Below are 108,199 nucleotides of genomic sequence, written 5' to 3' on the forward strand. Positions count from 1 at the left end.
GCCAAAAAGATTCAAGAATATATCAGAAATCAATTAATGGATGATCAAGCATATGACCAACTGAGTCTCAAAGAATATATAAACCCGTTTACGGGTGAGCCAGTAATAAAAGGTAAATAATAAAAGCCCTTGTTAGGGCTAAACCAGAGAAAAAGGTGCGGTTAGGGCTTTTATTTTCGAAGGGCCTTTGAGGCCTATGCCGGTAATAGTCCCTTACAGGGACAGAACAAACCACCAGTTCTCACTGGTGGTCATGATTTATTACCTGGATATGTGCATTGTATTTTCTCTTTCACTTGGCTTTTAGTATGTAGGTGCGTGTGCTGAGATATTGTGCTGGAGATACCAACAGATACGAATATCTTCGATTGGTATACCCTTTCTGTTCAGCTTTATCCTGCGAATGTCATGAGCCGATTTCAATTCCTGCACTTGTGCACTCTTAATAAGAAGCTGTCAATTTCACGAATCCTGGTCCTTCCCACGTTATTGTAGAAAATGAAAACATATGAAGATACATATCGAAATGTACACAGATTGGTGGTGAATATAGTTTATTAATTTTATTTGATATGATATTATCGTATTAGGAATTTATAAACAGAAATTTAAAATTAGATTTACACTTGAGGAGGAGTTTTGATGAAAATTGAAAAATGTACAAAGGAATCATTCGTTGTCATTGGAAAGGAAGGTTCTACAAACGATGGTACAGGATTTATTCAAAAACTTTGGGAAGATGCTAATTCACATTTTAATGAAGTGGCACATTTGGCAAAAAGAGATGACAAAGGAAATCTTCTTGGAGTTTGGGGGGCAATGTCCGATTTTTCTCATTCATTCAAACCATGGGTAAATGGTCGGCAAGGATTATATCTTGCCGGCGTTGAGTGCTATAATGAAGCAAAAGCACCAAGGGGATGGGTGAAATGGGTGGTACCCGGATATGAATATATCTATGTTGAGAATAAAGATAGTAACACTTTTTCAAGTGTTATTCAGTATTTAAAAGAAAACAATATTTCTCTTGCAGGTGCGGTGCATGATTTTAATTGTCCTGAATCCGGGAAAGAATACATGTTTTTTCCTATTCGTAGCTTATAATGTTAAATTACCAAATAGAAAAGAATTTGTGGTTTCGAAAAAATGATAAAAGCAATGTATATTTCAAAATAACAGATAAAATTTAGTAAAAGAGGTTAACAGACATAAATAATTTGAAATTTGGAAAAAGGCATATTGAATCATAAAGAAACATTAGGCTTAGAAACAAATAGATTATTGCTTCGAAATGGAAGGAGGATGTTTGATGGTTAAGATACTGACAAGTGGATTTCCAAATGGATTTCCCAATGATTTTAAAAGAATAATAAAGACATATTTCCGAAGAGCTGCTGGAACTTTCCGAAAAATATCCTTTGTACGGAATATGTGATAACGGTGCTATCATATGCACCCATGAAAATACTTTGTACACAGGTGATGTATTTTTAATAGATAACAGAAGTGTAAAAAGTGTACATTGATTATTAGAAATAAACAAGCTGCAAATAGGAGGCAATAAAGATTATGGAGAATTATATCTTAGAAGCATGTGTTGATAGTGTTGAGTCTGCGGTAATAGCAACGGATGCAGGTGCAAACCGCCTGGAGTTCTGTGCCAATCTGGTTATTGGAGGGACAACCCCTACTTTGGCTATGTTTCAACAAGTCCGCAAGCGTTGTGATAATAAAATTCATGTATTAATACGTCCAAGGTTTGGAGACTTTTGTTACACAGAGGATGAATTTGAGGTAATGAAAGAAGAAGTAAAACAATATAAGAAATTTGGCGCAGAAGGCATTGCAATTGGAATATTAACACCTGAGGGAGAGCTAAATATGCAGCAGATGGCGGCTTTAAGAAAAGAAGCAGGGAATATGTCAGTTACCTTACATCGGGCGTTCGATATGTGTAAAGACCCCAAAAAGACATTAGAACAGGCAATAGAGTTAGGTATCAATGGAATCCTTACCTCAGGTCAGGCCAATGACTGTGTAACTGGTAAAGACTGCTTAAAGAAATTGTACCAAGAAAGTAATCATAGAATCGATATTCTGGTAGGCAGTGGAGTCAATGCCAGTGTAATTAAGGAAATATATCAGCATACTGGCGCAACCTCATATCATATGTCAGGAAAGAAAGCTGTCAATAGTGCTATGGTTTATCGGAAGGAGAACATCTTTATGGGTTTAGATGGCTTTGATGAATATAGCATTTGGCGAACAGATAAAACAGAGATTGAAAGGGCAGTAACTTTATTAAAGGAGTTATAGAAAAGAAGATTGGATTTTATTTGTTCTTATCAGGGCTGTCATACCAATAGAATTTATAGAAAAATACTTGAAAATACTTGACTGTAAACTTTGTTTATACTTTAAAATGCCTATATAAGAACAAGTAAGGAGCTTTGCTATGATAATAAAAGAAGTTGAAGAAAAGACAGGTCTAAGTCGTTCAAACATACGATTTTATGAAAAAGAAAAACTGATAGCCCCAGATAGGAATGTGAACAATGGATATCGAGAATACTCAGAGCAGGATGTTGAGAAAATTAAGAAAATTGCCTTTTTAAGAACATTGAATATTTCTATAGAAGAAATAAGAAAAATATTGGTTCAGGAAATTGGATTGTATGAAATTATTTCTAATCAAATTAAAATACTTGATATTCAGATAGAAGAGCTGCAATTAGCAAAAGCTATATGTTCTAAAATGTTACAATCTGATAATAATATTAATAATTTGAAAGTGGAACAATATGCTGATAATATTGATGATTATTGGAATAAATATCATAAAGTATTTAAGCTGGATTCCATAAGTTTCATATGTATGTGGGGTGGTTTTATTACATGGGGATTGATTACCGCACTATGTTTAATTGTTGCTGCTTTCATATATTCTATCCTGCCAGAACAAATACCCATTCAATGGAGCGAAGGAAAAGTTATGTCGTCAGTAGCAAAGAAATTTATATTTGCATATCCTTTGTCCTGTATTATTATCCGATTCATATTAAAACCTTTTATTAGGAGATGGCTGCAAATTAATGTATTTGATAGTGAAAGCATTACGAACTATATAACAAATTTTATGTGTTTTGTTGCTCTTTCTGTTGAGATATTCACTATTCTATTCATTGCTGGGATATTAGAGCATGTTACTATTATTCTGTTTATTGATACAGCGATATTTATGGGAATATTGTTTTGGAGTTTGAGTAAAAAAGGAGATAGAATTTGAATTCTGTCTCGTACTTAATTAAAAATGGGCCGCAAAGTTCCAAATCAGGGACTTTGCGATTTTTTACGCTAAAGTTAAATTATCACCAATACAACCTCAAACACTCAACTTCAACCTCAAACCTCAATCATTAAGCAAATTAGCAAAATGTAATATATATATTGCATTCTGCTAAAATATGTGATATTATAATTGCCATAAATGGAAAGTGAGGGTACAGAAAATGAAAAAGAGCAAAAAAATCAGGGATGAAAGAATTGAGAAAGCAAGTAATAAACTTAGTGCCTATATGTATATTTATATGTTAATTACACTAATGGTTTTATTTGCAATAAAATTAGTGAAAGGAATTTCTCCGGAACGATACATAATTGAAATATTATGCTTTACAATATCTTGTATATATATGATAATTTCTTTAAGTAAATATAGCATTAAATTGTTTACAAAATACGATGATGAATTGAAAGAAATAAAGACAAAAATATTATCAAAATGCGGAATGATATGCTTTTGGATTATTATTTTAGGTGAATTTGTTTTACTATTCCCTGGGTATTTACAAACAATAGATATTCTGTTTTATGCGTTAATTTGGGGAATTCCAGCATTATGTATTACATTTTACTCAATTAAACATGGTTTGTTAATTTGGGGCGGAACCAAACGAAAGGCTTCAGGAAAAAATGATTTGGCAATAAGAACTTCTATAGGTGCAATCTTTTATGGAATACTCATGGGGGGATCAAAACTCTACAGCGCTGGAACATTCCATGCTAGTGGTTTCATATGGATAATTGGATTGGCTCTAGGTTGGGGACTTCCATTTTACTTTATTTTCAACTTATTTGTAAACCAAGGTGAGAAAAATGCTGATAGACAAGTTAAAGAGGCAGAACGGGAGGCTGGTATAATACATGAAAAACAAGCGAATGAAAATAGCCAGGATAGAAAATGATTTATCTCAGGAGCAATTAGCCGAAATAGTAGGTGTGTCACGACAGACAATTGGTTTAATTGAAGCAGGAAATTACAATCCAAGTATTAATTTATGTATTTCAATATGTAAAGCTCTTCACAAGACTTTAAATGATATATTTTGGGATGAATAAACAAAACTTCGATAGGATACAACTAATGATGAAAGAAATGTAAGATAAAATTAATTAAAAAGTCAATCTATACTAAGGTAAATGTTATAAACTATAGAAATAGTGTTATATCATCTAGATTCTATTAGGAGTTTAGCGAACTATAATTTATAGAAGTATGATAAATAGAATTGATAATACTGTGATTAAAATTTTAATAAATTGAAGGTTTAACTCAAAAATCAAAGAATAGAGGTTTTTACTATGAAGAAAAGAAGAATTATTTATGGAGTAGCTTTTTTTGTGATTTTGTCTCTATTAGCCTTACAAAAAAATCATATTGAAGCAGCTTCTGAGGCAAAGTATGAAATACGAAATGAAAAAGTAACATATAAGGATGGAGATACTGTTAGAGGAATAGTTTATTTTCAATATCCCCAATTAGAAGGAAATTCAGCTGAAATCAAAAGAATCAACAAAGTTTTAGAAAATGCTATGAAAGCATATATGAAAGATGAAAAAGCAGAAAGGCTTAAGGAGTATACATCAATTGCTATTGATAATCAGGGTTTTTTTAACGAGAAAGAACAATATTATTGGAAAACTAATTGTAAGATAACCTATAATGAGAACAATATTATAAGTGTACATATGAAAGAAAGGTGGTATGCAGGCGGCGTCTATAATCAGAAGGATTACGGATACACCTTTGATTTAAAGACCGGTAAAACTCTGACCGCGGTTGATGTAATCGGTAAGAAGCACAAAGAAGTAACCGATAAGGTATTATCAAGTGCCAAGGCATATTTAAAAAAGAATTATAAAGACAGCTATGACGTGGTGTGGAAGGATGTTTCTACTATAATTAAGTCTTATGATGCTAAAGATTTTAAGTTTTATCTGACACCTGGGAAGGCTCGCATCTGCTTTGAAAGCTATGAACTAAACTTAGGAACAAGTTATCAGGTTTTTTCTGTTAACAGCATATATAATTAAAAATTATTGTTGATTTTGGGTTTGGTTTTATAGACTTTGTTAACCTTAATAATAAATAATGGGGAAAGGAGAAGTAAAATGAGTAAAATAAGAATAGTGAATGGGGGAAACACTTTAAAATAACCTCTGTAATTCTAAGGAGGAAATTTAATGGTTGTTTATATTGAAGACAAGAAACAAAAGGAATTGATTTCAAGTACTATATTGGCTGATCTGCCGGATTGGTTTGGCTTACCGGATAGTACTGCTGAATATGTAAGATGCAGTAAGGAAATGCCATTTTGGGCAGAGATTGAAAACGATACAGCGAAGGGGTTTATTTCTTTAAAGGAAACTAGTTCATACACAGCTGAGATTTATGTTATGGGGGTATTAAAGGCAATACATAATAATGGCATTGGGAAGAAATTATTTGAAGCATTTTATTCTTATGCAAAAGAACATGACTATTCATTTATACAGGTAAAAACAGTTCAGGAAGGTCATTATGACGAATATGACAAAACAATTCAATTTTATAAAAAGTTAGGTTTTAAAGAATTTGAATGTTTCCCTACATTATGGGATGAATGGAATCCTTGTCAAATTTATATAATGGCAATTAAGTAAGTACTGATTTGTTAATAATAAATTAACTAAGGAGTACTTTGAGGTAAAATTATTGGTAGTAAAAACAAAATAGATTTGAAAGAACTTAGAGGCCGTTACATTTAAAGTAAATACTTACTTTTGTAACAGCCTCTTTTTTTACACCTTTGAAAACCAAATTAGTTCCCACTGATCAATATAAATATATTATGAACCGCTATCTTCTGGTGAAATACTATTTCAAGGGTATTAGAATTAATGACTTGAAATAGACCACAATGTTAAAAAGATTGGTTTCTATAAAATAATAATAATTTTTTAGAAGTTGTACTTGACAGAATGGATACCTATGAGGTAAACTTTAATAAACAATAATGATAACCATTATCATTATTTAACAACTATTGTTTTTCATTAATTAAATAATAAATAATATCTCAGGAGGTAAGATTATGTCATTAGTCGGAAAAGAAGTACAACCATTTAAAGCACAGGCTTATCACAACGGAAAGTTCATTGATGTTACAGAAGAGAATTTTAAAGGAAAGTGGAGCATCCTTTGCTTCTATCCTGCAGATTTCACTTTTGTGTGCCCCACAGAACTAGAAGACTTACAAGATAACTATGAAGAACTCAAGCAATTAGGTGCAGAAGTTTATTCTGTATCTACAGACACTCATTTCACACATAAGGCATGGCATGATACATCAGAAGCCATAGGTAAGATAACTTATATTATGATTGGTGATCCCTCTCATACATTATCCCGTAATTTTGATGTATTAATAGAAGCAGATGGACTTGCTGACCGCGGTACTTTCATTATTGATCCGGATGGTGTTATTCAATCAGTAGAAATCAACGCCGGAAATATTGGACGTGATGCAAGTATTCTTATTAATAAGATAAAAGCGGCTCAATATGTAAGAAATAATCCCAATGAAGTGTGCCCTGCAAAATGGAAGGAAGGTTCTGCTACTTTAAAACCAAGTTTGGATCTTGTTGGTAAGATATAAGGAGTGAATTATGATACTGGATGCTGATATAAAACAACAATTGGCTGAGTATCTTAAACTTATGGAGAATGAGGTTGTGATAAAGCTAAGTGTTTCATCAGGCGAAACCTCAAATGACATGGCGGCTCTGGTTAATGAACTGGCAGCCATGTCCTCCAAAATTAAGATAGAACAGTCTGATTTACCCAGAACACCGGGTTTTAGCATCAATCGTATAGGTGAAGAAACCGGAATAGTCTTTGCAGGTATCCCGTTAGGCCATGAGTTTACATCTCTGGTATTGGCGCTGCTGCAGGTAAGCGGCAGGGCACCCAAAGTGGATGATAAAATCATTGAACAGATTAAAGGGATTAAGGGTAAATATAACTTTGAAACCTATATAAGTTTAACCTGTCATAATTGCCCTGAAGTAGTGCAGGCCCTTAATGTAATGAGTGTTCTTAACCCGGATATTACTCACACAATGATTGATGGAGGGGTGTTCAAAGAAGAAGTAGAGAGTAAAAATATTATGGCAGTGCCTTCTGTTTACTTAAACGGAGAACCTTTTGGCAACGGAAGGATGACTGTAGAAGAAATACTTGCTAAACTTGGAAGTACCTTAGATGTATCTGAATTCTATGACAAAGCACCATATGACGTATTAGTAATAGGAGGCGGTCCTGCCGGCAGCAGTGCTGCTGTTTATGCAGCAAGAAAAGGTATTCGTACCGGTATCCTGGCGGAAAGATTCGGAGGACAGGTTAGAGATACGTTAGGTATTGAGAATCTAATCGGTGTCAAATATATTGAAGGAACGAAACTTTCTGATAATTTAGAAGCCCATGTAAGAGATTATGATGTGGATGTTATGACTTTACAGCGTGCAAAAGGATTAAGCAAGAAGGAATATATAGAAGTTGAATTGGAAAACGGAGCTGTTCTAAAAAGTAAGACCCTTATTCTGGCTACAGGTGCCCGCTGGCGTAATATTGGGGTACCGGGAGAAATAGAGTTTAAGAATAAAGGAGTGGCTTATTGCCCTCATTGTGACGGCCCCCTGTTTAAAGGAAAGGATGTAGCAGTAATTGGCGGAGGAAACTCAGGAATTGAAGCAGCAATTGATTTAGCAGGTATAGTAAACCATGTAACTGTTCTTGAATTTTTACCGGAATTAAAAGCGGATAAAGTACTTCAGGAACGTTTATATTCTCTGCCCAATGTAACTGTATATAAAAATGTACAAACAAAGGAAATCACCGGAACTGATAAAGTAAATGGTATTACTTATATTCACCGTGATACGAAGGAAGAACATCACATTGAATTACAGGGTGTCTTTGTTCAAATTGGATTGGTACCTAATACAGATTGGTTAGGGGATAGCGTAGAGCGTAACCGTTTTGGTGAAATTCTAATAGATGAGCATAATGCTACCAATATACCGGGGGTTTTTGCAGCAGGAGATTGTACCAATAGTCCATATAAACAAATTATTATATCTATGGGTTCAGGAGCTTCTGCGGCTCTTAGTGCATTTGATTACTTAATAAGAAATTGAAAAAGAATAAAATTCTTATAATAGATAAAAGATATTTGAAGGAGAATTTTTAGTTATTATAATAAAAACTATGGGATTGCTTATTTTAGGAAAGGCTCTATATTTCTAAAATAAGCAATTTTTTTAATTATTAGAATTTTCTCAAACTGAAACCCACTTCATTGCTGCACTAAGAGCTATTTTAATGTTTGCGTCTATAATTCATATTTTTGGGCATGCCAAATAAGTCTCTTGCATAGTCGTCCATTTTAATCAAATTAGAGCGACGTATAATACTTGTATTGGAATTTTTAATGTAAAGTACACTTGACATTGAGGCTGAGTTATGTTATATTTTAATGTAAAGCTAGCTTTACATCATTCCAGGAGAAAGGAGCACTTGTTTTTGAAAAATAGGATTAGAGAATTCAGAGAAGAACTAGGTTTTACCCAACAATATCTTGCGGAAAAAGTTAATGTTTCAAGGCAAACGATCATTTCACTTGAAAACGGAAAGTACAATCCATCAATATTTTTGGCATATAATATTGCAAAGGTATTTAATATGTCCATTGAAGAAGTATTTATTTTTGAGGAGGATAATTATGAATATTGATAAGTATATTAAAAAGGGTTTGATTTTTTCATTGATTTTTATATTTATAGGAATATTGGCAGGAATAACAGGTTTTGTTTTTGATTATCATCTTGAATTAATGAGAGGGTTAACTGTGGGATTTCTTCCTACCGGAATTGGAATGTTGATTTTGTACAAATATTCCAATAAGAAGCCTGAGCTGAGAAAGAATATTGAACTGGAAAATGAAGAAAGAAATATATTTATTAATACAAAAGCGGGATATATGGCATTTTGGATATGCTATTTCTATGTGTTCCTAGCCGTTTTGTTGAATCAGATCGTGGATATACCAGTCACGCCGTTTCTAATAATCACTTTATGCCTTATGCCAATTGTATACTTTGCATTAGTTATAATATATCATAAGAAATATTAATCTCTAAGATAATTATAAGAATCTTGTGAATACGGAAAATTGAATTCACCAGAAAGTCTCTCTATATTGCATTTTAGCAGATATCCTTAGCAAAACCACAAGGATGTCTGCTTTTAATATCTAACCCTAATCCAAGGAAGGTATGGATAAAAATCAATGTTCTATGCACCGCAACTTGATTTTATCATTAAACACTTCGTTCAATAAGAAATCTTAAAAAAAGTCTGCCTTAGCTCCATTGTATTCTTTATATTCAACAGAAGAAATCAACGACTTAACTATATTAAGTTTAATATTGGAATTGAACATAATATCATAAATCAAATATGAAATTGTATGGTGAAAACAATGTATTTATGGTAGTATTGTTTCAATACATTTAATCACAATAGTTTACAATTGTGATTAAAATTCCTTATAAAAACAGGAGATGGAAAATGTTTCAGTATCTTAATTATGAAAAAAGTATATTGAGTTTAATAAATTCAATTGAAAAATATTATGGGATTAAAAATGATCATTCCACGTTAAAAATAGCCGATACAATTCTTGAAAACAGATATCGAAATGTAGTTGTGATGGTTTTTGATGCAATGGGAAGCAGAAATCTTCAAGAGATGTTGCCGGAGAACAGCTTTTTAAGAAAGCATATGTTGAATGAAATATACTCAGTATTTCCGCCAACAACTACTGCAGCAACAACTACTTTAGAAAGCGGATTAGCGCCCTCAGAACATTCGTGGCTTGGATGGAGTTTGCATTTTTCAGAAGTAAAAGACAATGTGAATATTTTTATTAATACCAATGATGTTGGTAAAGTTGTGGCCGATTATCATGTTGCCAACCGATACATTCCTTATAGAACTGTTATTGATAAAATTAGGGAACAGAAGGATATTAGAGCAGAGTCCATATCACGATTTGGAACTTATCATGTAGAAAGTTTTGAAGAAATAATAGATAGTGTTGAAAAGTTATGTAATGAGGATGGGCGTCACTACCTCTATACTTACTGGAATGAGCCGGATTCTTCCATGCACACCAAAGGGGTTACAAGTGAAGAAGCTATTACATGGGTGAAACGGATTAATTCAGAGATAGAAAAGCTTTGTAACAAACTTCAGGATACAGTGATATTCATTATTTCCGACCATGGGCATATTGATGGAAGAAATGAATATATTGGCGACTATCCGGACATTGTAGATACATTAAAATGGCTACCTTCTATAGAACCCAGAGCTTTGGCTTTTTATGTTAAAGAAGGAAGAGAGAAAGAGTTTTGTAATGCTTTTTTGCAACATTTTGAAAAAGATTTTATATTATTATCAAAACAGGAAGTTTTAAAACAAAATTTATTTGGAACTGGCAATAAGCATCCTAATTTTGAAGAATTTTTAGGAGATTATCTGGCTGTAGCAGTCAGCGACGTATCGATTTTTAATTCCAGAGAAGAAGCAAATCAGTTTGTAGGAGTACACGCCGGAATGACGGAAAAAGAAATGCTGGTTCCACTTATTGTTGTGGAAAAAAGATAGTCAAAGCTTTTAATATTTAGAATAGATATTGTTTTTGTGATGCCCAGTCTAACTTGATAAATAGGTAATACATGTATGACTTAGTGTTATACCGCTTATGCGTTATGATAAATATTTTATGAAAGGAATGGTTTTCATGGTGAAGAATATTATTACAAAAATAAAGCGTGCAGGGAGGGTTCACGCAGAATAACCCTCCTAATTTTTTATGGAGGTCTCTAGAAGAGTTCATATGCAAATAAATAAAGAAAATTTAACAATAAGAAGCGCAAGAGTAGAAGATGCAAAAGTATTAACGGATTGGTGGAATGATGGAAACATCATGGCACATGCAGGCTATCCTAAAGGATTGAATCAAAGTATTGAGGAAACCATAGCTCAGATTAAAGAAAATGAAATAAGATTATCCCAAAGATGCATAATCGAAGTAAATGGCATAAGGATCGGTGAGTTGAGTTATGGGATTGGTGATGGATTCGCAGAAATCGGCATTAAGATATGTGATACTTCTTATCAAAACTGTGGGATAGGAACAAAATTGCTGAATATGCTGATTGAATTTTTATTTACCGATGAAGCTATTAATACAAAGGTTAAGATTGAGAAAATTATTCTGGATACAAATTTAAAGAATAAAAGAGCCCAGCATGTATATGAGAAAATTGGGTTTACCAAATTACGGGTAAATAAAGATGCATGGGAAAATCAAGTAGGAGAAATGCAATCAAGTGTAGATTATGAAATGACACGGGAACAATTTCAAAAGTTACAGTCAGTGAAATTTGGTGGAAGTCAATAAAGGCAATTGAAAAAATAGGTTTTTAAAAGAGTTTGGTCGACTATTATAATAGTCGACCAAATTGCTTATTCAACCCTTTCTATTGATTCTACAATATTCATTTTTGCAATCTTTTTTAGGGGAATACAGGTTGCCATTAAGCAAGCTACAATTGAAAATAGGGTTGCTTCTGTTATGGATAGAACCGGAATGGATACGAGCTGTACCGTATCTGTGGCGGCCGCGTTCACAAAAATGGTGGAGATATATCCTCCTATGCTGCCAATCACAGCGGCAATAATACCATAATATGCACCTTCCCATAAGAAGGTTTTATAAAGACTTCCGGCACTCATACCAATAGCACGCTGCACACCGATTTCAGTCACACGGGTATGGATGTTGGTATAGACTGTATTGATGATATTCAGAATGCCAATCAACCCAACAAATAGAATAAGTCCCCATGCAAGGAGGCGAATCCTCTCGTAGCTTTCACGGAGCTGCTGGTCGGTGTTTTCGTAGGAAAGGTAGATACCCCCTGTTTGTTCGCATATTGACTGAATTGTCTGTTCTACCATTTCACGATTTGCAACCTCTGAAATAGTAAGATAAATCTCCGTATAATTACTTTTCCCGGTGATTTGATCATATACCGTATCATAGACAATGATTTGAACGCCGTTTGTAAAGCCTTCGTTCTCCATGGTAATTGGATTGCTAAGTTCACCAACAACCCTAAGAGGTTTTCCATTTACTAAAATCGTTTCTCCGGCTTTGATTGCAGTATTTGTAATCCGAGTATCTCCATAAGACATTGGTACAGGGTTTTTGATGAAACAAGCCCTGCCATCTTTTATTGACTGCAAATCCTGTTGGGAAAGGGAGGGTATTTGTGAATATATTCTCTGTTCATCTATTCCTGCAATGTGAAGGGTTTCCCCCGGTTGCAGGGAAAAAGAGGTTTCAATATCAGGGATATTTCCTGTTTTATCCGGTATATACAGACTGTACTTTAAGGTAGATAATGCACTGACACTGGAAGTGGATTTCAAACTTTCCACGGCTTTGGGCGAAAAACCTGCGGTTATGTTTGTAATGGAATAATCCCCAAGGTGCATTTGCTGAATACTGGCTGAAGTGTCCAAGAGTCCGGAAAAACTCTGTAAAGCCACGAAAACGGTTATACTCATAACAAGGGATAAAATCGTAATGATCGTTCTGCCTCTATTACGTTTCATGTTCATGCGGGCATAAAATGCTTCAAAACTGCGGATTCGTCCTGTTTTGCGGTTTCTGCGCTTTATATTTACAACTTGTCCCGACATAGCCATTGTAGGAGACACTTTGGCGGCATAACGGGCAGCAGGCATGGCAGCAACAAAGGCAAAGAATAAGGATATAGCCGCACTAATAATAAGGGGCAGTATTTTACCGCCTGCGTTTTCACCTATCAATGCGGTTACCTCATCTTTTGAGCCTGCCATAAAGAGTTCAGGGGAAAATAATCCGGTTGCTGCTGTAGTAATGCCTTTAGCAGACAAAATGCCAAGAATTGCGCCTACAGGGATACCAATGCTGCAAAGTATGGCAAGCTGTAAAGAAACAATTGTGTATAGTTTACCACGCTCTGCGCCCATTGCCCTAAGTGTTCCGTACTCCTTTACCCGTTTGGTGACAGCAATTTTTAGGATATTATAGATTACTAGTCCAGCGGCAAACAGTACAAGGGCACCAATTAATAGACCTGCAACCAGCATGAAGGAGAAACCAGAATCAGCACCTGCTTCTTTGTTAGCCCGGTAATCAATCCTTATTGCAGAAAGGAGAACGTCGTTATATTGAATGCAATATTCAGGAATGGAATATATCTGCATTAAATCGTCAATGGTGCTTTGAAATGTTCTTTTACCAGTTGTGCGAAGGTCTACAGAATAAATCTGATATTTTTCCGGAAGCAATATTTTAGCTGAACCTGCTCCTACAATACCGGTTGCAGTACCTGAAACATAGCCTACATAATTTGCCTTCAAAATGCCTGTTAATACAAAATCATGGGAATATTCATATGGAACAACGGTATCACGCAATAAGGAAATGTGTATGTTAAGGGAGATAGTATCCCCTATATCACCTTCAAAATGGAGTAAAGACAGAACATCCTGGGGTAAGGCTATTTCTCCGGCATTTTCCGGCAACCGCCCCTTTTCAAGCTGGGAAATTCCCTGGTAAGCAGTAAGTGCACCACCTTCATATTCCCGAAGTTGGAGGGAAATGGTGCTATTTGGAATATCTGATATTCCCATTGCAATCACTTTACCTATATAAGAAAGACGGCTGTCATTTGATAGTGCATCTGCCTGCTCCTTTGTAAGCTGATGTAATGTGGCGTATCGATTACCGTTCAGATAGGCTGCCTGTTGCCCCCGCATAGCATCTAAGATGCCTATAGACTGCCCAACCACAGTGGTCATCATAGTAGAAAGAGTAATTGCAATTAAAACCAGAACCCAGGTTACTTTCTGTGTCCATATTTCTTTTGGTGCAAGGCTATAATAGGATTTCATCTTGCTTCACCTCCCTAAGGACTCCGTCTATAATGACAAATTGACGGTCTGCCATTCTGGCAATGGCACTGTCGTGAGTGATGATTACAAGTGTCTTACCCATTTTACGCCAAATGTCTTTCATTATTTCTATAACCTCACTGCCACTTTTACTGTCAAGATTTCCTGTGGGCTCATCGGCAAAGATAATATCCGGCTGTGCAATTAAGGCCCGTGCAATAGCAACCCGCTGCTGTTGGCCTCCCGATAACTCATGGGGTAAATGGGAAAGTCTATCGCTGATTCCAAGTAAATCTGTAAGCTGTTTTAAATACGTGTCATCGGGCTGCTTTTTGTCAAGGAGCAGGGGCATAATAATGTTCTCCTTTGCAGTCAGTACGGGCAGCAGGTTGAATTGTTGAAAGATAAAACCAATACGCTGTCTTCGAAAAGCGGAAAGCTCCCGGTCAGTGAAACTGTAAATGTCCTTCCCATTGTAGGTAAGGCTTCCGGATGTTGGTTTATCAAGTCCGGACAGCAGATGCAGCAGAGTACTTTTTCCGCTGCCTGAGGGTCCTATAATAGAAATAAAGTCGTTTGCGGTGATTTCTAAATTGACCTTATCCAATGCAACGACCCGGCTTTCGCCGTTACCGTAGATTTTTGAAAGCTCTTTTCCTTCAATATTCATAAAAAACACTCTCCTTTTTATTTATAAGAAGAGTGTAATTAAGAGATCTCAAAAATCCCTCAAGGTTTCAAAATATGAAAAGCAGCAATTGCTTTTGCTCCCGTTGGTGTGTTTTCTAATGTTAAATTTCCACCATGTTTTTCACACAGCAGCCGGCAAATATAAAGCCCCATACCGAAATGTTCCTGTTCTGTGGCATTATCGTCCCGTAGGAAAGGGGTTGCCCCTTTATGAAGAATAATAGAGGAAAATCCAGGACCGTCATCGGAAATTTCTAATACAATTCTGTCTTGCTCATAAGAAAAGTGAACCCACACCAACTTCTTTGCATAACGGAGTGCGTTATCAATCAGGTTTTCCGCCGTGTTTTGGAGAATGTATGGATCAATCCATATCTGCCTGTCTTCACCGTGGCAGGAGAAATTAAATTTTTTTCCTGTATTTTTACTTATTATGGATAAACTATTTTCTAAATGATTGCATAATGTCCCCCAATCTACAGACTGAGGGGAACATTTTAATTCTTCTAATTTTTGAGCACTTGTCATAGCTTCCACATAGGTTTCAATACGTCCCGTATATTGGGTGATCAATGAAATAGTATTTTTTGCATTTTCAACAGTTAAAGAATCTTGTCCCAAGGCTTTTTGCAATATTTTAGCGGAACCTTTTAAAACGGTAACCGGGTTTCGCAAATCATGGGAAAAGGCAGCGTTTAGCCGTTTCCGTTCCTCCATCTGCCGCCAAAGTTCCTGATTGTTTTTAAGCAGTTCCGTTCTCATGGTTTCAAAGGCGGTACAAAGGGTGCCAAGTTCATCATCAGCATATTTTTTCACTGTAAAATCAAGGTCCTGCCCTTGGATACGCTCCGCACTCCTTTGAAGAACAGACAGCGGTTTTTTTAGTTTTATCCGGTAAAAAAATATGTCAGCAAGAAAAAGAGAAAGGATAACGAAGAATATAGGCAGAATTAATTGTAATACATTCAAAGCCTGAATACGCCAATCATTATTTAATGGGGTATATTGGGTTTTCATATCAGTTGATAGGCTGCCAAAATCCACAGTGAATTGACCGGATTTGAAAAAGCTGTCTCGTAATGCAACGCAGCCAGCTATTGAAGCAATACTAAGCATAAAGGCAACTGTTAGAAATAGTATGGTAATGGTAAAAAAGGATTTTTTCAAACTCATATTCCTTATCCGTTCCATTTGTAGCCCACCCCCCATACTGTTTCAATATAGTTATGGAGAGAAAGAGCTGCAAACTTCCCTCGTATTTTGCGGATATGTTCCATAATTGTATCATTGTTACCATTACCTTCCAGACCCCATACCATTTCATAAATTCGTTCCCGGTCAAACACTTGCCCGTTATTCGTAGAAAGCAGTTCCACAATATCAAATTCTTTTTTGGAAAGCACAACAGGGGATTGATTGACCGTAATTTCACGCTTTGAATAATCAATGGACATTTCCCCAAAAAATCGCAGGACAGACTGTTCCTGTTTTCTGTTTTCCCGCCGAAGATGTGCAGATACTCTTGCCCCCAGCTCGTCAAGATCAAAAGGTTTTACAATATAGTCATCAGCTCCCACACCGAAACCTTTAATTTTATCCACTGTTTCCATTCGGGCTGTTAAAAACAATATAGGACATGACATATGTTCTCGGATACGCTGGCACAGGGTAAAACCATCGATTTCCGGCATATTTATATCAAGTAAAATAATATCAGGTTGACAGGATATCTTTTGCAGCGCTTCTTTTCCGTTATATGCGGTATAGACCTGATAACCGGCCATTTCAAAATAGCTCTTCATCATGGTGACAATGCCTTTTTCATCGTCAACTAACAAAATCTTATTATTCACCCGTTCGCCCTCCTTTCGTGATGTAACTATTTTATTAAATAAATCTCAAGATTTCCTCAAGACTCAAGATTCAATCAAAACTCAAGTTTTCCTCAAGACTCAGGGTTAAAATTATAGGACTGCATTATATATTATACCATTTTTCCTGCCAGGTAGTATAGGTTTCCGAACCATGCCAGCTGCCGGCAACTTGGTATGAATGGAGCAAGTAATCAGCAGAGTAATGCAAAGTTCACTATACTAACAAAAAGAGACTGCCGCAGCATAGAATGAATACACCAGAGAGATAGAGAGTCAAATTGAAGTTAAGGTCAATTTCCGGTGTGCACATTCCTTTTGCAACAGTCCCTATATTATCTTTTTATCAATAGAACAGACAAGTCATTTACATTAGTACCAGTGGGGCCTGTCTTAATAAGTCCATCACATGCCTGAAGCCCGTGATATGCATCATTGTTCTCAAGAACTTTATAAATGTTAATGCTTTTATCTGTAAGTACATTTTGTGTGTTACCATCTACATAACCACCGGCAGCATCAGTCGGTCCATCGGTTCCGTCTGATCCTACGGAAAAAATTGCTGTATCCTTTAAACCGGCGATACCTATTGCTGATGCAAGTGCCAGTTCTTGATTTCTACCTCCAAGTCCATTACCTTTTACATGTACCACAGTTTCACCTCCGGCTATAAATGCAAGAGAATTATCCCTATCGCTATAATATCTTGCAATAGAAGAGAGGAAACTTCCAGCTTCTTTTGCTTCGCAGGAGAGGCTGCTTGTAAGTACAATGGGTTCATAACCTAACTGGATACATTTTGTTTTGGCGGCTTCACAAAGCTGGGTGACACTGCCGGTAATTTTAGTGGTTACATTTGTAAGCTGATGGGGTGTTTCTATATCCATCAATTCTTTAATTTCTTTTGGCTGTTTTAATCCATATTTGGCTATGATTTCTCTTGCCTGGTCACAGGTGGAGTTATCTGGATAAGCAGGGCCGGAAGCAATCATGTCCAGCGGATCGCCGATAATATCCGATAAAACAATTGAAAATACACGGGCAGGTTCACATAATTTTGCAAACTTTCCACCCTTTACCGCTGACAAACGTTTTCGAATAGTGTTCATTTCCACAATATCAGCGCCACTGGCAAGAAGCTGCTTTGTTATATCTTCCAGCATTTCCAGAGGAATAAGGGATTTTTCAAAGAGTGCTGATCCCCCGCCGGAGATAAGTAATAACACTGTGTCATTAGATGAAAGTCCCGTTACGAGACGAATTGCTTGTTCAGTAGCTAAGATAGAATTTGCATCTGGAACCGGATGCCCTGCTTCATAAATTCGAACATGAGGCAATTCTCCTTTAGAGTGGTCATATTTTGTAATTACAACGCCATCATTAATCTGGTCAGTGAGTATCTGGCAGGCAGCTTCCGCCATAGTCCAGGCAGCTTTGCCAATCGCAACAAGCAGAAGTTTTCCACCAGAAAAATTTTCACCTTCCAATGCTTTTTTTACTGCATTATCCGGAAGAGCTGCAGTAATTGCTGCATCAATAATCAGCTGTGCATCATTTCTAAGATTCAAGAATACGGCTCCTTTCTTAAGAAACTTTTGAAAGAAGGGGCTGTTGCAAGATAATTGATCTGCAGCTAACTCCCTTTTATAGTAATTATATATTATTATCTAACTAAAAAATAGACAAAATAGACATTAATAATTGCAGAAAGACCTACCAAGAGAGTACCAAGGGTCTGCGTTTTATATCCATCCTCTACGTCCATTTCACCAAAATTCGTTACTACCCAGAAGTAACTGTCATTTGCATGAGATACGGTCATAGCACCGGCACCAATTGCAATAACTGTTAAAGCGGCAAGTGTAGAAGTGCCAAGTCCGATGGTGGTAAGCATTGGAGCAATTATACCCGCTGTTGTTGTCAATGCTACAGTAGAAGAACCCTGTGCGGTCTTTAATATTGCGGATAATAAGAATGGGAATAACAAGCCAAGTGCTGATAAAGCAGTGGAATTATCCTTTATAAAATCAACCATGGAAGTGGAAGCAATTACATTACCAAGAACTCCGCCTGCAGCAGTGATAAATAAGATAGGTCCGGTAACTTTTAAGGTTTCATTGGTAATTTCATAGAATTCTTCTGTCTTTTTCTGGTTAACCAGTAGAATAAGCCCGAAAACAACACCAACTGCTATAGCAATTATGGGAGTTCCAAGGAATGTTATAATTGCTACCGGCTTACCAGCCATTGAAAGGGCAGAAGATAGCCCCATAAGTATAATTGGAACAATAATTGGAGCAAAGGAAAGGAATGCATTTGGAAGTTTGCCGTAACTTGCAACAAGTTCTTCGTATGTTTGAACAACCTCGTTTCCACCTGCATCTGCTTCATCATGTGCCTTTACTTTTTTACCGATGCTAATTGCAAAGAAATAACTTGCAATTAGAGGAAGTATGGAACAAATAGTACCAAAACCCATAACAAGCAGTAAATTAGTTTCCTGGCCCAGACCTTCGTATAATGTATTAGCAGCAGCAATTGGACCAGGGGTAGGAGGAATAAAGCAGTGGGAAATATAAAGGCCCATTGAAAGTGCTACAGTACATGCTACAGATGATTTCATGGTACGTTTTACAAGAGCTTTACGTATTGGATTAAGGATTACAAAACCACTGTCGCAGAATACCGGAATCGATACAATCCAACCCATAATAAGCATTGCAAGTTCCGGATTCTTCTTACCTACCAAACGTACCACACTGTCTGCCATCTTAAGGGCAGCCCCTGTTTTTTCTAATAAGGTACCAATCAATGCACCTAAAATGATAACGATACCAATACTTTTAAAGGTATTACTGAATCCGGTACCGATAACCCCAGGAATTTCAGTAAGTGGAATCCCCGCAACAATTGCAAAAAGCAGAGAAATGGTCATAATCGAGATAAATGGATGAATCTTCAGCTTTGAAATTGCCACAATCATAAGAATAATGACTATTACAAAAGCAATAATTAATGGAACACCTGACATAACAAAATCCTCCTTCATTATTATTGGATAATCCAATGTAAACCACCAAGTATACTATGTGGTTATTTTACCTTATATACGATTCAATAACAATATTACCGAAAACAAATATTATTGAATAACATTGTTACATATAACATCAAAGTAACTTACCATATAATAATTATACATAAGACATAAATAATTTAAGAAAGAGGAGGCGGGATTTTTCCTATAAATATTGCATACTGTCATAAATATCCCTATAAAAGTAAATTGCAATATAAAATAAGGATGAATGCCGGATAGATCTGGGATCATAGCCTGTTCGTTCTGCTATACGCTTCAGTTTATTTTGAAGAGTATTTTTATGAATGAATAAACGCTCAGAGGCTTTATTAATGGAACCTTCTAAATCGTATAAAGTTTCCAGAAGTATCATTGAATGGCGAATTTCTTCATTTGAAAAGCCTTTAAAGATTCGATGTATAAACTCTTGCTTTGACAATTCACTGATTTCATCCGTAAAGACTTCCATATTAAGATCATCATAAAATCGGATATCTCGTTTATGTGTCCGCATACAGGCCTTATTTGCTTTTTGTGCCCGTATTAAGGCAGTTTGTGCAAATTCAAAATTATCTACTTTACTATCTATTCCAATTGCCAGGTATACCGGGAATTTTTCTTCCACCTGCTTTTTTAATTCCTTTGCCAATGTTTCCGCATTTGAATCGGATATTGCAGTGACTGCACATACAAGTGTAGAACCGGCTTTATAATAAAGGTTTAATGCATCCAGATCAGATACACTTTTCTTTAAATACTTTTCTGCTTGTTCAATTACCTGCATAGTTTGCAAGTTTTGACTATTATTAGGGATATAAAAACTGCATACCAAAATACGGCGGGGTATTGTAATGTCAAATCCCAGAGCCTTGCCTCGTTTTACGAAATCCGTAGTAATATTTTTGGCTTCTCCATTTAACCATTCAGAAAGATAGCGGTTGCATACATTTTCCTGAAGCTGCTTTTGCTCTACAGAGTAGGTATTTTCAAGGATAAGTTCAGTCATACGCTTAATAATCAGGGCGCTGTTTACAATTTCTTCGTATTTGCCTGTAATTCCTAAAACTCCTATAATATAGCCTTGCAGTTTAAGAGGATAATTAATTCCTTGTAAAGCCCCGTTAAATTCTCCATCATAATGAACAGCAATCTCATCAATCTGATTTTCTATGATACGAAGGGCACCTTCGTGAAAGCTGCCTATTCGTAATGGGTCAGAGCTTGCAATGATAATACCTTTTTCATTCATAATGTTAATTTTTAAGGGAATAACAGAGTTCACTTCTTTGACAATATTTGATGCAATTTGTACGGATAACATTAAGACTTTACCTCCTTAATTTTAAATCCTATGTGGATTCCCCGGATATTTTAAATGCAGTATATCACCACCATTATTACATTTCTTATGAGAAAAGGTCAATGAGTTCTGCTTTAAATCTAAATTTTTGTTGGTGTGTTACTCCATATTTTTATAAAATTGTAAGGTTGACTTTACATGTAAAAGCATTTATACTTAATGTAAGGTAAACATTACAGAAAGGGAATGGATAAATGAAAAATAGAATAAGAGAATTACGGGAACAGATGGGATTAACCCAGGAACAATTAGGAGAGATGGTGGGGACCTCAAGACAAGCTATTTACGCAATAGAAACTGAGAAATTCGAACCTTCCATCTGGCTTGCCTATGATATCTCAAATGTATTTGAATGTTCCATAGAAGAAGTTTTTATTTTTGAAGAAAGCCCACGTAAGTCAAGAGCTGAAAGCAGTAGGAGGGACAGCCAATGGCTATTAGACAAATAAGATTTAATGATGATGAAATATTACGAAAAAAATGTAAAGAAGTACAGGTAGTAAATGATAGAATCAGGCAAATCCTTGATGATATGATGGATACTTTGCACCATACAGAGAACGGAGCAGCTTTAGCGGCTAACCAAGTAGGGGTATTGAAAAGGTTGGTTGTTATTGACTATTGCGACTATTATTTGAAGCTGGTTAATCCTAAAATTGTAGGCTGCAGTGGAGTTCAAGAGTGTATAGAAGGCTGCTTGAGTTTTCCTGACCGTTTTATAAAAACCATTCGCCCTCAAAAGGTAACCGTCCAGGCATTAAATGAAAATGGTGAAGAAGTCCTGATTATTGGAGAAGACGAAATGGCAAAATGTTTTTGTCATGAAATTGAGCATTTAGACGGTAAAATCTTTTTGGATAGAGCAATTGAAGAAATGGGATAATTATAATACATGCAATACCCTATATAACAGTTTTACAACTGGGTGTTTTTAATAGTTTTAGTTATTATTACCGCACAGAACATATACTTTAGACAAAGTCTTATATTCTGCGCGGTATTTGAATAACCTTGCTTTATTTTAATAAACCCAAAATAATTATTTTTAGTATATTAAACTTATAATAAATAAGTTGCTATAAGAACAAATTTAGAAAATTGGAACACATATTTCACAATAATGTTCTTTAAGCAGTTTCGTCTGATATCTTTCTAATATAGGTTTTGATTCATCTAACTGCAAGCCTTGCTTAAATAATTCCGGGAAAATTGAAAGCCATGCTTTTTGAACTGCTTCAGCAGTATGCTTTATTTTAAAAACAGCATAATTTCCACCAGGTATACAACCATCGCTAATAGAATCCTCATTAATACAGTAATTATCAGGAATAACCAAACAAGCATCATAGCGGCAAGTTTCAGGATCTACCAATACAGGATTATCCTGTGCAATTCCAAGTATAATAGACTGTTCATCAAGTAAGCTGTTAGAATTAGCCCATATTTTTAATTTTTCCATTGTTTGTACATTGTTCTGACCATAAGGACCAATTTGTCTTATATAAGCAATTCTGTAAAATGGGATAGTTTCAATTTCTATATTCAATATTTACTTTCCTTTCTTTTTTAAAGTACATCGATGTCTGAAATCATCCTATAATGATATAAAATATATTGCAAGTTCTTTTTTTAAATTTTTCCAAAATGATATTAAAGCCCATTGGTATTATAGAAGATGAGGCAGGGGATGGGAGTTGAAATTAAACGATACAAGTAATTAACAAACGTTGTTAACTAGGTATTGATTATAACTAATTATATCAGTTATAATTGGGACAATGGTACTATACCTTTGTAAGCTCCTATATATAAAGGTATTGATAAAAGAAAATATACACTAACATAAGATGGGAAAGGGGTATTTATATGAAGCAATTTACATCTTGTAAAGAATCCGTTGAATCCTGTATATTGAATAAGAACTTTGCTATTGCACATTTATATCATGAAGAAAAAACATTAGACATACATATCCACGACTGTCATGAAATCTACTATTCAATTTCCGGAGGTAAACAATTTCTAATAGACAACAAGTTTTATACCATACAGCCTGGAGATGTATTCTTAATTAATAAATACGAGAGTCATCATTTATCACAGATCGATCAAATGGAACATGAGAGAATTGTCATATCCATTCATGATGAATTGTTAAAAAAACTATCCACTAAGGATACGGATTTAAATTATTGTTTTTCTTATCGGGAATCTGGTTTTAACCATCGTATCTCCCTGGATAAAGAGCAGCAGCAACGGTTTAACTACTATATTCACAAAATTTCCAGTGCTTCCGGATACGGCGAAGATATTATTGAACAAACTGCTTTTACGGAACTTATGGTATTGCTAAATAGTATTTTTATAAATCAGTGTCATTCCACTATTAAAGATATTTCTTACCAGTATAATCAGCAAGTGGATGAAATATTAGATTATATTAATCAAAATATTTATTATCCTGTTACAATTGAGGAATTAGCAAAACATTTTTTCTTAAGTGAATCCTATCTTTGCAGAATATTTAAATCCACAACCGGTACTACAATCAAAAAGTATATGACAGCCAGAAGAATCAGTATTGCAAAGAAACTTCTTGCAGAAGGCATGAATGTAACGGAAGTTTGTGATTATTGCGGTTTTAATGATTATAGTAACTTTTTAAAAGCATTTAGCAAATCTGTTGGCATATCCCCAAAAAAATATGCACAATATAGTCTGAAATAGTAATACAAGTTTTTCTTAAATTAAACCAATAAATTGTAAAATCGCATAATAATATCAATACTATCCTTGGGTACGTAAATCAATCAAATGCATTTACATACCCATTTTATATTAATAAATTATATAAATGTGAAAATAGTAATACTATATCCAATAAGATTCTGCGAATATATGAAAATATAAACATAATTTAATTATATTACATTTACCAAAATTTTAAATTTGGTAAAATTATTATATTACAAATGATAATTGGGGGAAAATAAGAAATGAAAAAAGGTATTAAAAGCAAGGAAGATTTAATTAATAAAAAAATCAAAAAATTATTCAGTAAAAGCAGTAATTCTATTAATAAGATTCCAATTAAAAAGTATATATTCGGTATAAAAACCAAGTTAATTCTTTCTTTTTTTATTACAGTCTGTTTTATTATTGTTCTTGGCATGGTATCTTACTCAAAATCATCAAAAGACATCAAAGAGAATTATATAAATAACGGAAAAATCAGTTTGGACATGATGGCTGAATACTACGAATTAGGAATGAACACAGTAGAAACAAAAGCGATCCAAATTGATTCCGACGGAGTATTAAAAAAGTATTATACCGGTGCTTATAAACATAATCCATTGGAAGAATCCAATCGATACAATGAGATTAAAAAGTCAATCATGGCATCCTCTGTTGCAGATGAAATCGTACAAGATATAACAATAATCGCAGGGTATGGAAATGGTATCCATTCAGGTTCCACACTGGATAACTCAGTTTATACCGGATTTTTAGATTCCGGTGAAAAAACATTGTTTGATAGTGCAGGAGACACTACAGTATGGGTTGGTAATCATACATATTTGGATGAGACCATAAAAACTTCACAAGATAAGTATTCTTTAAGCATGATAAGGGAGTTAAGCAGTGGAGGCAGCAAACATAAAGGTTATATCATAATTGATATTAAAAAGGAATTTGTTGACAATATATTGGCAAAAGCAAATTTTGGGGATGGAAGCATAACCGGAATTATAACCATGGATGGCAGAGAAATATTGTATGGTAATTACCATGATGAATTTGCTTTTTCAAAGGAATCATTTTTTCAGGATACATTAAAAGCAGATAAAAAGGATGTTTATGAATATGTAAATTACGGTGGTAAAGATTATTTGTTTTTATACTCCTCTATAGGAACTTCAAAAGCATCCATTTGTACTTTAATTCCTAAAGAAGGAATTATGAAACAGGCAGAGAGTGTAAAGCAGGTAACATTAACCATTGTACTTATTTCCAGTATCATTGCTATTCTAATAGGTACGACCATTGCTTCCGGAATTAGCAGAACAATTAATAAAATCAATAGAGTTTTGCATATGGTATCGGAAGGAAACCTGGCTGCGGAGATACAGGTTAAAAGGAAAGATGAATTTAGTATATTAAGCAGAAGTATTAATAACATGATTGACAGTATGAAATACCTTATAACCCAAATAACCGGGGTTAGTTCTTTGGTTACAGGTACCGCCACTGATGTTAATACGGAATCAGAAGTTTTATTAAAAGCAACAGAAGATATTTCAAGAGTAATATATAACATAGAACAGGGGGTGAATCAACAAGCGGAAGATGCGCAGAATTGTTTGCTGCTTATGGAAAAATTAGCGGAAGAAATTAATATGGTATGCAGCAATACAACAGAAATGGAGGACATTTCATTAAATACAAAAGAAGTTGTAGGAAAAGGTATTACCATATTAAATGACTTAAATGTAAAAGCAAAAAATACAAGTGAGATTACATTAACTGTTATTGATAATATAGAGAACCTTGCAAACCAGTCATCCTCTATTTTTAAGATTGTTGAAACAATTCGTGATATTGCCGAACAGACTAATCTGTTATCCTTAAATGCTTCTATTGAAGCGGCAAGGGCCGGCAGTGCAGGAAAAGGTTTTGCCGTAGTAGCTGATGAAATAAGAAAATTAGCGGAACAATCTGCAACATCAGTAGGGCATATCAGCCTGATTATCGAGGATATTCAAAAACAAACAACTTTAACAGTCAGCTCCGCAAAACAGGCAGAGGAAATCGTTGCCTCTCAAAGTTCTGCACTAAAGGATACAATCCATGTGTTCGATGACATTAATAAACATATTGAGAATATGACTTATAAACTGAATAAGATCACAAATGGTATGAATGGAATTGAGCGGGCTAAAGACAGTACTTTAGAATCTATTGAAAGTATTTCCGCAACTTCAGAGGAAACAGCAGCAGCTTCAAGTGAGTTAAACATAACAGTTCAGGGACAACTGGATGCAGTTCAGGGCTTGAATCAATCTGCCAATGGATTAAATGACAGTTCCATAGAGTTAAAAGAAGCAGTAAGTAAATTTAAGATTGATTAACATCAGTAAATTAGTAAAAGAATATTAAGAGATGTCCCCCGGAATAATTTACATACAAGGATTTATGCCCCATCCTGGCGGCGGAATGGAGATTAATATGAAATATTGTCTAGAAGAACCAGATTACAAATTAAGCCCTTATACGGGAATGACTAAGAAACATTGGATAGAAACCTGCCACCTGTTTTTAGAAGGTATCTTTTCACATGTAAAAGAGTTTCAGGATCCAATTGTTATCCCCCATTCCGGTGATAAGGTAAGCTATCCACAACCGGATGCCCCTGAATGGAGGTATGCGGCAGAAAAGTTTGAGGGACTGGCAAGAAGCTTTCTGATTGCCGCACCTTTATTAATGAACGAACCAGAGGCTATCATCGCAAATTATAGCTTAAAAGAATATTACAAGAATCAAATACTTGCTTCTGTAACACCCGGAACAAATAGTTACTTATATAATTTAGAGGAAATAAAGAAAAGTGCTAAGGAAGGTGAACATGCTTTCCAACATACTTGTGAATGTGCTTCTTTAGTAATTGGTTTAACCATATCTGAGAACATAATCTGGAATCATTATACGGAAGCTGAAAAGGATATAATTGCAGAGTATCTCAGTGAGTTTGGACATTCCAGAACCGGGCATCATAATTGGCGCTTTTTTAATATGTTAATACTAGCATTTTTAGATAGGCATGGTTACCAGATAGATAAAGGAGTTATGAGAGATCATGGGGCCTGTATTCTTTCTTATTATGCAGGTGATGGCTGGTATAGAGACGGACATAGGTTTGATTATTATTCTCCATGGGCTTTTCATGTATACGGACCTTTATGGAACCAGTGGTACGGTTATGAGCAGGAGCCGGAAATGGCAGCAAAAATGGAGGAGTATTCCAATGAATTAATGGATACCTACCCCAATATGTTTGATATAAATGCCCATATGATTATGTGGGGAAGAAGCAGTATATATAGAAGTGCGGCATCCGCTCCTCTTGCAGCAAATTTACTTTTAAGAAATAGTACAGTAGACAGAGGATTAGCCAGAAGAATATTATCAGGTAATTTACTGCAATTTATTACGAAAGAAGAATGTTTTGTAAATAATATACCATGCCTTGGTTACTATGGCCCGTATGAACCATTGATTCAATCCTATAGCTGTTCTGCCAGTCCATTTTGGATAGCCAATTCTTTTTTATGTTTAGCTTTACCTGATGAAGATGAATTTTGGACAGCCATAGAGAAGAACGGGGTTTGGGAGAATAGAGATGTTCCTGTAGAAGAAACTACACTAGATGGACCGGGGATGAATCTTACCAATTATAAAGAAACCGGTACAGTAGAACTTAGGTGTGGGAAAGTATTAGTGAAAAAAGGTGATCCATTGCTTTCAGAGTATTCCAGATTAAGTTTTAATAGTATATTACCTTGGGAAGTCTTTGACTTTATCGGACCGGAGGCAATGCAATACAGCCTCTTATACAAAGATAAAGGGAGTACCCAGATACCTAATATTCTTTTATATGCAGGTGAGAAGAATGGGGTATTGTACCGTAAAGAATACTTTGATTTTGAAGCAACTTTTCAGGATAAAGCAAGTATTGATTTGGCAGATTTCCCGGTAAAGAATGGTCTTATTCGTGTTGATAAAGCCCGTATACCGGATAAACCTTATATTTTATACTTGGGACATTATGGTCTGCCTGTAATGGATACGGAAAATATAAGCATAGAAGAGAGAGAAAAAAACGGGGCAAAAGCAATCATTGCTAAAACACAAGATTTACAGGTTGCCATGGTTATTTATACCGGATTTGACCTGCTGGCTGTGAAAGAAAACTTCTCAAAAAATCCTGTAACTGATGAAAGCATACTGATTTATGCAGAAAGTAAAAGAGATAATTATTATGAGTACAGAGATTATGTATTGATTACTGCCATACTGCATAAAAGAGATAATACCTTCTGGAGTGATGAAGAATTATTCCCAATTGAACAAATTACATTTGAAGACAAAGAAAAATGCGGCGGATATGGTAAAATAACCGTTAAGCATAGTAATGGAATAGAGACAATAATAGATTATGAAGGAATTGAAGGAAATCTTAAAATCTAATAGAAAAAGATTGATATAATTTATTTAAAAAACTGCCATTTTGAGTAAATTAAGCATGTTGGATTCCATGCTCAAAGAGGCTGTTGTAAAAAAGAACAGAGATACCAGATTTAAAAGATAGATTAATACTATAATCCATATCGTGATATGAAACATTCATTTTGCAACAGCCCCTTCTCTAAGTGGCACAGAATAATATTTTTATTTACTTTTGATTAATTATACTAATTTCATACTCTCTTGGAGACATTCCAGTTACTTTTTTAAAGACTTTGCTAAAATAATAAGGATTATCAAAACCCAACATATCTGAAATTTCATACATAAGGTAGTTATGAGTATTAATTAACTCCTTGGCCTTTTCAATCTTTACATAGGAAATATAATCAGAAAAATTACTGCCGGTATGTTTTTTAAAACTGCTGCTTAAATAACCGGAACTAAAATTTAAGGCTTCTGAAACACTGGACAAGGTAAGCTTTTCTGTGTAGTGGTTATTAACATATTTTTTTGTTAATTCTATAATCTTATCAATTTTTGAATTCTTTCTGGAATCTATTATGTTACATATAGTGGTGCGGAAATGCTTCAAATACTCTATAATATCATTAAGACAACTGAATTGATTCAGATGTTCCATTACCGTAATGGTATTTGGGAGTGTGTCCATATACCCATTCTCATAACTTTCAAAAAAGGAATAAAGATTGATACAAGCATTAATGGCTTGTCTTTTACGGGGTGTATATGTTGAGAAAAGATCAATTAATTGATTAAATATATCAGATACTTTTTGGCTGTCATTTTGTTGTAAAGCTATATTCAATTCTTTCTTTAAAAAGCTTATATCAAAATTATCGTTATGTCCTATCTTCCTGCATTTTTCCGAATAAAATATGATTGGAGATGCAGGATAATAATAATAGTAATCGATAGCTGTTATAGTCTGATCAATTAATTCGGGAAGCTGATAAGCATCTTTAGCAACCTCACTGATACCGAAAGCCGCAGTAATCTCAAAATAAGTTTTTAATACAGTATTCACTTTATTACAAAAAGATTTTAGTACATCAGCAATGTTATCAATGCCTTCCGTTGAAACTATCAGCAAAAATCTCCATTGTCCCCACTCCAGTATGGAAGAGTTTTTGAAAAATCTTCCAAGCATTTCGCTGATTATACCTGATGCATGAGCGGTTATTTTCTTTATATCATCCTGTTTACCTTCTTCTATATACTCTGCATTGGAATAACTTATGCTCAACATAATAAGTAGTGGTGAAACAAAGCATTCAGCTATCTGTTTCTCATTATCCGTAAAAGAGTTTAATTTTTCCGTTTTATCCGGTAATACCGACTCATCAATTGTTACATAATCTTCGGAAGAGAGTAGTAATTTTTTGAAAAATGTTTTGGTTATTTTTTCTTTACCCGCTTCTATATATGAATTGACCATTCGGTTGGTATTACATGCAGTTATTTGGTCATAATGCTGTTTTGCTTTATTAAGACTGTTAACTAAAGATTCTTCTGTTAAATTTATTTTTACTAAATATTCCGAAGCTCCAAGAGTTAAGGCTTTCTTAGCAAGTTCAAATTCTTCCAGATTGGTCAAAACCACAAATGAAAAATCCAAATTTTCTTCTTTACATTTTGTTATTAGTTCTAAGCCATTCATAACAGGCATCTTAATATCTGTTATAATGATATCTGGCTGCAATTCTATAATCTGTTCTAATGCCTGCTGGCCGTTAGTGGCTTTGCCGATAATGGTACAGGCATGCTCCTCCCAGTTAATTAAAGAAGTAATCCCCGCTAATATTAATGGTTCATCATCAACTAACATAATCCGATACATAGAAACCTCCTAGTCAAATTCTAATGGAAGAGATACTGTAATTTTGGTGTATTCTCCTACTTTGCTGTCAATTTTAATTCCATAATCTTCTCCATAAACAAGTTTAAACCTCCTATCAACATTAGGTAAACCAATACCGCTCATAGTACTGCTCTTAACTCTTTCCGTTTTTGATAAAAGGGTACTTAGATTTTCCGGTGAAATTCCAACGCCATTATCATAAACGGATATATATAACGTACTATTATCTGTGTATGCTGATATTTTGATAACTCCAGTATGACCGCTTGGCTCAATACCATTAAAAATTGCATTTTCAACGATAGGTTGTAAGGTTAGTTTAATAATTTTCGCTTTATAAAGAACCGGATCCGATATTTGAATATCTATATCGAATAATTCAACATATCTTATCTTTTCAATTATAACATAGTCATTTAAAAATTCTAATTCTTTTTCTAATGTTACTTTTTCGTTAAAGCCTTTTGCCATATTTTTCAATAGTGAAGACAGAGAGGTTACCACCTGAACAATTCCGCTATTTTTTTGTATCATGGCAATCCAGCGGATGGAATCCAAAGTATTATAAAGAAAATGGGGATTGATTTGTGCCTGTAACATTTTTATTTCCAGATCTTTCTTTTCTTTTTCTATCTCAACCCGGGTATCCAACAGAGTATATATTTGACTGGACATCTGATTTACGCATTTGCCAATTGTTCCGATCTCATCATTACCTTCAATCTTTGGATCACGGGTAAAATCTCCATTTGAAATATTTTCGATACTATATAAAAGCCGTGCAATAGGCTTATTAATTTTCTTCGAAATTAATATTGAAAGCAGCAATCCAATAATTAAACAGGAAATAAACAAAAGGATAATTGTTTGGATTATTACAATGTGCTCCATACTAAGGTCCTTTATTGGTATTACTTCATAAATTAATATACCGCTTTGAGGCTGTCTGTAATAAGTAACAATACTATCAATGCCATCAATATCCACACGGAGATAACCCTGATTATTAGACTTGTTCAATAAAGTATTTATAATGCTTGTCCCATTAATACCACCGGAATTAACAGAGGCAATTACATCACCTTCCTTTGTTATACAATACATAGCGCTATCATCGTTATATTGTTCTAAGGTTTTACTATATAATTTCGAGGATATACATAATAAAACCCATCCATTATTTTTTTTGTTGTCATCATATTCTAAAGTTCTAAGTATAGGAAGGAGTTTAGTTTTAGATGGTTCTAAAAAAGGTGAATCTACCAAGGATAATTGATAGGAACTTGAATTTTTTTCATATTCTTTTTGAAACCAATCTGAATTAGTAATCCATGAAACATCATTTATAGATCCGGGAATAAAACCGGATTGTATTAAAACTCCATTTTTACTGTAGAGAGTAATTTTTGCTATGTATTCGCTATAACCGGAAACTGCACAATAATCTTTTAAAACCTGAGTTCCATATAGAGCCAATTGTTTACCGCTGGATGTCTGTAAGTTACGGCTGTTTATGGATAGGAATAAGGATTTCCTTGCTGTACAATTCAGTACAATGTTTAGCATTTCTTCGTAGGCAATGTGAAGCCGGTCTGAAATGTTCTTAGTATGGTACATGGAATTATTAATTGCAGTTTTTATTGTATTTTTTCGATATGAGATAAAATTAAATATACTTACAAACATTGCTATTGAAATAATAATAATAAGATTGTAAAGTATAAGTTTACTTTTAATCGTTTTTATTGAAAATAAGTCTCTGAATTTTTTCATGAATTTGAATCCTTTCAATTTAGATAAGAAGGGAAAGTGTGAAAAGAAATTCTAAGTCAGCACAATACGCTGACTAAGTATTTCTAAGTTTCACACTAGGAAGAACTCCAACAAGAGAATCCATTGGAATTCTCTTGTTGAACTTCTTCATCTATTATTTGAGATGTGGCTAAGCCACATCATGTCTGGAAGTGTGAAATACATAATTCACACCCTGATTCGGCAGTGCCAATCTGAGCAGATACGGCATGCAATGTGAGCTATTGTGAGAAACTTAAAACAGCATCATATTTGTAAGATTAAATGTTTATTACCTCTATTATATCTTCTTTCAGCAAAAACACAAGAAAACAAGGGAGAAAATATTCGTTTTTGTTGAATGTCTATAAATAGTATAAAAATATAAAGAAAATATATTTTTATCTATTATAAATTTTGTAGGAACTATAAATAGTAATATAAATATAAACATAATTTATGTTCTTATAGGCGTTTTTTTGTTATCATGAATGCAAGATATAAAACACTTATTACATAAAGCCAGCGCTTTATAGTGAATTTATAGGAGGATGTATATGAAAAAACCAATTGTTTTGCTATTATCTGCAATAATGGCAGCAACCCTCATCACAGGATGTGGCAAAAAGGATACACCAAAGGAAGATACTACAAAAAATGAAACTGGAAATGAACAAACAGAAAATACCAAAAATGACGGTGGAAAGAAAACTCTTACCGTAACTACTTGGGATAATGACACTACACCACAATTCTCAGCAACGATCAAAGCTTTTGAAGATGCACACCCTGATGTTAAGGTTGAAGTTATTGATACTTCTGCAGACGAATATAACAATAAGCTTACTGTTATGTTAGCAGCTGAATCAAAAGATCCGGACGTAATCTGGGTAAAGGATATGGGATCCTTACTTTCCATGGCATCTAAGAAACAATTACTGGAATTAGATGAATTTATTGCAAAAGATAATGTAGATTTATCCGTATACAGTGGTGCTGCAGAACAGCTTCAAGTAGAAGGAAAATCTTATTCTCTTCCATACCGTTCTGACTGGTATGTATTATACTATAATAAAGACTTATTCGATAAAGCCGGAGTAGAATATCCATCAAATGATATGACATGGGCTGAATACGAAGAGCTTGCAAGAAAAGTAACATTTGGTGAAGGCAGCGATAAGGTATATGGAACTCATAACCATACTTGGCAGGCACTTGTTACTAACTGGGCTGTACAAGATGGAAAGAACACTGTAGTTGCAAAAGATTATTCTTACTTAAAACCATATTATGAACAAGCAGTAAGAATGCAAAAAGATGGAATCATCCAAGACTATGCAACATTAAAAACAGCGAATATTCACTATTCAAGTGTATTTAAGAACCAACAGGTTGCGATGATGCCAATGGGTACTTGGTTTATTGGAACAATGATGCAATCCCAGACTTCAGGGGAGACTGACTTTAATTGGGGATTTGCAACAATTCCACATCCAGAAGGCGTTGCAGCAGGCTCAACAGTTGGAGCATTAACTCCTATTGCAATTGGTGCTAACACAGATGTTCCGGATTTAGCATGGGAATTTGTAAAATTCGCTGCATCCGCAGAAAACTCTAAAACACTTGCAGAGAATGGTATTTTATCAGGAATTCAATCCGAAGAATCTTTTGATATTATAGCTTCAGCTGAATTTTTCCCATCTGAATGTAAAGATGCTTTAAAATATACTAATTATGTATTTGACAGACCATTAGATGAGAATATTGATGAAGTACGTACCGTATTAGATGAAGAACACGATTTGATCATGATTGGTGAATACACTATTGATGAAGGTATAAAAGAATTACAAGAACGTGTTGCAGAAATTAAAGGTTATTAAAGTTAAGGTAGAACTTATATATTGTTAAGTAAAAGGGGCGTTCAAAAAAATGTTGTTTATTAAACAATAGAGTGTTTGAAAGCGCCCCTTTTTATTATGCAAAGATTTAGCGGAGGTTAAATATATGACATCAAAACAGAAACGAAAAATAAAGAATAATTTAGTAGGGTATTCTTTTATTTTGCCAAATCTCATTGGTTATACTATCTTTATTTTTTTACCAGTGTGTTTTTCATTAATATTAAGTGTAATGGAATGGGATGGTTCAAGAAACCCCATGGTATTTGTGGGCTTAGAAAATTTTAAACGGTTAATAAATGATAGTACATTTCGTATTTCTTTTATAAACACTTTAAAGTATGCAGTATTTACAGTTCCAATAACGGTAGTTGCATCTTTATTATTAGCAGTATTATTAAATAAAAAGATAAAAGGCATTGCAGTATTTAGAACATCCTTTTTCTTCCCCTATATTGCATCTTTAGTAGCAGTTGGTGCAGTTTGGAACATGCTTTTCCAACCGGAATACGGACCAATCAACAACTTATTAAGAGCCATTGGTATAGCGAATCCTCCCAGATGGGTCGTATCTACAAAATGGGCTATGATGGCAGTAATTATTGTTAGTATATGGAAGTTCATGGGCTATTATATGATCGTTTATCTGGCTGCACTACAGGGCATATCGCCTGCTCTATATGAAGCTGCAAGCATAGATGGTGCCAATGGATGGAGAAAGTTAAGATACATAACAATTCCTTTGTTGACGCCAACAACCTTCTTCGTAATGATGATGTTAACCATACAATGTTTTAAAGTATTCGATTTAATCTATGTTATGACTGGCGGAGGACCGGGAAGATCTACCAATGTATTGGTTAACTTTATATACAATTCAGCCTTTGTAAAATTTGATTTTGGATATGCAAGTGCAGCAGCTATTGTATTATTCGTAATTGTTCTTGTTGTTACACTGATTCAATTTAAAGGCGAAAAGAAATTCGTTAAATATATGTAAGAGAGGCGAAAATTATGAAAACAAATAAATCAATAGGTAGAATTATATTATATATTTTACTCATTGCCGCATCAATTTTAATGCTTATTCCTTTCTATTGGATGGTTATTTCATCTTTAAAATTAAATAAAGACGTATTTTCCATACCTATGAAATGGATTCCGGATGCTTTTCATTTTGAAAACTATCAAATTATATGGAAAAAGCTACCTTTGTTAGACTTCTTTAAAAACACCACTAAATTAACCGTTATTACAACTATTATTCAGCTGTTTACCAGCTGCTTCGCAGCTTACGGTTTCGCTAAAATGAAGTTTGCAGGCAGAAATCTGATCTTTTTAATCTATGTAACTACAATCGCTGTTCCATGGCAAGTGTACATGGTACCACAGTTTACAATGATGTCAAGATTTGGATTGACCAATAGTCATCTTGGGCTAATTTTATTACAGTCCTTCTCAGCTTTTGGTGTATTTTTAATTCGTCAGTTTTATATCAGTATACCGGAAGAACTTTGTGAGGCTGCCAGAATCGATGGTTTAAGTGAATATGGAATATTTGCAAAAATTGTATTCCCTTTAGGTAAATCAGCTATGGCAACTTTAGTTATTTTTACATTTGTGAACGTATGGAATGACTTTATGGGACCTCTTATTTATTTAGACAGTACGAATTTAAAAACAATTCAACTTGGTATTCGTATGTTCATATCTCAATATGGAGCTGACTATGCATGGGTTATGGCCGCTTCTGTGTGTTCTCTGATTCCGGTTGTTATTATATTTATATTCTGTCAGCGTTACTTCGTTGAAGGAGTTGCAGCAAGCGGTATTAAAGGCTAATACATGATAAGGTTTATTACAAAATTAATAAGAACCAAGGGAGGTTAATTAAATGGCACAAACTTTTGAAAGCATGAAAAAGTATGAAGGAACAGACAAAACTATAATCAAAACTGCATTAGATCAGGCAGTGGATATAGTTAGAGGAAATCTTGCAGATTTTACACACAAATTTCAATCATCCAACAGTATAAACCAATTTTATGAACCAACTGAAAATGTTGAATGGACAACCGGATTTTGGACCGGTGAGATATGGATCGCTTACGAACATACCGGAGAAAAATGCTTTAAAGAATCAGCAGAAATACAAGTTGATAGTTTCTTAAATCGAATCCTTAATAAAATAGATGTAAATCACCATGACATGGGTTTCTTATACAGTTTATCCTGTGTAGCTGCTTATAAACTTTGCGGAAATGAAACAGGGAAAAAGGCAGCTTTGTTAGCAGCAGATAATTTGATAAGCAGATACCATGAAAAGGGACAATTCATACAGGCTTGGGGTGATATTGATGCAGAAGATAATTACAGATTAATTATTGACTGCTTATTAAATCTGCCCTTGCTTTATTGGGCAACAGAAGTTACCGGTGATACTTCTTATGCACAGATAGCGGAGAATCATATAAAAACAGCAATGGAATGTGTGGTCAGACCGGATCATTCCACATACCATACTTACTTTTTTGATCCTAAAACAGGAAAACCTACTTATGGGGTAACCCATCAGGGCAACCGAAATAATTCTGCATGGGCAAGGGGCCAGGCTTGGGGAATCTATGGAGTAGCACTTAGCTATGCTTATCTAAAGGATCCGAAGTACCTTGAAATATTTGAAAAAATAACAGATTACTTTATTGAACATTTACCGGAAGATTTAATCGCATATTGGGACTTTGATTTTGATACGGGAAGTGAAGAACCCAGAGATTCTTCTTCTGTTTCAATTGCTGTATGCGGAATGTTAGAAATGGCAAAATATCTGGAACCGGCAAAAGCAAAAAAATATACAGATGCAGCAGACAAAATGTTAAGAGCTTTAATTGACCATTGTGCGGTAAAGGATAGAAAAGAATCCAATGGATTATTATTACACGGAACTTATGCAAGAGATTCAAAAGAGAATACATGTACCAACCGCGGCGTAGACGAGTGTAATACTTTTGGAGATTATTTTTATCTGGAAGCACTTATTCGTATGTCTAAGGATTGGAAGTTATATTGGTAAAGGAGTGAAGTTATGTCTCGCAGAACGAACCTTTTATATATATTTGCTGACCAATGGAGAGCACAAGGAGTAGGTTATGCTAATGAGGATGCAGTACTAACACCAAATATTGATCAGTTTGCAAAGGAAAGTATGGTATTTTCCAATGCTGTTAGTACGTTTCCCCTTTGCTCTCCTCACAGAGCCTCTTTAATGACAGGAAAATACCCTTTTAATGCAGGAATGTGGACCAATTGTAAGAATGGTTTAGATGAAGTTATTATGCTAAAACCACAAGAGGTTTGTATCGGCAATGTGTTAAAAGAGAATGGGTATCGTACCGGTTATATTGGAAAGTGGCATCTTGATGCTGCGGAAACGAATTTTCATGACAAGCCTAAATCAGGGGCAGTGGATTGGGATGCTTATACACCTCCGGGTGAACGCCGTCAGGGGTTTGATTATTGGCTTTCATACGGGGCAGATGATAATCATCTGGATCCTCATTATTGGGCAGATAGTGATGAACAAATAAAGCCTAAGAAATGGTCCGTGGAATATGAAACAGATAAAGCATTAGAATATATGATTAATATGAATCAAAAGGACGAACCATTTGCATTATTTTTATCTTATAATCCACCTCATTTGCCTTACGAACTTGTGCCAAATGAGTATTATGAAAGATATAAAGAGGAACCGGTTCATTTTAGAGAAAATGTACCAAAAGAATATCAGACAGAAGAATTAAAAACCATTACAAGGCAGTATTTTGCAGCTATTAGCGGAGTGGATTCCCAGTTCAAAAGAATATATGATTTCCTGAAAGAAAATCATATGGAAGAGAATACCTTGGTAGTATTATCTGCTGATCACGGTGAAATGCTTGGTTCTCACGGTTTAATGAGTAAAAATATATGGTATGAGGAAGCAATAAGAATTCCTTTGATGATCCGTAAAAAGGGGAGTATTGAGCATAGAACCAATGAAGTAATGTTTGCCAGTCCGGATCATATGCCTACTTTATTAGATTTATTGGACTTGGAGGTACCGGATACATGTCAGGGATATAGTCATAAGAACAATATATTTGATATATCTGCTGAGGAGCCTCAACATGCATTTATATGCTCTTATCCCGGAATGCCTAAGATGGTGAAAGAATTCCAGAAAAGAGGTTTAAACCATAAGTGTTTTGGTTGGAGAGGAGTTCGAACTAAACGGTACACTTATGTTGTGCATAATGGTTATACCCCTGATGAGGAACGAAAAATACTGCTATATGATAATAAGCAGGATCCCTATCAATTAACTCCTGCAGTAGTGGAAGATAGAAAGCAAAATGAGTTAATTATGGAATTAGACGGTTACTTAAAAGATTATTTAGAAAAAACAGGAGATCCATTTTTGTTAGATTAAAGTAATTATATGGTGGATAAAATCCACTAGTTAAAAGAAGGTAAACTTAAGGAGAGTGTTTATGAAACAAAAGATGAGAGTAAAAGTGATAAGTTTTATCATGGCATTCATTTTAGTAGTACAGACATTTATGGGATCATCAGGACTAATAATTGCAAAAGCTTCTTCTGCTCCGGAGCTGGAAGAGGGCATATCACAACAGAATTTACAAAATCTAAATGGAATAAATGTGGCAAGTGGAAGTGCTATAGATGTAAAAGCTAACCAGTGGCAAATTCCGGAGTATGAAACGGGTTTTACAGTAGATCCGGAGACTGGTATGACTATTATCCAATCAGAGGATGATTCTGATTATTATAGGGATAATTATTGGAATACATTAGATAAGAACAAACTACCGGGAACTACGGTTTTGGCTTCTGAAGTAGTAAATGTAGTTTCGGAAGCAGTATTGGGGTAGACGGTGTATGGCATGGGGCGAAGCTGGATGATACCAATTTTATAAGTGGAATAAAATTAAATCAGGATGTAAGTGCACAAAAATCATATTTTGCATTTGATGATCAAATGGCTTGTTTTGGAACCGGAATTAGTAATATATCAGAAGATCCTACAAGAGATGTACACACTATCATTGATAATATTAAATTTGATGAAAATGCAAAGGATAAATTAGTTTTAAGATACTCAACAAAAACAATTTCAGCTTGGATTAACAGCACTTTTTGTCCATTGGGTAATACCTATACCTATATGGATAATCCGGGGAATCTTTCATCAAATAAGCATTGGGCCCTGTCTCTGACTAACGGTTCAACTGTTGGTACAGGTTACTATTTTAAGCCCAATGAGAAAGATTTAAATTTTAGATTTGTTGAAAATACAGATGAATTTAATAATAAAAAGACATATTTAGAATTATGGCTTAATCATGGTATTTCAAAAAATGCAAGTTATTCCTATTATATCTTTAAAAATCTGAAAGCATCAGAAGGGGCTGGAACACTCAGAGATTACATGGATAAAAATATAGCTGCAACTATAGCAAATACAAAAGATGTTCAAGCTGCCTATTATAAAGAAACCAATACAGTCAGTGCAAATATCTGGACAGAAAAGGGAGCTGCTGTAGAATACAGTGCTATTGATAATTTTACTGTTAATTCTCAGGCATCTGTTATGATGAGAAAACAGGCAGGAATTCTAGAAGCAGCCATTGCTGAACCAACAGGAATGAGTCAAGGAACAATAGAAGTGGTAATCGATACCAATGGATACGAAGTGGTTGCCAAAGATGAGAATATTTCTATAGACCTTACAACGCCTGGAAAAATCAAACTAAGTATTGATGCAACCGGAAAGAATGGGGAAACATCAAAAGTGAGTATTAATACAATACCACCTGCACTGGACGGTAATTTAAGCGAATTCAGTATAGTAAAAGGAAAATCTGCTCTCATACCCACACCGGAAGGATTTGAAGGACCGGTTACCTGGACATCCATCTTTAAAAATGTGAATGGACAGCCTATTAAAAATGTAGGAAGTTCAAAAATTAAAGAAGAATTAAAACCGGGTGAAACAGATGGAAACCGAAAGGAAGGAATCACTTCCACTTCTCACATTGCAAGTATGGAAGGGATTGCTGAGGGCGGGCTGTTTTCAGCAAAAGAAAAAGGAACTGTTTATGTAATTGCTGAAGATAAGAATGGTCAAAAAAGAGAATGGAAAGTAAATATAGCTTTCACGGAGAGTGAAAATCTGCCGGTTGTTGAACCACAGGATTATAAAGCTTTAAGAGAAAAGTGGATCGGTCTATTGGTAGGAAAAAATATTGATAAAAACGATCCTGCAACAATGGCAGCAGTAGAAAAAATCAATAGCCAGGCCCAAGAAATATGGAACCGTTACAGTTATAAAAATCAGCCTCAATGCGGTGGAATTCCTTGGAAGGATGAAGAAGGAGCAACTGGAAATCCCAATATTGAATATCAAAGAGATGCAGTAGAATTTCGTTCTGCATTTAAGAATGTATTAGTAATGGCAAAAGCATATCAGGTAGAACATGGGGAATTATATCATAATAGGGAAATGTTAGAAGACATGATCCATATATTAGACTGGCTTACCACCAACTGTTATAATCCACAATCTGAGACAGATAACTGGTGGACTTGGGAAATTGGTATACCAAAAGACCTTACCCCTACATTAATATTGTTATCCGATGAGTTAACACCGGAGCAAATTGCAGAATATACAGAGGGAATTCTATTCTTTCAACCGGATCCTTTCCATGGTGGTGCAATTGGAACTGCTTCCACACATGTAGAAGGATACCGTATGCAATATGCAGCTAACCGGGTGGATAATTCCATTACTGCTATGGGACTAGGATTGCTGCTAGAAGATAATGAGCAGATGTATTTGGCACAGTTAGCATCTTCTTCTGTATTAGAATTTCAAAAGGTAGAAGATAGTACCCTTTTAGCAAAGAATGGGTTTGAAAATGGTTTTTATGCTGATGGTTCTTATATTGATCATCAAAATATTCCTTACGCCGGTTCTTATGGAATTGTTGTCTTAGATGGTATTGCAAATGTTTCATCTGTCCTTGGCAATTCACCTTGGCAATATGATCAGGAAAAAAGTGACATTTTAAAAACAATATTATTAAATACCTATGGAATTGGTGTATACAACGGATTAATGTTAGATATGTTCAGAGGAAGAGCAGTTGCAAGAAATAATGTGACGGATCAGACCATTGGATGGCAAGTAATTAATAATGCTATACTTTCCTTAGATTCTGTAGAAGGACAAGAAAAACAAGAATTACAAAATTATATTAAGAACTGGGTATCTTCCAATTCCGGTTATTTAGATTCCTTAACAGAGTTGAACCAATTAAGTATAAAACAAAAAGCCCAAGCCATAATCAATGATGCAAAAATTACAGGTAACATTCCGGCAGTACATCAAAATTATCCTCTAATGGACAGAGCAGTACATAGAACATCAAATTGGTTATTTGGTGTAAGCATGTTCTCAGAAAGAATTAATAATACCGAAATTATGAATGGAGAGAACCTGTATGGATGGCACCAGGGAGATGGTATGACTTATCTGTATAATAAGGATTTTTCACATTATACTTCTGGAATACGGTGAACCCATTCCGTTTACCGGGAACTACAACGGTTTCTAAGAATATTGGAAATGGTGAAAAAGACAGCAGCGGTTTCTACCAAAAAGGCGATTACGTATCAAAAGAAGATTGGGTCGGCGGCAGTATGCTATCCAATTATGGGGTTAATGGTATGTCACTTTCGGGAGATGTAGTTTCAGAAGAAATATATGAACCGAATTTAAGAGCTTTAAAATCTTACTTTATGTTTGGTAATCAGATCGTATGTTTAGGAACCGGCATTCATGACGTGGAAAGTCAATATAACGTTGAAACAACGGTGGAAAACAGAAAGTTAAAAGCTGATGGATCAAATAAAATAACGGTGAATGGAAACAAGTTAGAACTTCCGATAATTGATGTTAAAGTATCCGATATTGTGAAAGAAAATGGATTAGGAACTGGAACTGCTTCTATGGAAGGTAAGGACTTAGCAGGGACTGAGTGGATACACATGGAAGGAAACACGGCAGGATCTGATATAGGCTGGTATTTTCCTTCAGGTAATCAAAATCTAAAAGTACGTAAAGTTGCAAGTACAGGAAACTGGAATAATATTAATATTACAGAATCAGGTGATGTAGTTAGTAATTATTTTGAATTGTGGTTTGATCATGGTAAAAATCCGCAAAATGAAGAATACTCTTATGTAATGTTACCAGGCAGAAGTGAAAATGAGTTAAAAGAATATGCCAAGGCTCCATCCATAGAGATTCTTGCCAATAATTCTGATGTACAGGCAGTTTACTATAAAGGAGATAAAGTAACAGGAGCTAATTTCTGGAACGATAAAGAGGTAACAGTTGGTTATATCACATCTAATAAAAAGGCATCTGTAATTGTAAAGGAAGATAAAGACTTATTAGAAATAGGTGTATCAGATCCTACAATGAAGAATACAGGAACAATCGAAATTGATCTTGATAAAGAACTAGACCAAATTATTAGCAGGGATGAAAATGTCACAGTATCTTATGTTGATCAAAAGCTTCATATAAGCGTAGATACGGATAAAACCAATGGAAGTACATCTTATGCAGTAGTTAAAATTAAAAATGAAGATGGTTCCAACAACGGGAACAACGGGAATAACGGAAATAACGGAAATAACGGGAACAACGGGAACAACGGGAACAATGGAAATAACGGGAACAATGGAAATAACGGAAATAACGGGAACAACGGAAATAACGGGAACAACGGAAACAATGGAGATAACGGGAACAATGGAAATAACGGAAACAATGGGAATAACGGGAACAACGGAAATAACGGAAACAACGGGAATTCCAACAACGGTAATTCTACAACAAAGAAATCCGAGACGGTTGACAGGGTTAATAATCAAGTCATTATGACAACTGTTACATCAGGCAGAGATGAGCATAATAATCAGGTTGATTGGGTGGAGGAAACTATTAAGAGCCTGGAAACAGGTGAGGTTATTAAGGTTAGAAAAAAAGTTAATTTAGTTGATGCTAAAACCGGTGAAAAAGTAGAAACAGAACTGGTAAAAGATGCTAAGGGAAATATCCTAAAAGCGGCGGTTAGTACTAATACCGAAAGTATTACAAAAGAAGTTAATAAGAAAAAGGCCGTTATAACAGCAAAATTTTCACATAGGAATATCTTATGGGCAATTGCAGAAACATCAAAAGATGAGATTGATAATATTGTTTATGAAGCCAAATTATTATTACCTATTGATAAACTTATAAAAGAATTAAAGAAATCCACAATTAAAGAGTTTGAATTAAACATTGAGCTGGCCAAAGAATTAATGAATGCATCCGATGTAACCATATCCAATATTGATGTGAGTAAGGAATTGATTCAGGCTGCAAAAGAAAAATCTGCCAATATCAGTCTATTTGTTAAAAACCCTAACAATGATAAACTATATTCATGGTCTATAAATGGCAAAGACTTAAAAAAATCTAATAAAAAGATAACAGATATCAATCTGGCATTAAAGACATTTAAAGCAAATGAATTAAAACCATTGTATAAGGCATTAACAGGGGAAAGGAATAAGCCAGAAGGTATAGTTATAAGATTCGAACATGAAGGTGAATTGCCTGCATTAGCAACAATTAAACTATATAACAATCAAAAAATAAAATACCCAAAAGGCCAGAAGTTACATTTGTATCACTACAATGATGAAGCTGCAAAGTTTTATGAATTATATTACAATGAATGTAATGTAGTGGACAAACAAACAATAGAACTAAAAATACAACATTGTTCTGACTATGTAATTTTACCACAGACATTATCCAATAAAGTGGTTGTTTCCTTATTAGATCAGGTTTCTGTGCCATCAAAAGTAAACACAGAAATAGGAAAAAAGAAAAAGCTAATGGTAAATTCAACTGAAAATGCTAAAGTTTCATATGAAAGCAGTAATAAGAATATTGTTACAGTTGATAAAACAGGAACTGTAGTTGGAAAAAAACAAGGTAAAGCAATAGTTAAAATAAAAGTATCCATAAAAGGAAAAGAAAGAGTTTTAAAAACAGAAGTAAAAGTTTTAAAAACAAGCAATGAAAAGATTTTAAAAAATAAGTAATGTGAATTAGAACGTGTCGCAAAATAGACTTTTTAGTTTATGCTGTGGCACGTCTTTTTGCTTATCTTTTGACATTACACTTGCCCTGTTTGCCCTTTCCCGGAAGGTTTGAAAATACACATGTATAAGTAAAAAATCATCATTGACCTTTTAGGTAAAAGGGGATATAATGAAATTGACCTAATAGGTAAATGGCGAGAAAGGATGGTCTTTTATGTCTATAAAATTATTGGATTTGGAACCCCAAAGGCGCGATGCTATCTTAAATGCGGCACTGAAAGAATTTGCGTTAAAAGGATTTGACAATGCTTCAACAAATGTAATTGCAAAGGAAGCCGGGATTTCCAAAGCCTTGATGTTTCATTATGTAAACAGTAAACAGGAACTTTTTCAGTTTGTGTATGACTACTTCACGGAACTTCTTAATAAAGAATATTTTATGAAAATGGATTTTAAGGAAACAGATCTTTTTGAAAGGCTACGTCAATCATATATTCTTCAAATTGAATTACTGAAACAGTATCCGTGGATTTTTGAGTTTAGCAAACTTTCCGCCACAACTAACTCTGCTGAAGTAGACAAAGAACTTCAGAATAGAGTAGACAAAAAGCAATTATCATGTGACAATAAAATATTTGATATGATTGATTTTTCGAAGTTTAAAGCTGGTCTGAACGTTGATAAATGCAAACAATTTATTCTTTGGGCTAATGTAGGATTTACTAATGAAATAATTGACGATATTAGGAATTCCCAAACATCCAATTTGGACTATCAACATATCATTGCAACACTTGACGAATACTTTGATGAACTTAGGAAAGTTTTCTATAGGTCAAGCAATAATTAAAGAGTTTTAATGGGAATTTTAAGGTGGAATAAAAAAGCACATGCCTGCGGGTATCTGTATTGGCACTTGCCTTGATAGCACTTATTAATTTGAATAATGCAGGTAAAGAATAGGCGGATGGGAGTAATGAGATGATTGAAGCGCGTGAGCCGATAATTGTAGAGTTTCCTTTGAGGGGAGAATGGCTCTCTCCTAACACTCCAGGGACAACAATTCCTAGCCACGGAACAGACCAGTTAGGAACAAGATATGCTTATGACTTTATACAAGTGGATTGGAAAAGAACGGGCTGGCCCGCCTATGGCGTTAGCCTGCTGCAATATCTTCTTTTTGGGGTTTCCTTAAATGACTATTATTGTTGGGGCCAAGATGTATATGCACCTTGCGATGGGATTGTTATCCAGGCAGAGGATGGTTATGAAGAACGAGCACGAACGAATTTGTTTTCAGATATATCTAATGCTTATAAAAACGCTCATTATTTCGATCCCAAAAAAGACGACGTACAATCAGTTGCAGGCAACTATATTATTATGAAATGTAACGACAATGTATATGCCGCCTGCGTCCATCTTCAAACAGGGTCTATTCAGGTTACAGTTGGTCAGGATGTAAAAAAAGGTGAAGTTATTGGCAGAGTCGGTCATTCCGGTAATTCCTTTGCTCCACATTTGCATTTTCAACTTATGGACAGCAGCGACATAGCTACTGCAAACGGATTGCCTTGTGCTTTTGAACAATATGAAGTATTCCAAGATGGAGAATGGAAAAAAGTAGTTAATGCTATTCCCACAAATAAAGATAGGATAAGATTTGGTTCCTAATCTATAAGAGGCTATTAAGCTGATAGTTTTGACTATAGAAAAAGAGAATACAAAAACTTAATGATAGTTTTTGTATTCCCAAAAGATATGTAATAAATAAGCATGTATTCTTATATTTTGTTAACCATTAGTTAGCTTCTACTCCATACACTTCAATTTGAGTTAAAGCTGGGAATGGAGAAGGGTCATCTGCCTTAATCAGATTGTTTAACAGTAACCATTCTATCTCTTTTTCTTCCATGTTTAGTATATGCGGCTTATAACTTTTCTCTAATTGCCATTTTATACCAGTACCGTCTGAAAAAGTTAGATTCACTTCTTTCCACCAATTATCATGTGGAAAATCAGCTCTCGTGTATAATACTATTTTATTTATTTTTACTCTGCGTCCGAATTCGAGTTTAAGTTCGGCATCATCCTGTCTGTTAATGCCCCAGGATTGATAAGGCCATTTACCATGGGAACGATTTTCTCTTACACCATCAATTGCATTTCTGGCAGCAAATACGGACTCATCCCGGGTTTCTACGTTGGCAGTAGCATGAGGATAACAGCCAGTATCACCATGTTGATCAAATACATTCAAGGCAAGATTCTTATAATTACCTATCTCTTCATTGGCAGCTAATCGAGCTGACAGTAAGTGGATATTTCCAGAGAAGGAGTTTGGAGAATAAGATATTTTCTTTTCTTCGAAAGGAATATGGTATATCAGTTCGTTCTTTGTTATATATACAAAGGAGGAAGTCATTGCGTCATCTAGTTGTACCATAAGATGGATATCTTTTTCCGTACTTGTTAATATAATTTTATCTCCAGGTTTATATTCTTCTTCGTAAACAAGCATTACTTCATCTTCAGCGGAATGTTCGGCTAATATTTTTCCTTGTTCATTGATAATTTTTAATGATAGTACCGGCATCATAAACCTCCATTTTATTATTTAATATTGGATATGTGATAATGATTAATATGTTTATTAACCTAATCTAAATGTTTTTATTAATATTAACTGTTTGCATTTATTCTGCGTACCCTCAATCTGGTAATTTACATTTTATGAAGTAAAACAGCAGAACTTATATAATCTGCTGTTTTACAAAGGGTATATTTATTTAGGTTGTTTACCTATATAAGCAAGAATACCGCCATCTACATATAAGATATGACCATTTACAAAATCAGAAGCATCGGATGCAAGGAAGACAGAAGGCCCTACTAAATCTTCAGTTTTTCCCCATCTAGCAGCAGGTGTTTTGGATATGATAAAATTGTTGAAAGGATGTCCGTCTTCTCTAAGAGGAGCAGTCTGTGGTGTTTCGATATATCCAGGTCCTATACCATTACATTGAATATTGTATTCACCATATTCAGATGCAATATTCTTTGTCAGCATCTTAAGTCCGCCCTTAGCAGCTGCATAAGCAGATACAGTTTCACGTCCTAATTCACTCATCATGGAACAAATATTAATTATTTTTCCATGTCCTTTTTTAATCATGCCAGGAATTACAGCTTTTGATACGATGAATGGAGCATTTAAGTCTACGTCGATTACTTGTCTGAATTCCTCTGCTTTCATTTCAATCATTGGAATACGTTTGATAATACCAGCGTTATTAACAAGGATATCGATTACGCCTACTTCTTTTTCTATTTTCTGAACCATTTCATTCACTTGATCTTCATTTGTAACATCACATACATAACCGTAAGCTTTAATGCCTAGATTCTTATATGCTTCCAGACCTTGCTCAACAAGCTCTTCTTTAATATCGTTAAAACAAATGGTTGCTCCGGCTTCTGCGTATCCACGTGCAATAGCAAAGCCAATTCCATAAGAAGCACCTGTTACTAATGCTACTTTACCTTCTAAAGAAAAACTATTCATAATACTCATTTGATTTTCCTCCTATATAATAAATCTTAGACTTAATTCTTCACCATGCTATAAATTATTTAATATCGGACATAGCAGCTCCGTCCATATCATCAAAATCTTGATTTTCTCCTACCATACCCCATATAAAGGTATATGCTTGTGTACCGGATCCTGAATGAATAGACCAGCTTGGAGAAATAACTGCTTCTTCATTTCTCATAACAATATGTCTGGTTTCATTTGGTTCACCCATGTAATGGAATACCAATGCATCTTCTGGCATTTCAAAATATAAGTATACTTCCATTCTTCTGTCATGTGTGTGGCAAGGCATGGTATTCCATACACTACCAGGTTTTAAACTAGTCATGCCCATAACTAACTGACAGCTTTCTACCTGTCCCGGAAGAATATATTTTCTAATTGTTCTATGGTTAGAGGATTCTAAAGATCCTAATTCCACAAAAGCGCAATCCTCTGGTTTAATTAATACTGTAGGATATGTCTTATGAGCTGGTGCACTGTTGATGTAGAATTTTGCAGGATTACTTGTATCTGCACTGTTAAACACAATATCTTTTGAACCCATTCCAATATAAATACCATATTTATTTTCTAACTCATAAACAGTTCCATCTATTGTAACGGTACCTTTTCCACCAATGTTGATAATACCCATTTCTCTTCTTTGTAAGAAATATTCTGCTCTTATTTCTTCTCCAGCGGTTAATGTTAATGGTGATAGTGGAACAGCAGCTCCCGTTATGATACGGTCAATATGGCTGTATACTAACTTAATTTCATTTGGTACAAAAAGATTTTGAATTAAAAATTCTTCTCTTAGTCTCTCTGTGGTGTAATGTTTTACATCTTTTGGTGATGACGCTGTTCTGATTTCCATTTTTTATTTCCTCCTTTTAGGATGTACATAAAGTTATTTTAGTTTATGGTATCATTATAACATACGGTTTTTTCTGATTCTTGTCATTTATTGATTGAAAATATGCAAATATTGAACTAGATTGTTATGTATTAGAATTATTGCAATATTCTATATAGCATATAATCTGAAAATAATTTAATATGAAAGGATAGAACCATAAATTAACTATAAATGGTACTAATATCTAATAAAAAGAGTGTAGAAGTTTAATTTTATGGGATGCAATATGAATGGAATTTCATAAAGCTGGGCTGCAAGTATTAGATATTTGTCTATGTAAGAGATAAAACTTGCTTAAACACACATATAACAGCGCACTGGAAAATTAAGTTTACTATTTACAGTAAATTTACTATAATAGATTTTGATATATTAACAAAATAATGACTGTTTATATGAGGTGTTTAAATATGAATGCTATTATTAAAGATATAGGGGAATTTATCTTTGTTGAAAATAGTCCTGAAAAAGCGGATGGGATTATGGTTGTTGGTGGTTCCCACCCTGAATTGGGAGAAAAAGCAGCAGAGCTTTGGAAAAATGGATATGCTCCTTATATATTTATTGGTGGTGGAGTTAGTATAAAATCAGGATCATTTCCGGGTCCAAGATCCAAGGCAGATGTTTATAATAAATCCTATGAAACAGAATATGATTTCTTTTCTGATGTGCTTTTAATAAATGGTGTTCCTCAGAGTGTTATATTAGGTGAAAACCGTTCATCCTATACACGTGAAAATGCTCTGTTTGCAAAAGAGGTTGCAGAAGAAAATCATATTTGTTTAAAAAAAGTGTTATTGATATGCAAAGCCTTTCATGCAAGAAGGTGCCTGATGTTTTATCAAGCTGCATTTCCTGAAGTGGAATTTCTTTTAACACCGGTTAGTGGATATAATATCTCAAAAGACAACTGGTATCTTACTGAATATGGTGTAAAGCGTGTGCTGGGTGAATTGAAAAGGTGCGGCGACCAAATTAACTATGACGATATAAATAATTACATAAATGCTTAATGAGTTTAAGCTATAGAAAAGCAGAAGAGAGTATTAACAATGTTATAAAGTTAATACTCTCTTTTTTGTTATGTTAATTTGATTTTTAAAACAAAATATCATTAATATAATGATTTGTGATATTTTCTAACATACATATATATTTTCATAGCTGGAAATCACTTTTTTATCATATTAATTAAATCAACAGCCATTTTTTGATGTTGTTTAGCTGTATTGTACATGGAAAGGAAGATAATAATGAAATTTTATTTCAAGAATTACAAAAACTATTGACAAAAAGTTTCTCAAGCTGTACTATATGTACATAGACAAAATTTGGTTCAAATACATGATAAAAAGATATTGCGAAAGAAAATAAGGGTAAATATAAAAGAATGAACCAGATTTTAATTATCGGAAGGAGTGCCAATATGCTAAAGAAAATAGGAATTTCAGTATTAACAGTTCTAATAGCCTTAGTGGTAATGTTTTTAGTTATTCAATTCATGCCGGGAGATCCGGTGGATATCATGGCCAATGATATAATGAAAAAAGAGAATATACAATATGACATTGCATATGAAAGAGCCAAGGCTATACTTAATTTTGATCCGGACAAACCGATTCTGGAGCGTTTTATTGATTATTCCCATGGGATCATTACTGGAAATTTGGGAAACAGCATGGCCTACAAAAAAAGTGTGATTAGCATTATACGAGAGGCTTTGCCCTGGACACTTCTTGTTGCATCTTTATCTTTATTTCTTTCGTTCTCAGTGGGAATTCTACTGGGAATATTTATAGCATGGAAGAGAAAAAAGGTTCTAAATTCAGCCTTGATAATATACCAATCTATTCTTGGAGCAATACCGAATTACGTTGTGGCTTATTTGCTGGTATTTTTATTTTCTGTCACTTTGGGCTGGCTTCCGGCCAGAGGGGCATACAGTACATCAACAACGGTGGGCTTTAATTTCCCTTTTATCCTGGATGTATTAAGACATGCGGTGCTTCCGGTACTGGCATTCTTTCTTACAACAGTATCCGGATGGATTTTATCCATGAAAGCGAATTCATTAAGTATTCTTGGAGAAGACTATATCACTTATGCACAGGTAAGAGGTCTTTCCAACAGGAGAATTCTGCTAAGCTATCTCAGCAAGAATGCAATACTTCCAATGATAACCAACTTAGCTATCAGCTTTGGTTTACTGTTTGGAGGCTCACCTTTAATTGAAAATCTATTTTTGTATCCAGGAGTAGGATATTTCTTAAATAATGCAATTGCAAAACGGGATTATACATTAATGCAAGGAATGTTCTTTGTCATTATTATCATGGTGGTAGCATCCAGCCTAATCGCAGAGATCCTTAACAAATATTTAAACCCAAGACTTAGAGAAAGTTAAATCCTAACTTAATCCCGGCATAATTTAATTTTTAAAAAGGGATATGGTGAAATGAGGAAGAGCAAATACCCCAGGACCTTTTGATATAAGAAGTGTGAAGGAAAAGCACTTCACACTTGAAGAACTCCCACATAAGAATCCATTGGAATTCTCATGTAGAACTTCTTCGTCTATTATTTGTGATGTCGCAAAGTGACATCATGTCGGGAAGGTTGAAAGAAAATATACATAAGAAAGGATGCCACGAAATCCTTCTTTCAACCCATCTACTAGTGGCAGTATCATATCTGGAAACAGATATGAATGTATGGATATAGAAATGAAAAAAGGTGAGAAAAGTTATAAATTTAAAAATTCCGGTGGAATAAAAGAAATTCTCATAACCATCTGGAACAATAAGATGTCAAGAATAGGATTGATCATATTACTTGTTTTCCTTGGAATTGCAATGATTGGGCCTATTTTACTGGAAGAACCGAAAGCGGATTACCTTCAAAGGCTTAAACCGCCCTCCAGAGAGCATATACTGGGTACGGATTATTCCGGAAAGGATACACTGGTTCAATTAATATTAGGCTCCAAAGATGTACTGTTAGTGGCATTCTGGGCAGGTGTAATATCTATCTTTATTGCTTGTACTATTGGTATCCTGTCCGGACTGTTGGGGGGAAAGCTTGATGCCATTCTTATGATGATAGCGAATATAGTTGTAACCATACCAAGCTTCCCGGTAACCATGATATTGTCAATGATAATAAAAATTGATAATGAATTCATGTTTGGTTTATTACTTAGTCTATGGTCCTGGGCTGGACTTGCAAAAGCAATCAGAACCCAGGTCTTAACAATCAAGCATAAGGAGTTTATCGAGGCCAGCAAAATTCTTGGATTACGAAAAATTGATATTATCATCAACGACATTATACCCAATATTATTTCTTTCATAGCTGTAAATTTTATTGTAATTATGAAAGATGCAATTATGGCCAGTGTTGGACTGATGTATTTAGGATTAGTGCCTTTTCAGGGAAATCATTGGGGCATGATGATACAGTTGTCACTGACAGCAACCGGAGCGTTGATGGGATCTGGAACCATAGCTTATTTCCTGGCTCCGGTACTTGGAATCGTGTTTTTCCAATTGGGATGTTTCTTATTTGCGTCCGGTTTGGATGAGGCACTTAATCCAAGGTTAAGAGTATAAATTCCGTACAAACAAAAGCCAGGAAATAGAAGAAGCGGCATTATCTGAGATATATAGAAAGGAATAAATTATGGATCCAATCTTAGAAATTAAGAACTTATGTATTGATTTTAAAACTAACCGGGGGATAATCCGGGCCTGCGATGATGTTACAGTTAACTTCAACAGAGGAGATATCATAGGTATTATCGGAGAAAGCGGTAGTGGAAAAACTACCCTTGCCTCCGGTATTTTAAAAACCGTACGGGCACCTGGCAGGATTGCCAGCGGTGAAATACTTTATCATACCCCAAATGGTGAGACAATAGATTTGCTGAAACTATCCGAACATGAATATGCGAAGCACCGTTGGACCAATATTACCACTGTATTTCAGGCGGCTCAGAATGTATTAAACCCCACCTTAAAGATAAAAGAACATTTTATAGAAACTGCCATGGCTCATGATACGGATAAGAAATTTACAAAGAAACAGATACTGGAGAAGGCAGCTATGCTGCTGTCACAGGTGAGACTGGAGGAAAGAATTTTAAACAGTTATCCTCATCAATTATCAGGAGGAATGAAGCAGAGGACAATCATTGCTTTAAGCTTGTTATTGGAACCGGATATGATAATTCTGGATGAACCAACCACAGCCCTGGATGTTATTACTCAATGGTATATTATTGATATTTTGAGAAAAATCCATGAGGAGACAGGGATTACCATGATTTTCATGACACATGACGTTTCTATTATAGGATCGGTGGTGGACCGGATCGGAGTCATGTACTGCGGACAGATGGTGGAGTATGGTAAGGTGGAAGATGTATTTCTTAAACCGTCCCATTCCTATACCTATGGATTGATGAATGCCGTTCCATCTTTAAAGGATGATATTACAAAGCGTAAAGCTATTGCCGGTTATCCGCCTAATCTATTGGAACTGCCAAAAGGATGCAGATTTGGTCCAAGATGTTTTTTAAGTAAGGAAGGGTTATGCCAATCAGAAGAGATAAACATTACAGACATGGTAGATGTGGGTAACGAACAGCTTACACTATGCCCTCATTGGAAGAAGGTGAAAGAACAATGTCATTGATTGAATTGAACAATACAAATATTAGTTTTGCATCAAAGGGCAAGAGAAAAGGCTCTGTTAATGCTCTGGTCGATATGAATCTAACTATTGAAGAAGGAGAAATCCTTGCGGTTGTAGGAGAAAGCGGATGTGGTAAAACTACTCTTGGGAAGGTTATTGCTGATATCTATAAGCCTACCAAAGGTGAAGTCCTTTACTATGGAAAGAATATACATAAATTATCCAAAAAGGAATACGAAGAATACAGACTGGCTGTTCAGATGGTTCATCAGGATTCTTATGCAGCACTTAATCCCAATAAAACAATTTCCCAGTCATTGATATTGCCGCTGTTACGCCACAAGCTTGCTAAGAATAATGATGAAGCACTGGATATCCTGTTTGAATACTTTAATGAAGTTGGCCTGAACCCACCGGAGATATTTCTTGAAAAATATCCCCATCAATTATCAGGTGGGCAAAGGCAGAGAATCCTCCTTGCAAGAGCCTTGTCAGTGCGACCAAAGCTGATTGTAGCAGACGAACCGGTATCCATGGTTGATGTTTCACTGCGAATCTCACTTCTTAATCTTATGGCAAAAATGAATCAAAAATATAAAATTTCATTTATTTACATTACGCATGATTTAGGAACAGCCAGATACATTGCCGCTCATGGCAAAATAATGGTTATGTATTTGGGGAGGTTGATTGAAAGCAATAAGATACAGGAGGCAATAAAGAATCCAATGCATCCTTATTTTCAGGCATTGGTTGCGGCTGTACCGGAAGCGGATTCCAACCGCAGAAGCGAATTTGCCAAAGAGCTTCCACTACGCTCACTGGATATGCCGGATTTGTTAAATCTTCCGGAAGGATGTAAATTCCATCCCAGATGTCCTTATTATAAGGATATCTGCATGCAGGAGGAACCAAAGTTGCGTAATCTGAATGGAGGTATTGTTGCATGTCATCGCGCAGAAGAATACATGAAGATAATAGAGACAGAAGAGTAGATATTGATCTGGAGGAAGTGGCTCATTTCGTGAATAATATTAGTATTTGTTCCGGGGCACTTTTAATCGTAAGCCTTATAGCATTGTTATTAACCGGCAGCAGGCCAGAGACAAATGTGATCTATTTTATGGTGATAGGTATTAATGCCATAGCATTTATTGCAGGAAGGCTTTTTCATAAAAGATATAGCAATAAAGAGTAGAAAAGCAGAGATTTTATTCACTGTTTTATAAATTAAATATAAGAGAAAGGAGGTTAGTGTGTATTATTGAAATGTATAATTCACACCCTGATTTGTGGCGTGGAATGGGAGGTAGGTTGAAAAAACAAGTTTTTTCAACCCGGCAATTTCAGCTGACGCACAAAGTTGCTGTTGCTATTAAGAGGCGCTAAAGCGCGGAATCGAGGTTATTATGGAAGAAAAAAAGGTGATTATGGCAATCGGAGGGCATGTAGGAGATGCAGAACTTACCAGTGGCGGTGTTCTAGCTTCAATGGCACTGCAGGGGCATAAGATTGTTACGGTGGCTTTAACCGGGGGTGAACGGGGTAACCCCCCAGATATGACGGTAAAAGATTATCGTAAACAAAAGATTAGGGAAGCAAATGAATTTGCAAGTATGCTACATGGGGAAGCAATTGTATTTGATTATGTGGATGGAGAACTGCCGGATAACCAGGAGGTTCGTTATGAACTCTGTGATGTAATCAGAAAATATAAGCCCAATGTACTTCTGACACACTGGAAAAACAGTATACATAAGGATCATATGCTGACACACAGGATTGTTAAGGACGCTCAGTTTTTTGCCGGTCTGCCTGCAATTGAAAGAGAGCTGCCGGCCCATTATGCAGGGGGGCCTTATTATGCGGAGAACTGGGAGGATGCAACAGGCTTTGTACCCTATGCTTATGTTGAGGTTACTGAAGAAGGATTTGAGTTATGGAGAAAGGCTATTCAAACACATTGGTTTACAGTGAATAGCAAAAGTTTCGGTTATATGGACTATTACAGCCATCTTATGTCAGTCAGAGGGCATCTGGCAAGAAAAAAATATGCCCAGGCATTTGCTGTAGATGAAGAGTCAAAGAAAGTAATTATGAAAAGTTTCTAACTTATATTCACTATTTTATTAGGAGGAGAGGACATGAAATATAATTTTAAAAAATTACTGACATTAACTTTATGCACCGTAATGGCTATAACAGCCTTAACAGGATGCAAATCATCAGATACAAAAGACAGCATGAATGAAGACACAAATGTAAGTACGAATACGAATGAAAACGGTGCAGGCACTATACTTCCTGGAATAGAAAATAATCTTACCATGGTTGTTGAAGGTGAAGTTGATAAAACGAAAACTCTCACTACTTTGATTGACGTTGATTCATCACCGGCTTTTAACGGAAATCCGTATGATACTGCCGGAATCAACTGGTCCGTATATCCCTTTGTTTTTGATTATCTTGCATATTATGCACCATTTCCGGAGAGAACCTTTAAGAGCTCTTTACTGGAAAGCTATGATTTTACAGATAAAGTTCTTACAATGAAGCTTTTACCGGATCTAAAATGGAGTGATGGTTCCGCTCTGAATGCAGATGACCTAATGACTCAGTATTACTGTAGTGTGGGTAGAGGCACCATATGGAACTATATTGAGAAGATTGAGAAGTTAGACGATTTGTCAGTGCGTATTACTTTCTGCACTGAGAGCCCGTTAGTACTAAATATTTCACTATATGTAGCAATTATGACTCCGGATGAAATTTACGGTGAATATGCAGAGAAATATAAAGATATTGCAGAAAAGGGAAGGATTTATGACCAGACAGCCAATATGTATAAGATGACGGAAGATGGCTCTGCTCAACTGGCTATTGTGAATGAAGAACTATTAAGTTATAAACCGGCTCCAAATGAGGCAGTATTCTCCGGACAATATGTAATTGATAAGTATAACAGTTCAGAAGTGCTCTTTACAGTGAATAAAAACTATAGGAAAACTCCTTTAATCGAAAATATCAGAGGTTTACGCCCAGGCAATTCCCAGGCCTTTTCCACTGCTATACTTGCAGGAGAGTATACAGTTGAAAATGGTGGTTTAAATGTGGATATGTCAGCTCAGATAGATAAAAAATATGCAGATACTTTAAGAAAAGTGTTTATTCCTGAAATGTCAAGCATTGGTTATACAATTAATGTAAATAATTATCCTTTAAATATACCTGAAGTAAGAAAAGCAATTTCCTTAGCAACGGACAGAAGGGCTTTGATATCCGTAGCTGAGCCGGGAAGCTTTATGGGTGACACAAAAAACAGCCCATTACTTCCTTCTTTACAGGATATCTATACCAATGAAGGCTTTATGGATACACTAACCGACTACGGCTATAATCCTGAAAAAGCAGAGGAACTTCTCACAAGCATTGGCTGGAAAAAAGATAAGGGCAAATGGGTGGATGATAAGGGTGAAACTCCAGTAATATCCATAGCTACCATTAACACCTGGCCTTCTTTTATGATGACCGCAGAGGCAATGAGCAGCATGCTTACTGATTTTGGTTTTAATATTGATTTTAAACCTATGGAATTTGGTGTTTGGAATGATTTTACTAAAACTGATGAAAAAATGATTTCTTGTGTATTTATGGCAGGAGCCGATTCCTATGCACATCCATGGGAAACTTATAATGGTCTGTTCACAAATTTAAGAGCTGGATGGCCTAAGGTTGAACCGGGTAAGGATATTATTATGACAGCACCTACAACTGGTAAAGAATATAATGTAACGAATATGCTGGCTGAATTATTTAGTGCAATAGATCCAGATGATACCAAGAGGATTACAGAAGAGTTCATGGTTTTGGCAAATGATTTGTGTGGATTTATACCTGTAATTGAAAAAGCAGCGCCACTTCGTATTTATGATCCAAAATTAAGCTTGGCTGATACAGAATTAAACACAGTACAACAAAATTATTACTATTATGGAAATATTAATACAATTCTTGCAAAGCTCATTAAAGAGGATATGCTTTACTTTATAAAATAGTCTTATAATTGGTGAAAAAAGGGGCATCTATAAGGGGATCTTCAAATATTAAGAAGGACATACAAGGTAGAAGATAAATTGCTGAATTAAGCAGTCCTTGGAATAGCTGCCCCGGAGTACTCATAAATTATGATGAGATTAAAAATTACTTATAGAGAAACAGTTCAATTATTAGGGAGAAGAAAAGAAGATAGGACGTGACCCCATGAAGGAAAAGGTGAAAAGCTTCTTAAAGGAAAGTATAAAGGAAAAAGTGTTTACAGGTGCCTCCTATGCAATAAGAAAAGGAGATATGCTGACAATTAACAGTATTGGAACTTTAGGTGAAACGGATCAATTGGTGAATAACGATACGCTTTTTGATATAGCTTCCTGTACAAAATTATTTGTAAGCTTGGCATTTATGCGACTTATGGAGGAAGGTAAGCTTGCATTAACGGATACAGTGGAGCGTTACCTCCCATCCTGGCGGGATCATCAGGCAGGGAAAATCACTATGTTCCAGCTGCTGACACATACAAGCATGTTACCTGCATATATTCCGTTATATGAGATAAGTAAGGACAGAGAAGGTGCCTTAGAGATGTTAAAGCATATCCTTCCTAGAAAGAGTTCAGGGGTGGAATATTCCTGTCTTGGATTTATTATCTTAGGCCGGGTACTGGAGGAAGTTACGGAGTTGCCTTTGGAGGAAGTGATAAGCTGTTATATTACCCATCCTTTGGGCATGAGCAATACCATGTATTGCCCAATAAGAAAAAACCGCGATAATATTATGCCTACGGAATACTGCCAGTGGAGAAATCGCCGCCTAATTGGAGAGGTGCACGATGAGAATGCATACCATATGGGTGGAGTAAGCGGTAATGCAGGGCTATTCTCCAATATAACAGATATGTGCCGTATGGCAGATGCTATGTTATGGAAAGAAGAAAAAGACCAAACAGGACGCCTACTTGATAAAAAAACGATTTCAATAATGACAAAAAATTATACTGGAAAGTATGAGGAAAACAGAGGATTGGGCTGGTGTATTAAGAATACACCAGATATGACAGCAGGTGAATATTTTTCAGATAGCAGCTTTGGACATACAGGATATACCGGTACCTCTGTATGGATAGATCCGGTTAAGGATAGTTACGCCATCTTGCTGACGAACCGGGTCTATTATTCAAGGGATGTGGATAAGATCAGGCATGTGAGACAGGTCTTCCATAACTTAGGGATGCTGTAAAAATAAAAGCCACTAATTCCTAGAACCTCAATACTGAAATACTATCCTGTAACATAGTTTCATAAATAATATAAGGAGGCTATAGAGCTTCCTTTTTATAAGCTAGGATATAATATGCAAAGAGAATGCAGCTTTCCATGGTTTTATAAGTGTATAATAAGTAGATTATTTAGGTTTAAGTGAAAGGAGATGTGTGATGATGATTGATACATACAAATCACAGGATGCTATAGGAATTATAAATCTTTGGAACAGAGCAGCTGTAAATCTTGGATACAAAGAGATGGATACAGACCGCTTTGCACAGATATTTACGGAAAGCCCCTATTTTCATCCGGATCATGCCTTTGTAATGAGGGAGGATGAAACTGTTGTTGGATTTGCATGCGGTTGTGTAGGTGATGATATTCCATTGGGAAAGGTAAGTGGATATATAACCTGTATCCTGCTTGATGAAAAGTATGAAATCAGCGATAATTACAAAAAATTCATGGATTTACTAGAAAAATCCTTCGCTAAGGCAGGCAGAATCCAGTCTGATATATTGTTTTTTAATCCGATGATGCTTCCTTGGTATATCAAGGGAACGGACCGGCATGAGCATAATAATGCGCCCGGTGTATTCAAAAACAGCAGGCTTTATCAGGAATTATTGAAATACGGTTATGCAGAGCGGACAACTGAATGTGCAATGTATATGAATCTAGATAATTACTCTATACCGGCAACTATAGCGGAAAAGGTGGAAAGAGCAGAAAAGGACGGTTATCAGGTTTCCTTATTGGATAAAAGTAAGCATTATGATTTAGATACCATGCTTCAAAAGTTGGATAATCCTTTATGGGAAAAGGAGATAAAGCAGGCAGCCAGAGAGGGAGCGCCTGTATTAGTAGCTGCCCAAAATGGAAGAATCGTTGGATTTGCAGGTCCTATCAGAAGGCAGGAGAATGGAAGAGGCTATTTTACTGGTATCGGAGTGAATAAAGAACATGAGGGCCATGGATTAGGAACTATCCTGTTCTTTCTGTTATGTCAGGAGGAGAAAAAGGTTGGTGCCCAATATATGTCTTTGTATACGGGAAAAACGAATCCGGCAGCAAAAATATATCTTCAGGCAGGCTTTCATATTGTAGAGGAATTCGCTGTAATGAGAAAAGAACTTAAAACGGAAGGTAGGATATAAAGCTTGGGGCGCAGAGTAACTTAGTGGTCATTGCATAAGTTGCTCTGTAGTAGCAGCACATCTAATTGCAGATGTGAGATGTAATGGGGGTAAAGATGAAGAAATATTTGACGATGGATATAGGTGGAACCTTTATTAAATACAGCTTAATGGACCGGAATTTTAATGAAGAGAATCCTGAATCCATTCCAACAGAAAAAAATCCTGAGAAATTTTTAAAGCAATTGTATGGGATTGTTGATGAAGTAAAAGAACAAATTCATGGGATAGCAATCAGTATGGGAGGTTTTATTAATCCAGAGACATGTGAGAATACTGACTTTAGTGTAGGGCAGAATTTTAGAGAGTATAATCTGAAGGAAACTTTAGGCAGATATTCCGGATACCCGGTATCGGTGGAAAACGACAGTAATTGTGCTGCATTGGCGGAGATGTATTTGGGCGGGGGGAAGGATTGCAAAGATGTTTGTATGATTACCCTTGGAACCGGAATCGGAGGTGCAATTATACAGAACAGACAATTGTTCAGAGGCAGGAATTATAAGGCTGGAGAGTTTGGCCTTAGCTACATTGGAAGGGAAAAGAAAGATAATACCTATACATATCATGCCCCAAAGGCAACCTCCGGCCTGGCAAAGAAAGTGTCTGAAGCTCTTGGACAGAAGGTTGACGGGGTTTATATCTTCCGTAATCTGGGACAGCCGGAAGTTTACCGGATTTATGAGGAATGGTTGGAGAATCTGGCAATGATGGTTGGTAATATTGCTGTTAGTTTTGATCCGGAGAAGATTTTAATTGGCGGAGGAATTAGTGCTCAGGATAAGTTTATTTGTGATTTGAGGGAAAGAGTATATGATATATATCAGAATTTAGAGCCGTATACAAAGATTGAGGCCTGTCACATGGGGAATAATGCAGGAAAAATCGGCGCTTTAATTGAATATTTCAATCGATATAAGGACAGGGAGGTAAAATAATAATGTGTGGTGTGAAAATAGTAACTATCGGTGGAGGCTCCAGTTATACTCCGGAATTAGTGGAAGGGTTTATAAAACGTTATGATAAACTTCCGGTAAGGGAATTGTGGTTGGTTGATATCCCGGAAGGAAAAGAAAAGCTGGAAATTGTAGGCGAATTAGCCAAACGCATGGTAGAAGCTGCAGGATTACCAATGAAAATATTTATGACCCTTGACCGAAGAGAGGCCTTAAAGGATGCTGATTTTGTTACAACCCAATTGAGAGTTGGACTTTTAGAAGCAAGAATTAAAGACGAAAGAATTCCTTTAAGCTATGGATTTTTAGGTCAGGAAACCAATGGAGCTGGAGGTCTGTTTAAAGGACTTCGAACCATTCCGGTTATATTGGATATTTGTAAAGATATGGATGAACTATGTAAGGATGCCTGGCTGATTAATTTTACTAACCCGGTAGGAATGGTTATGGAAGCTATCAACCGTTATTCCAATAGAAAAAAGGCAGTGGGATTATGCAACCTTCCCATTGGTATGCATAAGGCTATTGCAGAAATATTGGAAAGACCTATGGAAGAAGTAAATGTTACATTTGCAGGTCTGAACCATATGGTTTTTGTAACCGGTGTATATATGGATGGCAGTAATGTGATGGATCAGGTACTGGATAAGTGGGGAAATCAAACGGTGAAAAATATCACAGGAATAGAATGGGACTCCAGGTTTTTAAAGGCACTTGGGGTAATACCCTGTTCCTATCACAGATATTATTTTATGGGGAAAGAATACTTAGAAGAGGCTCTTGAGAATTATGAACATAATGGAACCAGAGCAGAAAAGGTAAAAAAGATAGAGGATGAACTCTTTGAACTATACAGGGATGCTAATTTAAAGATAAAACCAAAGCAGTTAGAGCAGCGGGGAGGTGCCTTTTACAGTGATGCCGCTTGTAATCTTATCTGCTCTATCTATAATGATACCAGGGATATACAAGTTGTTAATACGGTTAATCATGGAGTTATCAGCGAACTGGAATATGAAGAAGTGGGGGAACTGGGATGTGTTATAACAAAGAACGGTCCTATGCCCATTACTTCAGGAAAGCTGCCTAAAGCGGTTCATGGACTGATCCAGCAAATTAAATCTTTTGAGGTGGCTGCCTGTGAAGCAGCAGTGAGCGGGGATTATGATAAGGCTTTACTGGCTATGATGATTAACCCTATGGTGGGTTCTCAAAGGTATGCAATTGAAATGCTGGATGAATTAATGGAAGCACATAAAGAATATCTTCCTCAATTTTGTAGATAAATTCAGTTGAATAAATGTGCAACGCTCACCTAAAAGAAAAGCAACGGTTTTGAAATGGGGTCTCAAAACCGTTGCTTATAATTGACAGTACCTTAGTGTACTTCTTTATTATCATGCTGTATATAGACATTTCTTGAATGTAGTATTGATTAAAATTTTATTGTTTTTCCACTCCCATTAGTTTACCTTTTTTATTATAAACGGTATGCACCACAATTTCACCTCCATCTACAGATTGAAAAGAAAAGACGCCGCCATCCTTGTTTTCATCTATGAAGGTTTTGACCAATTTCCCGTTATAATAAACGTTACCAACGCCGCTATTTTTCTGCTCTTTATAGTCAATTCCATATTTTTTATATTTGGAGAATTTCTGAGCAAAGGTTTCTCCTTCTGATGTATCTTCTGAAACATATGTGACTGCTTCGGAAGAACCTTTTAAATCGGCTATATTTCTTTGTTCAAATTCGTCTTGACTATACTTTTTAATTCCTGTTAGTTCACCGAAAGGATCAAAACTTCCATCACCGTTATCAGTAGCTTTCCTGTTTGTATGAACGTCAACAGTACCTTTTTCATTCAGATATTCATACCGGACAGACGCGGTATTATCACCCAAATCCACACCGTCATAAAAATATCTGACAGGCTTGCTTTGAAAATACATATTACCGTTTTTGTCAAATGTAATGCCATAAGGACTATATTCTGCTAACAACTCCTGTCTGGATGGATTTGATGCGGTTTGTGAATTTTCTTCTATTGAACTTGTATAAGCTATCCCATGGGTATCTGGTTCAAAAGTACCGGCTAAGACAGTACCATCTGATAATTTAATATCTTTAGTATATTTATAACCCTGCTTCATGCGTTTAAGCTGTTCTTGCCATATAGAATACAATTTGTCCGTATCTTGCAGTGTCCAAACCCGCCACTTATTCATTTCAGAATCATAAAACTTTTGTGTACCGTCTTCAGCCATCTCTTGATACACATTTTTTTCCTGCTCCATCCAATTTTGAAACTCGTTAATTTCCCAAAACTCGATTTGGTTTAATAAGTCTGGATTTTTTTCTTTATACTCTTCCTCTGACACCCAAGTGACTCCACCATCATTAGAATAGATGTAATTTTTACCGTCTAAGGTTCCAGATATAGACACACTATTGCCTATAGTGTTTCCGTCATCAGCTAATGCTCCCGTTGCGAAAACGGCTGCTGTAACAATGATCAAAACAAATGCCAGTATTATTCCTATAAAGGAGGGTTTTTTAGTTTTCATAATTGCTTCAATCCTTTCTTCAATTGCAATCTTGCTGAAATTGTTTATAAGAGGAGACAGGCGGCTTTTCTTTTCCTCCAATCCTATCAGGGTCATGGCATAAGCTGACCTCATATCTACACCAAAAGTTCTTACAACAGTTTCATCGCATGACAATTCAATGTCCCGGTTTGCCAGTAAATACATCAGCCATACAAAAGGATTAAACCAGTGAACACATAGAGCTATTACCAATAATAGTTTTGTTAATGTATCAAAGCGCCGAATATGCACAAACTCATGCATCAGAATATAACGCAGTCGGTTTTTATCCGACCAATCCGTTTGTTTTGGCAGAAGTATAACAGGACGGATTATTCCATAGGTCAGGGGGGCAGATATCATATCCGACTGTCTGATTTGAACATATCGCCTTTTGGAATTCTCACTCTGCCAGAGATTCAAAAACTCATTGTCAATAGGAAGAGCAGTCCTATATTCTCTTCGGCAGCGAAGATGTGTTATAACAAAGAACAGGGCGCAGGATAACAAACCAATGAGCCAAATCACCAGTGCTGGTGATATAAATGACACTGCTTCAGGCAAAGTTGGTACTGTTTCAGCAACAACCGTATTGTTAGAGGCTATAGGCATCTCTGTTAGTGGTAGCTCCACTTCAGAATATCTGTTTTTTAATATATTAATAATTGTAAAAATACTGAATTTTGATGGGATAGATAAGGGAATCAATAAGCGGCATAAAACTACTCCCCAGAGTATAAGAAAGGTCATTTTAGGTAACTTGTGCAGTAGCAGCCTGCGGATTACAACAATGACAAGGATAATGATTCCGGTGGAAAAGCTCATTTTTAATAGACTCATACTCATTCCCCTCATTCCAGATTGTTGACAAGCTGCTTTAGCCTCTCAATTTCTTCCGGCGACAGGTTTTTACTTCCCAGAATGGAAGCAACAAGCTGATCGGCAGCACCATCATACATTTTATTAATTAGTTCAGTTGTTTCAAGCTCTCTTGCCTGTTCAATGGTTACAAGGGGGTGGCATACAAAATTTGGCTCAATGCGCTCAATAGCACCCTTATCAATACATCTCCTAATTAGAGTATAAGTGGTGGTCTTACTCCATCCGACTTGCTCTTTCAGCTTTTCCGCAATCTCCTTTGCGGTTGTATTACCATTTTTCCAAAGAACATCCATTATCTTTAGTTCAGAATCAAATAATTTTATTTGCATAACGAAGCTCCTTTTCAAAGATATTTTACTCCAGTAGAATGATTATCTATATTTTACTCTGGTAGAATAGAATTGTCAATAGTTTTTGGAAAATAAAAATTAATATTCTAATTTTCAGTTTTTGGTAATGTTGACTTCCTATATTAGGAAAAGTATAATTATATAAAAAAGAGTTACGGAGGCTGTTAGAAGAAATAAATATTTATTGCAAAGATAAAATAAGCGAAGTTAAGCAGGAGGAGTATTTTCATGAAGTTAATTCAGTCTTTACTTTTGTTTTTACTGTATACAATTCCATTTATGTTTCTTATGTGGACAATCAGCAATCCTAAATACATAAGATATTACGTTCTGGCGAAAACGGTCAATAGTATAACTTTTATTGCAGCAGCTATTTACTGCGCCTATTATGGAGCAAATATTGATATTTTAGATTCACTACTTCCAGCATTGCTGTTATGTTTAGTTGGTGATATTATTCTTGGATTTTATAATGCTGTATGTGATAAAACGGTAAAAGGAAATGAGCTATCTTATGTGGAAACAAATACGAATTTTACAGCAAAAGCAGCTATTTTCATTTTGGGATTATTATCCTTTGCTTTTGGGCATGGCTGCTTTATTTATGCTTTTTCGAAAATGCAAAGATTAACCTGGATAGATTTTGTGTTTCCAGTGGTTGCAATCTTCATTACCATAGGATTAACTAAATTAGATGGAATGAACACAGGAAGGTTTACTGTATTAATAGCAGCATATTCTTTTATGGTAGCAATGTTATTCTCAAAAGGCATACACATCCTGTTGTCACAGTTTAATGCCCGGAATTTGTTACTTAGTGCAGGTGCAACCTTATTCCTTATTTCAGATGGGTTTATTTTATTTCTTTATTTTTATGAGAAGAAGGCTAAAGCTATTCACATCATTAATCTGGCAACCTACTATTATGGAATGTTTTTTATAGCACTTAGTATGTTATATTGAAATCAGACTGACAATGTTGATCTACTTATTATTTAAAGGCGCTGGAGCGTCGGAATCGAGGTTATTATGGAGATGAAGGAACTTGTTTCACTTCAAAGGGAGTTTTTTCTTAGTAACGCTACGAAGGATATTCAGTTTCGGAAAGAACAGCTTGATAAATTAGAATTAGCAATTATACAGAATCAGAAAAAAATATATTCTGCACTTAAGAAAGATTTGAACAAATCAGAATATGAATCATATCTTACTGAGGTTAGCATTGTATTAAACGAAATTCGTTATGCGAAAAAGAATTTAAAAAGATGGATGAAACCACATAAGGTTAAGACTCCTATAACACATTTTCCGGCTAAAAGTTATACCATGTTAGAGCCATATGGAGTGGTACTGGTGTTATCACCTTGGAATTATCCCTTTCAATTAGCATTGGCACCTGTGGTGGGGGCTATGGCGGCAGGAAACTGTATTGTGATTAAATCATCTAAAAATAGTACTAAAACAACTGCCGTTATTACAGAGATTATTAATAAAACTTTTGATCCAAAGTATGCCTGCTGTGTCAGTAACGAACATAGCTACGATGAGATCCTGGAGGAAAAATATGATTATATATTTTTTACGGGAAGTGAACGGGTAGGTAAAATTGTAATGCATGCAGCAAGTGAACATGTAACCCCACTATCCTTGGAGTTAGGTGGAAAAAGTCCATGTTTTGTAGATAAAAGTGCTGATATTGAATTAGCTGCAAAACGTATTATATGGGGTAAACTTTTAAATGCCGGGCAGACTTGTGTAGCACCTGATTATGTTTTAGTGGATTATAAAGTGAAACAGCAATTAATTCAACAGATGGTTAAACAAATAAGCGCTATGTATGGTAACCCGTTAGAAAATGATAATTATCCTAAGATTATAAATAAGGATCATTTTGATAGATTACAAGGGCTTATTGGAAGAGAAGTTAATAAATTAGGCGGCAGAAGTGATGATAAAACACTTAAAATAGAACCAGCTATATTCACCGAGGCTTCCTTTGAGAGTGAGATTATGAAAGATGAAATCTTTGGCCCAATAATTCCGATTTTGTCTTATAAGGATATGGATAAAGCTATCCGTAAGGTTAAGGAACGTGGAAAACCACTTGCTTGCTATATATTTAGTAAGGATGAATCATATATACAAAAGCTGTTAAAGGAAGTATCCTTTGGGGGAGGCTGTGTAAATGATACGGTTATGCATCTGGCAAATCACAACTTGCCATTCGGTGGTGTTGGCAGCAGCGGTATGGGCAATTACCACGGAGAATACAGTATTCATACATTCTCACATGAAAAGAGTGTGCTAAAGAATAGAAACATATTAGACATACCGTTACGTTATTCACCTTACACGGCTAAAAAACTTAGACTTATTAAAAGAATAATGAATCATTGAATTTACTAGTTAGGCTATCGTTACAAAAGTGAAAAAGATAGAATATTATCAGGAAATATTTTGGTATAGAGAGCTATTGATGAGGGAAGGAGAATTTTTTAGTGGACCCACAGATGATGTGGCCATTTGAGTGAATGATAACCGTTTATTCCTTTGTTGAAATAAATATGGATGTTAAGAAGAAAGGGACTGCCAATACGGAAGTCCCTTTCTCCTTAACAAGGAAATGTTCCTGACAACTTTTTATTTGCTTTCTGTATTGTGACCACTTTATACCAAATTTGGAAATACTTATTTTTTAAATTAGTTAATGGAATTTGACAAATAAAACAAGTATAATATAATCTCAGTTACAATGATAACTTATGAATAAAAGAAAGAATCACAATGAAGAAAATACAGCAGAGAGAGAACAAAAGGGTTTAGGTGATTAAATGTTAGTTTCAAAACAAGAAATGCAGCGATTATTAGATATTGAGCGTGAGTTTAAAAACACTCTTATTAAAATAGATGAATTGTCCAAAAACAATTATGATGCGAATAGCTTACTAGAGAAGAAACAGCAAGAGGTGTTAAGATTATCTCAGCAAGTTACCATTTATAAAAATGAAATTGCAAAATACAATGAAATTACAGTTGAAGTTGAGGAATATGTCCGTGAACGACAAAATGAAATAAATAAACTCGCCAATGAAGTAAAGAATTATGAAGCAAAGTTAGACAATAGAAATTCAGAGAATGAAAATCTTATTGTCTCTATCAAAAAGAATAAACAAGAGATTCAGGAATTAGAGTCAAATCTAAAAGAAAAAGAAAACGAAATTGAATCATTTAAAACAGCTTTGGAAGAAAAAGAACAGAATATAAAGCAAATAACAGAACTACTTAAAGAAACCGAAGTAATATTTTCAAATAAAGAGGATGAAATAAATATATTAAAAGAACAAATCAATACTTTAGGGAATGATAACCAAGAGAAATTATCAGATTTACATAATAAAATTGATCTAATTTCTTCTTTGAAAGATGAATTGAAAAAGGTAAATGAATCTTTAAGTCAAAATAGCAGTGAGTTGGAGCATACAGTAAAAAAATTGGAAAGTGCAAAGGATGCTTTGGGGATAAGTGAAGAGGAAAACAAGCAACTGCAACAACAACTTATTGATAAAGAACAACAACTAAATGAAGTTAAAGATACATTATCACATAAAGATAGTACATTTCAGAAGATTAAGGAAGAATTAGAGCAAAAAATAAATAGTTATAATCAATTGGAAGCTGAAATATATAAAAAAGAAGCTGAAATAGAAAATCTAAAAAATAGCTTGCAGGAAAATGAAAGTAAAATAGAAAATCATCAAAGTAGCATAGAAGAACAAGGAATTACCATAGTAAATCTACAGAATAGCATTGAAGAGAAAGATAATATAATCGAAGATTTCAAAAAGAAAGTCAATGAAAATGGAAATACTATCGAAGAACTTCAAAAGAAAGTAAGAGAAAATAAATGTACAATAGAAAATCTTCAAAATAGTGTAGAAGAGAAAGATAATATAATTGTAGAATATAAAAATAAAGTTAATGAAAAAGGAAATACCATCGAAGAACTTCAAAAAGATGTTGGAAAAAAAGAATCTATAATAGAAAATCTTCAATTAAATATAAAAGAAAGTGAAGAGGTAATCGAGAATCTTCAATATGAGTTAAAGGAAAAAAATAATTCCATAGAAGAATTCTATGGAATAATAAAAGAAAAAGAGGATACGAATGAATTCTTACAGAGGAATCTAAAAGAAAAAGAAGAGAATATAGAAAATCTTGCAAATAGCTTGCAAGAGCAGAAAAACGTAATTGAAAATCTTCAAAATAGTATAAAAGAGAAAGAAAACTCCATAGAAGACTTCAATAAGAAAGTCGATGAAAAAGAAGATGCTATTGAAGAACTTCAAAAGAAAGTAAAAGAAAATGAATGTATAATAGAAAATCTTCAATTAAATATAAAAGAAAATGAAGATGTGATCGGGGAACTTCGAAGTGATTTGAATGAAAAAGATAATTCAATTAAAGAACTTTATGTAATAATAAAAGAAAAAGAGGATACGAATGAAATCTTGCAGCAGTATCTGGATGAAAAAGAAGAGAATATAGAAAATATTAAAAATAGCTTGCAAGAGAAGATAATCGTTATAGGAAATCTTCAAAATAAGTTAAATGAAAAAGATAGTATAATAGTGACACTTCATGCAGATGTGAAAGAAAAGGAAAAAAACAATGAAATCTTACAACAGTATCTAGATGAAAAAGTGGGGAATATAGAAAACCTTGCTAAAAACTTACAAGAAAAAGAAAGTATAATAGAAAATCTTCAAAATAGTGTAAAAGAGAAAGAAAACACAATAGTGTATTATAAAAAGGATATAGTTGAAAAAGAAAATATGTTAAAGTCTTTCCAAAATGATATGGAAGAAAAAGAATTTGAATTTGAAAATCTTCAAGCTGACATAAAAGAAAGCGAAGAGACTATTGAAATTCTTCATAATGAGTTAATTGAAAAAGATAATACAATTAACTCACTTCATGAGGATATCAAAGAAAAAGAACAATTCTTAGAAAAACTAAAAGAAGATTTCACCAATAAAAATAGTATAGTAGAGCATCAAAAAAATGAAATTGAGAATAAAGATAAATTATTAGCCAATAGAAAGGCTCAAGTTTACCAATTAGAGCAAAAATTAAGTAAGTTTAATAAAGAACAAAAAGTCTATTGTGATCAATTAAAGGATCAAGAGCTCAGATTGGGATCACTTATTAAAAGTAGAGATGAACTACATGATGAAGTAGATTTAATGAAGAATCAGTTATTAAATATAGAAGAGAAAAAACAGTATATAGAATCTAAATGTTCTAAAATGGAAGCTAACATTAATGAAAAAAATGAGTTAGTTAAGTCTTTACAAAATACTCTGGAAAAACAGACTAGGAAAACAGAGGAGCAGGAAGATACTATAATTCAATTACAAGATAATATAGCAGCACAATCTTTACAATTGAAAGATTCAATAAAGAAAAATGATGAATTACAACAGAATTACAATAGTTTAAATAAAACTTTAAATAACAAAGAAGAAATAATAAGGTTAGCTGAAGAGGCATTAAATAAAAAAATAAGTGAAGTAAATCATTTAGAAAAAAGACTCCAGGAATTAGAGAATCAAATTACCAATACATCTCTTGGAACAAATGAAACAGAGCAATTAAAAGAAGAGTTAAATGAGAAGAGTACAATTCTAGATGAATATGAGACAAAAATTCTAGAACTAATGATAGAATTAGATGAATTAAAACAAAAGTAAAAAGATAGTTCCAACCGTTTATAATCCCCTGTTCAAATAGTAAGGTTCTGCTTATCAAAAGTGGATTGACTTCCTATATTCCGGAAAAGTATAATATAAATACATTTTTCAGAGTTGGCTTACTTCGCCGTCATATATGGAGAATATAATATGGTTTACATAAGATTGTATTTAGAATTATTTATTAATACCCATTGACTTTGACGTCGTGTCGTCCTTTATACTTCAATCAGAAAGGAGATGGAGTAATGGAATTAATGACAATCAGCGAGATATCAAGAGGGTTTAATATATCAACAAGAACACTCCGGTATTATGAGCAAATAGGACTTTTGACAAGTGGGAAGAAAGAGAATTATGCTTATCGTGTCTATGATGAAAATGCTGTAAGACGTCTACAGCAAATTATTATTTTGCGGAAATTACGCATACCGTTAAAACAGATAGGTGTTATTCTAAAAGATAAAGAACAAACCCACATTGTAGAAATCTTTCAAGAAAATATTTTAACACTTGATTGTGAGATTACTGCACTGTCAACAATTCGCTCTGTTTTGCAAAGATTTGTATTACAGTTGAATAATCGTATTGGAGTAAATGTTAAGCTGAATCTTTTCGATGATAACGAACTTCTAAAAGTCATAGAATCCTTAAGCCTTTCTAAAATTGATTTTAAGGAGGAACGGTCAATGGACGATTTAAACAAAGCAAATGAAATTCTTACAAACCTGAAGGACATTAGAATTCTGTATTTACCGCCGGCTACAGTTGCATCAAGCCACTATATAGGTGAAAATCCCGAAGATGTAGCCAGAAAACGCTTAGATGATTTTGTTAACAGTGTAAATTTACAGAGAATTAAGCCTGACTTAAGAGTATATGGATTTAATAATCCCAGCCCCCGCAATAGTGGTGAAACATATGGTTATGAATTTTGGGCCACTATTCCTGATGATATGGAAGTGCCGGAATCTATTGTGAAAAAACATTTTGAAGGTGGTTTATACGCCGCTCATTGTATTAACATGGGGGATTTTCATGAGTGGCAGCCATTTTTTAAATGTATTTTGGATAATGATAATTACGAATTTGATTCCAGAGAACCTTGGGGAATGGAAGGCAGTTTGGAAGAACACATTAATGCATTCACATATTATCAGTCCTTCAATGAGAAATCAAAGTGTGAACAATTAGATTTACTCATTCCGATTAAGCCAAAAACAAAGGTAGAATAAAGCAGGGAACTGTTGCAAAATAGCCTTAAAAAACTCTGGTAAAAGGATTTTGTGTATAATAGTACAGTTAGTTTGGCGTCGACTGGCCCAGCACATTTTGTAAAGCGGAGGGTTTTGAACGTACGAGGGAAAAGCAGCCAAATGTATTATTATACACCTAAATCCTATCTACAGTGTATATTAGGCTATTTTTCAACAGCCCCTAGACAGGAGGAAAAGTGCAAGGTGTAACATGTATAAATCGGATCATACATTTATGAAGAGGGTGGAATATACGAGGAGAAAAAATATATGGAACTGAAAAAAATAACAGAACATATTTATTATACTGAGAGTAATACCGAAGTTGACCGCCCAGTACTGGGATATATTTTAGGAGATAAATTCTCAGTTATGATTGATGGGGGAAATTCAGCGAATCATGTTTTGGCGTATAATCATGCTTTAGCGGAAAAAGGGGTTAGAAAGCCAAAATACTGTATCGTCACCCATTGGCATTGGGATCATACATTTGGAATGCATGCTTTGGATATGGAAACAATCGCTTGCTGTAAGACCAATGAAGAATTGCATAGAATGTCTTTATGGGACTGGAATGACGAGGCAATGAAACAACGACTGATCAGCGGTGAAGAAATTGATTTCGCTGATGAACATATCCGGGCAGAATACAGCAAGTTAGAAGATATAAAGGTAGTACCGGCTACTATCACTTTTGATAGCAAATTAGTGATTGATTGTGGCAATATAACCTGTGAATGTATACATTTATCCTCTGCTCATAGTGATGATTCAGTGGTTATTTACATTCCGGAAGAGAAAGTGATTTTTATTGGTGATATTTATAATGATGATTTTTATAACAACCATCACAGAGATTTGAAGAAAACAGAAAAACTATATCAGGAATTAAGTAGGATTGATTTTGATATCGCGGTAGCCGGACATAGTAAACCTGTTAGGAAAGGTGACATTCTAAATTTCTTGTCTAAATTTTTATAAATTAAGCTGTAAGATGGAGGCAACGGGTCTCCATTAGCCGGTATATGAATCTTTTGTGCGCAAAAGAAAAGGCCCTCCAATCCCATTATTACGTTGGAAGGCTTTTATAGTCAGGCGTTACTTTAGAGCTGTTATATTTCAGTTTCTATGTAGAGGATATCAGTTGCTTCGCAAATTGTCCGCTCTGTTTAATAAACAGATCAACATCTAAATTCTCATTCTGCAAAGTTTTATGAATGAAGAGTCCGTCGCTTACTAGTAAAATAAGCCAGGTAATATATTCAGCAGGAAGTTTCTCATTTCTTTCACTGATCTTTTTCGATATTAAATTAGCAAAATCAAAATAACGCTGCATCAATTTGGAACGAACCTCTTCGTTGCCAAGCATGGCATCATAAAAAAAGTGTAAACGCATTCCTACATTGGAAACATCACGTTCTAAAACATATTGCACAAGGCGGTGCAGTGAGGTATCTTTTTCCGGATTTTCTGTCCATGCAATTAAGTCATCCCATTGCTGTTTTAAATACTTATCTGTTATATCAAATAAAATATCATTCTTATTTTTATAATGATAATATAATGTTCCTTTTGAGATACCGGCACTGGCAGCTATCTGAGCAAATGTTATTTCAGAGAGTTTCTGGGTTTCCAACAGTTGCTCTGTTGCATTAATTATCAATTCTTTCACGTTATCTTTTCTGGGAGCAGCCATAGAAATCTCCTTTCAATTCTGTAGAATCAGTTATGTATCATGATTACAATATCTTGAAACAGTATAAACTCTTTTCACCTATTTGTCCAATAGCTAGAGAATAAATAATAAAAAATTAGTCAAAAGTATCAATAATAATTGACATACTTTAATATATTTGGTAATATGTTGTAAAAAGAGTCGGACACGTGTACGACTTGGAAAGAAGTGGGTGAATGAGCGGAAAAGTCTTTGAACGAAAACTGAACAAGAAACTGGAAAGGTATTTTCCCGGAAGGGTATCGGCAAAGTTAGAGAATGATTGTATTCGGGTTTCCGGAGAGCTAACAAATTGGGAGGATATTGTAAAAGCTTGCAGAATGTGTGTCAGCAAAGATAAGGGGTTACATGTGGTAAATGACATTAAGCTTATGGATACGGATATCCCAAGTATGAAGATTCCGAAAGAAACTTCAAAAGAGTTAGAAGGCAGTAAGCCGGATGTTCTAATTATCGGCGGCGGTATTTCAGGAGCAAGTATCGCAAGAGAATTATCAAAATGGAATTTGAATATTTTATTAGTAGAGAAAGAATCAGATCTTGCAATGCAGGCATCTGGGCGGAACGATGGTGAAGTACATCCGGGAGTTGATTTAAACAAAGGAAGTTTAAAGCAGCATTATGTGTTACTGGGTAATAAAATGTTTGATAAGGTTTGTAAAGAACTTGATGTTCCATTTAAACGGAGAGGTCAATATGCCTGTTTTAATCAAAGATATTTATTACCCATATTAGCAGCTTATGCATGGCAGAAAAAACATATCTGCGGTGTAAAAGATACAAGGATTATTAGAGGGAAGGAACTAAGAAAACGGGAGCCGGAACTAAATGAGGAGTTTGTATTCGCCTTATATAATTCAAGTGCAGGTTGTGTCTGCCCTTATGGACTAACCATTGCATACGCGGAAAATGCAGTACAGAATGGGGCAAAGGTTTCATTGAATACAGCCGTTTTAGGAATGGAGGTAAAAGACAATGAGATTGTTAGTGTAAAGACAAACAAAGGTGTTCTTTATCCAAAGTTAATAATTAATGCAGCGGGAACATTTGCAGATGATGTTGCAGCTATGGCGAAAGACAGATTTTATTCCATTCATCCAAGAAAAGGAACCAATTCTATTTTGGACAAAAAAGCGGCACATCTGGTAAAATCCATTGCATCTATTAAAACGGTTACCCGTAAAAAGACACATACAAAGGGAGGAGGTATATTAAGAACAGTACATGAGAATTTACTTGTGGGACCAAATGCAATTGAAACCTATGAAAAAGAAAATTTCGCTACAGAAGGTAAAAGTATTGAGGAAGTTTTTAAAAAACAGAAACTAACAGCAAAAGGGTTATCGGAACGGGATATTATTACATATTTTACAGGAGTACGTGCAGCAACATTTGAAGAAGACTTTGTTATAGAAAAAGGACGGAACACAAAGAATCTCATTCACTGTGCAGGAATTCAATCTCCCGGATTAACAACAGCCCCGGCAGTGGCGTTGGATATTGAAAAAATGGTCATTAAGGAATTATCCAAAAGTGAGATAGTCACAAAGAATGAAAATTTCAATCCAATTCGAAAAGGTATCCCGGTATTAAGAGACATGTCCGGTGAAGAACGGACCAAAATGATTCAAAACAATCCTGACTACGGAGTTATCATATGCCGCTGTGAGGAAATCAGTAAAGGTGAGATTATTGATGCACTGAACGCTCCTATATCAGTACCAACTGTAGATGGCATTAAGAGACGAGTCAGGCCGGGAATGGGCAGATGCCAAGGGGGATTCTGCATGCCCCTTGTTACACAGATTATAAGTGAACATGAGAACATCTCAATCCATGAAGTAAAAAAATCAAGGGCAGATAGTTATATTACCCTGGGAGAAACAAAGGGGGGAACCAGGTGTTAAATTATGATGTGATTGTAATCGGTGGGGGGCCTGGGGGTCTGGCCGGGGCCATATCAGCTGATAGGGAAGGGGCTAAGGTTTTATTAATTGAACGTGAGGCACGGCTGGGAGGTATTTTAAAACAGTGTATTCATGATGGTTTTGGTCTGCTCCGTTTTGAAGAGAAACTTTCCGGGCCTGAGTATGCACAGCGTTTTGTGGATGAGTTTCATGAAAGAAAGATTGATTTTAATGTACTTACCTATGTCACAGGAATAAAGAAACTGGAACATAAATACTTAGTTTCTGTGGTAAATACAAAAGGTGTGATTGAATACACAACTAAATCTATAATTTTAGCAACAGGATGCAGGGAGAGAACCTCAAAGCAGGTCTTTATCCATGGAACGAGACCATCCGGAGTATTTACTGCCGGAACAGCCCAGTATTATACCAATATACTGGGAGAGCTTCCTACAAAAAAATGCGTTATTCTAGGCAGTGGCGATATTGGATTAATTATGGCAAGAAGACTTACTTTAGAGGGAGCGAAAGTATGCGGGGTATATGAAGCAAAGTCTACGCCCTCGGGACTTACAAGAAATATTATGCAGTGTCTTAATGATTTTGAAATTCCATTATTCTTATCCCACACAGTAACCAGACTTTTTGGGGAAGAACGGTTACAGGCAGTTGAAATCATGAAGGTGGATGAGTACATGGTACCAGTTCCCGGAACGGAAGAAATCGTGGAATGTGATGCATTGATATTGTCGGTTGGTTTGATTCCTGAAAATGAGCTGGCAGAAAGTTTGAATGTACGGATAGATTCAAGGACAAAAGGACCGGTTTGTGATGACGACTTTATGACAAGTGAACCGGGAATCTTTATTTGCGGAAATGCACTTCATGTTAATGATTTGGTGGATTATGTATCTGAAAGCGGGGAATTGGCCGGAAAGGCAGCAGCAAATTTTTGTTATAAGCCAAAGGAATTAGTATCATTTAAGGTGGGAAAAGATTTTCTATATTTTGTACCACAGCAGGTCAGCATCCGTAAGATAAACAAAACTTCAACATTTTATTTTAGAAGCAGAGAAGTATTAAAGAAAGCAGTGGTAACAATTTCACTTAACGGAAAACAAATATTTGAAAAGAAGTACGCATATTTAAAACCTCCGGAAATGGAAGCTATTAAGCTGAATATGAGTCAATTTCATTTTGTGAAAGAAGATACTCTTACAGTGGAAGTGAAAGGGGAAAAAGTATGAAAGAGCTTGTCTGTATTGTCTGTCCCAATGGTTGTCCCATGATGATTGAAGAAATGGGGACTTCAATCAAGGTATCCGGGAATCGGTGTAAACGGGGAGAAGAATTTGCAGTAAGTGAGATGATTCATCCAATGAGAACCATCTGTTCTACAGTCAAAACCAATTTTCCTAAAGTACCTGTACTTCCTGTTAGAGTGTCGGAAGAGATACCTAAGGACAAAATCTTTGATGTTATGAGGGAAATCAATAAGGTGGTGGTAACAGTACCTGTTTCTCTTGGGGATATAATTATAGAAGATGTATTGGGATTAAACGTTAATGTCATAGCAACAAGCAACATATTAAAGGAGTTATAAGAAAATTAAGGAGAAGGTTGAGAGAAAGTAAATATTAAAAAAGGCTGCCACAAGTGATTCTTTCAACCCATGGGCGAATGGAGGTAAAGATGAAGAATCCGTTGATATTAACCTTTGATTTGGGGACCCAGAGTATGCGTGGAATGCTGGTGAATAAACAGGGGCAGATAGTATATATGATTCAGCATAAATACGAGACTCCATACTATTCCAAGAAACCGGGATGGGCAGAGCAAAAGCCAGAATTTTATTTTGATACATTATGCTTCATATCCAAGGAATTAAAGGGGAAAAGTCCAAATGGTTTTGATGATGTAATTGGGGTGACGCTGACCGCCATTCGGGATTCCTCGGTGTGTCTGGATGAAAATAATAAGCCTTTGCGGGATGTTATATTGTGGTTAGACAGCAGAGAAACAAATTATGTAAAACCTTTTAAGTGGTGGATTAAAACCGCAATGAAACTGGCTGGAATGGAAGCAACTTTGAATAAGCAATATAAGGTTTCAGCTGCAAATTGGATTATGGAGAATGAACCGGATATCTGGGAGAAGACCTGTAAGTTTGTTATGTTGCCTACTTATTTGAATTATAAAATGACAGGGCAGTTAAAAGATTGTCCTGCCAATATGATTGGTCATATTCCTTTTGATTACAAAAAGATGAACTGGCAGTCAAAAAATAATATAAAACGTTGTATGTGCGATATACCAAAGCTTCAACTGTGTGATTTGGTACAGACGGAAGAAACCATAGGAATGATTACAAATCAGATGGAAGAACTATCCGGAATACCTGAGGGACTCCCTCTTATTGCAACCGGGTCCGATAAAGGCTGTGAAACCTTGGGCTTATCGGTTATTAATGAAGAAAAAGCGGCACTGTCTTTTGGTACCACTGCAACGGTTCAGTTTGCTACAAAGAAATATTTTGAACCAAAGCGATTTCTTCCGGCATATCCCGGAGTACCTCCTGGAATGTACAATCCGGAAATTGAGATTTTCCGGGGTTATTGGTTAATTTCCTGGTTCAAACGTGAATTTGCCATGAAAGAATGTGTGGAAGCGAGGCGGAGAGGCTGTGATCCGGAGAAGATTCTAAATGAAAGGCTCAGAGAAATTCCTCCTGGATGTGACGGATTGATCTTGCAGCCTTTTTGGACACCTGGGGTTGTTATACCCAATGCCAAAGGTGCCATTATCGGATTCTCGGATGTTCATACAAGAATTCATATTTATCGGGCCATTATAGAAGGAATTGGGTTTGCATTAATGGATGGAATGTACAGCATGGAACGACGGTCAGGGCAAAAGATAAAAGAAATATATGTAGCAGGAGGCGGATCTCAAAGCGATGAAATATGCCAGATTACTGCCAATATGTTCGGACTTCCGGTTATACGTATTCAAACTCATGAAGCTTCCGGTTTGGGAGCATCCATTGCGGGATTTGTGGCAATGGGTGAATTTAAAAGCTATGAGGAGGCAATTTCACAGATGGTACATATTAAGGATGTATTTCAGCCGGATATGGAAGAACATATTATATATGAAAAACTTTATCATTATGTATATAAACGAATCTATTCAAGATTACTACCTCTTTATGTAAAAATAAAGCATTTAACATAGAGTGAAGTGTGAATTTGAGATGCCACAAGCGGCATTATGAAAGGAGCATGGTTATAAAATGAGTAAGCCATATCAAGGATTTGAACCAAAATGGGTTAAAGAAGCTGCACCAAATAACAGCTATCGGTCCATTTTCCGTTGGGGAGATCCCAATTATGTGAAATATCCAAAAGAGTCATTATACAAGATGATGAAAGAAACATTTGGAATGAAGGATGAAGATTTTAAACAATACACCGGTGATATTGGAATGGGGGAAGTAAAGCTTTCCATTCCATGCGGCTTAGACCAGGTACATATAAAAGCATTAAAAGATATAGCAGGCAGGGAGTTTGTAACAACGGAGGATTATCCCCGCCTGGCAGTTGCTTATGGTAAGACAGGTTATGATGCATTACGGCTTCGGGAAAAACGGGTTGACTGTGTACCGGATGTAGTTGTTTATCCGGATACAACAAAGCAGATTGAAGAGATTGTGGAGTACAGTACCAAACATAATATACCTCTTTATGTTTATGGCGGCGGCAGCAGTGTCACAAGAGGTGTGGAGCCAACTAAGGGCGGCATATCACTGGATATGAGACTTCGGTATAATAAAGTACTTTCCTTTAATGAGGTTGATCAAACCATTACTGTTCAGACAGGAATGTCAGGCCCTCAGCTGGAAGATGCATTAAATCAGGCTCCTGTTTTGTTTGGTGCAAAAAGGGCGTATACCTGCGGGCATTTTCCTCAATCTTTTGAATACAGCAGTGTGGGAGGCTGGGTGGTAACAAGGGGGGCCGGTCAGAACAGCACATATTATGGCTGTATCACGGATATAGTAATAGGACAAAAATATGCTACTCCAATCGGAACTATTCAAACAAGCCATTACCCAAGAGAAGCAACCGGCCCGGACTTAAACCAGATAATGATGGGTGGGGAGGGTGCTTTTGGTGTTCTCACAGAAGTAACCTTAAAAGTCTTTCGCTATATGCCTGAAAACAGAAAAAGATTTTCTTTTATCTTTAAGAACTGGGAAATAGCACAAGAAGCGGCCAGAGAAATGATGCAGTGTGAAGCCGGATATTCTTCTGTTTTTAGATTATCAGATCCCGAAGAAACAAATTTAATGCTGCGTTTATACAATGTGGATGAGACCCCTTTACATAGAATTTTTGATGTACGGGGATTTAAAGATATGGAACGATGCCTGTTTTTAGGCTTTACAGACGGTGAAAAAGGATTTTCTAAAAATGTTGCCAAAAATATTAAAAGAATTGCAAGACAGTATGGCGGTATGAGTTTAACCTCCTTTGTAACAAAGAGCTGGGAAAAAGGCCGGTTTACAGACCCGTATCTTAGAGATACTTTAATGGATTTCGGTCTTATAACTGATACCTTGGAATGTACTGTGAACTGGTCCAATATGGCACAGGTACATAGGGATGTGAGAGAAGTCTGTCATAAGTTACCTAATACCATTGTAACAACTCATATGTCACATTGTTACCCACAGGGAGCAAATCTTTATTTTATATTTATTACCAGAATGAATGATGCTGAAAGCTTTAAAGCATATCATAGCAGTATTTTGGATGCCATACAAAAATCCGGCGCCACCATGAGTCATCATCATGGAATCGGTAAAATGTTTGCACCTTGGCTGGAAGGACAGATTGGAAGAAAAGAATATGGTGTATTTAAGGTACTTAAGGATTATTTTGACCCTGGGTATAATATGAATCCTGGGGGAACACTTGGATTAGATTTAAAGGAAGAGGAAAAGCGGTTTTTAAAACCAGATATTCAATAATATATTAAGAAATTCAAGGGGCTAAGTTTTAGACAGTATCTTATGCAAAGGTGTGCGTCTCATATTGCCAGCGATACGGATATAAAGGAAGCAGGTATGCTAGGCATGAAAGCCTTGCAATGCGCCTTAGAAGGTAGAAATGGTATTATGGCATCTATTCAAAGGACTGGTTCTAAGCCCTATAGGGTAATATATTCTTCGGTACCAATAGAAAAAGTCGCTAATCATGAAAAAAAGGTTCCAAAAGAAATGATACATGAAAATGGCTGTGATATTACCGATAAAATGATAGAATATTTATTACCTTTAATACAAGGTGAGGTAAATATCAGGTATGAAAAGGGTATACCAAAGCATGTAAATATAAAGAGTTGACCGATTTAGGGGTTTTTGTAAAATAGCTTAAGCTATGAGCAAAAACTCCTTATTTGGATACAATTTCATCCATCTTTGTTGTACAATCCTGAAATGTAGTGGAAGTTGTCCGTAGAATGAAAAATACTACCAGAGGCAAACAAAATGAAATTTAACTTTAGAGCCATAATCTGCTTCCTTTTGAAAATTTTGAATGGTATAATAAGTTAATTAATAATGTGAATTGTAAAAATAAACGCTTTTCCGGTGAGCAATATGATGTAACTCTAAAGCTGCAATATAATTTATATAATCTGTATTTGTTTTATCAGATAAAAATTTAAGGGGGATTAATTATGGGTCATTTGGGTTTTTCATATATAGGACTGATTTTCTTACTGATGTTGACAATTCCTAATCTAATATGGACAAAGCACCAGCCTGATGGATACGATTTTCATGATGAAAACAAGGTCTTGTTAATCTTTGAACGTGTGGGTCAGGTTCTTGTTACCTGTACGTCACTGATTTTTTCAGACTTTAATCTTCGTCCTTGGTCTATTTGGACATTATGGCTTGTTGCTGCGGTAATACTAATGCTTATGTATGAATGCTGGTGGATAAGATATTTTAAAAGTCCAAAAGGATTGGCTGACTTTTACAGCAGCTTTTGTGGTGTTCCTGTAGCAGGTGCTACATTGCCTGTTGCTGCGTTTTTACTTCTTGGTATATATGGAAAAGTAGTCTGGCTCATAATTTCGGTAGTGATTTTAGGAATTGGGCATATTGGTATTCATCTGCAGCACCTAAAGGAAATCAATCAATAAATTAAATAACAAATGGGGGAGAAGCATGAAACTATTGGATTGTACATATACAGAAGTAAAGGAGCTTTTGAAAGAAAATAAAAATTTGATAATTCCAGCAGGAACCTGCGAACAACATGGACCTCATTTACCTTTAAATAATGATATTTTATGTGCAGAATATTTTGCGGAAGAATTATCAAAAGCAACAGGTTGTCTGGTTGCACCAACAATAAACTACGGTGTTAATCTACCCTGTGATCGTTCCTTTACAGGAACAACATCTATTTCAAAAGATACCTTAAGAAGAATGATAATAGAAATTATTGATTGGTGGAGGCATCAAGGATTTCTTAAATTCTTTATCATTACCTTTCATGGAGATCCATTCCATATAGATGCTTTGTCTGATATTTCAGATGATATATATATAATAGAGCCTTATGAGATTGATTATTCCGGCATATTAGAGAAGCAAACCACTATGAGACATTCCTGTGAAGCAGAGACGTCTGTTTCTTTATATTTATATCCCGAAAAGGTTAGAACTTCATTAATAGAAGAGCAAGATATAGTTTTTGAAGATTTCCGGGAATACCTGTTTCATGAGAAATGTGAAAAGCCCAACGGATATATTGGCTGCTTAGGGTATCCCAAATCAGCAACCAAAGAAAAGGGTAAAATACTTGTGGAGAAAATGATTGAAAGAACCATAAAGGAGTATCGTAAAATAACATTAGAGAATTAAATCTTGTTTCTGATTTGAAATTATTTGAACATGTGGATATGAAACCTTTGTACCGCTATGAAGTAAAATATAAAATGTGGATTGTAAATCTAATTATTAAAATGAAACTTGCATTCTTAAATACATTCTGATAAAGTTTTCTTATAATTTAATATAAAGGCAAAGGAGATTGCAGAATGAAAGTTATTATGTACGGTACCGGTATATGTCAGGATTGTGTAAAAGCCAATGAAGTATTAAAAGATTATTCTAACATAGAACTTGACTACAGAAATATTACAGAAACCACTACTGTATTAAAAGAATTTTTAGCTTACCGGGATCATGAATCAATGTTTGCTCCGTTTGTTGAAGCAGGAAAAATAGGAATACCGTTTTTTATTCTTGAGGATGGCAGAAAAACATTTGAACTCTCTGATTTTGTGGACATAGAAAAATCAGAAATACAAAGTTCTATAGGTTCCTGTTCTATTGAAGGTAAAGGCCAATGCTAGTTTTTTAATATATATATATCTAATACCATGATTCTGATTTAATAAAATCATGAATGAGAATAATACAGAATAAAATTGTAAAAAAGTTTAGGAACCGATATAGTACGGTTCCTATTTTTTTTATAAAAGTAAATTCTTTTAATTTGCTTTTTTCTATGATATACTCACATAAGTTATTCAACGTTTAAGAATTGAATATATAATTAAGGCACTTTTACGTCAGTATAAAATGCTATCCACTATTAGAAGGTGAAAGCCGGAATCGAGGTTATTTTGATAGAAATATTATATGAAGATAAAGATTTAATTGTATGTGTAAAGCCTGTAGGAGTACTTTCCCAACCGGGTATGGGAGAAGGGGAAGATATGATTACACTGCTTACCGAACATTTAGTAGAAAACAAGGAGAAACCATATATTGGTCTGGTTCACCGATTGGATAGAAATGTAGGCGGTGTTATGGTATTTTCTAAAAAACAAGCAGTTACTTCAAAACTATCACAAGCAATTCAAGAGAGAAATTTTACCAAAGAGTATATGGCAGTGATTCATAATAAACCAGAAGAGCCATCAGGAATTTATAAAGATTTATTATTTAAAGATTCTGGGAAGAATAAATCCTTTGTTGTAAAGAGGGTTCGAAAAGGAGTAAAAGAAGCTTCTTTAGAGTATACTGTTTTAGATAGCATAAATGAGGAAAAGGGTGAACTTACCCTGGTTCGTATTAAATTGCATACCGGAAGAACTCATCAGATACGAGTACAATTTTCTTCTAGAAGAACACCTTTATTAGGTGATGGTAAATATGGCAGTAAGGATAATAGATGCGAAATTGCTTTATGGTCCTATCGCCTGGCTTTTTGCCATCCTATAACAAAGAAAGAGATTGATTTTACGAAGATAGCTCCAAGTATTTATCCATGGGATCTATTTAATGTTAATTAGTTTTATAACTTAATACCAGAAGTGAAAGAGTAGCATAAACATCAAAGCTAGAGGATGAAATGATGACTAAGATAGTAAAACGTGGATATTGTTTGAAAGATGAAATCGAGTTCGGTAGTCAGTGGAAAGACAGATTAAACCGGGCGGGAGAAGAGTTATATTATCTATTAAACCGCGGTTATAAGTTAAATCCTTCTTCTACTTTTATTGGAAATCATTATATGCTTTCGGAGCGGCAGCGGTTGGCTCTGGTTAGAATGATTGCTTCAAAGAAGCAGTTAGAGATACGGATAGAGAAAGAATTATCTCCTGCAGAACTACCTAAAAGGGTAGTAGTAGATGGGTTTAATACCATTATAAGTTTAGAGGTGGCATTGTCTGATTCTTTAATTATTAAGGGAATGGATGGCACCATAAGAGACTTGGCCGGACTTCGGGGTACTTACAGAATAATAGATAAAACCACTCAGGCGGTTCAGTTGATATTTCAAGCTTTGGAGGAATTAAATATATCTGAGGCAGTATTTTATTTAGACCAACCGGTTTCTAATTCAGGCAGATTAAAGAGTCTTATTATAGAAATTGCAAAAAATTATAACCTATCGATTGAGGTGGAAGTTATATATGATGTAGATAGAGTTCTGGAAAAGATGGAAGGAGTGATATCAAGTGATGCAGTTATTCTGGATAAATGCATTAGTTGGTTTAACCTAAATGGCTGGATAACAGACAGGTATGTGCAGCAGGCTTGGGTATATGAAATGAATGCTTCCTTATTTGAGAATAAATACCTATAATATATAGCTTAATAACATCATTGACACCAATAAAACAATTTGTTATTATGACTATATGAACAGAGTTAGTCAAAAAGGGAGGAGAGGATTTTGCCAAAGTGCTATTCCCAACAAGAGAGAGAATATATTATCAAACGCTTAAAAGAAGAAGCAGCTAAATGCCTTTCACAATACGGAATTAAGCGAACAACAGTTGATGAAATTGTCAAACGTGTAAAAATTCCAAAGGGTACATTTTATTTATTTTATCAATCAAAAGAATTATTATTATTTGACGTTATATTGGAGGAACACGATAAGATTGAGAAGCAGTTATTAGAAGCTTTATCAAGATTAAACCCGAAAGAAATCACTTGTGAGCAATTGACGGATTTACTTTTTGAATTTTTTAAAGTTGCTGAGGATATGCCTATCTTAAAAATGCTTAATTCCGGTGAGATTGAGATATTGACCCGTAAGTTGCCCGCTGATATTGTTACAAATCACCTCCTTCAAGATAAATCTATGGTTGAGAGATTTTTTGAAAAGTTCGTACCTGAAGGGAATAAGGACATGGAGGTATTTAGTGTTGCTTTTAGAAATATCTATTTTGCAACTCTCCATAAAAACGAGTTTGATGAACGACATTATGACGATGCTTTGAAACTTTTAATTCAAGGTTTGGTAATACAATTACTGCAATAAAAAGGTCCGGCAAAAAAATGAACTGCCGGACTTATAATTAAATTTATATTGACTATATATAGCATGATGGTCAAATGGTTTGGAGGCGGAATATGATTAAGGTAAAGAATGTATCATTTAGTTACACAAAAAAGCCCTTTGTAAAAGACATTAGTTTTTCCGTTGGTGGTGGTGAGATTTTTGGATTTTTAGGACCCTCCGGTGCAGGAAAAACCACATTACAGAAGATATTAACAGGATTAATATCTACTTATGATGGATCTGCTGTTGTGGCCGGTATGGAATGCAAGCGGCATAATAACAGTTTCTACGAAAAGATTGGCGTAGATTTTGAATTTTCTACGTTATATGAGAAATTAACGGCACGGCAAAACCTGCAATTTTTTTCTTCTCTTTATAGGAATCAACCGGCTTCTATTGACAATTTATTGGAAGCAGTGGGATTACATAATGACGCAGATAAGAAAGTATCAGATTATTCCAAAGGGATGAAGTCTCGGTTGAATTTTATTAAATCACTACTGCATGATCCATCTATTCTTTTTCTTGATGAACCCACAAGTGGCCTTGATCCAACAAACAGTCGGTTAATGAAGGACATGATTTTAGAAGAAAAACGTAAGGGGAAAACCATAATTATAACTACTCACAATATGCATGACGCAACAGAACTCTGCGACAAGGTAGCCTTTATTGTAAATGGGGAAATTCGTGCTTGGGATAGCCCCCATAATTTAATCATGTCAAAAGGAGCAGCAAAGATTACTTATTCTTATTTTGAAAATGGAGAGCAGACGTCATCCTGTTTATTAAAAGAAATATCGGAGGATACAAAACTACAAATGCTGATAAAAGATAATAGTCTGTTATCCATCCATAGCAGTGAACCAACTTTAAATGATATTTTTATTGATTTGACTGGGAGGACACTGTTATGAGAATGATAAATTTAATTGTAGGGGATATACGATTTCAGATAAAGTACGGCTTTTATTTTGTATATACGGTGCTTACGGCTATTTATATTATTATACTTCATACTTTTCCGCCCTCATGGCGTGAACATGCTGCGGTTATTATGATTTTTTCTGATCCTGCAGCTATGGGGCTGTTTTTTATGGGTGCAATTATTTTACTTGAAAAAAGTCAGCGTGTGTTAAATGCTCTTGCTATTTCTCCTGTCAAAGTAACGGAATACATAATCTCGAAAGTAGTATCTTTAGGATTAATTTCAGTTGTTGTTGCAGGGATTCTTTCAATATCGGTAAAAAAGGAGAATTTACTCATAGTATTATTGGCCACAGCTATGACCTCAACTATCTTTACTCTTTTAGGTTTGATTGCAGGTGCAAAAATAGCAAGCCTTAATCAGTTTCTTATTGCAACTGTACCACTGGAAATGATATACTTTGCTCCTCCAATATTATATTTGTTTGGCTATAGTCCGGCATTTTTAAGGTTTTATCCTTTAAACCTTTGCATGAGCTTAATAGCAGGGAAATATGAGAAGGTTCTAATCAGTATTGTGATTATTTTTGCAACCATAGGTATTCTGTTTTTGGTCGCATATCGTTGTACATTGAAGATGTGGAAAAGCGTGGGAGGTGTGAAACTGTGAAAGCAATTAAATCGAATTTCAGGCAATTCCTACTTTTTCTTAAAAATGACAACATGATGTTTGCAGCCTGCTTTGCTCCACTGATATGTGCATTACTTTTTCGTTTTGATGTTCCCCTGCTGGAAAAACTGGTAACAAGTTATTTTAACGTTTCAGAAATCCTCACACCTTACTATGCACTTTTTGATTTATTTTTATCAGTACTGTCGCCAGCCATGTTCTGCTATGTTGCCGCTATGATGATTTTGGAAGAAAAGGACGATCATATTGTTGAATATCTGTTTGTAACACCTTTGGGCAAACAGGGATATTTGGTATCAAGACTTGGTGTGCCGGAGGGGATTTCCATTGCAGTTACAATTATTCTTCTATCATTTTTTAATCTCTCAAAAGTGCCAATTGCTGCAAATATTTTGCTTTCTGTAGCAGGAGCAGCACAGGGAATTATTACTGCCCTTATAATAGCGTTATCATCCAACAAGTTAGAGGGAATGGCGTCAGCAAAGTTAACTTCTCTTATGTCACTTGGCATAATTGCACCTTTTTTCATACAAAAGGGAACACAATACCTGCTTTCACCGCTACCTTCATTTTGGATGGCAAAAGGGGTTTATGAAAATAATTATTTATATATGGTTTTATCCCTAGTATTATCATCTATTTGGATAGTATTTTTAATAAAAAGATTCGCACCCAAAACCACCGGATAAGGATACGTATGAAATCATAGAAACTATAAAGGGCGGTCTTGAAATCGAAATTCAAGACCACCCTATAATTACCCTTATATCGCGAAAGCTTTTGCTGCCTCAAAGCCAATTCCGCCACCGGCTCCTGTTAGCAAAATAACTTTTCCCTGCAAATGGTCTTTACAATTTGTACTATTTTCCACAAGCATAGCCTTTGCCCCTCTACAATAGTTTTCTTTTCCCAAAGTTACCATGTTAGACTTTAATTCCCCAAATTACATATTATTTTGCCGTTTTTACAAAGCTGTGAAGCCAGTCAACTTTTTTATAATAAATAAGAAATGTTATTGAACTTAGCATCCAGGTTAATGGATATGCCCAAAAGATTACCCGTATATCCGGTATAATACGTACCATAATTGTTATATAGCTTATGCGGATCACACACCAACATACAAGCATAACAATCATGGGAACAGTAGATTTCCCTGCACCTCTTAAGATTCCGGACAGACAGTGGGATAGGGCCAGCAGGCAATAAAACAATGCCTCTGTTCTTAACTGCATAACGCCAAATTCTATAACATCCGGTTGACTATTGAAGAATCGAATCAATACCGGTGCCAATATCCATAATAGTACACCTACAGTTTCTGCTAACAGCACCCCCGTGAGAATACCGAAACGGGCACCTTTTTTTGCACGTTCATATTGTTTAGCTCCCAGATTTTGCCCTATAAAAGTTGTTAAAGCTACACTGAAACTGGTAATTGGTAAGAATGCAAAGCCTTCAAGTTTTGAGTAACTGCCGCATCCTGCCATGGCAACAGAGCCAAAACTATTGATGTTGGACTGAACGATGACATTTGCAAATGCTATCACAGAATTTTGAACACCGGTTGGGATACCCATTTTTAAAATTTTTATAAGCATGTTAAATTTAATGCGTATTTGTTTAATATGTATCCGGTGTTCTCCCTGAACTCTCATAAGCTTAATAAATCCAAGAATAGCACTGACAAACTGTGAGATTACAGTTGCAATAGCAGCACCGCCGATACCATACCCCAGGACAGCTACAAATAAAAGATCTAAAACAACATTGATGATTGCAGCTATAATCAGGTAGTAAAGAGGATGCCTGCTGTCACCAACTGCCTGAAAGATACCCATGCATGCATTATACATAACAATGCCAATTCCCCCTGCAAAATACAACTGAAAATACATAATAGAATTGGGAAGTACATCCTCTGGTGTTCCCATCATCTTCAGCATCCAAGGTGAAAATATCATTCCCAAAGCTGTTACAATTATTCCGGCAATAATTCCAAAAGCAATGGTGGTATGAACTGCAATGGATAACTCTTTCTTATCTTTTGCTCCAAAATAACGGGCAATAATCACACCTGCTCCTACGAAAATTCCATTTATAAAGCCTACGATTAAAAAAATCAGGCTGCCGGAAGAGCTTACCGCAGCAAGTGCATCCTTTCCAAGAACATTTCCAACAACAAGGGAATCCACAACGTTATAAAGCTGCTGAAATAAATTTCCCAAAAAGATGGGCATGGCAAATAATACAATTTTTTTTGAAATTTTTCCTTCTGTCAAAGTTTTATCCTTCCTGTACATAATCTTCAACTTATTATCATAGTTGATGTGAAGTATATATGCAAGTACCAAAAGAAAAAATATCTACGACTCCGTAACATGAAACACATTAGTAAACACAAACCCCAACATCATAACAATTGCTACTACTATAGCACTCATTCCAGCCCATATCCCAAAATTATCTGATAGCGAACCTACTATAATTGGCATTAAAATAGAGCCAATACCCCCTAACATAAGCAGAACTCCCATAGACATGGGATATAACTTAATGGTACCTCCAAATGTAGAAACTGTTATAGGATAAATGCCTGCCATAGAAAATCCCAGACCCATAATTGCAATTGTAATTACCAATATGTTTTGTGTAGACAATAATAATAGGTAAAAAGCAACCGTTCCAATGCTTGTTATTAAAAGCAACATCTTCTTTGGTACCTTATCTCCAATAAATGCACAGGTTAATCTTCCGGCTAGAATAACTGCCCACAATAAAGAAGCAAGCATTTGAGCATATTCTCTGGTCATAATTTCGGAATCAATAAAATATTTTACGATCCAGCCATTAATAGCTGATTCTGCACATAAATAGAAAAAGAGAATTCCGGAAACTATCCAAAAATGCTTTAATTTTAAAAATTGGTATGATGTGCTTTCCTTTCTTTTGGCCACATCATCTATTTTCATTCGTGAAAATAAGATCATAGACATAATTGCAAGAAGAATTATAACACCGGCAGCTATTTTCCAGCCACTGTCTCCAGCTATGTTCGTACATGCAATAACCAGGAAGGGAGCGGTTAACGCACCAACCGCAAATACACTATGTAAAATATTCAAGGCTACAGAGCTGCTGTCTGATACTTCATTTACAACAGTATTATTAAAATTAGAAATACTGCCCCTGCTTAATCCTGTAAATAAAAAGCCCAAAATCAATAGAACCGGATTGCCTGTTATAATCATAATAGAAAAGCCCATAACTACAAAACTACACAAAAATAATATTGATTTTTTTCTTCCTAAATAAATCGGCAACACCCCTGCGATAAATCCTGCAATTAGATTACCTGTTTGATGTGCCGATAACAAAGCTCCGCTAACTGTATTGTTAAGCCCATATTCACTACTGATAAGTGGTAAAAATGATCCTAAAATCATAGCATATAAACCGTTGACTGCAAAAACAAAGAAACAGCATTTTAGTATGTATCTATTGTTCTTGTCAAGTTCTGTGTAAAATGATGGAATACCCATTAAAATAAATCCTCCTGTCTAAATCAAAATGCTCAACGAGGGTATTGTACCATATATTATATTAAATACAAGTCTGGTTAATGATGACAGAAAGAGTAGTAAACACAATAATATTATTTTAATTTAATAGGTATAAAAGTTTCCATTTGGGCCCAACCTTGTAGATCTATAATTTCCTTGGGTGTGATAATATGTCCCATTGCATAATGATCAGGGCGCATATCCAACTCAAAAATCTCTGAGCTTTTGATGTATTCCATAGCTTCATTATATAATCTACCGTTAGTTTCTTCGTCACCATCCCTATAGGTATAAGTAAGATAGTATCCACCATCGAAATCAACAACCTTGTTACCACCATCATTCATATCATCACTTAATGCCCACCACCATACCATACCCTGGTTTTCTTCATCAAAGAACAAAAAATCCCTTGGCATAAAATTATCCCTTGCTGAGGGGATGATTTCAGAAAAGTACCTATCAAATCTCCCCAATATACCATTTGTAGAAAAATCAAAGTTCTTATCCACATCAGATGAAGCAGCTTTAAAAGGCGGTAAAGATATAATTCTAAACTCCATAAAGATACCTTCTTTCATTCTATTTTACTTATTTGTATCTTACTATATTATTCCTAATAAAGGAAGTTATTTAAATATCTAATTAAATGAACTTATACGCTAGTGTGATAAGTGTAGGGGAAAGTTTTAAATTTAAATACAGAGAATCCACTGTTATAAGTTTTATAACAAGATACATAATAAAATAAAAGGAAATAATATTAAGTGAGTGTATAGTTTTGCAAAAACACCGTTTGGTGATTATGCATAAAAAATGTCGAAAAAAATGTAACATATATAGAAATATCAATAGATAAACTAAAACTATTGAAATGTTAACTAGTAAATACTATAATATATTTACTTAGTAATATTGAAATATATTTACTAAAAGAATAGGAGGAAGGTTCATGAAAAAAAGGTTAGCAGCACTATGTGTATTATCTTTAGCAGTGGTAACAATTTTTACCGGATGCAGCAAGAACAATAATAAGGACAATACAGATAACTCAAAAGGAGGTAAAACAAAAATTCGTTTTGCATCCTGGGATGTAGCAGAAGATGTAGACCGTCAACAGGCACTGGTAGATAAGTTTAATGCAGCACATGATGACATTGTGGTAACTCTGGAAGCCTACGGCAGCGACTTTGATACAAAAATCAGTGCAGGTATGGGTTCAGGGGATGCACCGGATGTTATGTACATGTGGAACTATCCGGCATATTCCGGAGGATTAGAACCTCTGGATGGATACATTGAGAAAGAAGGAGAAAATTATAAGTCTAACTTCTATGAAACGCTCTGGAACTATAATTCCATCAATGATCAGGTTTACGGTATTCCTATTGGATTTACAACACACGCCTTATTCTACAACAAGGATATATTTGCAGAAGCAGGTGTGGCAGAACCTACAGCGGATTGGACCTGGGAGGATTTAAAGGCAGCAGCAAAAACCATTACAGAGAAAACTTCAGCATTAGGATTTTCTTTCCAGATGAAGCCGGATCCTTATGATTTTGAGATGTACCTGTGGAGTAATGGATCTGCATATTGCGATCAGGATGGAAAACTAGAAGGAAATTTAAATTCTGAGAAATCTCAGGAGGTATTCCAGATGTTCCAGGATATGGAGAAGGAAGGATATGCAATAGCTTCAGAAAAAAGTGGAACAGATGAATTCCGTTCCGGTGCAGTAGCGATGTATGTTTATGGCTCCTGGGCAATCAGTTCACTTAAGGAAGATCAGTTGAATTACGGTGTAACTACCATTCCTGCCTTTGCTAATGCAGGTCAGGATTCAGTAAGTATTTTAAGCTCCTCTGGTATCTCAATGTCCAAGGATAGCAAGAATAAAGATGCAGCATGGGAATTTATAAAATTCTGGACAAATGAAGAAGCAAATAAAGAACGTATTGGTTTGGAATTACCTGTATTAAACAGCGTTGTAGAGTCAGAAAAAATTATGGAACAGCCTGAATATGCACCTTTTTATGTTATGTTGGAGCAAAGTAAGGGTTATACACCGGCAAGCTTTATTATTAAGGATTGGTCTGAAAAATCAGAAAACCTGTCCTTATCCTTTGAAGAAATATTCAACCCTAGTGTTTTACAAAGTGTACCGGATGTATTAAATAACGCGGTACAGCAGTAAGCAGGAAAAGAAAGCTTTAGTAAGCTATCTGGGGCATAATGCCCCGGATAACTTGCATCTTTTACAAATAAAGAAGGGTCTAGGCAGGTGAAAATTATGAAGCGCAAAAAGTTTATAAGGAAAGCAACCCCGTATTTCTTCATTTCTCCATGGATAATTGGTTTTTTAGTATTCACAATAGGACCGCTCATCTTGTCTCTTATCATGAGCTTTTTTGATTGGCCGTTGACAACTGAGCCGGTGTTTAGGGGATTTGGGAACTACATAGAGATGTTCACTAAGGACGCCCAGTTCTGGAAGTCTCTAAGAATCAGTCTAAAATACGCAGCAATTTTTGTACCGTTAAACATGGGAATTGCGCTATTCCTTGCCATGCTGATTACACAGCCGGTAAGAGGAGTAAAAGTATTCCGTACTATTTTCTATATTCCAGCAGTTATATCCGGTGTAGCAGTTTCTATTATCTGGGGATGGATCTTAAATGGTGACTATGGCGCATTAAATTATTTATTATCCTTAATTGGAATCGAAGGTCCAAGATGGCTGGTAGATCCCGCATGGGCATTATTTGCAGTTATCCTTGCCAGTGCCTTTGGTGTTGGTACCATGATGCTCATATTTTATACTAATATTAAAAGTATACCTATCACGGTGTATGAAGCAGCTTCACTTGACGGGGCCAGTCCCGCAAGACAGTTTTTCAGTATTACTTTACCAATTATAACACCTACAATTTTATTTAATCTGATTACCTCAATTATTGGTTCTTTCCAGCAGGTTACTCTTGTAATGCTGTTGACTGGCGGAGGTCCCTTAAAATCCACTTATTTTTATGGACTTTACACATATAACAACGCCTTTAAACATCATAAATTAGGCTATGCAAGCGCCAATGCCTGGGTGATGTTTATCATAATATTAATTTTAACAGCACTGGTTTTTAAATCCTCATCAACATGGGTATTTTATGAGGCAGAAGCAAAAAAAGAAAATAAGAAGAGAAGGGGAGGTAAAAAGTAATGAAGATGTCAAGAAAAACGAAAGCTATAATATATATTTTACTGACAGTAATTGCGGTATACTTCCTTGCACCTTTTGTATATATGTTCTTTACTACTTTTAAAACAGAGGCAGAGGCAATTGCATATCCGCCGAAACTGTTACCTTCAAAATGGCTGTTTGAGAATTTTGTGAATGCTTGGAAATCACAACCTTTTGGAACTTATTTAAAGAACTCCATTTTGGTTACCGTATTGACTACCACAGGTCAGATACTTTCATGTTCTTTGGTTGCCTACGGTTTCGCTAAATTTGAATTTAAAGGGAAAAACATCCTGTTCATGATTCTTCTTTCAACCATGATGATTCCCTGGGATGTTACCATGATTCCACAGTACATGGAATTTAATATGTTTGGATGGATTAATACATTAAAGCCTTTAATCATACCGGCATGGTTCGGTTCGGCTTATTATATTTTCCTTATGAGGCAGTTCCTCATGGGAGTTCCAAAGGATTTTGAAGAAGCTGCCCGTATCGATGGAGCCAACTCTTTTCAGATTTATTGGAAGATATATATGCCAATTTTAAAGCCCTCCCTTATTCTGGTGGGCGTTCTGAATATGATTTCAGTATGGAATGACTATCTTGGACCATTGATTTTCTTACAGGAAAGAAGCAAATACACACTGGCATTAGGGCTGGCAGCCTTTAAGGGAGTTCACAGTACGAGAATTATTCCTATGCTTTGCATTACAGTTATTATGATTATACCACCAATTATTGCATTTATTGTTGCACAAAAATACATTGTAGAAGGAACCAGTGGTTCCATTAAATAAGAAAAAGCGGCCGGGTAGCTTATTTCAGATAGTATGTGTTCTGTTTTCTGCCCGGCTTTACATTTATCTCAGTTACCAAAACTATCATTTATAGTTATATTATTTAGATAAGGAGAAATAGACATGACGAGGAGAAAAAAGAAGAGATGGGAAGACCATCAATTGGGGCATATAGGCAGAAGAGAGGCTCGTACTGCCTTTTATAAGGATTCTGCTAACAGAATCAGTTTAAACGGGGAATGGAAGTTTTTATATATGGAAGCTCCCGAATTATCTCCGGAAGGCTTTATGAATAAAGAGAACGGCAGCCAGTGGGATACCATAGATGTTCCGTCAGTATGGCAGTTAAGAGGATATGACCGGATGCACTATACCGATGTACTGTATTTGTTTCCAATCAATCCTCCTTTTGTGCCCACCGAGAATCCTACCGGAATTTATAAAAAGATAGTTTCTCTTAACAAAGAATGGATGTCTCATGATACAATTCTAAAATTTCATGGAGTAGATAGTGCATTTGATGTATGGGTAAACGGAACACATGCAGGATACAGTAAGGTCAGCCGCCTTCCAAGTGAATTTGATATCACAGATTTGTTGCAGGAAGGTGAAAATGACATTACAGTACGGGTTTATAAGTGGTCTGACGGCACTTATCTGGAAGATCAGGATATGTGGTGGCTTTCAGGAATTTACCGCGACGTAGAATTGATTAATGAGCCAAAGAACAGTATTATTGACTGTGCTGTAAACGGAGATCTGGACAGCTCTTATAAAAACGGAATATTAAAGGCAGACATTACAACAAAAGAGAAAAGCTGCGAGGGTACTTGGAAGTTAGAACGGGCTGGGAAAGAAGCTGCAAGTGGAGTGTTTCGGACAGAAGATGGGAAAGTTCATTTGGAGGAGATGATACCTGAGGCAGACCTCTGGACAGCAGAGACTCCGAATTTATATGAGTTGACGGTATCTACAAACTGCCATGAGATAAAGGTACGTGTGGGATTCCGTAAGATTGAAATTATAGATCATAATTTTTGTGTAAATAAACAGGTTATTTTATTAAATGGTGTAAATCATCATGATTATAATCCCAAAGAAGGTCGCTGTGTTACATATGAGCAGTCCAAGGCAGATGTTCTGCTCATGAAGCAGTACAATATCAATGCAGTACGCTGTTCCCACTACCCTGCCAATGAACATTTTTATGACCTTTGCGATGAATATGGACTTTATGTAATTGACGAGGCGGATTTGGAATGTCATGGTTTTGAATGGGTAGAACGGTATGACTGGATTACCGATGATCCATCCTGGGAACAGGCTTATGTAGACAGAAGTGTACGTATGGTAAAGAGAAACCGTAACCATCCCAGTATTATAATGTGGTCTATGGGAAATGAATCCAGTTTCGGCTGTAATTTCAAAAGTGCTGCGAAAGCTATAAAAGAACTGGATAGCACAAGGCTGCTTCATTATGAAGGAGACTATGAAGCTGAGATTACTGATGTATATTCAACCATGTATACACGTTTGAAAAGATTAAAAGAAATTGCAGAATACGAAATCAAAGGAAAGAAACCTCATGTGATGTGTGAATACGGCCACGCCATGGGAAATGGACCGGGAGGACTTAAGGCATATCAGGATATGTACCGTAAGTATAAACGGCTTCAGGGTGGTTTTATCTGGGAATGGTACGATCATGGTATCTATACGGAGGAAGGTGGAGAGACCTACTACCGTTACGGCGGAAATTACGGTGATTTCCCAACTAACGGGAATTTCTGTATTGATGGTCTGCTGATGCCGGACAGGACACCTTCACCTGCTTTACTGGAGTATAAGCAGGTGATTGCTCCGGTAGAAGTGACAAGAATAGACGGAACACAGAGAGAATTTCAGTTAAAGAATTATCATGATTTCCTTACCTTGGAACAGTTTTATATTAAGTGGTCAGTACAGGGAGAGAAAAAGTTTCTTCAGGAAGGAAACATTGACCATTTAACAGCCCTTCCACATGAAACAGAGAAGGTAATTATTCCTTTCACTCCTTTTAAGCCGGAAGCAAATACAGATTATTATCTTAACATTACAGTGTGCCGAAAGGAAGCTACCCAATATGCAGAGGCTGGTCATGAGATTTCAAAAGTACAATTTCCTCTGGATATACGCTATAATATACTGGAAGAACGTCCACAGGGAAATGCACTGAAAGTATGGGAAGCAGAAAATATTTTAACTATAGAAAATGATGGAGTAACTGTAAGATTTCATAAAGTATTTGGACACTTGCTTAGCGTATCAGTAAAGGATAAGGAATACTTAAGTGAAGGTCCCAGGATGACAGTTTACCGTGCTACCATTGATAATGATATGTATAAAAAAGAGGACTGGATGGAGAAATACTTTATTCAGAAATCCAGTGAACAGACAGAGTATTTCAGATATAAAGAGGCTCAGGATAAAGTGACTGTTTCCGTTGGTAAATACTTCGGCTGCTATAATCAATCCTGGGGATTTCAATGCGATTACGAATATACGGTATATTCCAGCGGTCAGGTTAAAGTAAACTTATACGGAAAGGCAATACAGAACGGAAAACTGGAACCGGCCTTCCTGCCTAGAATCGGCATCGTAATGAAAGGAAATAAAGAACTTCAGCAAGCTGTATGGTATGGACGGGGGCCTGGAGAAAATTATGCAGACAGCAAAGAAGCAGGTGTTATGGGGATTTATTCTAACTCTGTGGATGAGATGGGAACTAACTATATATTTCCTCAGGAAAATGGACACAGGGAAGATGTTAGATGGTTCGGTATCGGAGACGGAGATAAGACCTTGCTATGTAAAGCGGAAATGCCTCTTGGGTTGAATCTTGCTAACTATACAGATGAAAGTCTGGAGGAAGCGAAACATCCATTCCATATTGAAAGAGCGGAGGATGTTATTATCCATCTGGATTATGCCCAGTCCGGATTAGGAAGCAATAGCTGTGGAGAGGAACAGCAGGAGGAATTCAAGGTCAAACTTCAGGATTTTACTATGGCATTCGAATTACAGGTGGTGTCTTCCGGTGAAGAAGTGAAGGAAGCAAAAAGGCGTTATCTGGACTAATTCCTTGGAAAGGAAAAAGAGAGGAAGATTATTTGAATCAGGAATGAAACAAAGAAATCTTCCTTCCATTAAATTAAGAAAAGGAGCAGGTGAGATGATTAAAGATAGATTTTCAGAAAGATTAAGTAAAATGCTTAGTTCCGATGATTGGATGATTTTACAGGATAAATACGAACCGGAAGAAAATCTGAAATTTGAGAGTTTATTCAGCTTATCCAATGGATATTTGGGTATACGGGGAAGCCACGAAGAAGGAACCAAAATTACACTTCCCTATTTATATATCAATGGGGTATTTGATAAATCGGAAACCTTTATGCGTGAACTTGCCACACTTCCCAACTGGCTTGGAATTAAGCTTTATGTGGAAAAAGAGCTGATTGGAATCGAAGATTGTGAGATTTTAGACTTTTCAAGAGCTTTGGATATGAAACATGCATTATTAGCTAAGCGCGTTTTACTGCGTGATAAGCAGGGCAGAGAAACCCTGATAGAGGGAATTCGATTTGTCAGCCGTGCCAATGTGCATCGGATGGGAATTAAATTATATGTAACTCCCATGAATTACAGCGGCATTATTGAAGTGGAAAGTATCATTGACGGAACCATTATTAACTTTTATGATGCACCTCGTTTTAAAGTAAAACATACCTATATGAAAGCGAATGAAAAATTGGATGAAAATGGTGCTTATATAGAAGTGGCAACAAGAGACAATCATCTGCATGTAGGTACCGGATGCCATATAAAAGCTTATAAAGATGGAAAAGATATTTTAAAAAATAGAATGTTCAGTGCCTTTGGAGAACAGGCGGTAGAATTCTCTGATTTCGATGTAGTGGAAGGTGAGACAGTTGAAATTGTGAAGTATGTATCCATGTACACGGAACGTGATGTGGCAAAATATGCTCTTCATACAAATGTAAAAGAAGAAGTGGATAACTTCATTTACACCGGCTTTGAAGAAGAATTGGCTGCACATAAAGCTGTTTATAGGGATATGTGGGAAAAGGCGGACATTCGAATTGAAGGTGATTTTGAACTGGACCGTGCCATCCGCTTTAATATTTTTCATCTGATGAGTACGGGAAATGAACGTGACGATAGGGTAAATGTTGGTGCAAAGCTTCTTTCTGGAGAAGAATACGGCGGTCATGCTTTCTGGGATACGGAGTTGTTTATGCTTCCGTTTTTCTCTTATGTTTTTCCTAAAACGGCGCGGAATCTGGAGACTTACCGCTACCGCCTGCTGGATGCAGCAAGAGCAAATGCTGAGAAAAACGGATATCAGGGTGCACAGTATCCATGGGAATCTGCAGATGATGGTACGGAGCAATGTCCGGATTGGACTATCGAGCCGGATGGAACCTGCTATCGCTGCTATGTAGCGGTGTATGAACATCATGTAACAGCAGCCGTTGCCTATGGTGTATATGACTATGTAAAAATTACAAAGGACTGGAATTTCTTATTCAACAAAGGTGCTGAAATATTAACAGAAACAGCAAGATTTTGGGCAAGCCGCTGTCAGTATGTGGCAGAGAAAGACCGTTATGAAATCAATCAGGTAACCGGCCCTGATGAATGGCATGAACCGGTAAACAACAACTTATATACAAACTATCTGGCGAAATGGAATTTACGTTATGTAATTTCTTTAATAGATATCTTGAAAAAGGATCACACCGAAGAATATCATAAACTAATTGAAAAGACAGGTCTTACTCAGGAAGAAATTATAAAGTGGCAGGACGTTCAGGAAAAGATGTATCTTCCAAGAAAAGAAGGCACCAGCCTTTTGGAGCAGTTTGAAGGCTATTTTGAACTGGAGAATGTAGTAATAGAAAAATACGATGAAAATGACTGGCCAATCCGTCCGGAAGCATTAAAAAACAGGAGGGCGAGAGAGACTCAGATTATCAAACAGGCAGATGTTGTTATGCTGCTTCATTTAATGGGTGAAGAATTTGATGAAGAGACGAAAAAATTAAATTATGCTTACTATGAGAAACGTACTCTTCACGGCTCCTCCTTAAGCCCAAGTATTTATGCTATTATGGGACTTAAGGTAGGTGATAATTCCAAGGCATACCGCTATCTTCGTCGCGCTGCCTTCATTGACTTGCTGAATCTGCAAAAGAATACAAGAGAAGGTATACATGCTGCAAATACAGGGGGTGTATGGCAAACAGTTGTATTCGGATTTGCTGGAGTTGCTATTGGAGAAGATGGTATATTATCCATTCGGCCGAATATGCCAAAGGAATGGGAAAATCTGACCTTCCGTATACATTATGTGGATTCCTGGTTGGAAATAAGGATTAGCGCTGATAACAGTGCTTTGGTAAAAGTATTGGAAGGAGATCATATAACAGTAAGAATTAATGGTGAAACAGTAGAAGTATAAGAGGAGGACACATCATGAAGAACAGACTTGCTATGGGTGGTCTTATATTAGTAACTATTATATGGGGCGGCGGTTTTGTTGCCAGTGATATGGCATTGGAGAGTATGAGTCCGTTTCAAATTATGGCAGTGCGGTTTCTGTTAGCAACTGTTTTGATGGGTTTGATCAGTATCAAATCCCTAAAAGGGAAATCTCATTTAGGGAAATCTCTTAAAGGGAAATCCCTAAAAGGGAAATCCCTAAAAGGGATAGAAAAAGAAGAGGTAATAGCAGGAGGGCTTATGGGGGCCGCTCTGTTTACCGGGTTTGCATTTCAGATTGTGGGACTGCAATATACAACTCCATCCAAAAATGCGTTTTTAACTGCTTTAAATGTGGTGATAGTTCCATTTATTTCATTTTTAATTCTCAAGAAGAAAATCGGGGTAAAAGGTGTGGTTGGTGCTCTGATGTCAGTAGCAGGAGTTGCCATATTGTCATTGGGAAGTAATTTTTCTCTGGGTCTTGGAGATGGGCTGACTCTTATTTGTGCCTTTGGTTTTGCATTCCAGATCTTTCTTACCAGTGAATTTGTTAAGAAATATCGTGCTACCGTATTAAATTTTATTCAGATGGCAACCGCTTTTCTATTATCGGTAGTGTGTCTGGTTGGCAATGGAGAAACGAATTTTCAGGTTACCACCAAGGGTTGGCTGAGTGCACTCTATTTAGGCGTAATCAGTACAACAGTCTGTTACTTGCTGCAGACTGCCAGTCAAAAATATGTGGATGAAACAAAAGCCGCAATTATCTTATCTATGGAGTCTGTATTCGGAACCATATTTTCGGTTATTATTCTGCATGAAATCATTACACTGCGTATGGTAATCGGCAGTGCAGTTATATTAGCGGCAGTGGTCATATCGAATTTATCGGAAATACAGGAGCAGACGGAAGAAGCAGCGTGGTAACAGTAACAGAGACTTTCTAACCTTATTATCCCTAGGGTAAATTGACACAATCAATGTACGCATTTGGGACTTGTAAAAGAAAACAGAAAAAGGTATAGTAAAGGTGTGATTTTTACTAACATATCTATGTGATTTCCACCTTATTCAATTCTGCAGTAAAGTTGCGCGAGCCCAGGTATACATAATAGTTGTGGTACTGACAGATATGTTAAAATAAAAATAAGATAGGTGTAAGGAAGGATAGAATAGTGGCAACAATTAAAGAAATAGCTGAAATGGCAGGTGTTTCTGCTGCAACGGTATCCCGTGTTCTCAATTTCGATGATACATTGAATGTACAGGATGAGACAAAGCAAAGAGTGTTTGAGGCTGCGGAACGGCTGGAATATCAGGTAAAGAATAAAAAGAGAAGTAAAAAGAAATTAAGGATAGGTATGCTGTCCTCATATTCTCTGGAAGAGGAACTAGAAGACACTTTCTATCTTTCGGTACGTATCGCAATCGAGAGAAAAATAGAGGAAGAAGGCTTCAAAAAAGTTCTCGTTAACATAAAAGATTCCGTGGAAAGTGTATCTAATCTGGACGGGCTGATTTGCCTTGGGACCTTTAGTGAATCCATGGTGAATAAGGTGAAAGCCTTTAATAAGCCTGCTGTGTTTGTAGATACAATTGGTGATTTGGACTTATTTGATTCGATAGTAACCGATTTGAAGCATTCTGTAAAGAAGGTGCTGAATTATTTTTTACAGGAAGGGCATAAGAAGATTGCTTTCATCGGTGGCCGGGATGTGGATGCGGACGGAAAAGAAGTAGTAGATATGAGAGTTCCCATCTTCCGATCCTATATGGAAGAAAAGGGATTACTGAATGAAGACTATATTAAAATAGGAGGCTACACACCTAAACAAGGGTATCGTCTGGGAAAAGAACTTGTGTTGATGGAATCAAGGCCCACTGCTATCTTTGCAGCAAATGATTCTCTGGCTGTGGGATGTTATAAAGCAATACAGGAAGCAGGACTTAGAATTCCGGAGGATATCAGTGTGATAGGCTTTAATGACATATCTATTGCTAAGTACTTGGTCCCTCCTCTCACTACAGTTCATATTTATATGGACTTTATGGGCTCTCAGGCTGTGAATATGCTTTCCGAGAGAATCTATTCAAACCGTGAGATCAGTATGCATGTTTCAATTCCTACAAAGTTGATGATCCGCGGAAGTGTCAGTAAACGGGACGGGGAAAGTTAGGATATATTTTAATTAGGGAATGACAATACACTAGTTATATAAAAAATATAAGCGGATAACCGGATATTAAACATGGTTTATCCGCTTTTTATCTTGTAGATCTTTGCTAATGTTACTAATCCTTATTATTACATTTTCCTTGAAAGTTCTTAATTTGCAGATATGCACGATAAAATATTTCCTGGGTCAGCTCCTCTGCCAGATGCTCATCACGGCATAATGTTAATAAATATCGATAGACCTGCTTTTCATGCAAGTTGTAGATTTCTTTAAACTCCATCACCTTCTACCCTCCATCCACCTATTAGACAAGTGATTCTTAAAATGGTTACAGAATATTTAAATAAAGTCTATTTAAGTTATATAAAAGAGCAATTCTTTCAATATGTAACTAATGACGCCATATTCTATTAAATACATGGCGTTATGCGTTAAAAGCCTTAACTTCTTTTGTTTTTACATACTGAAACATTATATCAAACGGGGATTTTTTATCAATAAAGAAAGCGTATCCAATGAATGGGAAAAGAGTGGTTTGTATACCTTCTAAACATATAAGAAACAAAAAACACTAACCCTTAAATTAAAAGGATTAGTGACAGTTATTAGTAAGCAGGAGAGGAGGATTTGATCAAAAGTTCATCCATAAATAAATTGAAATTTGCTAGTCTTATGTTGGTCATTTTACAAAGTCATCATTTTAGAGGAAAACAAAACTTACAGCGTTTGTTTGCCATCCCTTGCTATTGATAAAATTTATGATTTCTTTTTTAAGTGCAATATCATTAAGATATCAATAGGGATAAAGTAGATACACCAAAATTCTAGGACAGCTACTCCAATCCAATCAGCTCCTTGCATGTCTTCCGTAAATAAACCAAGCATTGGCATAATAAGACAACTGATAAAAAACACACCATGAATAAGTAAAAGAGCTTTCAGCCATTTATCGGCTTTAGTTTCACTCTCTATGGTTAAACCAGCGAAGAATGTTGATAAGGCCATTAGTCCATATCCTAACAAATCATAATTAAAAAAAAGGCCAAATTTTTGGAAATCAAGTATTTTTAAAGCCTGTTCATTTAAAGATTCCAAATTAATAACGGTTACTTGTGCGAAATACACTAGTAAAATAAGCACAGCATATATACCGGCAAAAATCATTGCAGTGTATCCTGCGGCTTTATTTTCTGGTTCACTGTATACTACAAGAGTACATATCATAGGAACAAAACTGAATGCAATAAACATACAAATAAAATAGCTTCCAAAATTTGACCCCAACAGCATACACAATGCAAAACCTACAACAGCGCATAAATTAACAATTGAGCTAATTATACCTATTTTTTTATTCATTCAGAATCCCTCCATTACATATAATATCTGAGTTATAAATTTACAATGTTATATCCACATCATATTTAATATTAATTAATATATATTCACAATTTGCCTCTTTACATTTCTTTAAATTAAGTAAGTTTTCTTGAAGAAGCATTTCTTTTGTACAAAATTCAGCATCATTTATATCTCTTTGTTCAATAGTATTTGCATACCTCATAATATCATCATAATGCTCTTGGATATATTTCTCACTGAATATTAGACAGCTATATTTTATGTATTTTAAATAATCGTCTTCAAAATCCTTTTTATAATCAAATGGGATATAGCACCCTTCTATAATTAAATGTTGCCTATTTTCAATACATGTTTTAATAATTTCTCTGGTGATAGGCCAAAGTACGCGAGTTATATCATCTATATGATCTTCTGGTGTTAATGTACTAAATCCGCTTCTGATTAACCCCATTTTCAAATGATCTTGAGATAGATATGGAAAACCATACTTTTTTAATAACTTTTGGGCAAGTACAGTTTTTCCAGTATGTGAACTACCTGCTATTAAAATTACCATTCTAATACCCTCCAAATATAATTGCTTTGCATAGTAATTAACTGTGTAAAATAATCACCTAATTCAATCCCTAATATAATGATTTCTCTATAAAATTCTAAGGAATGTTATATGTATAATTTAAAAGTGCATAACAAATTTACTTTATAAAGCTTCGTAAATAAATTACATTTTTATCAGGGTCATAGAAGCTCATGTTTCTCGCACCCCATGGGCGAGTTGTCGGTTTTTCAATTATTTCTACACCTAAATTCAGGAGTTTATTATATTCATCATCAACATCATTCACTGTGAAGGCAAGGCATATATTCTGATTGTTATTATTCTTCAATGAATTATCATTATAAATTGTTAGCATAGTTTCTTCAGCAATTATAGTTTGATGTATACTATCGTTACTACCATTATCAATTCCTAGAAAAGATTTGTAAAAATTTGACAGTCCAACAACATTGTTTGATAATAATCCTACTTCACCTATTTTCATAAAAACCTCCAAGTTATTTGTAAAAGAAAATTATGGATATCTCTTAATTGAAATTATACTTATATTGGAATAAAAAGTCAACACAAGATGAAAAGTGTAATATCTACACTAATTAAAGAGGTGTACACCTATTTTACAGGCATGATAACGGTTACTCGTTGCCCCTACGAGTAAACGGTTATGAAACAAAAATAATTTCGGTAAATCTATTGACAAGAAAAAATTATGATTTATAATGTAACAAACGTTACACAACATAAGTTACATGAGAGGTGATAAAGTTGCCGCCAATAGCAAAGTATTCAAGAGCCGATATAATAGCCGCCGCGTTGAACCTTGTGCGAAAAGCTGAGGAAATCACCGCCAGAGGTTTGGGAGCAGAACTTGGTACGTCCACACGTCCGATTTTCACAGCCTTTAGGAACATGGAGGAAGTACAGCGTGAAACGGTTTTAGCCGCGAGAGCATTATACAACGGTTATGTTGAGCGCGGGCTTGCCGAGGAAAACGCTTTCAAAGGCGTAGGGATGCAGTATATCGCTTTTGCCAGAGAAGAACCGGGGCTGTTCAGGCTGCTTTTTATGACGGCGTACAAAGCTCCGTTTGACCTTGACAACGTACTCCCCGCAATCGACGAAAACAGCGATAAAATCTTAGCGTCCATACAAAACGCATACGGTCTTTCATGGGAGCTTTCGTACCGCTTGTATCAGAACTTGTGGATTTTTACACACGGGATTGCCTGTCTGTACGCCACAGGTGTAAGCCGATTAACCGAGGAAGAAGTAAGCGCGCGGCTGACCGAAGTGTTCACCGGATTGCTCATTATAATCAAAAAAGAGGTAAAGAAAAATGATTGAAATTACAAACTTGGCAAAAACATACGGCACAGGCGACAACGCAACCGCCGCCTTGAAAGGCGTATCACTCACAATCAATGACGGCGATTTTGTTGTTTTGCTCGGTGCGTCGGGTTCGGGGAAATCTACATTGTTACATACAGTATCGGGTTTGGAGCGCCCCGACAGCGGTTCGGTCAAGTATAGCGGCACAGATATAACCGCATTATCTGACGATAAGCTGACGGCGTTCCGAAAAGAAAAAGTCGGCTTTATCTTTCAGCAATATTATCTGCTGCCCAATCTCAACGTGGATAAGAACGTGAAAATGGGTGCGGACTTGGCAGGCAATCGTGATTACCGCAAAATCATTGAAGCTGTGGGCTTGAGCGAAAAGCTCTACAAGTTTCCCTCCGAACTCTCCGGCGGTGAGCAACAGCGAGTGTCGATTGCGAGAGCGTTGGCAAAAAAGCCGAAGGTTATGTTCCTTGATGAACCTACGGGTGCACTTGACGAGGACACAGGGCGGCAGGTGCTTGATTATATCTGTAAAATGCAGAAAGAATCGGGTTTTGCAATGGTTATGGTTACGCATAACGGCAATATCGCAGATATGGCAGATACTGTCGTTAAGATGAACAGTGGGAAGATTGTTGATACATACAGCAACCAAAGCCGTAAAACGGCTTACGAGATTGGGTGGTGAGCAAATGATTATACGTCCAAAAGATGCCGTCAAAATGCTCGGTGTTCTCATCATGTGCGCGTGTGCTGTATTAGTCTGCACGTTGTTCTTAAACTCCAACATCGACTTGCAACGTATCAAAGACCAAATCACAGACCCGGAAACACTAATTATTTTTGATTTAGTCGTTTCATCCGGGAACATGACCAGTGCGGTGACAGGTCTTGCGCTTGGGCTGACTACGGTGGTTATGTTGTTATTCTACGTCAAGCATTACATCGACACACACAAACCGGAACTCGGAATCTTAAAGGCGCTTGGCTACTCAAACTGGAAAATCGCTAAGGGCTTTTGGGTATTTGGATTAAGTATCTTTGTGGGAACCGCTGTTGGCTTTTGCTTGGCTTTCGCGTTCATGCCTGCCTTTTACAAGTCGCAGAGAGACGACGGCATTTTACCCGATATTTCGATGCATTTCAACCCGGAATTAGTAGTGTATTTGATTATATTTCCTACAATCGCGTTTGCTCTGCTCTCGGTTCTGTATAGTTACCGTAAGCTAAAACGTCCGACGCTTGAGTTAATCAGAGGAAAGGGTAAAGTGAAAATTCGCAAGGCTAAGAATGGCGGCAAAGAAGATTTACCTTTTCTGCGCGACTTAAAGCAAAGCACACTCCGAAGCCGTTTTTCGTTAATCTTTTTCGTATGGCTTTCCGCTTTCTGTTTTTCAGCAACAGTTGTAATGTCTTTCAGTATCGGCGAACTTGGCGGCAGCGATATGATGGCTGTTATGATGGCGGCAATCGGTGTTGTGTTAGCTGTTACAACGCTTTTTCTCGCGGTTACGACTGTGATTAAAGGCAACGGTAAAACCATTGCAATGCTGCGAGTGTTTGGTTACTCCGACCATGAATGCGGCAGGGCGATACTGAACGGATACCGCCCAATAACCTATATTGGATTCGCAATTGGAACGCTGTATCAGCATGGACTTATGATTATGATGATGACACTCTTTTTCGACGACAGCGTTATGGATTTACCGGAATATACATTCAACGTACAGGCCGCTGTTATCGCGTTAGCTTCCTTTGTGGTGTTGTACGAACTGTTCATGCTTGTCTACTCAAAGCGAATCAGGCGGATTCCGCTCAAGGATGTCATGGCGGAGGAATAGAATTGATAGCGCAGAGGGAGAAATTACGCTCCCTCCGCTTATTTCAATTACAACTCTACACCCCCCGACTTCTGCCGTGTCCGTTCCGGCGTTTCGGTGTGCAGGATTTCCATGCTCCGCCGGATTTTTTTGACTTTGGCGGTTTCATCTCTGAGCATTTTGTACTCTTGATACAGCGCGGCGCTCTCGGCGGTTTTAGCTGTCAATTCCTCCCGCCACTTGGTTATCGGCGGCAGTGATTTCTTCGTGTCAAACCGCTCTTGCAACACATCGCGCAAATATTTCTCAGTATAGTAGCAATAAAAAGAACAAGAAAAACTAGTGCACATACGGTGCACATATCTGAAAAAAGAAAGGTTCTATAATAAGTGTTGGGGTGTACGAAAAAACTCGTATACTCTAACATTTTATTTTATAATAAAAGAAAAACCTCCAAGCGTCAGTCTCACAAACATCACTCGGAGGTGCAAATACATGCAACCTAATTATATCAGATTATTATTAAATTTAGAAGATATTAAAATATTTAAAATTACACATTCAGATACTTGTGTAAATATTTTTATTGAGACAACTCCAAAACCGCATATATGCCCATGCTGTGGTAACTCAACGAAGCGAATTCATGACTATCGTATGCAGAAGATAAAAGATCTTCCTTTTCAGTTAAAGAATACGTATCTTGTCCT

General features: G+C 35.7%; 95 protein-coding genes and 2 pseudogenes. 73 read left to right on the plus strand and 24 right to left on the minus strand.

The features are described 5' to 3' along the window. The 15 genes and pseudogenes from BM183_RS21010 to BM183_RS09835 all read left to right on the plus strand — a co-directional run. A pseudogene (locus BM183_RS21010) lies at window positions 1-120 on the plus strand (IS200/IS605 family transposase); the annotation flags it as partial. Between the two features lie 522 nt (window positions 121-642). Further along, a complete protein-coding gene (locus tag BM183_RS09775; RefSeq protein WP_091686541.1) occupies window positions 643-1,104 on the plus strand; it encodes a GyrI-like domain-containing protein in 462 nt (153 codons plus the stop codon). A gap of 205 nt (window positions 1,105-1,309) precedes the next feature. Next, on the plus strand, window positions 1,310-1,435 hold the full coding sequence (locus tag BM183_RS21260) for a hypothetical protein (RefSeq protein ID WP_276326329.1): 126 nt from the start codon (window positions 1,310-1,312) through the stop codon (window positions 1,433-1,435). Between the two features lie 134 nt (window positions 1,436-1,569). Further along, the gene (locus BM183_RS09780; RefSeq protein WP_091686543.1) at window positions 1,570-2,316 is read left to right on the plus strand and encodes a copper homeostasis protein CutC; all 747 of its coding nucleotides are present in this window, start codon (window positions 1,570-1,572) and stop codon (window positions 2,314-2,316) included. Window positions 2,317-2,455: 139 nt separating this feature from the next. Continuing rightward, window positions 2,456-3,286 carry a MerR family transcriptional regulator gene (locus tag BM183_RS09785; protein WP_091686545.1) on the plus strand — a complete coding sequence of 277 codons (831 nt, stop codon included), beginning with the start codon at window positions 2,456-2,458 and terminating at the stop codon, window positions 3,284-3,286. Window positions 3,287-3,509: 223 nt separating this feature from the next. Next, a complete protein-coding gene (locus BM183_RS09790) occupies window positions 3,510-4,244 on the plus strand; it encodes a DUF6773 family protein (protein ID WP_091686546.1) in 735 nt (244 codons plus the stop codon). Further along, window positions 4,204-4,398 carry a helix-turn-helix transcriptional regulator gene (locus BM183_RS09795; protein WP_091686548.1) on the plus strand — a complete coding sequence of 65 codons (195 nt, stop codon included), beginning with the start codon at window positions 4,204-4,206 and terminating at the stop codon, window positions 4,396-4,398. Before BM183_RS09790 ends, BM183_RS09795 begins: the two co-directional genes overlap by 41 nt. Before the next feature lie 243 nt (window positions 4,399-4,641). Continuing rightward, entirely contained in the window at window positions 4,642-5,373 is a 732-nt protein-coding gene (locus BM183_RS09800; RefSeq protein WP_091686549.1) for a PdaC/SigV domain-containing protein, read from the plus strand. Between the two features lie 150 nt (window positions 5,374-5,523). After that, window positions 5,524-5,982 (plus strand): GNAT family N-acetyltransferase, encoded by a 459-nt coding sequence (locus BM183_RS09805; protein WP_091686551.1) that lies wholly within the window; start codon window positions 5,524-5,526, stop codon window positions 5,980-5,982. A 431-nt stretch (window positions 5,983-6,413) separates the two neighbouring features. Further along, entirely contained in the window at window positions 6,414-6,977 is a 564-nt protein-coding gene (ahpC, locus tag BM183_RS09810) for an alkyl hydroperoxide reductase subunit C (RefSeq protein ID WP_091686552.1), read from the plus strand. Between the two features lie 10 nt (window positions 6,978-6,987). Continuing rightward, window positions 6,988-8,517, plus strand: coding sequence for an alkyl hydroperoxide reductase subunit F (gene ahpF, locus BM183_RS09815; RefSeq protein WP_091686554.1), 1,530 nt, complete (start codon window positions 6,988-6,990; stop codon window positions 8,515-8,517). Between the two features lie 385 nt (window positions 8,518-8,902). Continuing rightward, window positions 8,903-9,112 carry a helix-turn-helix transcriptional regulator gene (locus BM183_RS09820; protein ID WP_091686556.1) on the plus strand — a complete coding sequence of 70 codons (210 nt, stop codon included), beginning with the start codon at window positions 8,903-8,905 and terminating at the stop codon, window positions 9,110-9,112. Continuing rightward, the gene (locus BM183_RS09825) at window positions 9,102-9,512 is read left to right on the plus strand and encodes a DUF2178 domain-containing protein (protein ID WP_091686557.1); all 411 of its coding nucleotides are present in this window, start codon (window positions 9,102-9,104) and stop codon (window positions 9,510-9,512) included. The genes BM183_RS09820 and BM183_RS09825 overlap by 11 nt, the downstream gene beginning before the upstream one ends. Window positions 9,513-9,949: 437 nt before the next feature. Continuing rightward, window positions 9,950-11,050, plus strand: coding sequence for an alkaline phosphatase family protein (locus BM183_RS09830; protein ID WP_091686559.1), 1,101 nt, complete (start codon window positions 9,950-9,952; stop codon window positions 11,048-11,050). A 232-nt stretch (window positions 11,051-11,282) separates the two neighbouring features. Further along, entirely contained in the window at window positions 11,283-11,849 is a 567-nt protein-coding gene (locus BM183_RS09835; RefSeq protein ID WP_091686561.1) for a GNAT family N-acetyltransferase, read from the plus strand. Window positions 11,850-11,914: 65 nt separating this feature from the next. Here the strand turns inward: BM183_RS09835 and BM183_RS09840 are convergent, their stop codons facing one another. The 7 genes from BM183_RS09840 to BM183_RS09870 all read right to left on the minus strand — a co-directional run bounded on the left by BM183_RS09840 (window position 11,915) and on the right by BM183_RS09870 (window position 21,356). After that, the gene (locus BM183_RS09840) at window positions 11,915-14,395 is read right to left on the minus strand and encodes an ABC transporter permease (RefSeq protein WP_091686563.1); all 2,481 of its coding nucleotides are present in this window, start codon (window positions 14,393-14,395) and stop codon (window positions 11,915-11,917) included. Then, entirely contained in the window at window positions 14,379-15,065 is a 687-nt protein-coding gene (locus tag BM183_RS09845) for an ABC transporter ATP-binding protein (RefSeq protein WP_091686565.1), read from the minus strand. Before BM183_RS09845 ends, BM183_RS09840 begins: the two co-directional genes overlap by 17 nt. A 59-nt stretch (window positions 15,066-15,124) precedes the next feature. Continuing rightward, on the minus strand, window positions 15,125-16,276 hold the full coding sequence (locus BM183_RS09850) for a HAMP domain-containing sensor histidine kinase (protein WP_170847952.1): 1,152 nt from the start codon (window positions 16,274-16,276) through the stop codon (window positions 15,125-15,127). Beyond that, window positions 16,264-16,938, minus strand: coding sequence for a response regulator transcription factor (locus BM183_RS09855; protein ID WP_091686568.1), 675 nt, complete (start codon window positions 16,936-16,938; stop codon window positions 16,264-16,266). The genes BM183_RS09850 and BM183_RS09855 overlap by 13 nt, the downstream gene beginning before the upstream one ends. A gap of 353 nt (window positions 16,939-17,291) precedes the next feature. Further along, complete coding sequence (locus tag BM183_RS09860) at window positions 17,292-18,524, minus strand: glycerate kinase type-2 family protein (RefSeq protein WP_091686569.1); 1,233 nt, start codon at window positions 18,522-18,524, stop codon at window positions 17,292-17,294. A gap of 95 nt (window positions 18,525-18,619) precedes the next feature. Next, window positions 18,620-19,987, minus strand: coding sequence for a GntP family permease (locus BM183_RS09865; protein WP_091686570.1), 1,368 nt, complete (start codon window positions 19,985-19,987; stop codon window positions 18,620-18,622). Window positions 19,988-20,198: 211 nt separating this feature from the next. Continuing rightward, window positions 20,199-21,356, minus strand: coding sequence for a CdaR family transcriptional regulator (locus BM183_RS09870; RefSeq protein ID WP_091686572.1), 1,158 nt, complete (start codon window positions 21,354-21,356; stop codon window positions 20,199-20,201). 233 nt (window positions 21,357-21,589) lie between these two features. On the opposite strand from BM183_RS09870, the gene BM183_RS09875 reads away from it, so the two are divergent. Together BM183_RS09875 and def are read left to right on the plus strand one after the other, a co-directional pair. Next, a complete protein-coding gene (locus BM183_RS09875) occupies window positions 21,590-21,844 on the plus strand; it encodes a helix-turn-helix transcriptional regulator (RefSeq protein WP_091686573.1) in 255 nt (84 codons plus the stop codon). Next, window positions 21,826-22,278: a peptide deformylase gene (def, locus tag BM183_RS09880; protein ID WP_091686575.1), complete on the plus strand. Its 453-nt coding sequence runs from the start codon at window positions 21,826-21,828 to the stop codon at window positions 22,276-22,278. Before BM183_RS09875 ends, def begins: the two co-directional genes overlap by 19 nt. 207 nt (window positions 22,279-22,485) lie before the next feature. On the opposite strand, the gene BM183_RS09885 is transcribed toward def, so the two are convergent. Next, window positions 22,486-22,941: an AraC family transcriptional regulator gene (locus BM183_RS09885; protein WP_091686577.1), complete on the minus strand. Its 456-nt coding sequence runs from the start codon at window positions 22,939-22,941 to the stop codon at window positions 22,486-22,488. A 320-nt stretch (window positions 22,942-23,261) separates the two neighbouring features. Here BM183_RS09885 and BM183_RS09890 point away from each other — a divergent pair, with 320 nt between their 5' ends. The 3 genes from BM183_RS09890 (at window position 23,262) to BM183_RS09900 (ending at window position 28,643) form a co-directional block, all read left to right on the plus strand. Beyond that, entirely contained in the window at window positions 23,262-24,122 is an 861-nt protein-coding gene (locus BM183_RS09890; RefSeq protein WP_091686578.1) for an AraC family transcriptional regulator, read from the plus strand. A gap of 269 nt (window positions 24,123-24,391) precedes the next feature. Then, on the plus strand, window positions 24,392-26,527 hold the full coding sequence (locus BM183_RS09895) for a methyl-accepting chemotaxis protein (RefSeq protein WP_091686580.1): 2,136 nt from the start codon (window positions 24,392-24,394) through the stop codon (window positions 26,525-26,527). Between the two features lie 97 nt (window positions 26,528-26,624). After that, window positions 26,625-28,643: a DUF2264 domain-containing protein gene (locus BM183_RS09900; RefSeq protein WP_091686685.1), complete on the plus strand. Its 2,019-nt coding sequence runs from the start codon at window positions 26,625-26,627 to the stop codon at window positions 28,641-28,643. A 205-nt stretch (window positions 28,644-28,848) separates the two neighbouring features. Here BM183_RS09900 and BM183_RS09905 read toward each other — a convergent pair whose 3' ends face one another. Both BM183_RS09905 and BM183_RS09910 read right to left on the minus strand, forming a co-directional pair. Beyond that, window positions 28,849-30,501, minus strand: coding sequence for a response regulator transcription factor (locus BM183_RS09905; protein ID WP_091686581.1), 1,653 nt, complete (start codon window positions 30,499-30,501; stop codon window positions 28,849-28,851). Window positions 30,502-30,510: 9 nt separating this feature from the next. Beyond that, entirely contained in the window at window positions 30,511-32,295 is a 1,785-nt protein-coding gene (locus BM183_RS09910; RefSeq protein WP_091686583.1) for a sensor histidine kinase, read from the minus strand. A 569-nt stretch (window positions 32,296-32,864) separates the two neighbouring features. Between BM183_RS09910 and BM183_RS09915 the strand changes: the two genes are divergently transcribed. The 10 genes and pseudogenes from BM183_RS09915 to BM183_RS09960 all read left to right on the plus strand — a co-directional run bounded on the left by BM183_RS09915 (window position 32,865) and on the right by BM183_RS09960 (window position 46,118). Next, window positions 32,865-34,196, plus strand: coding sequence for an ABC transporter substrate-binding protein (locus tag BM183_RS09915; protein WP_091686585.1), 1,332 nt, complete (start codon window positions 32,865-32,867; stop codon window positions 34,194-34,196). 124 nt (window positions 34,197-34,320) lie between these two features. Beyond that, window positions 34,321-35,214, plus strand: a complete 894-nt coding sequence (locus BM183_RS09920; RefSeq protein WP_091686586.1) for a carbohydrate ABC transporter permease — start codon at window positions 34,321-34,323, stop codon at window positions 35,212-35,214. A 14-nt stretch (window positions 35,215-35,228) separates the two neighbouring features. Next, window positions 35,229-36,056: a carbohydrate ABC transporter permease gene (locus tag BM183_RS09925; protein ID WP_091686588.1), complete on the plus strand. Its 828-nt coding sequence runs from the start codon at window positions 35,229-35,231 to the stop codon at window positions 36,054-36,056. 52 nt (window positions 36,057-36,108) lie between these two features. Beyond that, window positions 36,109-37,287 carry a glycoside hydrolase family 88 protein gene (locus BM183_RS09930; protein WP_091686589.1) on the plus strand — a complete coding sequence of 393 codons (1,179 nt, stop codon included), beginning with the start codon at window positions 36,109-36,111 and terminating at the stop codon, window positions 37,285-37,287. Between the two features lie 12 nt (window positions 37,288-37,299). Beyond that, the gene (locus BM183_RS09935) at window positions 37,300-38,685 is read left to right on the plus strand and encodes a sulfatase family protein (protein WP_091686591.1); all 1,386 of its coding nucleotides are present in this window, start codon (window positions 37,300-37,302) and stop codon (window positions 38,683-38,685) included. A 61-nt stretch (window positions 38,686-38,746) separates the two neighbouring features. Beyond that, window positions 38,747-39,145, plus strand: a complete 399-nt coding sequence (locus tag BM183_RS21265; RefSeq protein ID WP_091686593.1) for a polysaccharide lyase family 8 super-sandwich domain-containing protein — start codon at window positions 38,747-38,749, stop codon at window positions 39,143-39,145. A gap of 23 nt (window positions 39,146-39,168) precedes the next feature. Then, window positions 39,169-42,761 (plus strand): annotated as a pseudogene (locus tag BM183_RS09945) (polysaccharide lyase 8 family protein); the annotation flags it as partial. A 1,473-nt stretch (window positions 42,762-44,234) separates the two neighbouring features. Continuing rightward, on the plus strand, window positions 44,235-44,444 hold the full coding sequence (locus BM183_RS21015; protein ID WP_242960964.1) for an Ig-like domain-containing protein: 210 nt from the start codon (window positions 44,235-44,237) through the stop codon (window positions 44,442-44,444). Between the two features lie 214 nt (window positions 44,445-44,658). Beyond that, a complete protein-coding gene (locus tag BM183_RS09955) occupies window positions 44,659-45,294 on the plus strand; it encodes a TetR/AcrR family transcriptional regulator (RefSeq protein WP_091686598.1) in 636 nt (211 codons plus the stop codon). Between the two features lie 131 nt (window positions 45,295-45,425). Beyond that, on the plus strand, window positions 45,426-46,118 hold the full coding sequence (locus BM183_RS09960; RefSeq protein WP_091686600.1) for a M23 family metallopeptidase: 693 nt from the start codon (window positions 45,426-45,428) through the stop codon (window positions 46,116-46,118). 127 nt (window positions 46,119-46,245) lie between these two features. On the opposite strand, the gene BM183_RS09965 is transcribed toward BM183_RS09960, so the two are convergent. From BM183_RS09965 to kduI, 3 genes are all read right to left on the minus strand, one after another. Then, window positions 46,246-47,040 carry a DUF7402 domain-containing protein gene (locus BM183_RS09965; protein WP_091686601.1) on the minus strand — a complete coding sequence of 265 codons (795 nt, stop codon included), beginning with the start codon at window positions 47,038-47,040 and terminating at the stop codon, window positions 46,246-46,248. A 189-nt stretch (window positions 47,041-47,229) separates the two neighbouring features. After that, entirely contained in the window at window positions 47,230-48,018 is a 789-nt protein-coding gene (locus tag BM183_RS09970; protein WP_091686603.1) for a gluconate 5-dehydrogenase, read from the minus strand. Window positions 48,019-48,073: 55 nt separating this feature from the next. Further along, on the minus strand, window positions 48,074-48,901 hold the full coding sequence (gene kduI, locus BM183_RS09975; protein WP_091686604.1) for a 5-dehydro-4-deoxy-D-glucuronate isomerase: 828 nt from the start codon (window positions 48,899-48,901) through the stop codon (window positions 48,074-48,076). Window positions 48,902-49,353: 452 nt separating this feature from the next. On the opposite strand from kduI, the gene BM183_RS09980 reads away from it, so the two are divergent. From BM183_RS09980 to BM183_RS10035, 12 genes are all read left to right on the plus strand, one after another. Then, on the plus strand, window positions 49,354-49,956 hold the full coding sequence (locus BM183_RS09980; protein ID WP_091686606.1) for a YdcF family protein: 603 nt from the start codon (window positions 49,354-49,356) through the stop codon (window positions 49,954-49,956). Window positions 49,957-50,369: 413 nt separating this feature from the next. Then, the gene (locus BM183_RS09985; RefSeq protein WP_091686608.1) at window positions 50,370-51,347 is read left to right on the plus strand and encodes an ABC transporter permease; all 978 of its coding nucleotides are present in this window, start codon (window positions 50,370-50,372) and stop codon (window positions 51,345-51,347) included. 319 nt (window positions 51,348-51,666) lie between these two features. Next, window positions 51,667-52,551 carry an ABC transporter permease gene (locus BM183_RS09990; protein WP_091686687.1) on the plus strand — a complete coding sequence of 295 codons (885 nt, stop codon included), beginning with the start codon at window positions 51,667-51,669 and terminating at the stop codon, window positions 52,549-52,551. 70 nt (window positions 52,552-52,621) lie between these two features. Beyond that, window positions 52,622-53,635 (plus strand): ABC transporter ATP-binding protein, encoded by a 1,014-nt coding sequence (locus BM183_RS09995; RefSeq protein WP_091686610.1) that lies wholly within the window; start codon window positions 52,622-52,624, stop codon window positions 53,633-53,635. Further along, window positions 53,626-54,630, plus strand: coding sequence for an ABC transporter ATP-binding protein (locus BM183_RS10000; protein ID WP_091686612.1), 1,005 nt, complete (start codon window positions 53,626-53,628; stop codon window positions 54,628-54,630). The genes BM183_RS09995 and BM183_RS10000 overlap by 10 nt, the downstream gene beginning before the upstream one ends. Further along, on the plus strand, window positions 54,582-54,833 hold the full coding sequence (locus BM183_RS10005) for a hypothetical protein (RefSeq protein ID WP_091686614.1): 252 nt from the start codon (window positions 54,582-54,584) through the stop codon (window positions 54,831-54,833). The genes BM183_RS10000 and BM183_RS10005 overlap by 49 nt, the downstream gene beginning before the upstream one ends. Before the next feature lie 211 nt (window positions 54,834-55,044). Then, complete coding sequence (locus BM183_RS10010) at window positions 55,045-55,746, plus strand: PIG-L deacetylase family protein (RefSeq protein ID WP_091686616.1); 702 nt, start codon at window positions 55,045-55,047, stop codon at window positions 55,744-55,746. Window positions 55,747-55,779: 33 nt separating this feature from the next. Next, entirely contained in the window at window positions 55,780-57,690 is a 1,911-nt protein-coding gene (locus BM183_RS10015; RefSeq protein ID WP_091686618.1) for an ABC transporter substrate-binding protein, read from the plus strand. A 205-nt stretch (window positions 57,691-57,895) separates the two neighbouring features. Beyond that, window positions 57,896-58,927, plus strand: a complete 1,032-nt coding sequence (locus BM183_RS10020) for a serine hydrolase domain-containing protein (RefSeq protein WP_091686619.1) — start codon at window positions 57,896-57,898, stop codon at window positions 58,925-58,927. A 196-nt stretch (window positions 58,928-59,123) separates the two neighbouring features. Beyond that, the gene (locus tag BM183_RS10025) at window positions 59,124-60,110 is read left to right on the plus strand and encodes a GNAT family N-acetyltransferase (protein ID WP_242960961.1); all 987 of its coding nucleotides are present in this window, start codon (window positions 59,124-59,126) and stop codon (window positions 60,108-60,110) included. Window positions 60,111-60,205: 95 nt separating this feature from the next. Then, window positions 60,206-61,087 (plus strand): ROK family protein, encoded by an 882-nt coding sequence (locus tag BM183_RS10030; protein WP_170847953.1) that lies wholly within the window; start codon window positions 60,206-60,208, stop codon window positions 61,085-61,087. Between the two features lie 2 nt (window positions 61,088-61,089). Then, window positions 61,090-62,391, plus strand: a complete 1,302-nt coding sequence (locus BM183_RS10035; protein ID WP_139221506.1) for a 6-phospho-beta-glucosidase — start codon at window positions 61,090-61,092, stop codon at window positions 62,389-62,391. A 157-nt stretch (window positions 62,392-62,548) separates the two neighbouring features. Here the strand turns inward: BM183_RS10035 and BM183_RS10040 are convergent, their stop codons facing one another. Continuing rightward, entirely contained in the window at window positions 62,549-64,534 is a 1,986-nt protein-coding gene (locus BM183_RS10040; protein WP_170847954.1) for a M56 family metallopeptidase, read from the minus strand. 11 nt (window positions 64,535-64,545) lie between these two features. Further along, complete coding sequence (locus tag BM183_RS10045; protein WP_091686629.1) at window positions 64,546-64,905, minus strand: BlaI/MecI/CopY family transcriptional regulator; 360 nt, start codon at window positions 64,903-64,905, stop codon at window positions 64,546-64,548. Window positions 64,906-65,154: 249 nt separating this feature from the next. On the opposite strand from BM183_RS10045, the gene BM183_RS10050 reads away from it, so the two are divergent. The 5 genes from BM183_RS10050 to BM183_RS10070 all read left to right on the plus strand — a co-directional run bounded on the left by BM183_RS10050 (window position 65,155) and on the right by BM183_RS10070 (window position 72,913). Then, window positions 65,155-65,889, plus strand: a complete 735-nt coding sequence (locus tag BM183_RS10050; RefSeq protein ID WP_091686631.1) for a lysoplasmalogenase family protein — start codon at window positions 65,155-65,157, stop codon at window positions 65,887-65,889. A 66-nt stretch (window positions 65,890-65,955) separates the two neighbouring features. Further along, entirely contained in the window at window positions 65,956-67,323 is a 1,368-nt protein-coding gene (locus BM183_RS10055; protein WP_091686633.1) for an aldehyde dehydrogenase, read from the plus strand. 434 nt (window positions 67,324-67,757) lie between these two features. Next, a complete protein-coding gene (locus BM183_RS10060) occupies window positions 67,758-70,676 on the plus strand; it encodes a hypothetical protein (protein ID WP_091686635.1) in 2,919 nt (972 codons plus the stop codon). A gap of 248 nt (window positions 70,677-70,924) precedes the next feature. Further along, window positions 70,925-71,911 carry a MerR family transcriptional regulator gene (locus tag BM183_RS10065; RefSeq protein WP_091686637.1) on the plus strand — a complete coding sequence of 329 codons (987 nt, stop codon included), beginning with the start codon at window positions 70,925-70,927 and terminating at the stop codon, window positions 71,909-71,911. A 291-nt stretch (window positions 71,912-72,202) separates the two neighbouring features. Further along, window positions 72,203-72,913, plus strand: a complete 711-nt coding sequence (locus BM183_RS10070; protein WP_091686639.1) for an MBL fold metallo-hydrolase — start codon at window positions 72,203-72,205, stop codon at window positions 72,911-72,913. A 145-nt stretch (window positions 72,914-73,058) separates the two neighbouring features. On the opposite strand, the gene BM183_RS10075 is transcribed toward BM183_RS10070, so the two are convergent. Next, on the minus strand, window positions 73,059-73,628 hold the full coding sequence (locus BM183_RS10075; protein WP_091686641.1) for a TetR/AcrR family transcriptional regulator: 570 nt from the start codon (window positions 73,626-73,628) through the stop codon (window positions 73,059-73,061). Window positions 73,629-73,843: 215 nt separating this feature from the next. On the opposite strand from BM183_RS10075, the gene BM183_RS10080 reads away from it, so the two are divergent. The 15 genes from BM183_RS10080 to BM183_RS10150 all read left to right on the plus strand — a co-directional run bounded on the left by BM183_RS10080 (window position 73,844) and on the right by BM183_RS10150 (window position 87,765). After that, window positions 73,844-75,574 carry an NAD(P)/FAD-dependent oxidoreductase gene (locus BM183_RS10080; RefSeq protein WP_091686643.1) on the plus strand — a complete coding sequence of 577 codons (1,731 nt, stop codon included), beginning with the start codon at window positions 73,844-73,846 and terminating at the stop codon, window positions 75,572-75,574. Next, window positions 75,568-76,824: an NAD(P)/FAD-dependent oxidoreductase gene (locus tag BM183_RS10085; protein WP_091686644.1), complete on the plus strand. Its 1,257-nt coding sequence runs from the start codon at window positions 75,568-75,570 to the stop codon at window positions 76,822-76,824. Before BM183_RS10080 ends, BM183_RS10085 begins: the two co-directional genes overlap by 7 nt. Continuing rightward, window positions 76,821-77,180 carry a DUF1667 domain-containing protein gene (locus BM183_RS10090; protein ID WP_091686645.1) on the plus strand — a complete coding sequence of 120 codons (360 nt, stop codon included), beginning with the start codon at window positions 76,821-76,823 and terminating at the stop codon, window positions 77,178-77,180. Before BM183_RS10085 ends, BM183_RS10090 begins: the two co-directional genes overlap by 4 nt. A gap of 89 nt (window positions 77,181-77,269) precedes the next feature. After that, window positions 77,270-78,811: an FGGY-family carbohydrate kinase gene (locus BM183_RS10095; RefSeq protein WP_091686646.1), complete on the plus strand. Its 1,542-nt coding sequence runs from the start codon at window positions 77,270-77,272 to the stop codon at window positions 78,809-78,811. Window positions 78,812-78,869: 58 nt separating this feature from the next. Next, the gene (locus BM183_RS10100; protein WP_091686648.1) at window positions 78,870-80,609 is read left to right on the plus strand and encodes an FAD-binding oxidoreductase; all 1,740 of its coding nucleotides are present in this window, start codon (window positions 78,870-78,872) and stop codon (window positions 80,607-80,609) included. A gap of 42 nt (window positions 80,610-80,651) precedes the next feature. Further along, entirely contained in the window at window positions 80,652-80,984 is a 333-nt protein-coding gene (locus BM183_RS10105; RefSeq protein WP_091686650.1) for a 6-phosphofructokinase, read from the plus strand. 335 nt (window positions 80,985-81,319) lie between these two features. Further along, window positions 81,320-81,790: a hypothetical protein gene (locus BM183_RS10110; RefSeq protein WP_091686651.1), complete on the plus strand. Its 471-nt coding sequence runs from the start codon at window positions 81,320-81,322 to the stop codon at window positions 81,788-81,790. A gap of 25 nt (window positions 81,791-81,815) precedes the next feature. Beyond that, complete coding sequence (locus BM183_RS10115; RefSeq protein ID WP_091686652.1) at window positions 81,816-82,517, plus strand: creatininase family protein; 702 nt, start codon at window positions 81,816-81,818, stop codon at window positions 82,515-82,517. Window positions 82,518-82,693: 176 nt separating this feature from the next. Then, a complete protein-coding gene (locus BM183_RS10120; RefSeq protein WP_091686653.1) occupies window positions 82,694-83,011 on the plus strand; it encodes a glutaredoxin in 318 nt (105 codons plus the stop codon). Window positions 83,012-83,284: 273 nt separating this feature from the next. Next, entirely contained in the window at window positions 83,285-83,956 is a 672-nt protein-coding gene (locus tag BM183_RS10125; protein ID WP_207650143.1) for an RluA family pseudouridine synthase, read from the plus strand. Window positions 83,957-84,015: 59 nt separating this feature from the next. Next, window positions 84,016-84,753, plus strand: a complete 738-nt coding sequence (locus tag BM183_RS10130; protein ID WP_316284816.1) for a DUF434 domain-containing protein — start codon at window positions 84,016-84,018, stop codon at window positions 84,751-84,753. Window positions 84,754-84,843: 90 nt separating this feature from the next. Further along, window positions 84,844-85,437 (plus strand): TetR/AcrR family transcriptional regulator, encoded by a 594-nt coding sequence (locus tag BM183_RS10135; RefSeq protein ID WP_091686656.1) that lies wholly within the window; start codon window positions 84,844-84,846, stop codon window positions 85,435-85,437. A 92-nt stretch (window positions 85,438-85,529) separates the two neighbouring features. Beyond that, a complete protein-coding gene (locus BM183_RS10140) occupies window positions 85,530-86,375 on the plus strand; it encodes an ABC transporter ATP-binding protein (RefSeq protein WP_091686657.1) in 846 nt (281 codons plus the stop codon). Next, window positions 86,372-87,055 carry a fluoroquinolone export ABC transporter permease subunit gene (locus tag BM183_RS10145; RefSeq protein ID WP_091686658.1) on the plus strand — a complete coding sequence of 228 codons (684 nt, stop codon included), beginning with the start codon at window positions 86,372-86,374 and terminating at the stop codon, window positions 87,053-87,055. The genes BM183_RS10140 and BM183_RS10145 overlap by 4 nt, the downstream gene beginning before the upstream one ends. Next, entirely contained in the window at window positions 87,052-87,765 is a 714-nt protein-coding gene (locus BM183_RS10150) for a hypothetical protein (RefSeq protein WP_091686659.1), read from the plus strand. The genes BM183_RS10145 and BM183_RS10150 overlap by 4 nt, the downstream gene beginning before the upstream one ends. A gap of 261 nt (window positions 87,766-88,026) precedes the next feature. Here the strand turns inward: BM183_RS10150 and BM183_RS10155 are convergent, their stop codons facing one another. The 3 genes from BM183_RS10155 to BM183_RS10165 form a co-directional block, all read right to left on the minus strand. Beyond that, window positions 88,027-89,379, minus strand: coding sequence for an MATE family efflux transporter (locus BM183_RS10155; RefSeq protein ID WP_091686661.1), 1,353 nt, complete (start codon window positions 89,377-89,379; stop codon window positions 88,027-88,029). A gap of 63 nt (window positions 89,380-89,442) precedes the next feature. Beyond that, window positions 89,443-90,618, minus strand: a complete 1,176-nt coding sequence (locus tag BM183_RS10160; RefSeq protein WP_091686662.1) for an MFS transporter — start codon at window positions 90,616-90,618, stop codon at window positions 89,443-89,445. Between the two features lie 113 nt (window positions 90,619-90,731). Beyond that, the gene (locus BM183_RS10165; RefSeq protein ID WP_091686664.1) at window positions 90,732-91,202 is read right to left on the minus strand and encodes a hypothetical protein; all 471 of its coding nucleotides are present in this window, start codon (window positions 91,200-91,202) and stop codon (window positions 90,732-90,734) included. 389 nt (window positions 91,203-91,591) lie between these two features. Between BM183_RS10165 and BM183_RS10170 the strand changes: the two genes are divergently transcribed. The 7 genes from BM183_RS10170 to BM183_RS10200 all read left to right on the plus strand — a co-directional run bounded on the left by BM183_RS10170 (window position 91,592) and on the right by BM183_RS10200 (window position 102,401). Further along, window positions 91,592-92,836, plus strand: coding sequence for an ABC transporter substrate-binding protein (locus BM183_RS10170; protein WP_091686666.1), 1,245 nt, complete (start codon window positions 91,592-91,594; stop codon window positions 92,834-92,836). Between the two features lie 96 nt (window positions 92,837-92,932). After that, on the plus strand, window positions 92,933-93,856 hold the full coding sequence (locus tag BM183_RS10175) for a carbohydrate ABC transporter permease (protein WP_091686667.1): 924 nt from the start codon (window positions 92,933-92,935) through the stop codon (window positions 93,854-93,856). Next, entirely contained in the window at window positions 93,856-94,677 is an 822-nt protein-coding gene (locus BM183_RS10180; protein WP_091686669.1) for a carbohydrate ABC transporter permease, read from the plus strand. The genes BM183_RS10175 and BM183_RS10180 overlap by 1 nt, the downstream gene beginning before the upstream one ends. Before the next feature lie 123 nt (window positions 94,678-94,800). Beyond that, complete coding sequence (locus BM183_RS10185) at window positions 94,801-97,794, plus strand: glycoside hydrolase family 2 TIM barrel-domain containing protein (protein WP_091686670.1); 2,994 nt, start codon at window positions 94,801-94,803, stop codon at window positions 97,792-97,794. A gap of 94 nt (window positions 97,795-97,888) precedes the next feature. Next, on the plus strand, window positions 97,889-100,201 hold the full coding sequence (locus BM183_RS10190) for a glycoside hydrolase family 65 protein (protein WP_091686690.1): 2,313 nt from the start codon (window positions 97,889-97,891) through the stop codon (window positions 100,199-100,201). A 14-nt stretch (window positions 100,202-100,215) separates the two neighbouring features. Beyond that, complete coding sequence (locus BM183_RS10195) at window positions 100,216-101,151, plus strand: DMT family transporter (protein ID WP_091686672.1); 936 nt, start codon at window positions 100,216-100,218, stop codon at window positions 101,149-101,151. Between the two features lie 248 nt (window positions 101,152-101,399). Next, on the plus strand, window positions 101,400-102,401 hold the full coding sequence (locus BM183_RS10200) for a LacI family DNA-binding transcriptional regulator (protein WP_091686673.1): 1,002 nt from the start codon (window positions 101,400-101,402) through the stop codon (window positions 102,399-102,401). A 115-nt stretch (window positions 102,402-102,516) separates the two neighbouring features. Here the strand turns inward: BM183_RS10200 and BM183_RS10205 are convergent, their stop codons facing one another. The 4 genes from BM183_RS10205 to BM183_RS10220 form a co-directional block, all read right to left on the minus strand. Then, complete coding sequence (locus BM183_RS10205; RefSeq protein WP_091686675.1) at window positions 102,517-102,681, minus strand: RNA polymerase sigma factor; 165 nt, start codon at window positions 102,679-102,681, stop codon at window positions 102,517-102,519. 476 nt (window positions 102,682-103,157) lie between these two features. Continuing rightward, a complete protein-coding gene (locus BM183_RS10210; protein ID WP_170847955.1) occupies window positions 103,158-103,760 on the minus strand; it encodes a hypothetical protein in 603 nt (200 codons plus the stop codon). Between the two features lie 40 nt (window positions 103,761-103,800). Then, window positions 103,801-104,322, minus strand: coding sequence for an AAA family ATPase (locus BM183_RS10215; RefSeq protein WP_091686677.1), 522 nt, complete (start codon window positions 104,320-104,322; stop codon window positions 103,801-103,803). A gap of 139 nt (window positions 104,323-104,461) precedes the next feature. After that, window positions 104,462-104,809 carry a VOC family protein gene (locus BM183_RS10220; protein WP_091686679.1) on the minus strand — a complete coding sequence of 116 codons (348 nt, stop codon included), beginning with the start codon at window positions 104,807-104,809 and terminating at the stop codon, window positions 104,462-104,464. 272 nt (window positions 104,810-105,081) lie between these two features. Between BM183_RS10220 and BM183_RS10225 the strand changes: the two genes are divergently transcribed. Genes BM183_RS10225 through BM183_RS10235 form a run of 3 tightly spaced genes read left to right on the plus strand, consistent with a single transcriptional unit; the run spans window position 105,082 to window position 107,510 of the window. Then, on the plus strand, window positions 105,082-105,669 hold the full coding sequence (locus BM183_RS10225; RefSeq protein WP_242960963.1) for a TetR-like C-terminal domain-containing protein: 588 nt from the start codon (window positions 105,082-105,084) through the stop codon (window positions 105,667-105,669). Next, window positions 105,662-106,354 carry an ABC transporter ATP-binding protein gene (locus BM183_RS10230; protein ID WP_091686682.1) on the plus strand — a complete coding sequence of 231 codons (693 nt, stop codon included), beginning with the start codon at window positions 105,662-105,664 and terminating at the stop codon, window positions 106,352-106,354. The genes BM183_RS10225 and BM183_RS10230 overlap by 8 nt, the downstream gene beginning before the upstream one ends. Before the next feature lie 4 nt (window positions 106,355-106,358). Continuing rightward, window positions 106,359-107,510 (plus strand): ABC transporter permease, encoded by a 1,152-nt coding sequence (locus BM183_RS10235; RefSeq protein WP_091686684.1) that lies wholly within the window; start codon window positions 106,359-106,361, stop codon window positions 107,508-107,510. Window positions 107,511-107,557: 47 nt separating this feature from the next. Here BM183_RS10235 and BM183_RS20510 read toward each other — a convergent pair whose 3' ends face one another. Beyond that, window positions 107,558-107,788: a hypothetical protein gene (locus tag BM183_RS20510; protein ID WP_139221507.1), complete on the minus strand. Its 231-nt coding sequence runs from the start codon at window positions 107,786-107,788 to the stop codon at window positions 107,558-107,560. A gap of 196 nt (window positions 107,789-107,984) precedes the next feature. Between BM183_RS20510 and BM183_RS10240 the strand changes: the two genes are divergently transcribed. Next, a partial coding sequence (locus BM183_RS10240; protein WP_139221508.1) for a transposase family protein occupies window positions 107,985-108,199 on the plus strand: 215 nt, incomplete at its 3' end.

It is taken from the genome of Anaerocolumna aminovalerica, assembly GCF_900115365.1.
Lineage (GTDB): Bacteria > Bacillota > Clostridia > Lachnospirales > Lachnospiraceae > Anaerocolumna > Anaerocolumna aminovalerica.

Bases quoted from the DNA above. Each gene is read 5' to 3' on its own strand.
- BM183_RS21265 (WP_091686593.1), top strand. From the start codon at position 38,747: ATGAAACAAAAGATGAGAGTAAAAGTGATAAGTTTTATCATGGCATTC.
- BM183_RS10235 (WP_091686684.1), top strand. From the start codon at position 106,359: ATGATTATACGTCCAAAAGATGCCGTCAAAATGCTCGGTGTTCTCATC.
- BM183_RS10030 (WP_170847953.1), top strand. From the start codon at position 60,206: ATGAAGAAATATTTGACGATGGATATAGGTGGAACCTTTATTAAATAC.
- BM183_RS10075 (WP_091686641.1), bottom strand. From the start codon at position 73,628: ATGGCTGCTCCCAGAAAAGATAACGTGAAAGAATTGATAATTAATGCA.
- BM183_RS09830 (WP_091686559.1), top strand. From the start codon at position 9,950: ATGTTTCAGTATCTTAATTATGAAAAAAGTATATTGAGTTTAATAAAT.
- BM183_RS10145 (WP_091686658.1), top strand. From the start codon at position 86,372: ATGAGAATGATAAATTTAATTGTAGGGGATATACGATTTCAGATAAAG.
- BM183_RS10190 (WP_091686690.1), top strand. From the start codon at position 97,889: ATGATTAAAGATAGATTTTCAGAAAGATTAAGTAAAATGCTTAGTTCC.
- BM183_RS10015 (WP_091686618.1), top strand. From the start codon at position 55,780: ATGAAATATAATTTTAAAAAATTACTGACATTAACTTTATGCACCGTA.
- BM183_RS10215 (WP_091686677.1), bottom strand. From the start codon at position 104,322: ATGGTAATTTTAATAGCAGGTAGTTCACATACTGGAAAAACTGTACTT.
- BM183_RS09935 (WP_091686591.1), top strand. From the start codon at position 37,300: ATGTCTCGCAGAACGAACCTTTTATATATATTTGCTGACCAATGGAGA.
- BM183_RS10165 (WP_091686664.1), bottom strand. From the start codon at position 91,202: ATGGAGTTTAGAATTATATCTTTACCGCCTTTTAAAGCTGCTTCATCT.
- ahpF (WP_091686554.1), top strand. From the start codon at position 6,988: ATGATACTGGATGCTGATATAAAACAACAATTGGCTGAGTATCTTAAA.
- BM183_RS10080 (WP_091686643.1), top strand. From the start codon at position 73,844: ATGAGCGGAAAAGTCTTTGAACGAAAACTGAACAAGAAACTGGAAAGG.
- BM183_RS10155 (WP_091686661.1), bottom strand. From the start codon at position 89,379: ATGTACAGGAAGGATAAAACTTTGACAGAAGGAAAAATTTCAAAAAAA.
- BM183_RS09850 (WP_170847952.1), bottom strand. From the start codon at position 16,276: ATGGAACGGATAAGGAATATGAGTTTGAAAAAATCCTTTTTTACCATT.
- BM183_RS09990 (WP_091686687.1), top strand. From the start codon at position 51,667: ATGAAAAAAGGTGAGAAAAGTTATAAATTTAAAAATTCCGGTGGAATA.
- BM183_RS10070 (WP_091686639.1), top strand. From the start codon at position 72,203: ATGGAACTGAAAAAAATAACAGAACATATTTATTATACTGAGAGTAAT.
- BM183_RS10140 (WP_091686657.1), top strand. From the start codon at position 85,530: ATGATTAAGGTAAAGAATGTATCATTTAGTTACACAAAAAAGCCCTTT.
- ahpC (WP_091686552.1), top strand. From the start codon at position 6,414: ATGTCATTAGTCGGAAAAGAAGTACAACCATTTAAAGCACAGGCTTAT.
- BM183_RS09840 (WP_091686563.1), bottom strand. From the start codon at position 14,395: ATGAAATCCTATTATAGCCTTGCACCAAAAGAAATATGGACACAGAAA.
- BM183_RS10105 (WP_091686650.1), top strand. From the start codon at position 80,652: ATGCAAAGGTGTGCGTCTCATATTGCCAGCGATACGGATATAAAGGAA.
- BM183_RS09800 (WP_091686549.1), top strand. From the start codon at position 4,642: ATGAAGAAAAGAAGAATTATTTATGGAGTAGCTTTTTTTGTGATTTTG.
- BM183_RS09785 (WP_091686545.1), top strand. From the start codon at position 2,456: ATGATAATAAAAGAAGTTGAAGAAAAGACAGGTCTAAGTCGTTCAAAC.
- kduI (WP_091686604.1), bottom strand. From the start codon at position 48,901: ATGGAAATCAGAACAGCGTCATCACCAAAAGATGTAAAACATTACACC.
- BM183_RS10035 (WP_139221506.1), top strand. From the start codon at position 61,090: ATGTGTGGTGTGAAAATAGTAACTATCGGTGGAGGCTCCAGTTATACT.
- BM183_RS09790 (WP_091686546.1), top strand. From the start codon at position 3,510: ATGAAAAAGAGCAAAAAAATCAGGGATGAAAGAATTGAGAAAGCAAGT.
- BM183_RS10120 (WP_091686653.1), top strand. From the start codon at position 82,694: ATGAAAGTTATTATGTACGGTACCGGTATATGTCAGGATTGTGTAAAA.
- BM183_RS10160 (WP_091686662.1), bottom strand. From the start codon at position 90,618: ATGGGTATTCCATCATTTTACACAGAACTTGACAAGAACAATAGATAC.
- BM183_RS09910 (WP_091686583.1), bottom strand. From the start codon at position 32,295: ATGAAAAAATTCAGAGACTTATTTTCAATAAAAACGATTAAAAGTAAA.
- BM183_RS09965 (WP_091686601.1), bottom strand. From the start codon at position 47,040: ATGCCGGTACTATCATTAAAAATTATCAATGAACAAGGAAAAATATTA.
- BM183_RS09805 (WP_091686551.1), top strand. From the start codon at position 5,524: ATGGTTGTTTATATTGAAGACAAGAAACAAAAGGAATTGATTTCAAGT.
- BM183_RS10045 (WP_091686629.1), bottom strand. From the start codon at position 64,905: ATGCAAATAAAATTATTTGATTCTGAACTAAAGATAATGGATGTTCTT.
- BM183_RS21015 (WP_242960964.1), top strand. From the start codon at position 44,235: ATGGTAAATTCAACTGAAAATGCTAAAGTTTCATATGAAAGCAGTAAT.
- BM183_RS09985 (WP_091686608.1), top strand. From the start codon at position 50,370: ATGCTAAAGAAAATAGGAATTTCAGTATTAACAGTTCTAATAGCCTTA.
- BM183_RS09835 (WP_091686561.1), top strand. From the start codon at position 11,283: ATGCAAATAAATAAAGAAAATTTAACAATAAGAAGCGCAAGAGTAGAA.
- BM183_RS09970 (WP_091686603.1), bottom strand. From the start codon at position 48,018: ATGAGTATTATGAATAGTTTTTCTTTAGAAGGTAAAGTAGCATTAGTA.
- BM183_RS09900 (WP_091686685.1), top strand. From the start codon at position 26,625: ATGAAATATTGTCTAGAAGAACCAGATTACAAATTAAGCCCTTATACG.
- BM183_RS09925 (WP_091686588.1), top strand. From the start codon at position 35,229: ATGAAAACAAATAAATCAATAGGTAGAATTATATTATATATTTTACTC.
- BM183_RS09845 (WP_091686565.1), bottom strand. From the start codon at position 15,065: ATGAATATTGAAGGAAAAGAGCTTTCAAAAATCTACGGTAACGGCGAA.
- BM183_RS10090 (WP_091686645.1), top strand. From the start codon at position 76,821: ATGAAAGAGCTTGTCTGTATTGTCTGTCCCAATGGTTGTCCCATGATG.
- BM183_RS10115 (WP_091686652.1), top strand. From the start codon at position 81,816: ATGAAACTATTGGATTGTACATATACAGAAGTAAAGGAGCTTTTGAAA.
- BM183_RS10170 (WP_091686666.1), top strand. From the start codon at position 91,592: ATGAAAAAAAGGTTAGCAGCACTATGTGTATTATCTTTAGCAGTGGTA.
- BM183_RS10220 (WP_091686679.1), bottom strand. From the start codon at position 104,809: ATGAAAATAGGTGAAGTAGGATTATTATCAAACAATGTTGTTGGACTG.
- BM183_RS09890 (WP_091686578.1), top strand. From the start codon at position 23,262: ATGAAGCAATTTACATCTTGTAAAGAATCCGTTGAATCCTGTATATTG.
- BM183_RS10100 (WP_091686648.1), top strand. From the start codon at position 78,870: ATGAGTAAGCCATATCAAGGATTTGAACCAAAATGGGTTAAAGAAGCT.
- BM183_RS09865 (WP_091686570.1), bottom strand. From the start codon at position 19,987: ATGTCAGGTGTTCCATTAATTATTGCTTTTGTAATAGTCATTATTCTT.
- BM183_RS10110 (WP_091686651.1), top strand. From the start codon at position 81,320: ATGGGTCATTTGGGTTTTTCATATATAGGACTGATTTTCTTACTGATG.
- BM183_RS21260 (WP_276326329.1), top strand. From the start codon at position 1,310: ATGGTTAAGATACTGACAAGTGGATTTCCAAATGGATTTCCCAATGAT.
- BM183_RS10055 (WP_091686633.1), top strand. From the start codon at position 65,956: ATGGAGATGAAGGAACTTGTTTCACTTCAAAGGGAGTTTTTTCTTAGT.
- BM183_RS09895 (WP_091686580.1), top strand. From the start codon at position 24,392: ATGAAAAAAGGTATTAAAAGCAAGGAAGATTTAATTAATAAAAAAATC.
- BM183_RS09775 (WP_091686541.1), top strand. From the start codon at position 643: ATGAAAATTGAAAAATGTACAAAGGAATCATTCGTTGTCATTGGAAAG.
- BM183_RS09780 (WP_091686543.1), top strand. From the start codon at position 1,570: ATGGAGAATTATATCTTAGAAGCATGTGTTGATAGTGTTGAGTCTGCG.
- BM183_RS10010 (WP_091686616.1), top strand. From the start codon at position 55,045: ATGGAAGAAAAAAAGGTGATTATGGCAATCGGAGGGCATGTAGGAGAT.
- BM183_RS10185 (WP_091686670.1), top strand. From the start codon at position 94,801: ATGACGAGGAGAAAAAAGAAGAGATGGGAAGACCATCAATTGGGGCAT.
- BM183_RS09915 (WP_091686585.1), top strand. From the start codon at position 32,865: ATGTATATGAAAAAACCAATTGTTTTGCTATTATCTGCAATAATGGCA.
- BM183_RS09870 (WP_091686572.1), bottom strand. From the start codon at position 21,356: ATGTTATCCGTACAAATTGCATCAAATATTGTCAAAGAAGTGAACTCT.
- BM183_RS09960 (WP_091686600.1), top strand. From the start codon at position 45,426: ATGATTGAAGCGCGTGAGCCGATAATTGTAGAGTTTCCTTTGAGGGGA.
- BM183_RS10000 (WP_091686612.1), top strand. From the start codon at position 53,626: ATGTCATTGATTGAATTGAACAATACAAATATTAGTTTTGCATCAAAG.
- BM183_RS09980 (WP_091686606.1), top strand. From the start codon at position 49,354: ATGAATGCTATTATTAAAGATATAGGGGAATTTATCTTTGTTGAAAAT.
- BM183_RS10095 (WP_091686646.1), top strand. From the start codon at position 77,270: ATGAAGAATCCGTTGATATTAACCTTTGATTTGGGGACCCAGAGTATG.
- BM183_RS09795 (WP_091686548.1), top strand. From the start codon at position 4,204: ATGAAAAACAAGCGAATGAAAATAGCCAGGATAGAAAATGATTTATCT.
- BM183_RS10205 (WP_091686675.1), bottom strand. From the start codon at position 102,681: ATGGAGTTTAAAGAAATCTACAACTTGCATGAAAAGCAGGTCTATCGA.
- BM183_RS10065 (WP_091686637.1), top strand. From the start codon at position 70,925: ATGGAATTAATGACAATCAGCGAGATATCAAGAGGGTTTAATATATCA.
- BM183_RS10060 (WP_091686635.1), top strand. From the start codon at position 67,758: ATGTTAGTTTCAAAACAAGAAATGCAGCGATTATTAGATATTGAGCGT.
- BM183_RS10020 (WP_091686619.1), top strand. From the start codon at position 57,896: ATGAAGGAAAAGGTGAAAAGCTTCTTAAAGGAAAGTATAAAGGAAAAA.
- BM183_RS10130 (WP_316284816.1), top strand. From the start codon at position 84,016: ATGATGACTAAGATAGTAAAACGTGGATATTGTTTGAAAGATGAAATC.
- BM183_RS10050 (WP_091686631.1), top strand. From the start codon at position 65,155: ATGAAGTTAATTCAGTCTTTACTTTTGTTTTTACTGTATACAATTCCA.
- BM183_RS10180 (WP_091686669.1), top strand. From the start codon at position 93,856: ATGAAGATGTCAAGAAAAACGAAAGCTATAATATATATTTTACTGACA.
- BM183_RS09995 (WP_091686610.1), top strand. From the start codon at position 52,622: ATGGATCCAATCTTAGAAATTAAGAACTTATGTATTGATTTTAAAACT.
- BM183_RS10175 (WP_091686667.1), top strand. From the start codon at position 92,933: ATGAAGCGCAAAAAGTTTATAAGGAAAGCAACCCCGTATTTCTTCATT.
- BM183_RS09875 (WP_091686573.1), top strand. From the start codon at position 21,590: ATGAAAAATAGAATAAGAGAATTACGGGAACAGATGGGATTAACCCAG.
- BM183_RS10210 (WP_170847955.1), bottom strand. From the start codon at position 103,760: ATGAATAAAAAAATAGGTATAATTAGCTCAATTGTTAATTTATGCGCT.
- BM183_RS09905 (WP_091686581.1), bottom strand. From the start codon at position 30,501: ATGTATCGGATTATGTTAGTTGATGATGAACCATTAATATTAGCGGGG.
- BM183_RS09825 (WP_091686557.1), top strand. From the start codon at position 9,102: ATGAATATTGATAAGTATATTAAAAAGGGTTTGATTTTTTCATTGATT.
- BM183_RS09920 (WP_091686586.1), top strand. From the start codon at position 34,321: ATGACATCAAAACAGAAACGAAAAATAAAGAATAATTTAGTAGGGTAT.
- BM183_RS10230 (WP_091686682.1), top strand. From the start codon at position 105,662: ATGATTGAAATTACAAACTTGGCAAAAACATACGGCACAGGCGACAAC.
- def (WP_091686575.1), top strand. From the start codon at position 21,826: ATGGCTATTAGACAAATAAGATTTAATGATGATGAAATATTACGAAAA.
- BM183_RS09930 (WP_091686589.1), top strand. From the start codon at position 36,109: ATGGCACAAACTTTTGAAAGCATGAAAAAGTATGAAGGAACAGACAAA.
- BM183_RS10005 (WP_091686614.1), top strand. From the start codon at position 54,582: ATGTCATCGCGCAGAAGAATACATGAAGATAATAGAGACAGAAGAGTA.
- BM183_RS09955 (WP_091686598.1), top strand. From the start codon at position 44,659: ATGTCTATAAAATTATTGGATTTGGAACCCCAAAGGCGCGATGCTATC.
- BM183_RS10195 (WP_091686672.1), top strand. From the start codon at position 100,216: ATGAAGAACAGACTTGCTATGGGTGGTCTTATATTAGTAACTATTATA.
- BM183_RS10040 (WP_170847954.1), bottom strand. From the start codon at position 64,534: ATGAGTCTATTAAAAATGAGCTTTTCCACCGGAATCATTATCCTTGTC.
- BM183_RS10025 (WP_242960961.1), top strand. From the start codon at position 59,124: ATGATGATTGATACATACAAATCACAGGATGCTATAGGAATTATAAAT.